Source organism: Escherichia sp. WS3063 (assembly GCF_046486595.1).
GTDB lineage: Bacteria > Pseudomonadota > Gammaproteobacteria > Enterobacterales > Enterobacteriaceae > Escherichia > Escherichia coli.
This window is the reverse complement of the sequence record NZ_JBJQKY010000006.1, coordinates 171897-280710: the sequence shown is the minus strand read 5'-3', so window position 1 is coordinate 280710 and position 108814 is coordinate 171897. Positions and strand designations below refer to the sequence as shown.

General features: G+C 51.0%; 98 protein-coding genes and 3 pseudogenes (1 of these 101 running past the window's edge). 34 read left to right on the top strand and 67 right to left on the bottom strand.

Annotated features, from left to right (window positions below):
- Positions 1–74, bottom strand: a pseudogene (locus ACJHYW_RS08900) (DinI family protein); the annotation flags it as partial.
- Between ACJHYW_RS08900 and ACJHYW_RS08895 the strand changes: the two are divergent.
- Positions 69–274, top strand: a pseudogene (locus ACJHYW_RS08895) (tail fiber assembly protein); the annotation flags it as partial. The pseudogenes ACJHYW_RS08900 and ACJHYW_RS08895 overlap by 6 nt on opposite strands.
- Positions 275–457: 183 nt before the next feature.
- Here the strand turns inward: ACJHYW_RS08895 and ACJHYW_RS08890 are convergent.
- From ACJHYW_RS08890 to cusR, 8 genes are all read right to left on the bottom strand, one after another.
- Positions 458–1942 carry an alpha/beta hydrolase gene (locus tag ACJHYW_RS08890; protein ID WP_001226375.1) on the bottom strand — a complete coding sequence of 495 codons (1485 nt, stop codon included), beginning with the start codon at positions 1940–1942 and terminating at the stop codon, positions 458–460.
- A 186-nt stretch (positions 1943–2128) separates the two neighbouring features.
- Entirely contained in the window at positions 2129–3082 is a 954-nt protein-coding gene (ompT, locus tag ACJHYW_RS08885; RefSeq protein ID WP_061092798.1) for an omptin family outer membrane protease OmpT, read from the bottom strand.
- A gap of 512 nt (positions 3083–3594) precedes the next feature.
- Positions 3595–4356, bottom strand: a complete 762-nt coding sequence (gene envY / locus ACJHYW_RS08880; RefSeq protein ID WP_001177457.1) for a DNA-binding transcriptional regulator EnvY — start codon at positions 4354–4356, stop codon at positions 3595–3597.
- Between the two features lie 182 nt (positions 4357–4538).
- The gene (locus tag ACJHYW_RS08875) at positions 4539–5429 is read right to left on the bottom strand and encodes a DUF4434 family protein (protein WP_001224581.1); all 891 of its coding nucleotides are present in this window, start codon (positions 5427–5429) and stop codon (positions 4539–4541) included.
- Entirely contained in the window at positions 5430–8402 is a 2973-nt protein-coding gene (nfrA, locus tag ACJHYW_RS08870) for a bacteriophage adsorption protein NfrA (protein WP_001361269.1), read from the bottom strand.
- The gene (nrfB, locus tag ACJHYW_RS08865; RefSeq protein ID WP_000383930.1) at positions 8389–10626 is read right to left on the bottom strand and encodes a cyclic di-3',5'-guanylate-activated glycosyltransferase NrfB; all 2238 of its coding nucleotides are present in this window, start codon (positions 10624–10626) and stop codon (positions 8389–8391) included. Before nrfB ends, nfrA begins: the two co-directional genes overlap by 14 nt.
- Before the next feature lie 149 nt (positions 10627–10775).
- Positions 10776–12218: a Cu(+)/Ag(+) sensor histidine kinase CusS gene (gene cusS, locus ACJHYW_RS08860; protein ID WP_000157197.1), complete on the bottom strand. Its 1443-nt coding sequence runs from the start codon at positions 12216–12218 to the stop codon at positions 10776–10778.
- Entirely contained in the window at positions 12208–12891 is a 684-nt protein-coding gene (gene cusR, locus ACJHYW_RS08855) for a copper response regulator transcription factor CusR (protein ID WP_000770953.1), read from the bottom strand. The genes cusS and cusR overlap by 11 nt, the downstream gene beginning before the upstream one ends.
- A gap of 156 nt (positions 12892–13047) precedes the next feature.
- Between cusR and cusC the strand changes: the two genes are divergently transcribed.
- The 5 genes from cusC to pheP all read left to right on the top strand — a co-directional run bounded on the left by cusC (position 13048) and on the right by pheP (position 20658).
- Positions 13048–14430, top strand: coding sequence for a Cu(+)/Ag(+) efflux RND transporter outer membrane channel CusC (gene cusC / locus ACJHYW_RS08850; RefSeq protein ID WP_000074246.1), 1383 nt, complete (start codon positions 13048–13050; stop codon positions 14428–14430).
- Between the two features lie 23 nt (positions 14431–14453).
- Positions 14454–14786, top strand: a complete 333-nt coding sequence (gene cusF / locus ACJHYW_RS08845) for a Cu(+)/Ag(+) efflux RND transporter periplasmic metallochaperone CusF (protein WP_061092799.1) — start codon at positions 14454–14456, stop codon at positions 14784–14786.
- Between the two features lie 15 nt (positions 14787–14801).
- Positions 14802–16025, top strand: coding sequence for a Cu(+)/Ag(+) efflux RND transporter periplasmic adaptor subunit CusB (gene cusB / locus ACJHYW_RS08840; RefSeq protein ID WP_061092800.1), 1224 nt, complete (start codon positions 14802–14804; stop codon positions 16023–16025).
- Positions 16026–16036: 11 nt separating this feature from the next.
- A complete protein-coding gene (gene cusA, locus ACJHYW_RS08835) occupies positions 16037–19180 on the top strand; it encodes a Cu(+)/Ag(+) efflux RND transporter permease subunit CusA (protein WP_000574034.1) in 3144 nt (1047 codons plus the stop codon).
- Between the two features lie 101 nt (positions 19181–19281).
- The gene (gene pheP / locus ACJHYW_RS08830; protein ID WP_000786307.1) at positions 19282–20658 is read left to right on the top strand and encodes a phenylalanine transporter; all 1377 of its coding nucleotides are present in this window, start codon (positions 19282–19284) and stop codon (positions 20656–20658) included.
- A gap of 80 nt (positions 20659–20738) precedes the next feature.
- Here the strand turns inward: pheP and ybdG are convergent, their stop codons facing one another.
- The 6 genes and pseudogenes from ybdG to ACJHYW_RS08800 all read right to left on the bottom strand — a co-directional run bounded on the left by ybdG (position 20739) and on the right by ACJHYW_RS08800 (position 25188).
- Positions 20739–21986, bottom strand: coding sequence for a mechanosensitive ion channel YbdG (gene ybdG / locus ACJHYW_RS08825; RefSeq protein ID WP_001153128.1), 1248 nt, complete (start codon positions 21984–21986; stop codon positions 20739–20741).
- Between the two features lie 107 nt (positions 21987–22093).
- Positions 22094–22747: an oxygen-insensitive NAD(P)H nitroreductase gene (gene nfsB / locus ACJHYW_RS08820; RefSeq protein ID WP_000351480.1), complete on the bottom strand. Its 654-nt coding sequence runs from the start codon at positions 22745–22747 to the stop codon at positions 22094–22096.
- A gap of 78 nt (positions 22748–22825) precedes the next feature.
- Complete coding sequence (locus ACJHYW_RS08815) at positions 22826–23209, bottom strand: MmcQ/YjbR family DNA-binding protein (protein WP_000360950.1); 384 nt, start codon at positions 23207–23209, stop codon at positions 22826–22828.
- A 64-nt stretch (positions 23210–23273) separates the two neighbouring features.
- Positions 23274–23522 (bottom strand): DUF1158 domain-containing protein, encoded by a 249-nt coding sequence (locus ACJHYW_RS08810; protein WP_000682518.1) that lies wholly within the window; start codon positions 23520–23522, stop codon positions 23274–23276.
- A gap of 65 nt (positions 23523–23587) precedes the next feature.
- Complete coding sequence (locus ACJHYW_RS08805; RefSeq protein WP_001130634.1) at positions 23588–24706, bottom strand: YbdK family carboxylate-amine ligase; 1119 nt, start codon at positions 24704–24706, stop codon at positions 23588–23590.
- A gap of 213 nt (positions 24707–24919) precedes the next feature.
- Positions 24920–25188: pseudogene (locus ACJHYW_RS08800) on the bottom strand (hypothetical protein).
- Here ACJHYW_RS08800 and hokE point away from each other — a divergent pair.
- Positions 25157–25309 (top strand): type I toxin-antitoxin system toxin HokE, encoded by a 153-nt coding sequence (gene hokE, locus ACJHYW_RS08795; protein WP_000956465.1) that lies wholly within the window; start codon positions 25157–25159, stop codon positions 25307–25309. The pseudogene ACJHYW_RS08800 and the gene hokE sit on opposite strands and share 32 nt — an antisense overlap.
- Positions 25310–25430: 121 nt before the next feature.
- On the opposite strand, the gene entD is transcribed toward hokE, so the two are convergent.
- Both entD and fepA read right to left on the bottom strand, forming a co-directional pair.
- The gene (entD, locus tag ACJHYW_RS08790) at positions 25431–26051 is read right to left on the bottom strand and encodes an enterobactin synthase subunit EntD (RefSeq protein WP_000858746.1); all 621 of its coding nucleotides are present in this window, start codon (positions 26049–26051) and stop codon (positions 25431–25433) included.
- Between the two features lie 49 nt (positions 26052–26100).
- A complete protein-coding gene (gene fepA, locus ACJHYW_RS08785; protein ID WP_001034925.1) occupies positions 26101–28341 on the bottom strand; it encodes a siderophore enterobactin receptor FepA in 2241 nt (746 codons plus the stop codon).
- 242 nt (positions 28342–28583) lie between these two features.
- Between fepA and fes the strand changes: the two genes are divergently transcribed.
- The 4 genes from fes to wzz(fepE) all read left to right on the top strand — a co-directional run bounded on the left by fes (position 28584) and on the right by wzz(fepE) (position 35233).
- Positions 28584–29786 (top strand): enterochelin esterase, encoded by a 1203-nt coding sequence (gene fes, locus ACJHYW_RS08780; protein ID WP_000125834.1) that lies wholly within the window; start codon positions 28584–28586, stop codon positions 29784–29786.
- A 2-nt stretch (positions 29787–29788) separates the two neighbouring features.
- Complete coding sequence (gene ybdZ, locus ACJHYW_RS08775; RefSeq protein WP_000885794.1) at positions 29789–30007, top strand: enterobactin biosynthesis protein YbdZ; 219 nt, start codon at positions 29789–29791, stop codon at positions 30005–30007.
- Positions 30004–33885, top strand: coding sequence for an enterobactin non-ribosomal peptide synthetase EntF (entF, locus tag ACJHYW_RS08770; RefSeq protein ID WP_000077748.1), 3882 nt, complete (start codon positions 30004–30006; stop codon positions 33883–33885). The genes ybdZ and entF overlap by 4 nt, the downstream gene beginning before the upstream one ends.
- A 214-nt stretch (positions 33886–34099) precedes the next feature.
- On the top strand, positions 34100–35233 hold the full coding sequence (gene wzz(fepE) / locus ACJHYW_RS08765; protein ID WP_410233352.1) for an LPS O-antigen length regulator Wzz(fepE): 1134 nt from the start codon (positions 34100–34102) through the stop codon (positions 35231–35233).
- On the opposite strand, the gene fepC is transcribed toward wzz(fepE), so the two are convergent.
- The 3 genes from fepC to fepD are packed head-to-tail and all read right to left on the bottom strand — an operon-like array spanning position 35230 to position 38035.
- On the bottom strand, positions 35230–36045 hold the full coding sequence (fepC, locus tag ACJHYW_RS08760; RefSeq protein WP_000140634.1) for an iron-enterobactin ABC transporter ATP-binding protein: 816 nt from the start codon (positions 36043–36045) through the stop codon (positions 35230–35232). The two genes, wzz(fepE) and fepC, sit on opposite strands and share 4 nt — an antisense overlap.
- On the bottom strand, positions 36042–37034 hold the full coding sequence (gene fepG, locus ACJHYW_RS08755) for an iron-enterobactin ABC transporter permease (RefSeq protein ID WP_000640927.1): 993 nt from the start codon (positions 37032–37034) through the stop codon (positions 36042–36044). The genes fepC and fepG overlap by 4 nt, the downstream gene beginning before the upstream one ends.
- Positions 37031–38035, bottom strand: a complete 1005-nt coding sequence (gene fepD / locus ACJHYW_RS08750; RefSeq protein WP_001317683.1) for a Fe(3+)-siderophore ABC transporter permease — start codon at positions 38033–38035, stop codon at positions 37031–37033. The genes fepG and fepD overlap by 4 nt, the downstream gene beginning before the upstream one ends.
- Before the next feature lie 110 nt (positions 38036–38145).
- Here fepD and entS point away from each other — a divergent pair, with 110 nt between their 5' ends.
- Positions 38146–39396 carry an enterobactin transporter EntS gene (gene entS / locus ACJHYW_RS08745; RefSeq protein WP_001041787.1) on the top strand — a complete coding sequence of 417 codons (1251 nt, stop codon included), beginning with the start codon at positions 38146–38148 and terminating at the stop codon, positions 39394–39396.
- A gap of 3 nt (positions 39397–39399) precedes the next feature.
- On the opposite strand, the gene fepB is transcribed toward entS, so the two are convergent.
- Entirely contained in the window at positions 39400–40356 is a 957-nt protein-coding gene (gene fepB, locus ACJHYW_RS08740; RefSeq protein ID WP_001234343.1) for a Fe2+-enterobactin ABC transporter substrate-binding protein, read from the bottom strand.
- A gap of 188 nt (positions 40357–40544) precedes the next feature.
- Between fepB and entC the strand changes: the two genes are divergently transcribed.
- The 7 genes from entC (at position 40545) to ACJHYW_RS08705 (ending at position 48011) form a co-directional block, all read left to right on the top strand.
- On the top strand, positions 40545–41720 hold the full coding sequence (entC, locus tag ACJHYW_RS08735) for an isochorismate synthase EntC (protein ID WP_001361270.1): 1176 nt from the start codon (positions 40545–40547) through the stop codon (positions 41718–41720).
- A gap of 9 nt (positions 41721–41729) precedes the next feature.
- Complete coding sequence (entE, locus tag ACJHYW_RS08730; RefSeq protein ID WP_061092801.1) at positions 41730–43340, top strand: (2,3-dihydroxybenzoyl)adenylate synthase EntE; 1611 nt, start codon at positions 41730–41732, stop codon at positions 43338–43340.
- A 13-nt stretch (positions 43341–43353) separates the two neighbouring features.
- A complete protein-coding gene (gene entB / locus ACJHYW_RS08725) occupies positions 43354–44211 on the top strand; it encodes an enterobactin biosynthesis bifunctional isochorismatase/aryl carrier protein EntB (RefSeq protein WP_001007113.1) in 858 nt (285 codons plus the stop codon).
- Entirely contained in the window at positions 44211–44957 is a 747-nt protein-coding gene (gene entA / locus ACJHYW_RS08720) for a 2,3-dihydro-2,3-dihydroxybenzoate dehydrogenase EntA (RefSeq protein WP_000347644.1), read from the top strand. The genes entB and entA overlap by 1 nt, the downstream gene beginning before the upstream one ends.
- A gap of 2 nt (positions 44958–44959) precedes the next feature.
- Complete coding sequence (entH, locus tag ACJHYW_RS08715) at positions 44960–45373, top strand: proofreading thioesterase EntH (RefSeq protein WP_000637959.1); 414 nt, start codon at positions 44960–44962, stop codon at positions 45371–45373.
- Between the two features lie 180 nt (positions 45374–45553).
- The gene (cstA, locus tag ACJHYW_RS08710) at positions 45554–47659 is read left to right on the top strand and encodes a pyruvate/proton symporter CstA (protein WP_001043146.1); all 2106 of its coding nucleotides are present in this window, start codon (positions 45554–45556) and stop codon (positions 47657–47659) included.
- 154 nt (positions 47660–47813) lie between these two features.
- Complete coding sequence (locus ACJHYW_RS08705; protein WP_000460431.1) at positions 47814–48011, top strand: YbdD/YjiX family protein; 198 nt, start codon at positions 47814–47816, stop codon at positions 48009–48011.
- A 9-nt stretch (positions 48012–48020) separates the two neighbouring features.
- Here the strand turns inward: ACJHYW_RS08705 and hcxA are convergent, their stop codons facing one another.
- The gene (hcxA, locus tag ACJHYW_RS08700) at positions 48021–49109 is read right to left on the bottom strand and encodes a hydroxycarboxylate dehydrogenase HcxA (RefSeq protein WP_001120411.1); all 1089 of its coding nucleotides are present in this window, start codon (positions 49107–49109) and stop codon (positions 48021–48023) included.
- A gap of 108 nt (positions 49110–49217) precedes the next feature.
- Between hcxA and ybdL the strand changes: the two genes are divergently transcribed.
- Positions 49218–50378, top strand: coding sequence for a methionine-oxo-acid transaminase (gene ybdL, locus ACJHYW_RS08695; RefSeq protein ID WP_000183928.1), 1161 nt, complete (start codon positions 49218–49220; stop codon positions 50376–50378).
- On the opposite strand, the gene ACJHYW_RS08690 is transcribed toward ybdL, so the two are convergent.
- From ACJHYW_RS08690 to dsbG, 4 genes are all read right to left on the bottom strand, one after another.
- Positions 50379–51008 (bottom strand): IbrB-like domain-containing protein, encoded by a 630-nt coding sequence (locus ACJHYW_RS08690; RefSeq protein WP_000502940.1) that lies wholly within the window; start codon positions 51006–51008, stop codon positions 50379–50381.
- Positions 50981–52201 (bottom strand): phosphoadenosine phosphosulfate reductase, encoded by a 1221-nt coding sequence (locus ACJHYW_RS08685; RefSeq protein ID WP_000029771.1) that lies wholly within the window; start codon positions 52199–52201, stop codon positions 50981–50983. The genes ACJHYW_RS08690 and ACJHYW_RS08685 overlap by 28 nt, the downstream gene beginning before the upstream one ends.
- A 146-nt stretch (positions 52202–52347) precedes the next feature.
- Complete coding sequence (gene citR, locus ACJHYW_RS08680; protein ID WP_001361272.1) at positions 52348–53250, bottom strand: DNA-binding transcriptional repressor CitR; 903 nt, start codon at positions 53248–53250, stop codon at positions 52348–52350.
- A gap of 204 nt (positions 53251–53454) precedes the next feature.
- Positions 53455–54201, bottom strand: a complete 747-nt coding sequence (gene dsbG / locus ACJHYW_RS08675; RefSeq protein ID WP_001301891.1) for a thiol:disulfide interchange protein DsbG — start codon at positions 54199–54201, stop codon at positions 53455–53457.
- A gap of 371 nt (positions 54202–54572) precedes the next feature.
- Here dsbG and ahpC point away from each other — a divergent pair, with 371 nt between their 5' ends.
- Both ahpC and ahpF read left to right on the top strand, forming a co-directional pair.
- Positions 54573–55136 carry an alkyl hydroperoxide reductase subunit C gene (gene ahpC, locus ACJHYW_RS08670; protein ID WP_000052796.1) on the top strand — a complete coding sequence of 188 codons (564 nt, stop codon included), beginning with the start codon at positions 54573–54575 and terminating at the stop codon, positions 55134–55136.
- A gap of 128 nt (positions 55137–55264) precedes the next feature.
- Complete coding sequence (ahpF, locus tag ACJHYW_RS08665; protein ID WP_000887629.1) at positions 55265–56830, top strand: alkyl hydroperoxide reductase subunit F; 1566 nt, start codon at positions 55265–55267, stop codon at positions 56828–56830.
- 120 nt (positions 56831–56950) lie between these two features.
- Here the strand turns inward: ahpF and uspG are convergent, their stop codons facing one another.
- The 11 genes from uspG to citC form a co-directional block, all read right to left on the bottom strand.
- On the bottom strand, positions 56951–57379 hold the full coding sequence (gene uspG / locus ACJHYW_RS08660) for a universal stress protein UspG (protein ID WP_001308472.1): 429 nt from the start codon (positions 57377–57379) through the stop codon (positions 56951–56953).
- Positions 57380–57502: 123 nt separating this feature from the next.
- Entirely contained in the window at positions 57503–57592 is a 90-nt protein-coding gene (yldA, locus tag ACJHYW_RS08655; RefSeq protein WP_001287361.1) for a small membrane protein YldA, read from the bottom strand.
- Between the two features lie 142 nt (positions 57593–57734).
- A complete protein-coding gene (gene rnk / locus ACJHYW_RS08650; RefSeq protein ID WP_000089731.1) occupies positions 57735–58145 on the bottom strand; it encodes a nucleoside diphosphate kinase regulator in 411 nt (136 codons plus the stop codon).
- A gap of 229 nt (positions 58146–58374) precedes the next feature.
- On the bottom strand, positions 58375–59181 hold the full coding sequence (rna, locus tag ACJHYW_RS08645) for a ribonuclease I (RefSeq protein ID WP_001295857.1): 807 nt from the start codon (positions 59179–59181) through the stop codon (positions 58375–58377).
- Positions 59182–59294: 113 nt separating this feature from the next.
- Complete coding sequence (citT, locus tag ACJHYW_RS08640) at positions 59295–60758, bottom strand: citrate/succinate antiporter CitT (RefSeq protein WP_000050328.1); 1464 nt, start codon at positions 60756–60758, stop codon at positions 59295–59297.
- Between the two features lie 49 nt (positions 60759–60807).
- Positions 60808–61686 carry a triphosphoribosyl-dephospho-CoA synthase CitG gene (citG, locus tag ACJHYW_RS08635; RefSeq protein ID WP_000062472.1) on the bottom strand — a complete coding sequence of 293 codons (879 nt, stop codon included), beginning with the start codon at positions 61684–61686 and terminating at the stop codon, positions 60808–60810.
- Complete coding sequence (gene citX, locus ACJHYW_RS08630) at positions 61661–62212, bottom strand: citrate lyase holo-[acyl-carrier protein] synthase (RefSeq protein WP_000550406.1); 552 nt, start codon at positions 62210–62212, stop codon at positions 61661–61663. Before citX ends, citG begins: the two co-directional genes overlap by 26 nt.
- Before the next feature lie 3 nt (positions 62213–62215).
- Positions 62216–63748: a citrate lyase subunit alpha gene (citF, locus tag ACJHYW_RS08625; protein ID WP_410233350.1), complete on the bottom strand. Its 1533-nt coding sequence runs from the start codon at positions 63746–63748 to the stop codon at positions 62216–62218.
- Positions 63749–63758: 10 nt separating this feature from the next.
- Positions 63759–64667, bottom strand: a complete 909-nt coding sequence (gene citE / locus ACJHYW_RS08620; RefSeq protein WP_000622357.1) for a citrate (pro-3S)-lyase subunit beta — start codon at positions 64665–64667, stop codon at positions 63759–63761.
- Complete coding sequence (gene citD, locus ACJHYW_RS08615) at positions 64664–64960, bottom strand: citrate lyase acyl carrier protein (RefSeq protein WP_000700703.1); 297 nt, start codon at positions 64958–64960, stop codon at positions 64664–64666. Before citD ends, citE begins: the two co-directional genes overlap by 4 nt.
- Before the next feature lie 14 nt (positions 64961–64974).
- Positions 64975–66033, bottom strand: a complete 1059-nt coding sequence (gene citC / locus ACJHYW_RS08610) for a [citrate (pro-3S)-lyase] ligase (RefSeq protein ID WP_000467705.1) — start codon at positions 66031–66033, stop codon at positions 64975–64977.
- Between the two features lie 378 nt (positions 66034–66411).
- Here citC and dpiB point away from each other — a divergent pair, with 378 nt between their 5' ends.
- Positions 66412–68070 carry a sensor histidine kinase DpiB gene (gene dpiB / locus ACJHYW_RS08605; protein WP_001305557.1) on the top strand — a complete coding sequence of 553 codons (1659 nt, stop codon included), beginning with the start codon at positions 66412–66414 and terminating at the stop codon, positions 68068–68070.
- The gene (gene dpiA / locus ACJHYW_RS08600) at positions 68039–68719 is read left to right on the top strand and encodes a two-component response regulator DpiA (RefSeq protein ID WP_000126500.1); all 681 of its coding nucleotides are present in this window, start codon (positions 68039–68041) and stop codon (positions 68717–68719) included. Before dpiB ends, dpiA begins: the two co-directional genes overlap by 32 nt.
- Before the next feature lie 40 nt (positions 68720–68759).
- Here dpiA and dcuC read toward each other — a convergent pair whose 3' ends face one another.
- Positions 68760–70145 (bottom strand): anaerobic C4-dicarboxylate transporter DcuC, encoded by a 1386-nt coding sequence (dcuC, locus tag ACJHYW_RS08595; protein ID WP_000955057.1) that lies wholly within the window; start codon positions 70143–70145, stop codon positions 68760–68762.
- Between the two features lie 588 nt (positions 70146–70733).
- Between dcuC and pagP the strand changes: the two genes are divergently transcribed.
- Both pagP and cspE read left to right on the top strand, forming a co-directional pair.
- On the top strand, positions 70734–71294 hold the full coding sequence (gene pagP, locus ACJHYW_RS08590) for a lipid IV(A) palmitoyltransferase PagP (protein WP_001103097.1): 561 nt from the start codon (positions 70734–70736) through the stop codon (positions 71292–71294).
- A gap of 174 nt (positions 71295–71468) precedes the next feature.
- Positions 71469–71678 carry a transcription antiterminator/RNA stability regulator CspE gene (gene cspE / locus ACJHYW_RS08585; protein ID WP_000034825.1) on the top strand — a complete coding sequence of 70 codons (210 nt, stop codon included), beginning with the start codon at positions 71469–71471 and terminating at the stop codon, positions 71676–71678.
- 53 nt (positions 71679–71731) lie between these two features.
- Here cspE and crcB read toward each other — a convergent pair whose 3' ends face one another.
- Positions 71732–72115, bottom strand: coding sequence for a fluoride efflux transporter CrcB (crcB, locus tag ACJHYW_RS08580; protein ID WP_000939738.1), 384 nt, complete (start codon positions 72113–72115; stop codon positions 71732–71734).
- 95 nt (positions 72116–72210) lie between these two features.
- Here crcB and ACJHYW_RS08575 point away from each other — a divergent pair, with 95 nt between their 5' ends.
- Positions 72211–72999 carry a deaminated glutathione amidase gene (locus tag ACJHYW_RS08575; RefSeq protein ID WP_001305561.1) on the top strand — a complete coding sequence of 263 codons (789 nt, stop codon included), beginning with the start codon at positions 72211–72213 and terminating at the stop codon, positions 72997–72999.
- Positions 73000–73127: 128 nt separating this feature from the next.
- A complete protein-coding gene (gene tatE, locus ACJHYW_RS08570) occupies positions 73128–73331 on the top strand; it encodes a twin-arginine translocase subunit TatE (protein ID WP_000503931.1) in 204 nt (67 codons plus the stop codon).
- A 100-nt stretch (positions 73332–73431) separates the two neighbouring features.
- On the opposite strand, the gene lipA is transcribed toward tatE, so the two are convergent.
- The 15 genes from lipA to leuS all read right to left on the bottom strand — a co-directional run bounded on the left by lipA (position 73432) and on the right by leuS (position 88966).
- The gene (lipA, locus tag ACJHYW_RS08565) at positions 73432–74397 is read right to left on the bottom strand and encodes a lipoyl synthase (RefSeq protein ID WP_000042632.1); all 966 of its coding nucleotides are present in this window, start codon (positions 74395–74397) and stop codon (positions 73432–73434) included.
- A 208-nt stretch (positions 74398–74605) separates the two neighbouring features.
- A complete protein-coding gene (locus ACJHYW_RS08560; protein ID WP_000378058.1) occupies positions 74606–75559 on the bottom strand; it encodes a YbeF family transcriptional regulator in 954 nt (317 codons plus the stop codon).
- A 259-nt stretch (positions 75560–75818) separates the two neighbouring features.
- Positions 75819–76460 carry a lipoyl(octanoyl) transferase LipB gene (gene lipB, locus ACJHYW_RS08555; RefSeq protein ID WP_000284040.1) on the bottom strand — a complete coding sequence of 214 codons (642 nt, stop codon included), beginning with the start codon at positions 76458–76460 and terminating at the stop codon, positions 75819–75821.
- Between the two features lie 100 nt (positions 76461–76560).
- Positions 76561–76824 (bottom strand): DUF493 family protein YbeD, encoded by a 264-nt coding sequence (ybeD, locus tag ACJHYW_RS08550; RefSeq protein WP_000850550.1) that lies wholly within the window; start codon positions 76822–76824, stop codon positions 76561–76563.
- Positions 76825–76933: 109 nt separating this feature from the next.
- A complete protein-coding gene (gene dacA / locus ACJHYW_RS08545; RefSeq protein WP_001092082.1) occupies positions 76934–78145 on the bottom strand; it encodes a D-alanyl-D-alanine carboxypeptidase DacA in 1212 nt (403 codons plus the stop codon).
- A gap of 139 nt (positions 78146–78284) precedes the next feature.
- Positions 78285–79373 carry an endolytic peptidoglycan transglycosylase RlpA gene (rlpA, locus tag ACJHYW_RS08540; RefSeq protein ID WP_001231428.1) on the bottom strand — a complete coding sequence of 363 codons (1089 nt, stop codon included), beginning with the start codon at positions 79371–79373 and terminating at the stop codon, positions 78285–78287.
- A gap of 10 nt (positions 79374–79383) precedes the next feature.
- Positions 79384–80496, bottom strand: coding sequence for a peptidoglycan glycosyltransferase MrdB (gene mrdB, locus ACJHYW_RS08535; protein WP_000131717.1), 1113 nt, complete (start codon positions 80494–80496; stop codon positions 79384–79386).
- A 2-nt stretch (positions 80497–80498) separates the two neighbouring features.
- The gene (gene mrdA, locus ACJHYW_RS08530; protein ID WP_000776191.1) at positions 80499–82400 is read right to left on the bottom strand and encodes a peptidoglycan DD-transpeptidase MrdA; all 1902 of its coding nucleotides are present in this window, start codon (positions 82398–82400) and stop codon (positions 80499–80501) included.
- A 30-nt stretch (positions 82401–82430) separates the two neighbouring features.
- Positions 82431–82898, bottom strand: a complete 468-nt coding sequence (rlmH, locus tag ACJHYW_RS08525) for a 23S rRNA (pseudouridine(1915)-N(3))-methyltransferase RlmH (RefSeq protein WP_000776104.1) — start codon at positions 82896–82898, stop codon at positions 82431–82433.
- A 3-nt stretch (positions 82899–82901) separates the two neighbouring features.
- The gene (gene rsfS, locus ACJHYW_RS08520; protein ID WP_001161664.1) at positions 82902–83219 is read right to left on the bottom strand and encodes a ribosome silencing factor; all 318 of its coding nucleotides are present in this window, start codon (positions 83217–83219) and stop codon (positions 82902–82904) included.
- Positions 83220–83478: 259 nt separating this feature from the next.
- Entirely contained in the window at positions 83479–84090 is a 612-nt protein-coding gene (locus tag ACJHYW_RS08515; RefSeq protein WP_032170908.1) for an adenosylcobalamin/alpha-ribazole phosphatase, read from the bottom strand.
- A 23-nt stretch (positions 84091–84113) separates the two neighbouring features.
- Positions 84114–84755 carry a nicotinate-nucleotide adenylyltransferase gene (gene nadD / locus ACJHYW_RS08510; protein WP_000838889.1) on the bottom strand — a complete coding sequence of 214 codons (642 nt, stop codon included), beginning with the start codon at positions 84753–84755 and terminating at the stop codon, positions 84114–84116.
- A gap of 1 nt (position 84756) precedes the next feature.
- Positions 84757–85788: a DNA polymerase III subunit delta gene (gene holA, locus ACJHYW_RS08505; RefSeq protein ID WP_061092804.1), complete on the bottom strand. Its 1032-nt coding sequence runs from the start codon at positions 85786–85788 to the stop codon at positions 84757–84759.
- Positions 85788–86369, bottom strand: a complete 582-nt coding sequence (lptE, locus tag ACJHYW_RS08500) for an LPS assembly lipoprotein LptE (RefSeq protein ID WP_001269665.1) — start codon at positions 86367–86369, stop codon at positions 85788–85790. The genes holA and lptE overlap by 1 nt, the downstream gene beginning before the upstream one ends.
- 14 nt (positions 86370–86383) lie before the next feature.
- A complete protein-coding gene (gene leuS / locus ACJHYW_RS08495) occupies positions 86384–88966 on the bottom strand; it encodes a leucine--tRNA ligase (protein WP_001157895.1) in 2583 nt (860 codons plus the stop codon).
- A 235-nt stretch (positions 88967–89201) separates the two neighbouring features.
- Between leuS and ACJHYW_RS08490 the strand changes: the two genes are divergently transcribed.
- Complete coding sequence (locus tag ACJHYW_RS08490; protein WP_001044880.1) at positions 89202–89684, top strand: zinc ribbon-containing protein; 483 nt, start codon at positions 89202–89204, stop codon at positions 89682–89684.
- 70 nt (positions 89685–89754) lie between these two features.
- Here ACJHYW_RS08490 and ybeQ read toward each other — a convergent pair whose 3' ends face one another.
- Entirely contained in the window at positions 89755–90732 is a 978-nt protein-coding gene (gene ybeQ / locus ACJHYW_RS08485) for a Sel1 family TPR-like repeat protein YbeQ (protein WP_001361274.1), read from the bottom strand.
- 163 nt (positions 90733–90895) lie between these two features.
- Between ybeQ and ACJHYW_RS08480 the strand changes: the two genes are divergently transcribed.
- Both ACJHYW_RS08480 and ACJHYW_RS08475 read left to right on the top strand, forming a co-directional pair.
- Positions 90896–91603: a DUF1266 domain-containing protein gene (locus ACJHYW_RS08480; protein ID WP_000367049.1), complete on the top strand. Its 708-nt coding sequence runs from the start codon at positions 90896–90898 to the stop codon at positions 91601–91603.
- The gene (locus ACJHYW_RS08475; RefSeq protein WP_000786592.1) at positions 91600–93027 is read left to right on the top strand and encodes a J domain-containing protein; all 1428 of its coding nucleotides are present in this window, start codon (positions 91600–91602) and stop codon (positions 93025–93027) included. The genes ACJHYW_RS08480 and ACJHYW_RS08475 overlap by 4 nt, the downstream gene beginning before the upstream one ends.
- A 9-nt stretch (positions 93028–93036) precedes the next feature.
- Here the strand turns inward: ACJHYW_RS08475 and ACJHYW_RS08470 are convergent, their stop codons facing one another.
- Complete coding sequence (locus ACJHYW_RS08470) at positions 93037–93591, bottom strand: tetratricopeptide repeat protein (RefSeq protein WP_001035661.1); 555 nt, start codon at positions 93589–93591, stop codon at positions 93037–93039.
- 101 nt (positions 93592–93692) lie between these two features.
- Here ACJHYW_RS08470 and ACJHYW_RS08465 point away from each other — a divergent pair, with 101 nt between their 5' ends.
- Positions 93693–94400 carry a DUF1266 domain-containing protein gene (locus ACJHYW_RS08465; protein WP_001030943.1) on the top strand — a complete coding sequence of 236 codons (708 nt, stop codon included), beginning with the start codon at positions 93693–93695 and terminating at the stop codon, positions 94398–94400.
- Complete coding sequence (djlC, locus tag ACJHYW_RS08460; RefSeq protein ID WP_001361275.1) at positions 94397–95848, top strand: co-chaperone DjlC; 1452 nt, start codon at positions 94397–94399, stop codon at positions 95846–95848. The genes ACJHYW_RS08465 and djlC overlap by 4 nt, the downstream gene beginning before the upstream one ends.
- A gap of 110 nt (positions 95849–95958) precedes the next feature.
- On the opposite strand, the gene hscC is transcribed toward djlC, so the two are convergent.
- From hscC to gltI, 6 genes are all read right to left on the bottom strand, one after another.
- The gene (gene hscC, locus ACJHYW_RS08455) at positions 95959–97629 is read right to left on the bottom strand and encodes a molecular chaperone HscC (protein WP_000367864.1); all 1671 of its coding nucleotides are present in this window, start codon (positions 97627–97629) and stop codon (positions 95959–95961) included.
- An 83-nt stretch (positions 97630–97712) separates the two neighbouring features.
- A complete protein-coding gene (gene rihA / locus ACJHYW_RS08450) occupies positions 97713–98648 on the bottom strand; it encodes a pyrimidine-specific ribonucleoside hydrolase RihA (protein WP_001207493.1) in 936 nt (311 codons plus the stop codon).
- Positions 98649–98765: 117 nt separating this feature from the next.
- Positions 98766–99491, bottom strand: coding sequence for a glutamate/aspartate ABC transporter ATP-binding protein GltL (gltL, locus tag ACJHYW_RS08445; RefSeq protein WP_000631389.1), 726 nt, complete (start codon positions 99489–99491; stop codon positions 98766–98768).
- Positions 99491–100165, bottom strand: coding sequence for a glutamate/aspartate ABC transporter permease GltK (gene gltK, locus ACJHYW_RS08440; protein ID WP_000272806.1), 675 nt, complete (start codon positions 100163–100165; stop codon positions 99491–99493). Before gltK ends, gltL begins: the two co-directional genes overlap by 1 nt.
- Positions 100165–100905 (bottom strand): glutamate/aspartate ABC transporter permease GltJ, encoded by a 741-nt coding sequence (gene gltJ / locus ACJHYW_RS08435; RefSeq protein WP_000020944.1) that lies wholly within the window; start codon positions 100903–100905, stop codon positions 100165–100167. The genes gltK and gltJ overlap by 1 nt, the downstream gene beginning before the upstream one ends.
- 169 nt (positions 100906–101074) lie before the next feature.
- Positions 101075–101983, bottom strand: coding sequence for a glutamate/aspartate ABC transporter substrate-binding protein GltI (gltI, locus tag ACJHYW_RS08430; RefSeq protein WP_001309342.1), 909 nt, complete (start codon positions 101981–101983; stop codon positions 101075–101077).
- A gap of 453 nt (positions 101984–102436) precedes the next feature.
- Between gltI and ACJHYW_RS08425 the strand changes: the two genes are divergently transcribed.
- Positions 102437–104314: a rhomboid family intramembrane serine protease gene (locus ACJHYW_RS08425; RefSeq protein ID WP_001276766.1), complete on the top strand. Its 1878-nt coding sequence runs from the start codon at positions 102437–102439 to the stop codon at positions 104312–104314.
- A gap of 132 nt (positions 104315–104446) precedes the next feature.
- Here ACJHYW_RS08425 and lnt read toward each other — a convergent pair whose 3' ends face one another.
- From lnt to miaB, 5 genes are all read right to left on the bottom strand, one after another.
- Entirely contained in the window at positions 104447–105988 is a 1542-nt protein-coding gene (gene lnt, locus ACJHYW_RS08420) for an apolipoprotein N-acyltransferase (protein WP_000853012.1), read from the bottom strand.
- 24 nt (positions 105989–106012) lie between these two features.
- Positions 106013–106891 (bottom strand): CNNM family magnesium/cobalt transport protein CorC, encoded by an 879-nt coding sequence (gene corC / locus ACJHYW_RS08415; RefSeq protein ID WP_001278605.1) that lies wholly within the window; start codon positions 106889–106891, stop codon positions 106013–106015.
- Positions 106892–106980: 89 nt separating this feature from the next.
- Entirely contained in the window at positions 106981–107448 is a 468-nt protein-coding gene (ybeY, locus tag ACJHYW_RS08410) for an rRNA maturation RNase YbeY (RefSeq protein ID WP_000084467.1), read from the bottom strand.
- The gene (locus tag ACJHYW_RS08405; RefSeq protein ID WP_001018040.1) at positions 107445–108485 is read right to left on the bottom strand and encodes a PhoH family protein; all 1041 of its coding nucleotides are present in this window, start codon (positions 108483–108485) and stop codon (positions 107445–107447) included. Before ACJHYW_RS08405 ends, ybeY begins: the two co-directional genes overlap by 4 nt.
- Positions 108486–108637: 152 nt before the next feature.
- Positions 108638–108814, bottom strand: partial view of a tRNA (N6-isopentenyl adenosine(37)-C2)-methylthiotransferase MiaB gene (miaB, locus tag ACJHYW_RS08400; protein WP_000162740.1) — the 3' end only. Its footprint extends 1248 nt past the window's final position; only the last 177 of its 1425 coding nucleotides appear in the window; the start codon falls outside the window, past its right edge; the stop codon is at positions 108638–108640.

Below are 108814 nucleotides of genomic sequence, written 5' to 3'. Positions count from 1 at the left end.
AAATAGCCTGGTATGCTTCGATACAGCAGGAGCCGAATGGCTGGAAGACCGTCACCACACAGTTCTACATCCAGGAATTCAGTGAGTATATTGCGCCACTGCAGGATGCTGGGAAATCGCAACGGAGGAAGAAAGATCGTTGCTGGAGGCATGGAATAAATATCGGGTATTGTTGAATCGTGTTGATACATCAGTAGCTCTGGGTATGAAGCTGTTTGTAACTCATGTTACAGTAACAGCAATTACTATCTCGAAGGTGCAAAATGTATATTGATTTGATATTTTATAAATTTACTTCGAATCTGGCACGTCAACTTTTGATTAAAGTAATATCAGTTTTCGGCGAAAAAAGGACCGTGTACATGAGACGATTTCATACAAGAATAACAAAAATATGAATATGCTCCCAATGCAATATATGTTTTGCATTGGGAGCAAATAGCGGAATATTTTGAAATTATTGTATTTCTGCTTCAGAATTTCCTGGGCAGTATATATTTTCTATTTTTTGTGGAGTGATCAGGTGATGTACAACTGCTTTATCTACACATAAATTAACTCCGGTGAGAGCTAATGTATGCCCATCACCATTTATTGTTAGTAACGGGCTGGAAAATTTCTCTGCCATCTTACGGGCATTAATCCAGGGCGTTGTTGGGTCGTATTTGTGTGCTACAAACAGTAAACCAGAGGGCAGAACAGTATTTTTCAGGCGAGTTTTGTTCAGGTCGCTATGTATTGGCCATAATTCACAAAAATCAGGTGAATCGGAACGTCCATTGTCAAAGTTAATAGCCGGGAAGGCATTCGCAAGAGCGTCTTTTCGGGATTTTCGCTCTTCTGGTGTTAATTGCTCATCCCCCTGATCTACACAGAGGATTACCCCCGAAGCATCGCTTGACTCTTCTGAGGCTATCGGAGCACTGAGCGCAGTTTCAATTTCATTACTGACAATCCCCTGAGAGAACTGGCGTATGGCAGTTGCAAGGGTTGGCCATGATGAACGCCATAGCAGAAGGTCTGTTGTTAATGATATGAGTTCATCTGAAGATATATTTTCTCCCTTACTGTCTAATAAAGGTTTGTGATGTAATTTTGATAATAGCTCATGGAACTGAGTTATTGCCTTATCTCTGTCTGAAGAAAGCGGGCAACTTTTTGTACGCGCACACCAGGATGCAAAGCGATCAAACGTTTCCTGATAACTCTGTGCCTGTTTGAGTTGCCATGTGAAGTTGTCCTCCAGGTCATCGATATCGACGACTCCATCAAGAACGATAGATCTTACGTTGTAGGGAAAACGTTCTGCATATAAGGCTGCAATTTGAGTTCCATACGAATACGCCACGGCTGTCAGTTGTTTATCCCCCAAGGCTTGCCTAATACGATCAATATCGTATACAGCCTCGTTAGAGCCGATATGGCGAATGACTTCGGCTCCGGTATTATGGATACAGGCATTAATTTTATTTAATACTTGTTGCTTTTCGGTTATGTTTTCCTGAGTCTCTGTATCTGATTGCCGGCAGTTTATTGTCGGAGTGGACTGTCCGACGCCTCGAGGATCAAATCCAATAATATCCCATGACTCACGAAGATTTGTGACTGGCCAGTCAAAGTTAATATAAGGATTTATGCCTGGTAACCCGGGACCACCACTTATTATCAGGATACTTCCTTTATGCTTGCTTTTTGCCGGCAATTTTGTCAACGCTAGTTTGACTTGTGATTTTTTTTCATAAGAAGCATCTCCGCCTGTGTCTGTATATTTTAATGGAACAGACAAATAACCACATAGTAAGTCAGGAGACGGTTTTTCCTCACCAAACCAGTGGTTGAATTGACTGGCCATACAGGATTGCCACTGTATCTGCTGGGCAGATACGGTTACTGGTAGAAGTAACGTTAAAACAACTTTGAAATGAGTAATTATTTTTCGCATTGTGTCTCTGAATATCGGAATAAAGATAAGATTTGAATATATTGAGGTCTTGTGTTGCGGTAAGAGATTACACGTTATGACATAGGTTAAATGCTTACAAAATTAGTGGATATTGTCTACTTGTAACTGTAAACAAATTCCCCGGGGTTATACAATACCACCGGGGAGAAAATCTGGTTAACTTCGTTAAAAGGTGTACTTAAGACCAGCAGTAGTGATGAAGTTATAGTTTTCTATGCCTGCACCATTTTTGCTGTAGTCTGAAGTGTTATCATTGTGATCATAAAGTGAAGTATTACCTTTTTTATTCGTAACCCGATTCCATGCGCCTTCAACATAAACTTTTGCGTTAGGTGTTACGTAATAACCTGCATTGACTGCAACAGAATAGTAATTTTGGTCTTTGACTTTACTGCGATAAGTGATTCTTTTTCCTGGGTCATAGTGCTCATCGTTATCAGATGCTTCCACCCAGCCGCTGTATTTAAATGTGCCACCTAGCTCAAAATCTTCATAACGATAACTTCCAGTCAAGCCAATGTAGGGCATTTTAAAACGTTGTTTGTAGCCGATTGCTCTTTCTCCATTCGGGAAGGAGCCGATATCATCTCTGAATCCCTCCTCAGAACTGTAGATATAGGAACCACCTCTGGCTGTAAAGCTATAACGGCTTTCCTGATATCCGGCCATGAGTCCCAGGCGGTAATTGGGTTCGTTGAGGAGCCAGCCTTTGATATTCAGATCAAATTCGTTGGCATAATTGAGTTGTGTATCAGGGTGCCTACTTTCATCTGTCCAGGTTCCGGGGTTACTGGAATCCATCCAGTCCTGATCGACCATATTGCCACCTCGGCTGCCGAGAGTAGTCCAGCCCGCAGCCCCAATAGATATCTGGGGCATCAAATCCCAATTAATTGCACCTTTAATAATTGCAGCGTTATTGAATTTCCAGTCGAGTTGACTGACTTTTCGGCCTCCTTCTTCAGCTAGATAAACGCGCTCTTTTGTTTTTCCGCTCAGAGTTCCAAGACTAATGCCCGCATTTATGTTGTCAGGAGTAAACGATATAGTCTCGGTAGAAGCAAAAGAGCTGATCGCAATAGGGGTTGTCAGGACTATTCCCAGAAGTTTCGCCCGCATAAAAGTTCTCCATTCAATCGTTTTAATGATTGAATATGTATTTTTTATATCTAACTTAATGAGTCAATTACATATTGCTCCACTGTTTATATTTTGTTTAGTATTGAATGATTATCACAATGCGCTATCTGTTTTTGGTTTAATTATCTGTTATTGTTTTATGTTGCGGTTTTACTGTGTGGTTTTTTATGCTTTTGTGGTGTTTTTATCTATTTAAGCGCCATGCCTTTAGAGGCATATAAGCGAAAATAGCATGAGGTTTATCCTCAATTGCTATGTTTTTTGGTACAAAAAAGAGGGACAAAACTGAGACACATAAGGCCTCACAATGGCTTGCAAGGCTTTACATGTTTTGAGGTAGTGGGACGTGTGAGCGCAGAGATGGCGCGGTAAGTTGTTGACTTAAAATGTCGTTCTAGGAACTTCTAAGTCGTGGGCCGCAGGTTCGAATCCTGCAGGGCGCGCCATTTCTTCTTCATTTATCCCCGTCTTATCCGTTTCCGCTTTGCCCTTCACCACATCACTTTTTGTCGCTGTTTGGCGAGATAATTCAACGGTGTCAGGCCGTAAAACGCCTTAAAAACAGAGATAAAGTACGACGTGCTGCTATAGCCACATAATTGCGCTACCTGAGTGATATTTTTGTTATCCATCAATAACATCTGTACGGCGTAACGCATACGACACTCTGTGACAATCTGGCTATAGCTGGTATTTTCGTTTTTTAATTTCTTTTTGAGCAGGCTGGGGCTTAAACATAGCGAACTGGCGACAATTCGCAGATTCCAGTAATGCTGAATATCGCTTTGAATAATGCGGCAGACGCTGTCGCGGACGCTGCTGCGTAAGATATACATCAGTAGGGCAATAAACCGCGATTGCTCAAGAAAGTTAGACAATACGGTAAAAAGCAATGCGCGCGTCAACTCCGCTTCGCAGGGTTTGCTGGGTTGCTGCTTGCTGTGGTTGGCGGCTAGCCGGAACACTTCCGGTGTACGGCTATGACAAGCGATAACCGGGGTTGCCAGCCGCGACCAGGGCTTTATACAGGTTAAGTTCTTATTTAAAAACAACAGATAATCGTTGATGATGTTACGGTTGATGTGGGTGATTAATACGTGATTTAACGTTGAGAGTTCAATGACGTTATTGTTGCACGCGAAGGCGGCCAGGTAGTTTTTCGGAAGGGTAAACGTAGCATGGTTATTGACGCTTACCTCTACCTCTTTTTCGGTCAGGATCACCACGCAAGGTTCACTGCTGCTCAATTGCATTTCGCACTCCTCAGATATCAGAAACTCCGCTCAAAGGATCTATGCTTCCTGCATGAGTGATCGGCCCGTTCGCCGATAACGATCTTCTTTCTTTAGCACGCTTTTTAGCAATTAATCTTGATGGAATTCTGACGAGAGCGAAAGAGGTAAGCCAGGTCGTACCCGACTTACCTGGAGGAGATTTAATACTCGAGAATGCCGTGCGCGACGGGCAAATAGCGCAGAGAGAAATAGAGCGTGTCTTTACCGCAAGAGGAACGTTTCGCTAACAGCGAGGCAATTTCTGCGTCCGGTTTCGGTTTCGCTGTAAAGGTTTTGCCTTTGCCGGCGACAAACAGTTCATAAACAATGCCGCTTGCTGGGGCGGAGCTTTGGCAATCGGCGCTGGCCTGTAGATAACGTTCACGCTGTTCAGCGGTCAGTTTATCCACGCCGCTGCCATCCTGTACCCAGACATTAACGCCGGTTGCTTTAACGTGTTCCAGCAGTTGGCGATAGCCATCGGGCGACATGTTTCCGGCGAAAAAACTACTGATATAAACCGGTTTTGCTGAAACATCGCTAATCAACCGCTGCGCGTTGTTTAACCATGTTAGCAAAGGCTGACGGGCGGCTTCGCTGCGCCAGTTCAGGTCGTCAATTTCCGCGCTGATGTACCAGCCATCCGGCGTTACGCCAGGTACGGCGCTCCATAATCTGGCTTGCTGGAGATCGGCAGCCAGCAGGCGGTTAAGATAGCTTTCCAGCGCTGCAGACGACTGTTTCTGGTGCATAAAAAATTCCGGATCGGCATTCAGCCCGACAATCAGCTTCAGGCCAGCCTGTTGCGCAGCTGCGGCACGCTTAAACAATAACGCGCGCTGTTCTGGCTGGGTGAATGCATCGCCGTAACGAGTCCATTGCAAAACCAGGGTATCGAAGCCTTGCAAACGTAACTGACTCATCAGCCCCTGCCACTGGGTATCGGTAACCTGACTATCACGGTTTTGTGGTTGCCAGATAATACCTTTCATCGCAAAGGAAAAAGGGCTGACCAAAAGCAGTGTCAGCAATACGAAAATGAACTTACGCATTTACCAGTGCACTCCAATGGTGAGAAACGCGTTGTTGCGCTCTCCGTTACGTTGATTAATCGCCTTAAAGGTATGTTGATACTCGACGCCGAGACTGACTTTGTGCGGCCAGGCGTCGTAGTGCGTCTCGCCGGTCCAGATATTCCAGCGGACCCCGACTCCGCCAAGCTGCGCGCCCTGAGTGCCTTTATCACGATAGCCGTTGTCCTGAACGTGAGCGTAAGGCTCAATAGTCTGTCCGTTAGCCACCTTCTGATGCCAGCTGACGCGATAATCTGCCGTCCACGCCTGAATATCCTGGCGGACATATTGCGCCGCATCGAGGTACAGGTTTTGGGCAAACCAGCCTGAACCGTTCGGGTGCCATTCGTCGCTGTATTTGCCGCCATTAAAGAATGAGGCGCTGGCGCGCAGCATGGTATCGGATGCGCCATTTTGGCCGTTCAGCGGCAACTGCTGTTCGACGGCGAGGAAAAAGATCTGATCGCGCAGCGGCTTCCAGCGCAGACCGGTGCCGGACATCGGATTTTTCACCGGCATCATCACCCCGTTTTCACCGGTATCGGCAAATACACGGCTGTAAACCGAGAGCAGGTCGCCTTCCAGCAGCATATTGCGTCCGATGCGGTACTCGGCTTCCAGTTGCCCGTAGCTACGATAGCTTTTCCCTGGCGCTGCGCCGCCGACATTATTGTTAGCGGTACTCATTGCGCCGGAACGCAAGCCGATAGAAGAATCGAAACTGAACGTCCAGCGGCGACCGACCTCCTCATGCAGACGGCGGAAATTGAAGCGTTGCTGATTTTGCTCTGGGGTCAGTGGGGTTATCAGCGCCTGATTATCAATGTCATCAATCACCAGCCGGGCGTAGTGCTGCGTCGCAGGCATGTCATCCAGACGCTGGTTCACGTAGGCCAGTTGTCGGATAAGTGCCGGATCGTCCGGTAGCCCTTTATGCGCCTGTTCGAGCATTTCCCGCGACTGTGCGATATCACCGCTATCCCACAAGGCGTAACCGAGCGCTGCCTGGGTGTTGCTATTATTCGGTTCCAGTTCCAGCGCGGCGCGCAAATCACTCACCGCCGCCGGGACATTATGACGTTGGCGATAAATTGTCGCCCGCGCAACGTAAGCGTTGGCAGAAGGCGCAATATTGATTGAGCGCGTGAGATCGTTCAGTGCGAGTTCCGGCTGACCAGGAATGTAACGTTGCGCATGCAGCCACCAGTAGAGGGCATTGTTTCCCAGCCCACGTTGTTCTGCCTGCTGAAGCCAGCGATCGCGAGCCGCACCATTTCCTGCCGCCTGGGCGGTATTGGCAGCAGCAAGCAGATCCTCATTGCTCATGTCGTGAAGACTGATTTTCTGCCAGGCCGCCAGTGCGGTGGCGTAGTCCTCAACCTGATACGCCTGATAGGCTACCGCACGATGTTGCCAGGCGTTCGGTTGTCGTTGTTCGGCCTGAAGCCATGCATACAACGCCACACCGGGTAGCGTGTCCCGATAACACTTTGCCAGACGGTTCCAGGCGGCGGCATCGTAGGAAGGCGACATATCGCCCAGCAAGCGAACTATAGCCGGGCAATTATCTGCAATACCCGGCAACTGACTTTGCCACTGACGTTGCTCCGCCAGCGGTAAGGGTTTCGATAAAATCGCCACCTTCGCCGGCGTTGCCAGGTAAGGATGACTTTCCAGCAGAGACGCCAGTCGCGCCATTAACGTCTGGCTGACACGCGCATCGCCCTGGAAAGGATAGCGTTGCAGCAATAAATCGGCAGCTTCGCGTGACTGCTCGTTCTGCATCAGTTGCCAGGTCAGTTGATCCAGGCGGGTAAGATTTGCCGGTTCTTGCTGATACAGCAATCGTGCCAGACGCAGAGCTTCAGCCTTGTTATGGGTCGCTACGCTAACGGTATAACGCTCCTCAAGCATTTCATTGGCGGGGAGGGTGGCGAGCAGTTTTTGCGCTGCGTCGTACTGACCTTCTTTTAACAGCACCGGTAGCGTCGCGCCAACAACATACTGGCGGTTATCGGCAAACTGTACCGTATAATTCGCCAACGCCTGAACGGGGTTGGCGCTGTATTTAGATATCAGATAGAGCCAACTTTTCTCTTGTGCGTCCGTGGTAAACAGCGGCTTATTTTCAATGAGATAACGCTGGAGGCGTGCTTTTTCGCCACGATAAGCCAGCGCGGTCGCGTAAGTAATATATGACTGAGGATCGGTGAAGATCCCCTGTGATTGCAGCGCCAGGATCCGATCGTCCAGCTGCCCGGCAAGAAGCACATCAAACCACTGGCGGCGTTCTGCCGCGCTTAATGTGTTCTGCTGGCGTGCTTCATTGTATAGCGTATCTGCCTGGGACCATTGTTTCAGGTAGATTGCCCGTTGCAGCAGATCGGTTCGCAGCGTTTTTCCTTCCGGCGATGCAGCAAACGTCGCATCGTTCAGTTGCGCTCTGGCGACAGGTAATTGTGCCAGCCGCAGGGCATTCTGCCCAACTTCACTGCGACAACGCAGGGTCGGCGCAGCATCGCACGCTTTTTGCTGGGCCAGCAGTTCTTCAACAGTCGTAACGCTTTTCACTTCAACTGGAATAGCCGCCAGACTGCGCTCAAGTCGGGCATCTCCTGGGTGACGTTTCAGTTGATCCTCAAGCAACAGCCGCGCCCGGTCATCATGACCAAAATGGCGATAGGCTTCCGCAAGGTATAAAGTTAGTGGAATATTATCCGGCACCTGTTGGTGTATATATTCAAATTCGCGGATGGCGGTTGCTTCGTCGTTATTTTTCTGTGCCTTCAGCGCCTTGTCGAGACGGGGATAAATAACGAAATGGCGATAATCGCTCAGCCCCAGCTCTTCTGCGCTGGTGCCGATATTGTCTGCGAGTGCGCTGGTACTCAATAAAGACGTCAGCAGTAAACCAGACCATCCGATGACGCGATTAAGGTTATTCTCCTTCATTTTCGGACTCCAGTTGCGCAACCTTTTCTGTGTTTAAACCTGCTTTGAGTAATAGTGATTGCATCGAAACTTGTAATTCGCGTTGAATTGTCAGGACGCGATCCAACGTTTCCTGGCTGATAACGCCTTCGGTGACCAAAAACTTGCCGAGCGGCAGAGAACTGCGTTCATGGCGCAATAACAACACGTTAATTGCTGAACGATTAATATGACCGAGCGTGGTCAGTATTTCGGCGAACAGGAACTGATGCGGCACATATTGCCGCCAGATTTCACCGGCCTGCTGTTCCGTGAGCCACTGATGCTGAACTGCATTGTACAACATTGCCCGCGGATCGTGACCGCGTCGGCGTGCATACCAGTGGCGTAATCCGGTGACAATTTGTCCCCGCAGAACAATGACGTAACGCACTTTGCGTCCGACTTTACGCGTCAGGGCTGCCAGCGAAACCGGGTCAATACCATCTTCACTGCCGACAATTAACTCATCATTTTCCAGACGCAGCGGCAGTACTGCATAATGCAGCGCCACGGAAGCCGGCATTTCGGCAATCAGTGATGAAGGGATCTGCCAGGCGTCGATCGACTCCCACGCCACGCCGTTTTGCTCTGCCAGCGCCTGTGCCAGCTGTTCGGCGCTAATCAGCCCCTGCATCAGCATTGAACCGCCCAGGCGTAGACCTTCGACGCGATTACGCAGTGCTGTATCGAGTTGTTCTTCAGTGATGACCTGATTTTCCAGCAGAATTTGGCCTAACGGGCGCAACGAGCGGGTATCGCCAGTCACGCTGGGGAAGTCATGCGTTGTTTTATCCCACGCGACGCGACGTGGATCGCCGTGTTGAAGTACCTGTTTTAACGCGCGCCAGTTGGCCATGAAGTTAATCAGGTTGCCCCAGAAAAGACGCAGGACAGATAGCAGCCCCTGCGTCAGACCGTAGTAGCCAGTGACAAAAATCACCCGCTGCACGATGCGGTTAACCATCAAACCAAAGTTTAGCCACAGCAGGGTCATTAACCATGCGCTGCCGCTGAAAATAGAAAGGAAATGCCAGGCATCGGGCCACAAACTTTCATACGCCAGTAACAGCAAAAGCTGGATCATCACCAGCATCGCGAGGAAGCTGACAAAGTTACTGATTGCCCCTTTGCGGTCGCGCCAGAGAAAGTAGTTCAGCGTCAGGCTGGAGGTCCATTTATGGGTTTTAAAGCCCTGGAAAACAATGCCGATGATCCAGCGAGATTTTTGTCGAACCGCCGTCGAAAAGGTATCGGGGAAATATTCGCGCACGCAGATCATGTTTGACGTCCGCGCGTGCTGTAAAAATTTACGCTGCTCGCGTTCTTTGGCTTCGTCCACCACCGGAAAACGGACAAAAATTTCCGTCATACCTTTTTCTTTCAGGCGGAAGCCAATATCGTAATCTTCAGTCAGACTCTGCACGTCGAAAGCAATACCGTCACCGTCAGCTAACAGAGCGGTCACGGCGCGGCGGCTGAAACAGGTGCCGACGCCTGCGCTGGGCACTTGTCCGGCGAGGGCTTCACGCACCGGAACATCTTTGCCATGCAGTTCTGAAAACTCATCAATGTAAGTCATGCTGGTGAAGTGCGTCCATTCGCGTTCGAACGGATACACTGGGATCTGAATCAGATCTTTACGCTCGACCAGATAGTTGAACAGACGCAATTCCATCGGTGAAATCACATCTTCGGCGTCATGCAGAATAAAACCAGCAAAAGCGAAATTGGCGCTACGTTCAAATTGGGTGATGGCGTCCAGCACGTTGTTCAGACAGTCGGCTTTGCTGGTGGGGCCAGGACGCGCGCAGACTACCTTATGCACGTTCGGGAAGCGAGCGCACACTTCGTCAACATCACGCTGAGTATCGGGGTCGTTGGGGTAGGTGCCAACAAAGATATGATAGTTTTCGTAGTCGAGCGTGGTCGCCGCCAGCTCGGCCATATTGCCGATGACGCCCGTTTCATTCCACGCCGGAACCATAATCGCTAACGGTTTTTCATCTGGTTTATACAGTTCGCGGTAACTCATTCGCGGGTAGCGGCGATAAACACTCAACTTGCGTTTAATGCGGCGTACCCAGTAGACGACATCAATAAAAAAATCGTCCAGCCCGCTGATGAACATGATGACCGCTAACGTTATCGCGATTACTTTTAAGCCGTAGAGCCAGGTAGCAAAAACATCAAGAAGCCAGTCCACACAAAAACCTTACATTAACGCTGGTTATGTTTAGGGTGGCGTATATTAAAGTTTTTTATGAATTGTGACAGCTTTTTATCATTAATAGGTAGGATTATTGCGGCACGTTATTTTTACACTGGTTATAAAAGTTGCCGTTTGCTGAAGGATTAAGCGGGTAATATGATAACAAACCTTGTTCCGCGCGCATCTGAAGTTACTGCAACCGTGCCTTTATGCGCGACAACAATTGATTTCACTATCGCCAGCCCAATGCCGCTACCTTCGCCTTTTCGCTGGCGGGAAGGATCAACGCGGTAGAAACGGTCAAACAATCGCGGTAAGTGTTCGGGCGCAATGGGCGTACCGGGGTTTTCGACGGAAACTTGCACCTGGTGATCGACCGTCTGGCAGCGCACAACAATTGCCTCTCCGGGTGGCGTATAACGCAGGGCGTTCGAAAGCAGGTTGCTTAACGCCCGACGCAACATCAGCGGATCGCCCGCAACCTGACACTCGTCACCAACAAACCGCAACTCCACGCCGCGATCTTCCGCTAACGCCTCGAAAAAATCGAACACTTTGCCGACTTCATCCGCCAGGTTGAGCATTTTCTTTTCGGGGATTAACTGGTTGTTATCGGCCTGGGCGAGAAACAACATATCGCTGACCATTTTCGCCATTCGAGTCAGCTCTTCGAGATTAGAGTAGAGCACATCTTCCAGCTCCTTCTGACTGCGCGACTGGCTGAGGGCGATTTCCGTTTGCGTTATGAGATTCGTAATCGGCGTGCGAATTTCGTGAGCGATATCCGCTGAGAAATTGGACTGGCGGGTAAAGACATCCTCGATACGCTCGATCATATGGTTGAACGACAGCACCAGTTGTTCGAGTTCAATGGGCACGGTCTGTGGATCGAGGCGAACGTCGAGATCTTTCGAGGTAATGTTCTGGATTTGACGGCTGACGCTGCGAATTGGCGCGTGGCCTTTATGTACCGCCAGCAGCACGATAAAGACGATCAGGATGCTGATGATCGATGCGGTCATAATAAGTTTATTCATCAAATCATTTATGTAATGAAGATGAAAATCGATCGAAAGCGCGATGTAGAGCGTATAAATCGGTTTGCCGTCCACCAACGGGCCAACCGGCAAGTTAATCATCCGCCAGTTGCTGTGTTCCATATGCCCGTGACCGTGGCCTGGCATCATCATTGTCGGGCCGGAAAGGAGATACACCTCGCCGCTCCGAGCGTCTTTATCGGGTATGGCATCACGTGCAAACTCGCGGATATCAGGCGCACCGGGGGAGTGATACACCGTTTTGCCGTGGCTATCTGCCAGGGAAATCAACACGTTGGAATAACCACTGACAATATCTTCCAGCGTCATTAAGCGTCGGGCTTGCGTTTCGTCAGGGTGATTTAGTACCCGTTCAAGGGTGGCGCTAATCTCTTTTAAATCATTAATATCCTGCTCGGCAAAATGCACTTTTACTGAGTGGATCATGATCCATGCAAAGGCGAAAAACGCCGCGATGGTGGCCAGGCTGATAAAAAAGGTCAGGCGGGTTGCCAGCGAAAACGGGCGCTGAAATGGCTTACTGGCCATCCGGTACCTCAAGCATGTAACCCACGCCGCGCACGGTTTGAATCAGCTTCGGCTCAAAGTCGTTGTCGATTTTGCCGCGTAGCCGCTTCACCGCCACATCAATGGCGTTAGTGTCGCTGTCGAAATTCATGTCCCATACCTGCGAGGCGATAAGCGAGCGGGGCAGCACTTCGCCCTGATGGCGAAGGAAAAACTCCAGCAGAGTAAATTCTTTACTGGTCAGAGTGATGCGCGTGCCGCTGCGGGTGACTTTGCGGCTGACGAGATCGACCATCAGATCGGCAACCTGAAACTGACTTTCGATAATCACCGCCGCCCCGCGCCGCAGGAGAGTGCGCACCCGCGCCAGCAGTTCAGCAAAAGCGAACGGCTTCACCAGATAGTCATCGGCCCCCAACTCCAGCCCCTTGACGCGATGTTCAATGGTGCCAAGCGCGGTAAGCAACAGAATCGGCATCCCCTTATTGGCGGAACGCAACATGCGCACGATATCCCAGCCGTTCACGTCCGGCAGCATAATATCGAGGATTATCAGATCATAATCACCGGTCATCGCCAGATGGTAGCCATTCAGCCCGTTGTCGGCCAAATCGACCACAAAACCGGCTTCGGTTAACCCTTTGGTCAAGTATTCTCCGGTTTTCTTTTCATCTTCGACAATCAACAGTTTCATATTTCCTCCGCATGTTGCCCGGGCAATTCTAGAGTAGCGGGATCAGATGGCAATCGCTTATTGGCAAAATGACAATTTTGTCATTTTCCTGTCACCGGAAAATCAGAGCCTGGCGAGTAAAGTTGGCGGCATAAAATCACCAGAAATTATGAGCCTATGTCTCCTTGTAAACTTCTGCCATTTTGTGTGGCCCTTGCGCTAACCGGTTGTTCACTGGCACCGGATTATCAGCGTCCGGCAATGCCCGTGCCGCAGCAGTTCTCACTCAGCCAGAACGGCCTGGTTAACGCAGCAGATAACTACCAGAACGCGGGCTGGCGCACCTTTTTTGTTGATAATCGGGTGAAGACGCTGATTAGCGAGGCGTTGGTGAATAACCGGGATTTGCGCATGGCGGCGCTGAAAGTGCAGGAAGCGCGGGCGCAATATCGTCTGACCGATGCCGACCGCTACCCACAGCTCAATGGCGAGGGCAGCGGCAGCTGGAGCGGCAATCTTAAAGGCGATTCAGCCACGACGCGGGAGTTCTCGACTGGCCTTAACGCCAGCTTTGATCTCGATTTTTTCGGTCGCTTAAAGAACATGAGCGAAGCCGAGCGCCAAAATTATTTAGCCACTGAGGAAGCTCAGCGCGCGGTGCATATTTTGCTAGTTTCTAATGTCGCACAAAGCTATTTCAATCAGCAACTGGCGTATGCGCAATTGCAAATAGCCGAAGAAACGCTGCGTAATTATCAGCAGTCATATGCGTTTGTCGAAAAACAACTGTTGACCGGTAGCAGCAATGTTCTGGCGCTGGAACAGGCTCGCGGGGTGATAGAAAGTACCCGCAGCGACATCGCTAAACGTCAGGGGGAACTGGCGCAGGCGAATAATGCATTGCAACTGTTATTGGGAAGCTACGGCAAGCTGCCGCAAGCGCAGACAGTAAACAGCGACAGCCTGCAAAGCGTTAAATTACCGGCGGGCTTGTCGTCGCAAATCTTATTGCAGCGCCCGGATATTATGGAAGCTGAACACGCGTTAATGGCGGCTAATGCCAATATTGGTGCTGCGCGTGCGGCATTTTTCCCGTCTATCAGCCTGACCAGCGAAATATCAACCGCCAGCAGCGATCTGTCGTCATTATTTAACGCCAGCAGCGGGATGTGGAATTTTATTCCTAAAATTGAGATCCCCATTTTTAATGCCGGACGCAACCAGGCCAATCTGGATATCGCCGAAATTCGCCAGCAGCAGTCGGTGGTGAATTATGAACAGAAAATCCAGAACGCCTTTAAAGAAGTGGCAGATGCGCTGGCATTACGTCAAAGCCTGAACGATCAAATCAGCGCCCAGCAGCGTTATCTTGCGTCGCTGCAAATTACTTTGCAACGGGCGCGGGCATTATATCAGCACGGCGCGGTAAGTTATCTGGAAGTGCTGGATGCTGAGCGTTCTTTATTTGCAACCCGACAAACTTTACTTGACCTGAATTATGCCCGTCAGGTTAACGAAATTTCTTTATATGCCGCCTTAGGCGGCGGTTGGCAGCAATAATTTTTAACTCCAGGAGAGAATATATGAGAAAAGCACTGCAAGTCGCAATGTTCAGTCTGTTTACCGTTATTGGCTTTAATGCCCAGGCTAACGAACATCATCATGAAACCATGAGCGAAGCACAACCACAGGTTATTAGCGCCACTGGCGTGGTAAAAGGTATTGATCTGGAAAGCAAAAAAATCACCATCCATCACGCTCCGATTGCTGCCGTGAACTGGCCGGAGATGACCATGCGCTTTACCATCACCCCGCAGACGAAAATGAGCGAAATTAAAACTGGCGACAAAGTGGCGTTTAATTTTGTCCAGCAGGGCAACCTTTCTTTATTACAGGATATTAAAGTCAGCCAGTAACCCAGGTTTAATGAGATGAAAAAAATCGCGCTTATTATCGGCAGCATGATCGCGGGCGGTATTATTTCTGCGGCAGGTTTTACCTGGTTTGCAAAGGCTGAACCGCCCGCAGAAAAAACGCCGACCGCAGAACGTAAAATCTTATTCTGGTACGACCCGATGTATCCCAATACGCGGTTCGATAAACCAGGTAAATCGCCGTTTATGGATATGGATCTGGTGCCGAAATATGCCGATGAAGAGAGTTCTGCGTCTGGTGTACGCATTGACCCGACCCAGACGCAGAATCTGGGGGTGAAAACGGCGACCGTCACGCGCGGGCCGCTGACTTTTGCCCAGAGTTTCCCCGCTAATGTCAGTTACAACGAGTATCAGTTTGCCATTGTGCAGGCCCGCGCCGCCGGGTTTATCGACAAGGTGTATCCGCTTACCGTGGGCGATAAAGTGCAAAAGGGCGCGCCGCTTCTCGACCTGACCATTCCCGACTGGGTGGAAGCGCAGAGTGAGTATTTACTGCTGCGCGAAACCGGCGGTACGGCGACCCAGACTGAAGGCATTCTTGAGCGGCTGAGACTGGCGGGAATGCCGGAGGCGGATATTCGCCGCCTGATCGCCACGCAAAAAATCCAGACTCGCTTTACGCTCAAAGCGCCCATTGATGGCGTGATCACCGCGTTTGATCTGCGCGCGGGAATGAATATCGCCAAAGATAACGTGGTCGCGAAAATTCAGGGTATGGACCCGGTGTGGGTCACTGCTGCGATCCCGGAGTCCATCGCCTGGCTGGTGAAAGATGCCTCGCAGTTTACGCTCACCGTTCCGGCGCGACCTGATAAAACACTCACCATTCGCAAATGGACCCTGCTACCCGGCGTGGATGCCGCGACCCGCACGCTGCAGTTGCGTCTGGAAATCGACAACGCCGACGAGGCGCTAAAACCGGGCATGAACGCCTGGTTGCAACTCAATACCGCCAGCGAACCGATGCTGCTCATTCCGTCACAGGCGCTGATTGATACCGGCAGTGAACAGCGGGTGATTACCGTTGATGCTGACGGATGCTTTGTACCGAAACGCGTTGCCGTTTTCCAGGCATCGCAAGGCGTCACCGCGTTACGCTCTGGTCTGGCGGAAGGTGAAAAGGTGGTTTCCAGCGGCCTGTTCCTGATTGATTCTGAAGCCAATATTTCTGGCGCACTGGAGCGGATGCGCTCTGAAAGTGCTACCCATGCGCATTGAGGGAATAGCCAATGATTGAATGGATTATTCGTCGCTCGGTGACGAACCGTTTTCTGGTGCTGATGGGCGCGTTGTTTCTGAGTATCTGGGGCACCTGGACTATCATTAACACGCCAGTGGATGCACTGCCGGATCTCTCTGATGTACAGGTGATTATTAAAACCAGCTATCCCGGTCAGGCACCGCAAATCGTTGAAAATCAGGTGACTTATCCGCTAACCACCACCATGTTGTCGGTGCCTGGCGCGAAGACTGTGCGCGGTTTCTCGCAGTTTGGCGACTCTTATGTGTATGTCATTTTCGAAGATGGCACCGATCCGTACTGGGCGCGCTCGCGGGTGCTGGAGTACCTCAACCAGGTACAGGGTAAGCTGCCTGCGGGAGTCAGCGCCGAGCTGGGGCCAGATGCCACGGGTGTTGGCTGGATCTATGAATATGCACTGGTGGATCGCAGCGGTAAGCACGATCTGGCCGATTTACGCTCATTGCAGGACTGGTTTCTCAAATATGAGCTAAAAACCATCCCTGACGTTGCGGAAGTGGCGTCGGTGGGCGGTGTGGTGAAAGAGTATCAGGTGGTTATCGATCCTCAGCGCCTGGCGCAGTATGGCATCAGTCTCGCCGAAGTAAAAAGCGCGCTGGATGCTTCAAACCAGGAAACGGGCGGTTCGTCGATCGAACTGGCGGAAGCGGAATATATGGTGCGCGCCAGCGGCTATCTGCAAACGCTCGACGACTTTAATCACATCGTTTTAAAAGCCAGTGAAAATGGCGTGCCCGTTTATCTGCGTGATGTTGCGAAGGTCCAGGTTGGCCCGGAGATGCGCCGGGGCATTGCCGAACTGAACGGCGAAGGCGAAGTGGCGGGCGGGGTGGTGATCCTGCGTTCCGGCAAAAACGCCCGTGAAGTGATCGCTGCCGTGAAGGACAAACTGGAAACGCTGAAAAGCAGTCTGCCGGAAGGCGTGGAGATAGTTACAACATACGATCGCAGCCAGCTCATTGACCGCGCCATTGACAACCTCAGTGGCAAGTTGCTGGAAGAGTTTATTGTGGTGGCGGTAGTCTGTGCGCTGTTTCTCTGGCATGTGCGCTCGGCGCTGGTGGCGATTATTTCGTTGCCGCTGGGGTTGTGTATTGCTTTTATTGTCATGCACTTTCAGGGACTGAACGCCAATATTATGTCGTTGGGTGGCATTGCGATTGCCGTCGGGGCGATGGTCGATGCCGCTATCGTCATGATCGAGAATGCGCATAAACGGCTGGAAGAGTGGCAGCACCAGCATCCTGACGCCACGCTGGATAATAAAACGCGCTGGCAGGTGATCACCGATGCATCTGTTGAAGTGGGGCCGGCGCTGTTTATCAGTCTGCTGATTATCACGCTGTCGTTTATCCCGATCTTCACCCTGGAAGGGCAGGAAGGTCGTCTGTTTGGCCCGCTGGCGTTCACCAAAACCTATGCGATGGCGGGCGCGGCGCTACTGGCGATCGTAGTGATCCCGATCCTGATGGGCTACTGGATCCGTGGCAAAATTCCGCCGGAAAGCAGTAACCCGCTCAATCGCTTTTTGATTCGTGTTTATCATCCGCTGTTGCTGAAAGTACTGCACTGGCCGAAAACCACGCTGTTGGTGGCAGCGCTTTCGGTGCTGACGGTACTCTGGCCGCTCAATAAAGTTGGCGGGGAATTTTTACCGCAGATCAATGAAGGCGACTTGTTGTATATGCCATCGACGCTGCCGGGGATTTCCGCAGCAGAGGCGGCGAGCATGCTGCAAAAAACCGACAAGCTAATTATGAGCGTACCGGAAGTGGCGCAGGTATTTGGCAAAACCGGGAAAGCGGAAACCGCCACCGATTCTGCTCCGCTGGAGATGGTAGAAACGACTATTCAGCTTAAGCCGCAGGATCAGTGGCGGCCTGGCATGACGATGGACAAAATCATTGAGGAACTGGATAACACCGTGCGTCTGCCGGGGCTGGCGAATCTGTGGGTGCCGCCAATTCGTAACCGTATCGATATGCTCTCAACCGGCATTAAAAGCCCTATCGGCATTAAAGTTTCCGGCACTGTGCTGGCGGATATCGACACGATGGCGGAGCAAATTGAAGAAGTGGCGCGAACGGTGCCAGGCGTGGCTTCTGCGCTTGCTGAGCGTCTGGAAGGTGGGCGCTATATCAACGTTGAGATTAACCGTGAAAAAGCCGCGCGTTACGGTATGACGGTGGCGGATGTGCAGTTGTTTGTGACTTCTGCGGTGGGCGGGGCGATGGTTGGCGAAACGGTGGAAGGGATTGCTCGTTATCCAATTAATCTGCGTTATCCGCAAAGCTGGCGCGATAGCCCGCAGGCACTGCGCCAGTTGCCGATCCTCACGCCGATGAAGCAGCAAATCACCCTGGCAGACGTGGCCGACGTTAAAGTCTCTACCGGACCGTCGATGCTGAAAACCGAGAATGCGCGCCCGACGAGCTGGATTTATATCGATGCCCGCGATCGTGACATGGTGTCGGTGGTTCACGATCTGCAAAAAGCGATAGCTGAAAAAGTGCAGTTAAAACCGGGCACCAGCGTGGCATTCTCCGGGCAGTTCGAGCTACTGGAGCGCGCCAACCATAAGCTGAAACTGATGGTGCCGATGACGCTGATGATCATCTTCGTGCTGTTGTATCTGGCGTTCCGTCGGGTGGGCGAAGCGTTGCTGATTATCAGCAGCGTACCGTTTGCGCTGGTGGGCGGCATCTGGTTGCTGTGGTGGATGGGCTTTCATCTTTCCGTGGCGACGGGCACCGGTTTTATTGCCCTTGCCGGGGTTGCCGCCGAATTTGGCGTGGTGATGCTGATGTATTTACGTCACGCCATAGAGGCCGAGCCGTCGTTGAATAATCCGCAAACATTCAGCGAGCAGAAGCTGGATGAGGCGTTGTATCACGGCGCGGTCCTGCGCGTGCGCCCGAAAGCGATGACGGTGGCGGTGATTATCGCTGGTCTGCTGCCGATTCTGTGGGGAACGGGAGCAGGTTCAGAGGTGATGAGCCGGATTGCCGCGCCGATGATTGGCGGCATGATCACCGCGCCTTTGCTATCGCTGTTTATTATCCCGGCGGCGTATAAGCTGATGTGGCTGCACCGACATCGGGTACGGAAATAAAAGCAGGATACCCGGTTTAACCGTGTGGATTGTGTCTTGCGACGATGGGCACTAAATGTTAAAAGGTGCCCCTCAACAAAAAAGACACACAGGGGAAAGGCGTGAAAAACGCGTCAACCGTATCGGAAGATACTGCGTCGAATCAAGAGCCGACGCTTCATCGCGGATTACATAACCGTCATATTCAACTGATTGCGCTGGGTGGCGCAATTGGTACTGGTCTGTTTCTTGGCATTGGCCCGGCGATTCAGATGGCGGGTCCGGCTGTATTGCTGGGCTACGGCGTCGCCGGGATCATCGCTTTCCTGATTATGCGCCAGCTTGGCGAAATGGTGGTTGAGGAGCCGGTATCCGGTTCATTTGCCCACTTTGCCTATAAATACTGGGGACCGTTTGCGGGCTTCCTCTCTGGCTGGAACTACTGGGTAATGTTCGTGCTGGTGGGAATGGCAGAGCTGACCGCTGCGGGCATCTATATGCAGTACTGGTTCCCGGATGTTCCAACGTGGATTTGGGCTGCCGCCTTCTTTATTATCATCAACGCCGTTAACCTGGTGAACGTGCGCTTATATGGCGAAACCGAGTTCTGGTTTGCGCTGATTAAAGTGCTGGCGATCATCGGTATGATCGGCTTTGGCCTGTGGCTGCTGTTTTCTGGGCACGGCGGCGAGAAAGCCAGTATCGATAACCTCTGGCGCTATGGCGGTTTCTTTGCCACCGGCTGGAATGGGCTGATTTTGTCGCTGGCGGTGATTATGTTCTCCTTCGGCGGGCTGGAGCTGATTGGGATTACTGCCGCTGAAGCGCGCGCTCCGGAAAAAAGCATCCCGAAAGCAGTGAATCAGGTGGTGTATCGCATCCTGCTGTTTTATATCGGTTCACTGGTGGTTTTACTGGCACTCTATCCGTGGGTGGAAGTGAAATCCAACAGTAGCCCGTTTGTGATGATTTTCCATAATCTCGACAGCAACGTGGTAGCTTCTGCGCTGAACTTCGTCATTCTGGTAGCATCATTATCGGTGTATAACAGCGGGGTTTACTCTAACAGCCGCATGCTGTTTGGCCTTTCTGTGCAGGGTAATGCGCCGAAGTTTTTGACTCGCGTCAGCCGTCGCGGTGTGCCGATTAACTCGCTGATGCTTTCCGGAGCGATCACTTCGCTGGTGGTGTTAATCAACTATCTGCTGCCGCAAAAAGCGTTTGGTCTGCTGATGGCGCTGGTGGTAGCAACGCTGCTGTTGAACTGGATTATGATCTGCCTGGCGCATCTGCGTTTTCGTGCTGCGATGCGACGTCAGGGACGTGAAACACAGTTTAAGGCGCTGCTCTATCCGTTCGGCAACTATCTCTGCATCGCCTTCCTCGGCATGATTTTGCTGCTGATGTGCACGATGGATGATATGCGCTTGTCAGCGATTCTGCTGCCGGTGTGGATTGTATTCCTGTTTGTAGCGTTTAAAACGCTGCGTCGGAAATAAGGCATTCACGCCGTATCCGACAAAATGATGTCAACCATCCGAAACCGCTCTCATCCATGCGATGAGAGCGGTTTTTTTAATTACTGCTTAAATGCACCTGCAAGAGAGCGAATATCATTGCCGGTTGGCGACTGATGAAGTCGCAGACCAAACTCTTCGACAATCGCAAATATGTGATCGAATATATCAGCCTGAATGCTTTCATATTCCAGCCACACCACGGTGTTGGTAAACGCATAGATCTCGAGCGGTAAACCGTTATCGCCAGGAGCCAGTTGGCGTACCATTAAGGTCATATCTTTACGAATCCGCGGATGGTTACGTAGATATTCGTTCAGATAGGCACGAAAGGTTCCAATATTGGTCATTCGGCGCAGGTTTAATACCGACTCCGTAGAACCTTGCTGGCGATTCCACTCATTAATTTCCTTGTGGCGGCTGGTTAAATAAGGTTTTAACAAATGCGCTTTATTCAGACGTTGCATTTCGTCTTCATCAAGAAAACGAATACTGGTGACATCAATACTGATACTGCGCTTAATACGTCGCCCGCCAGATGCTGACATCCCGCTCCAGTTTTTAAAGGAGTCAGAGACCAGAGACCAGGTGGGAATAGTGGTAATGGTATTGTCCCAGTTACGCACTTTGACGGTGGTTAACCCAATATCGATCACCGCGCCATCCGCGCCGTATTTCGGCATCTCCAGCCAGTCGCCCAGTTTCAACATATCGTTCGCGGAAAGCTGAATACCTGCCACCAGACCAAGAATCGGATCTTTAAATACCAACATCAGCACGGCAGCCATTGCACCAAGACCGCTGATCAGAATCGCTGGCGACTGACCAATCAACAGCGAGATCATCAAAATGCCGACCAGAATCGCGCCGATCAGTTTAATCCCCTGAAATATCCCTTTCAGCGGTAACTGAGATGCCGCCGGGAATTTCTGCGCCAGATTCAAAATAACATCCAGCAACGAGAAGACTGAAAGCAGCGCATACATCATGATCCACAACTGCGCGCAGGTAGTCAGAATATCTGCCGCTTCGGTGCCTTTTTGCAGCCAGAATACCGCCTGAATATTGACGATAATCCCCTGCAGGGTAAAAGCTAAACGGTGGAAGAGTTTATTCTGGGTAATGATTTGCAACCATAGCCGTGAACTGGCGATGGCACGTTTTTCGAAGGTCCGCAGTACCACCCAATGCAAAAAAATATGCACCACGACGGCGGTCAGAAAAATAATACCGAAAATCATCACCATTGAGGTGGTGTGATCGATCTCAATACCCGCTAAATCTTCAACCTGGGATATTAAATCCTGCATAACGTCTCCTTTATACAACAGCAGACTATGATGACGGCTGAAACAGGGTTATGCAAATCAGGAGAATCTGAGGGGAAATAGCCGGGCAGATGCCCGGCAAGAGAGAATTACACTTCGGTTAAGGTGATGTTTTGCGGCAGACGAGATTTCGGCAGCGTAGCGTTAAAATCTTCAACGCTGTGATGTCCCACCGGAACAACCACCAGACTGGTGTAGCCTTTCTCTTTCAGACCAAATTCTGCATCGAGGATTGCGGCGTCAAAACCTTCGATGGGTACCGCGTCCAGACCCAGCGCTGCAACGCCGAGCAGGAAGTTACCGACGTTGAGATAAACCTGTTTTGCCATCCACTCTGCATCATCATGCAGATCTTTACGGTGCATATCGGCGAAGAACTTGCGACCTTTATCGTTCGCGGCTTTCGCTTCCGGCGTGGCAAAGCGGCCATCGGCATCTTCCTGGTCAACAACCAGCTTCAGCCAGGCATCGTCCATCGCGGTTTTTGCACAGAACACCACGACGTGCGAGGCATCAAGCATTTTACGCTCGTTGAACACGTAATTACCGGCAGCGGATTTGGCAACACGCGCTTTACCTTCTTCCGTGCTGGCAACAATAAAATGCCACGGCTGGGAGTTGGTGCTGGATGGGCTGTATTGCAGTAGCGTTTTGATCTGCTCGGCCTGTTCCGGGGTAAGTTTTTTGCTGGCATCAAATGCCTTAGTGGAATGACGCTTTAAGGCGACAGAAATGATATCCATAAAGACTCCATGTGAAAGTAATTTTGCGTGCCAGCAGATTACAAGGATCGAGATGAAATGGTAAGCGAGAAAAATGCGCTATTGATTTACGGTTGAGTCAGGACGCACTCTTTTTTGATCGCGTTTAGCCAGACCATCAACCACCAGATTCCACGAATCGTTGATCAGATCGCGAAGTAACGCTTCGGAGATTTCCTCGCCGGGATACACCGAAATCCAGTGCTTTTTATTCATGTGATACCCTGGCTTGATGCTTGGGTATATTTGCTGATTTAGCAGGGATTTTTGTGGATCGGACTTCAGATTGATAAAGGGGACGCCGCGCAGCTCCGACGACAGCATAAAAATCTTGCCGCCAATTTTAAAAACATCGAACTCCGGGCCAAAAGGCCAGCAAAGCTCGACAAAGGGTAACTCAAGAGCCAGGCGTTTCGCCGTTTCGTGCAGTGATTGCTTATCCATAAACGTTCCTTTAGGCGAAGGAGAATAAGCAAAGTATGCCGCGAAGTTCGGCGATAATCGACGTTTAATCCGCCAGCGAGAACCAGCGTCGCCAGATAAAGCGCAGAACAAAATACTCAATAGCGCCCAGCACTAAAAACCACAGACAAAACAATAAAGTGTAAAGCTGGCTAAGATCCATCAGATGGAACATGGTCACCAGTTTTTGTGCCAGCGTTAGCCCCAGTGCGGGGGCGGGCAGCAGCAGGCAAGAGAGGAAAGCCATCAGCAAAATGCCTGCTGCGGTGGTCAAGGTTTCTAAAGGGTGTTTCATAACATTGTTAAATGTAAGTTAAAACACCATTGTCAGGGATATTCTTCTGTAAGGCAATTCCCGGCTTAGTCACCGGCCCAGATCTCACAATGCTTTTTCACCAGCCCAATCAGCGAGCCGCCATCGGCGACGAAATCGCGCATCAGCTGCGCTTCATTCAGACCGCTGACGACCTGGCGATGCAGGGCTTCAATTGCGCTCGATGCGCCAATTTTATTTGCAGAAGGGGCGATTTTTTCCAGCAATCGCAAGGTGTCTTCCGTTAGCGGTCGACGATCGCCAGTGTGCGGATCGGTAATGACACCTGCCAGCCCATAGCGGCAGGCCTGGAAACGGTTGAATTTATACAGCAGGTAATCTTTCTCCTGATGTTTAAACGGGCGTTCCGTCAGTAACCAGTGGGCGGTAGCCTGAATCAATCCTGCCATATTTACCGCATGGCTAAGGGTTAACGGGGTATCCATTACCCGAACCTCCACCGTGCCAAAATGAGGACTGGGGCGAATATCCCAGTGCAGATCTTTAATGCTGTCGATCATCGTGGTGTAACTCAGGCAGCGAAACAGGGCTTCAAATTGTTGCCAGTTACTGACCCACGGCATCGGGCCATTATCGGGAAAGGCGGAAAAAATATTCGGTCGTGAGGAGGCAAAACGCGTATCCGTTCCTTGCATATATGGCGACGCGGCGGAAAGGGCGATAAAGTGCGGCACAAACCGTGACAGGCCGTGCAGCAAATAAATGGCATCATCGCCACTGGCGCAACCAACATGGACATGCTGACCAAAAACGGTCGCCTGTTGAATGAGATAACCAAAGTTTTCCAGCGTTCGTTGATAGCGTTCGTTATCGCATACCTCCTGACGCTGCCATTTCTGAAACGGGTGCGTGCCACCGCCGCAAATTTCCAGATGATGATCTGCGGCTGCCTGCAATACGACTTTCTGCATCGCTGAAAATTGCCCGGCAGCCTGGTTGATATCACGGCAAACATCCGTCGCCAGCTCCAGCATACTTTCGGTGATATCGTGCTTTACCTCTCCGGCCGTGATCTTATTTTTAACTGCGTCAATCAGCATTGAAGAGTCCTGGCTTAAGTCATAGCCCGGCGGATTAACCACCTGCATTTCCAGTTCAATACCGAGGGTAAAAGGTTCAGAAACATGAAAATCGGGTAATGGCATAGGTTTCTCTTATGTTGGCGTTTTCTATTCAGTATAGAAGTGGGAGCGACTGGGCGAGATGCGGAAGTTCTGGAATATTTCTTTTTTTGGTGATGGTGAACTGATTGTGAGTGAAGCAATTTAGCTACTTTTTCAATGTGGCAAGTTATGGCACAGCTGGCTGGTGGCGAAGAATTTTGACGATTGAGGCATGCAGAAAAAACGGGCTCAGCTTCAGTTGATCAAATGGGGAGTGAGAAGTCCGAAACAGGATTCACTGTATAAATAAACAGCTATTTTGCTGAGGAAGCGTAAGATAACGGCGGGTGCCTGAAGCTTTCCGGTTTCAGGTTAACTCTGAGGTCTGGAAAGATGAAGCCCCAGGACGATATTTCTATCAACCCTGGGGCCGCCACTCCAAACCAGACAATTTGGATGGTAGTCCCTTCTTCGCATGGAGGCAATATAAACATGCTGACGAAATATGCCCTTGTGGCAGTCATAGTGCTGTGTTTAACGGTGCTGGGATTTACGCTTCTTGTCGGCGACTCGCTGTGTGAGTTTACGGTGAAGGAACGTAATATTGAGTTTAAGGCTGTTCTCGCTTACGAACCGAAGAAGTAGCCGTTGTGCGGGGAGTAATCCCCGCATATCCGGTTGTCAGGTCAGGATGGTAAGGCACCTGCTTTACACTTTCGCCCGTGGTCAGTGATGGCTGCGGGCGAATCGTACCAGATGTTGTCAATTAATCGTGTTGGCACAGCGTTATGACTATTTTTTCTTTTATCTGCCAGTGCACAGCAAACTGCTCATCCTCTAGTCGAATGATGATCTGCTGTTTATTCCAGCTAATTATCTGATAATCCAGAAAACCTTGAGCGGCCTGTATCTTGCTTGCCTTAAATGCGCTTTCTTTGGCGGAAAATGCCAGTGTCAGCGCCAGAGAAAAGGTTAAACCGCATTCTGCGAGTCGCTCGTGTTCTGCTGGTGTAATAATGTTGTCTGTCAATTCTCTTGCGGTTTGTACAGAGAAAATCTCTTCGATATCAATGCCAATCGGTTGACGGGAAACCACGGCTAATGCCGTAGTCCCACAGTGACTAATGCTGCCGTATACACCCGCAGGCCACACAGGTTGGCGTAGCTCGCCGATTGCGGGCACACATTTATAGCCATATTCCCGCAGCGCATAAACTGCAGCGATCCGTCCGGCTAAATGCTCTGTTTTACGTTTACGTCCAGCGTGTTGCAGTTGCGCGTAGTGTGGCAGCCAGAGTAAATCCTGCTCACAAAAACTCGCCGGATCAAACTCAACAAAATGCAGCGTATGTCCTACAAAGGGGAGGGCGGTATGCGTAGTTTTCATGTCAACTATATTATTCCTCCCCCAAATATCGGGGGAGGAAGCGTTAGCATCAGAAGTGAGTGTTTACGCTCATATACCACGTACGTCCCGGCTCGTTATAGGTATACGCACCGGCACCGGCGATATAGTTGGCCCCTGCCAGATCGCCCGTGGTCTGGGCATTACCCGCACGCCACAAACGTTTGTCGAACAGGTTGTCCACGCCGCCGGTCAGACTGACATTCTTCGTCACATCCCAGGTCGCGCTCAGACCCACAATGCTGTAAGGACTGATTTCTTTGGTTTCCGGGCCAACCGCTGGCTGACCTTTATAGTTGTACTTCTTCGGCTGCTGCTTGCCGTACCAGGTGAAGGTCGTTTGCATCGACAAATCTTCCCGTGCCTGCCAGCTCAGCGTTGAGTTCAACGTATACTCCGGGATGATCGACAAACGGTCGCCCGTGGTTTTGTTTTCACTCTTCAGCATATAAGTGATGTTATTGGTCCACATCACCGTTTCGCTAACCGGTACGTTTAACGATCCTTCCAGACCTTCAACCACCGCTTTCGGTACGTTATCCCACTGATAGAGATCGGTGCCGACTACGTTTTGCCCTACAGCCACATAGCCCGCTTCAATCTTATTGCGATAATCGTTGCGGAACCAGGTGACGCCCGCCAGCCAGCCGTCGCGTTTGAACTCCAGACCAATCTCTTTGTTGATGCTGGTTTCCGCTTTCAGGTCATCATTACCTTGCAGATAGCAGCCGCCCGCGCTGGCATAGCAGCCCTGACCTTTACTGTAGAGAATGTAGTTTGGGTTAGTCTGGTACAGACTCGGCGCTTTATAAGCACGGGCAATGCCCATTTTCAGCGTGAAGTCATCGCCTAAACCTTGCGATATGTTTAGAGCCGGACTCCAGTTATTGCCAACAATGCTGTGATGATCGAAACGCAGCCCCGGCGTTACGATGGTGCTGTCAGTCAGCTCCATATTGTTTTCGGCAAATAGCGAGAAAATTTCTGCTTTTGAATACGGGCTACGGTCGGTGGCACTCACACCATCAATAGCACCGCCGGTATTCGTCCCAGTGAGCGCCTGGGTGTTGGAACTTAAATCCTTCATCCGCTGCTGATTCCACTCCGTACCCAGCGTCAGCGTCTGGTTAACGAGGAAATCAATCGGCAGGTTAACTTCGCTGTGCAGCATCACGTCATCGAGATCGATATCGACGAAATCCTGTGTCGCTTTTTCGTTAAATTTCCCTTCGGTACCGCCCGCCAGACCTTCCGGAATACGCGAGTTACGGGTGTGTTCGTACTGCACCCAGTTGCTGGTGGTCACGCCGTTATCCCAGCCGCCGTTCCATGTCAGCGAGTAGTTCTGGCGATACAGACGGTTGGTTTCATCGCCATATTTCGAGCGGGTATAGGAGTCAGAGTTGGTGTTCTGGGTGTCGCCCGCATACAGGTTACCCTGGCGGCTGTAGCCCGCTTCCAGTTCGAGTGATTGCAGAGGCGCGAAGTCCCAGCGCACTACGCCATTAATATCTTTGTTAATTACCCCTTCGCGCCCGGCTGGTAACGTCGTGGCATACGTTCCGGCACGCGCGGACTGATGGCCCTGGTTGATATCCCACGCGTCAGCCTGGGTTTTGTCGAGGTTGCCATACAAGCGGAAGCTGAATTCGTCGCCCAGCGGACCGGTCAGGCTGAAGTTGGTGCGTTTGGTGGCACCTTCCTCTTTATGTTCTGGCGCATTGAAATAAGCATCCCAGGAGCCGTGCCACTCACCGCTGCCTTTTTTGGTAATGATGTTAACCACGCCGCCCGCCGCGCCGTTGCCATAACGCGCAGCTGCCGGACCACGCAGAACTTCAATACGTTCAATCATTTCAGGTGGCACCCAGGAAGTATCACCACGGGTATCGCGCTCGCCACGCCAGCCCTGACGCACTGAGTTACGGCTGCTTACCGGCTTGCCGTCAATCAAAATCAGCGTGTTTTCCGGACCCATGCCGCGAATATCAATCTGGCGGTTATTCCCACGCTGACCACTGGTGGAGTTACCGGTCAGGTTAACGCCTGGCATGGTACGGATGATCTCCGACACATCGCGGGCAACGGGGTTTTTGCGGATTTCATCTGCGGTGATGGTCGAAACGCCAGGCGCCTGTAAGTTCTGCTCAGCGGCGGTAACGACAATGGTATCGTCATGTGAAACAGGAGTATCGGTCGGCTCTTGTGCCTGTGCTACCCCATAAATCCCCAGATTGACCAACAAGGCCAGGGAATGAATCTTCTTGTTCATTGTTTTATTCCTGCATTTTTGCCACGAATTGCAACTGTCGGGCATGGTCGTCATCAATACGACGCACCCCGCTACCGCGAAAACCTTTGATCCTGAAAGACACGCAGTGCAGTTGGTTAATTAATGTCCGCGCTTCCCACGGCGCGCCATTACGCTATTGCAAATGCAAATAGTTATCAATAATATTATCAATATATTTCTGCAATCAATAAAAAATTGCACAGTAAACATGGGGTTATGGTGTGACGGCGTTAAAAGTAGGAAGTGAGAGCTGGTGGCAGTCGAAACATGGCCCGGAATGGCAGCGTCTGAATGACGAAATGTTTGAGGTCACTTTCTGGTGGCGTGATCCCCAAGGTTCTGAAGAATACTCGACGATAAAGCGCGTATGGGTCTACATCACTGGTGTGACCGATCACCATCAGAACAGCCAGCCCCAGTCGATGCAGCGAATTGCAGGCACCAACGTCTGGCAGTGGACGACACAACTCAATGCCAACTGGCGCGGCAGCTACTGCTTTATTCCCACCGAACGCGATGACATTTTTTCTGCACCATCCCCCGATCGCCTCGAATTACGTGAAGGCTGGCGAAAACTATTACCCCAGGCGATAGCAGATCCGCTGAATCCACAAAGCTGGAAAGGCGGGCGAGGGCACGCTGTTTCTGCACTTGAAATGCCGCAAGCGCCTCTGCAACCGGGATGGGATTGTCCGCAAGCGCCAGAAACGCCTGCCAAAGAAATTATCTGGAAAAGTGAACGGTTGAAAAATTCACGCCGTGTATGGATTTTTACCACCGGCGATGCAACAGCAGAAGAACGCCCGCTGGCAGTTTTGCTTGATGGTGAATTTTGGGCGCAGAGTATGCCCGTCTGGCCTGCGCTAACTTCGCTGACCCATCGTCGGCAACTTCCTCCCGCCGTGTATGTGTTGATCGATGCTATCGACACCACGCACCGCGCCCACGAACTGCCGTGTAATGCGGATTTCTGGCTGGCAGTACAGCAAGAGTTATTACCCCTGGTGAAAGCTATTGCCTCTTTTAGCGATCGCGCCGATCGCACCGTGGTCGCCGGGCAGAGTTTTGGTGGGCTTTCCGCGCTGTATGCCGGACTGCACTGGCCTGAACGCTTTGGCTGTGTATTAAGCCAGTCAGGATCGTACTGGTGGCCGCATCGGGGCGGGCCGCAAGAAGGTGTTTTACTTGAGCAACTTAAAGCTGGTCAAGTTAGTGCCGAAGGTCTGCGCATTGTGCTGGAAGCGGGTATTCGCGAGCCGATGATCATGCAGGCCAATCAGGCGCTGTATGCGCAATTACACCCCATAAAAGAATCCATTTTCTGGCGTCAGGTTGACGGCGGACATGATGCGCTTTGTTGGCGCGGTGGCTTGATGCAGGGGCTAATCGACCTCTGGCAACCACTTTTCCATGACAGGAGTTGAATATGGCATTCAGTAATCCCTTCGATGATCCGCAGGGAGCGTTTTACATTTTGCGCAATGCGCAGGGGCAATTCAGTCTGTGGCCGCAACAATGCCTCTTACCGGCAGGATGGGACATTGTGTGTCAGCCGCAGTCACAAGAGTCCTGCCAGCAGTGGCTGGAAGTCCACTGGCGTACTCTGACACCGGCGAATTTCACCCAGTTGCAGGAGGCACAATGAGCCAGCATTTACCTTTGGTCGCCGCACAGCCCGGCATCTGGATGGCAGAAAAACTGTCGGATTTACCCTCCGCCTGGAGCGTGGCGCATTACGTTGAGTTAACCGGAGAGGTTGATGCGCCATTACTGGCCCGCGCGGTGGTTGCCGGATTAGCGCAAGCAGATACGCTGCGGATGCGTTTTACGGAAGATAACGGCGAAGTCTGGCAGTGGGTCGATGATGCGCTGACGTTCGAACTGCCAGAAATTATCGACCTGCGAACCAACATTGATCCGCACGGTACTGCGCGGGCATTAATGCAGGCGGATTTGCAACAAGATTTGCGCGTCGATAGCGGTAAACCACTGGTCTTTCATCAGTTGATACAGGTGGCGGATAACCGCTGGTACTGGTATCAGCGTTATCACCATTTGCTGGTCGATGGCTTCAGTTTCCCGGCCATTACCCGCCAGATCGCCAATATTTACTGCGCATGGCTGCGTGGCGAACCAACGCCTGCTTCGCCGTTTACGCCTTTCGCTGATGTAGTGGAAGAGTACCAGCAATACCGCGAAAGCGAAGCCTGTCAGCGTGATGCGGCATTCTGGGCGGAACAGCGTCGTCAATTGCCGCCGCCCGCGTCACTTTCTCCGGCACCTTTACCGGGGCGCAGCGCCTCGGCAGATATTCTGCGCCTGAAACTGGAATTTACCGACGGGGAATTCCGCCAGTTGGCTACGCAACTTTCAGGTGTGCAGCGTACCGATTTAGCCCTTGCGTTGGCAGCCTTGTGGCTGGGGCGATTGTGCAACCGCATGGACTACGCTGCCGGATTTATCTTTATGCGTCGACTAGGCTCGGCGGCGCTGACGGCTACCGGACCCGTGCTCAACGTTTTGCCGTTGGGTATTCATATTGCGGCGCAAGAAACGCTGCCGGAACTGGCAACCCGACTGGCAGCACAACTGAAAAAAATGCGCCGCCATCAACGCTACGATGCCGAACAAATTGTCCGTGACAGTGGGCGAGCGGCAGGAGAGGAACCGCTGTTCGGTCCGGTACTCAATATCAAGGTATTTGATTACCAACTGGATATTCCTGGTGTTCAGGCGCAAACCCATACCCTGGCAACCGGTCCGGTTAATGACCTTGAACTGGCCCTGTTCCCGGATGAACACGGTGATTTGAGTATTGAGATCCTCGCCAATAAACAGCGTTACGATGAGCCAACGTTAATTCAACACGCTGAACGCCTGAAAATGCTGATTGCCCAGTTCGCCGCGGATCCGTCGCTGTTGTGCGGCGATGTCGATATTATGCTGCCAGGCGAGTATGCGCAGCTGGCGCAGATCAACGCCACTCAGGTTGAGATTCCAGAAACCACGCTGAGCGCGCTGGTGGCAGAACAAGCGGCAAAAACACCGGATGCTCCGGCGCTGGTTGATGCGCGTTACCAGTTTAGCTATCGGGAAATGCGCGAACAGGTGGTGGCGCTGGCGAATCTGCTGCGTGAGCGCGGCGTTAAACCGGGCGACAGCGTGGCGGTGGCATTACCGCGCTCGGTCTTTTTGACCCTGGCGCTACATGCGATAGTTGAAGCTGGTGCGGCCTGGTTACCGTTGGATACCGGCTATCCGGACGATCGCCTGAAAATGATGCTGGAAGATGCGCGTCCGTCGCTGTTAATCACCACTGACGATCAACTGCCGCGCTTTAGCGATATCCCCAATTTAACCCGCCTTTGCTATAACGCCCCGCTTATACCACAGGGCAGTGCGCCGCTGCAGCTTTCACAACCGCACCACACGGCTTATATCATCTTCACCTCCGGTTCCACCGGCAGGCCGAAAGGGGTAATGGTCGGGCAGACGGCTATCGTTAACCGCCTGCTTTGGATGCAAAACCACTACCCGCTTACAGGCGAAGATGTCGTTGCCCAAAAAACGCCGTGCAGTTTTGATGTCTCGGTGTGGGAGTTTTTCTGGCCGTTTATTGCCGGGGCTAAACTGGTGATGGCTGAACCGGAAGCGCACCGCGACCCGCTCGCTATGCAGCAATTCTTTGCCGAATATGGTGTAACGACCACGCACTTTGTGCCGTCGATGCTGGCAGCATTTGTTGCATCGCTGACTCCGCAAACCGCTCGTCAGAATTGCGCGACGTTGAAACAGGTTTTCTGTAGTGGTGAAGCCTTACCGGCTGATTTATGCCGCGAATGGCAACAGTTAACCGGCGCGCCGTTGCATAATCTGTATGGCCCGACGGAAGCGGCGGTAGATGTCAGTTGGTATCCGGCTTTTGGCGAGGAACTGGCAGAGGTGCGCGGCAGCAGTGTGCCGATTGGTTATCCGGTGTGGAATACGGGCCTGCGCATTCTCGATGCGATGATGCATCCGGTGCCGCCGGGTGTGGCGGGAGATCTCTATCTCACCGGTATTCAACTGGCGCAGGGGTATCTTGGACGACCCGATCTGACCGCCAGCCGCTTTATTGCCGATCCTTTTGCCCCAGGTGAACGGATGTACCGTACCGGCGATGTGGCCCGCTGGCTGGATAACGGCGCAGTGGAGTACCTCGGGCGCAGTGACGATCAGCTAAAAATTCGCGGGCAGCGTATCGAACTGGGCGAAATTGATCGCGTGATGCAGGCGCTGCCGGATGTCGAACAAGCCGTTACCCACGCCTGTGTGATTAACCAGGCGGCAGCCACTGGTGGTGATGCGCGTCAGTTGGTGGGCTATCTGGTGTCGCAATCAGGTCTGCCGTTGGATACCAGCGCATTACAGGCGCAGCTTCGTGAAACATTGCCACCACATATGGTACCGGTGGTTCTGCTGCAACTTCCACAGTTACCACTTAGCGCCAACGGCAAGCTGGATCGCAAAGCCTTACCGTTGCCTGATCTGAAGGCACAAGCGCCTGGGCGTGCGCCGAAAGCGGGCAGTGAAACGATTATCGCCGCGGCATTCTCGTCGTTGCTGGGTTGTGACGTGCAGGATGCCGATGCTGATTTCTTTGCGCTTGGCGGTCATTCGCTACTGGCAATGAAACTGGCTGCGCAGTTAAGTCGGCAGTTTGCCCGCCAGGTGACGCCGGGGCAAGTGATGGTCGCGTCAACTGTCGCCAAACTGGCAACGATTATTGATGGTGAAGAAGACAGCTCCCGGCGCATGGGATTCGAAACCATTCTGCCGTTGCGTGAAGGTAATGGCCCGACGCTGTTTTGTTTCCATCCTGCGTCCGGTTTTGCCTGGCAGTTCAGCGTGCTCTCGCGTTATCTCGATCCACAATGGTCGATTATCGGCATTCAGTCGCCGCGCCCCAATGGCCCCATGCAGACCGCGGCAAATCTGGATGAAGTCTGCGAAGCGCATCTGGCAACGTTACTTGAGCATCAACCGCACGGCCCTTATTACCTGCTGGGTTATTCGCTGGGCGGTACGCTGGCGCAGGGTATTGCGGCGCGGCTGCGTGCCCGTGGCGAACAGGTGGCATTTCTTGGCTTGCTGGATACCTGGCCGCCAGAAACGCAAAACTGGCAGGAAAAAGAGGCTAATGGCCTGGACCCGGAAGTGCTGGCGGAGATTAACCGCGAGCGCGAGGCCTTCCTGGCGGCACAGCAGGGAAGTACTTCAACGGAGTTGTTTACCACCATTGAAGGCAACTACGCTGATGCTGTGCGCCTGCTGACGACTGCTCATAGCGTACCGTTTGAAGGTAAAGCGACGCTGTTTGTTGCTGAACGCACGCTTCAGGAAGGTATGAATCCCGAACGCGCCTGGTCGCCGTGGATTACGGAGCTGGATATCTATCGTCAGGATTGTGCGCATGTGGATATTATCTCGCCGATGGCGTTTGAAAAAATAGGGCCGATTATTCGTGCGACGCTAAATAAGTAAATTTATATTATCTATAAACCCATAATTACAATAAATGATTATGGGTTTATTATTTATTTAATTTATCAATTTAACGGATATTTCTCTGAAATAGAGTGAATGTTGCATTCAGTGGGAGGAATTTACAAACTTCAGCTTCGGATAAATCTCACCAACTGGTAAAGTGGGGGCCGTGGAGATTTACTCTTATTGGACCCATTTCAGGTTATACCGCATGTCATCACTGAATATTAAACAGGGAAGTGACGCTCATTTTCCCGAGTATCCTCTGGCGTCGCCCAGTAATAATGAAATTGATTTACTTAATCTAATCGACGTTTTATGGCGGGCAAAAAAAACGGTCATGGCGGTCGTTTTTGCGTTTGCCTGCACAGGATTGCTGATCTCTTTCATCCTGCCGCAAAAATGGACCAGCTCCGCCGTCATTACTCCCGCAGAGGCTATTCAGTGGCAGGACCTGGAGAAAAACTTTACTAAACTGTGCGTTCTGGATCTTGATGTTAATCTCGATCGTAATGGAGTATTTAATCTATTTATCAAGAAGTTTCAGTCTATTAGCTTACTGGAAGAGTACCTGCGCTCATCACCTTATGTGATGGACCAATTAAAAGAGGCGAAAATCGACGAACTGGATTTGCATCGCGCTATCGTCGCATTGAGCGAAAAAATGAAAGCGGTTGATGACAATGCCAGTAAGAAAAAAGATGAACCGTCACTGTATACCTCCTGGACGCTAAGTTTTACCGCGCCAACCAGTGAAGAGGCGCAGACCGTTTTGAGCGGGTATATCGATTATATCTCTGCGTTGGTGGTGAAAGAGTCGATAGAAAACGTCCGTAATAAACTGGAGATCAAAACCCAGTTTGAAAAAGAAAAACTGGCTCAGGATCGCATTAAAACGAAAAATCAACTTGATGCAAACATTCAGCGCCTCAATTATTCACTCGACATTGCCAACGCGGCAGGAATTAAAAAGCCCGTTTACAGTAATGGTCAGGCCGTTAAAGATGACCCCGATTTCTCTATTTCTCTCGGCGCAGACGCTATTGAACGCAAACTGGAAATTGAAAAAGCGGTTACTGACGTTGCGGAACTGAACGGTGAATTACGTAATCGTCAGTATCTTGTTGAGCAGCTAACAAAAGCAAATGTCAACGATGTGAATTTTACGCCGTTTAAATATCAGTTGCGTCCGTCATTACCCGTAAAAAAAGACGGTCCGGGTAAGGCGATTATCGTGATCCTTTCTGCGTTGATCGGCGGTATGGTGGCTTGTGGTGGCGTGCTGTTGCGCCATGCCATGGCATCTAGAAAACAGGATGCCGTGATGGAAGAGCACTTAGTTTAAATCTTGGCAGTTGAAGGTGCCGTTCGTCCGAGCGGCACCACGAGCGGAGTTCCGGCTACCGGATCGTCAATAATCATGCAGCGCAGACCATAAATGCGCTCGATCAATTCAGCAGTGACAATCTCCTTCGGCGCTCCCTGAGCAACAATTTTCCCTTCCCGCAATGCAATCAAATGGCTGGCGTAACGACAGGCCTGATTAAGATCGTGCAGCACCGCCGCCAGGGTATAGCCTTTCTCGCGGTTCAGTTCGCTTAACAGTTCCAGCAAATCAATCTGATGACTGATATCCAGCCAGGTCGTGGGTTCATCGAGCAGCATAATTGCCGTTTCCTGGGCCAGCACCATTGCTATCCACGCTCGCTGGCGTTGTCCGCCAGAAAGGGTATCCACGCTTTGATCTGCCAGATGAGTGATTCCCGTGGCCTGCATCGCTTTCGTTACCGCGTCTTCATCCTCTTTGCGCCAGCGGGTAAACAGCGGTTGATGCGGGTAACGTCCACGCGCCACCAGCTCCTGCACGGTGATATCGCCCGGCGTGGTAGCATTTTGCGCCAACAGACCAATCCGGCGTGCAACCTCTTTACTGGCGTAATGTTGAATGTGCTCACCATCCAGCCAGACATGCCCGTGAGCAGGCGTCATCAGGCGGCTTAAAGTACGCAGTAAAGTGGATTTACCGCAGCCATTTGGCCCGATAATTGCCGTGAAGTGACCATCAGGTATTTCTACAGTCAGATTCTCCGCAACGGTATATTTGCCATATCCGAGGGTTAACTGTTCGCCGCGCAAACGGGCTACTGATTCGGTCATTTTTTGCGAGACTCCTGAATTAACAAGACGATAAGGTAAATACCGCCGAGGCTGACGGTAACGACGCCAACCGGAAGTTGATACGGCATAAACAGTTGTTGGGCGCAGAGATCGGCCGCCAGCAGTAACAACGCCCCGCACAGCGCCGCCTGGGTCAGCCCCCAGCGAGCGGTGCCGCTAATGCGTCGGGCAATGTGCGGCGCGACTAAAGCAATAAAGGAAATCGGCCCGGCAAGCGCTGTTGCCGCAGCGGTAAGCACCACTGCAACCAGCATCATTAACAGACGCGAACGTTCGACGCTGACGCCCAGCGCACACGCGGTATCATCGCCCATTTCCAGCAAGCGCATCCGGCGTACCAGTAAGGCGGCGGCAATTAGCATCAATATAATGATGGGTGCGGAAGGCGAGGTTTTTGCCCACGTCAGGCCGTTGAGCGATCCGGCATTCCATAAACCCGCTGTTAGCGCCGTTTCTAAAGACGCTTTCAGCAACAGCCAGGTATTAAAGGCCACCAGCATGGCGCGAACGCCGATACCAATAATAATCAACCGAAAGGTGTCGATGCCGTTACGCCAGGCGAGCAGCCAGACCAGCAGCGAAGTGACAATGCCGCCCACCATTGCTGCCAGCGCGATAGCCGTCAGATCCTGACCAAACAGCACCATCGCCACCAGCACGCCGCTCCACGCCCCGGTGTTAAAGCCCATTACGTCAGGGCTACCGAGCGGGTTACGCATCAGCGACTGAAAAATCGCGCCGCTGACGCCCAGAGCCGCGCCAATTAACAGCGCCATCAGCACGCGTGGTAAACGCCATTCAGTGACCACCATCGTCATACTGCGCGGCGCATCGCCCATCAGCGCGGCGAATACCTGCGAGGTTTCCAGCGTGACGGTACCGCTGCGTAATCCCCAGATACCTGCAACCACACAGGCGGTAATTAGCAGCAAACAGGTGATGATTAATCGGCGAGAGACGTAAATCATGCGCCACCTCGCGTTTTACGTCGCACGAGGAAGATCAGCACCGGTGCGCCAATAAAGGCACTGACTACAGAAACGCGTAACTCGCCGGGCACAATCACCCGCCCGATGATATCGGCAAACAGCAGCAGGGCAGGGGTGGCAAGTAGCGTGACGGGCAGCGACCAGCGATGATCAGCACCTACCAGCCAGCGCGCCATATGCGGCATCATCAGGCCAATAAAGGCAATCGGGCCAACTACCGCCGTCGCACTACCACAAAGCACGGTAATCGCCAGCAGACCAATCAACTGTGTGCGCGCCACGCGGCTGCCCAGCGCCGTCGCGGTGTCACTGCCGAGGCTTAAACTGTTCAGCGCGCGGCTCAGTAATAGCGCGGTTGCTCCGGCGATCAGCACCGGGATCAGCACAACTTTTAAGGTATATAGATTGCGAATATCCAGCGAACCGGCTTGCCAGAAACGCAGTTGATCGTAGACGTCAGGATTAAGCAGGGCGATGCCGCTGGTCAGCCCTTCCAGCACCGCCGCCAGCGCCACGCCCGCCAGGGTTAAACGCACCGGACTTAACTGCCCGCCGCCCTGGCTGCCGGTAAAGGCAACAATCAACGAGGCCACCAGCGCCCCGGCGAAGGCCATCGCCAGTTGTTCCTGCGCGGATGAGTATCCAAACAGCGCCGCACCCAGCACAATGGCAAAGCTGGCTCCGGCGTTTACGCCAAGCAAGCCGGGGTCGGCAAGTGGGTTTCGGGTGAGGGTTTGCATCAACGCCCCGGCAAGGCCAAGCGCACCGCCGGCCAGTAAACCGGCAAGGGTGCGCGGCAGTCGTGCGTCGAGCACGATGGTGCAGTCGGCGCTCTGGCAGGTGCCGGAGAGGGCCTCCAGCACTACGGAAGCGGGGAGTGATTTTGCTCCAATGAGCAGGCTTAATGCCGTCGCGATAATCAGTAATAACAGCAATCCGGGCACGGCAATGGCGCGTGTCACGGCAACAGAACCAGACATACGAACTTCCATGATAATGAAATTAATTATCGTTATCGATCTTATTTGGATATGTTAGCATGTGCAGCCTAAGAATAGGTATTTAAAATATTTGATGGCAAGGCATTGTAATGAATAAACAATCCTGGCTGCTTAACCTCAGCCTGTTGAAAACGCACCCGGCGTTTCGCGCAGTATTCCTCGCTCGTTTTATCTCAATTGTTTCTCTGGGTTTGCTCGGCGTCGCGGTGCCGGTGCAGATCCAGATGATGACGCATTCTACCTGGCAGGTGGGGCTTTCGGTGACGCTGACCGGCGGCGCGATGTTTGTTGGCCTGATGGTCGGCGGTGTGCTGGCGGATCGCTATGAGCGTAAAAAAGTGATTTTGCTGGCGCGTGGCACCTGTGGCATTGGCTTTATTGGACTGTGCCTGAATGCGCTGCTGCCGGAGCCGTCTTTGCTGGCAATCTATTTACTTGGTTTATGGGATGGTTTTTTCGCATCGCTTGGCGTTACGGCGCTACTGGCGGCGACACCTGCACTGGTAGGGCGTGAAAACTTAATGCAGGCCGGGGCGATCACCATGTTGACCGTGCGTCTGGGATCGGTGATTTCGCCCATGATTGGCGGTTTATTGCTGGCGACCGGAGGCGTAGCCTGGAACTACGGACTGGCGGCGGCGGGCACGTTTATTACCTTGCTACCGTTGTTAAGCCTTCCGGCGTTGCCACCACCGCCGCAGCCGCGTGAGCATCCGTTGAAATCATTACTGGCAGGATTTCGTTTTCTACTCGCCAGCCCGCTGGTGGGAGGGATTGCGTTGCTGGGTGGTTTATTGACGATGGCGAGCGCGGTGCGGGTCCTGTATCCGGCGCTGGCTGACAACTGGCAGATGTCGGCGGCACAGATTGGTTTTCTCTATGCGGCGATTCCGCTCGGCGCGGCTATTGGCGCGTTAACCAGCGGGAAGCTGGCACATAGTGCGCGACCAGGGTTATTGATGCTGCTCTCCACGCTGGGATCGTTCCTTGCCATTGGTCTGTTTGGCCTGATGCCGATGTGGATTTTAGGCGTGGTTTGCCTGGCGCTGTTCGGTTGGTTGAGCGCGGTTAGTTCGTTGCTGCAATATACAATGCTGCAAACGCAAACCCCGGAAGCGATGTTAGGGCGGATTAACGGTTTGTGGACGGCGCAAAACGTGACGGGCGATGCCATAGGCGCAGCGCTGCTGGGCGGTTTGGGCGCGATGATGACACCGGTTGCTTCCGCAAGCGCGAGCGGTTTTGGTTTGTTGATTATCGGCGTGTTGTTATTGCTGGTGCTGGTGGAGTTGCGACGTTTTCGCCAGACGCCGCCGCAGATGACAGCGTCCGACAGTTAATGCTTAAAACAGCGCCTTAAGTCGTTCCAGCACTTGCATGGCGCTGTAGTAATCCAGGCGGAACGTCTCGGTTCCCAGCGCATAAACCTGCTTGTTTTGTACTGCAGGCAGGTGCGCGAGCAGTGGATTGGCATAAATCGCATCGGCATCTTTCTGATCACCAGCGAACAGGAATAGTGAATCGCCATTTAACCCTGCAGCCAGATTTTCTCCACCAAGCTGAATGATGTCATGGCGTTTGCCCTGGCTTTGGCTGGCGTTTAACCCTGCGGGCAATTTCGCCAACGTAAAGCCGAGTTGTTCCAGCATCTGCCCTTGTGCTGATTCCGGCGTCCAGAGATTGGCACTGTGTGCAGCGGCGGTATAGACAATGGCAGTGACCGGCTGCGGCGGTAATTTGATTTGCTCTTTCGCCGCCGCCAGTTGCTTATCAAACTGTGCAATCCGCTCTGCCGCTTGTTTCTCATGCCCGGTAATTTCGCCAAGCTGCGTTAACAGCGACTGCCAGCTTTTGTCGTCGTAATTGATGATTAATGTTGGGGCGATGGTAGAAAGCTGATCGTACAGCGCCAGCGCCGAATCCCCGCCGGTTGCGCTAATTAAAATCAGATCCGGCATTTGCGCGGCAACGGCTTCGGCGCTCGGTTCGCCGATATAGATCCGTTGCAGTTTGCGTTCTTTCGCCACCTTGCTCCACTGGCGTAAAAAGCCCTGGTCATCCGCGACGCGGTTATTTGGCGTGGTCGCGCCGCTGGCGATCACCGGAGCATCAATCGCCAGCAGTGAGCCAGTCAGGGTGACGCTGGTGGAAACAATACGCTGCGGCTGGCTTTCCAGGGTATGAGTGCCCCGGCTGTCAGTAATCTGACGCGGCCAGTCGGCGGCCTGAACTGCGACTATTCCTGAAAGCAAAAGTCCTGTTAATAGAAGGGCGTTGCGGTAGAGCGGGGCGAGTCTCACAAATTAGCTTCCTGTTATTAATAGAGTTAATGCTTCTCATTTTCATTGTAACCACAAACAGATGCAACCCCGAGTTGCAGATTGCGTTACCTCAAGAGTTGACATAGTGCGCGTTTGCTTTTAGGTTAGCGACCGAAAATATAAATGATAATCATTATTAAAGCCTTTATCATTTTGTGGAGGATGATATGGATACGTCACTGGCTGAGGAAGTACAGCAGACCATGGCAACACTTGCGCCCAATCGCTTTTTCTTTATGTCGCCGTACCGCAGTTTTACGACGTCAGGATGTTTCGCCCGCTTCGATGAACCGGCTGTGAACGGGGATTCGCCCGACAGTCCCTTCCAGCAAAAACTCGCCGCGTTGTTTGCCGATGCCAAAGCGCAGGGCATCAAAAATCCGGTGATGGTCGGGGCTATTCCCTTCGATCCACGTCAGCCTTCGTCGCTGTATATTCCCGAATCCTGGCAGTCGTTCTCCCGTCAGGAAAAACAAGCTTCCGCACGCCGTTTCACCCGCAGCCAGTCGCTGAACGTGGTGGAACGTCAGGCCATTCCGGAACAAGCCACGTTTGAACAGATGGTTGCCCGTGCTGCCGCACTTACCGCCACGCCGCAGGTCGACAAAGTGGTGTTGTCACGGTTGATTGATATCACCACTGACGCCGCCATTGATAGTGGCGTATTGCTGGAACGGTTGATTGCGCAAAACCCGGTTAGTTACAACTTCCATGTTCCGTTGGCTGATGGTGGCGTTCTGCTGGGGGCCAGCCCGGAACTGCTGCTACGTAAAGACGGCGAGCGTTTTAGCTCCATTCCGTTAGCCGGTTCCGCGCGTCGTCAGCCGGATGAAGTGCTCGATCGCGAAGCGGGTAATCGTCTGCTGGCGTCAGAAAAAGATCGCCATGAACATGAACTGGTGACTCAGGCGATGAAAGAGGTACTGCGCAAACGCAGTAGTGAGTTACACGTTCCCTCCTCTCCACAATTGATTACCACGCCGACGCTGTGGCATCTCGCAACTCCCTTTGAAGGTAAAGCGAATTCGCAAGAAAACGCACTGACTCTGGCCTGTCTACTGCATCCGACCCCCGCGCTGAGCGGTTTCCCGCATCAGGCCGCGACTCAGGTTATTGCTGAACTGGAGCCGTTCGACCGCGAACTGTTTGGCGGCATTGTGGGTTGGTGTGACAGCGAAGGTAACGGCGAATGGGTGGTGACCATCCGCTGCGCGAAGCTGCGGGAAAATCAGGTGCGTCTGTTTGCCGGAGCGGGGATTGTGCCTGCGTCCTCACCGTTGGGTGAGTGGCGCGAAACAGGCGTCAAACTTTCTACCATGTTGAACGTTTTTGGATTGCATTAAGGAGCGAGGATGAGCATTCCATTCACCCGCTGGCCGGAAGAGTTTGCCCGTCGCTATCGGGAAAAAGGCTACTGGCAGGATTTGCCACTGACCGACATTCTGACTCGCCACGCTGCGAGTGACAGCATCGCGGTCATCGACGGCGAGCGTCAGTTGAGTTACCGGGAACTGAATCAGGCGGCGGATAATCTCGCCTGTAGCTTGCGTCGTCAGGGCATTAAACCCGGTGAAACCGCACTGGTACAACTGGGTAACGTCGCTGAATTGTATATTACCTTTTTTGCGCTGTTAAAACTGGGCGTTGCACCGGTACTGGCGCTGTTCAGTCATCAGCGTAGTGAAATGAACGCATACGCCAGCCAGATTAAACCGGTGTTACTGATTGCCGATCGCCAACATGCGCTGTTTAGCGGGGATGATTTCCTCAATACATTTGTTGCAGAGCACTCCTCCATTCGCGTGGTGCAACTGCTGAACGATAGCGGCGAACATAACTTGCAGGATGCGATTAACCATCCGGCAGAGGATTTTATTGCCACACCGTCACCTGCCGATGAAGTGGCCTATTTTCAGCTTTCTGGCGGTACCACCGGCACACCGAAACTGATCCCACGCACTCACAATGACTATTACTACAGCGTACGTCGTAGCGTCGAGATTTGTCAGTTCACACGACAGACACGCTACCTGTGCGCGATTCCTGCGGCCCACAACTACGCCATGAGTTCGCCAGGATCGCTGGGCGTCTTTCTCGCTGGCGGCACGGTCGTTCTGGCTGCCGACCCTAGCGCCACGCTCTGCTTCCCATTGATTGCAAAACATCAGGTGAACGTCACTGCGCTGGTGCCACCAGCAGTCAGCCTGTGGTTACAGGCGCTGACCGAAGGTGAAAGCCGGGCGCAGCTTGCCTCGCTGAAACTGTTACAGGTCGGTGGCGCACGTCTTTCTGCCACGCTTGCGGCGCGTATTCCCGCAGAGATTGGCTGCCAGTTACAGCAGGTATTCGGCATGGCGGAAGGGCTGGTGAACTACACCCGTCTTGATGATAGCGCGGAGAAAATTATCCATACCCAGGGCTATCCAATGTGTCCGGATGATGAAGTGTGGGTTGCCGATGCTGACGGAAATCCACTGCCGCAAGGGGAAGTTGGACGCCTGATGACGCGCGGGCCGTACACCTTCCGCGGCTATTACAAAAGTCCACAGCACAATGCCAGCGCCTTTGATGCCAACGGTTTTTACTGTTCCGGCGATCTGATCTCTATTGATCCAGAGGGGTACATCACCGTGCAGGGGCGCGAGAAAGATCAGATCAACCGTGGCGGCGAGAAGATCGCTGCCGAAGAGATCGAAAACCTGTTACTGCGCCATCCGGCGGTGATCTACGCCGCCCTGGTGAGTATGGAAGATGAGCTGATGGGCGAAAAAAGCTGTGCTTATCTGGTGGTAAAAGAACCACTGCGTGCGGTACAGGTGCGTCGTTTCCTGCGTGAACAGGGTATTGCCGAATTTAAATTACCTGATCGCGTGGAGTGCGTAGATTCACTTCCGCTGACGGCGGTCGGGAAAGTCGATAAAAAACAATTACGTCAGTGGCTGGCGTCACGCGCATCAGTCTGAAGGAGAGAACACGATGGCTATTCCAAAATTACAGGCTTACGCACTGCCGGAGTCTCACGATATTCCGCACAATAAAGTCAACTGGGCCTTTGAGCCGCAACGTGCCGCGTTGTTAATCCATGATATGCAGGACTATTTTGTCAGCTTCTGGGGCGAGAACTGTCCGATGATGGAGCAGGTGATCGCGAATATTGCGGCACTACGCGACTACTGCAAACAGCACAATATTCCGGTTTATTACACCGCCCAGCCGAAAGAGCAGAGCGATGAAGATCGGGCGCTGTTGAATGATATGTGGGGGCCGGGCCTGACCCGTTCACCGGAACAGCAAAAGGTGGTGGATCGCCTGACGCCAGATGCCGACGACACGGTGTTGGTGAAGTGGCGCTACAGCGCGTTTCATCGTTCTCCGCTGGAACAAATGCTCAAAGAGAGTGGCCGTAACCAACTGATTATAACCGGGGTGTACGCCCACATTGGCTGTATGACCACCGCAACCGACGCATTTATGCGCGATATTAAACCGTTTATGGTGGCAGATGCGCTGGCCGATTTCAGCCGTGACGAGCATTTGATGTCGCTGAAATATGTGGCCGGACGTTCTGGCCGGGTGGTGATGACCGAAGAATTGCTGCCAGCACCTATCCCCGCCAGCAAATCGGCGCTGCGTGAGGTGATCCTGCCGTTGCTGGACGAGTCCGATGAACCGTTCGATGACGACAACCTAATTGATTACGGTCTGGATTCGGTGCGCATGATGGCGCTGGCGGCGCGCTGGCGCAAAGTGCATGGCGATATCGATTTTGTCATGCTGGCGAAAAATCCGACCATCGACGCCTGGTGGAAGCTACTCTCCCGCGAGGTGAAATGATGGATTTCAGCGGCAAAAATGTCTGGGTAACCGGCGCGGGGAAAGGTATTGGCTACGCCACGGCGCTGGCATTTGTTGAGGCCGGAGCGAAAGTTACAGGTTTTGATCAAGCGTTCACTCTGGAGCAATATCCCTTTGCGACCGAAGTAATGGATGTAGCCGACGCTGCGCAGGTGGCGCAAGTGTGTCAGCGACTGTTAGCGCAAACGGAGCGACTGGACGTGCTGGTCAATGCGGCGGGAATTTTGCGCATGGGCGCGACCGATCAGCTCAGCAAGGAGGACTGGCAGCAGACTTTTGCGGTTAACGTCGGCGGTGCGTTTAACCTGTTCCAGCAGACCATGAACCAGTTTCGTCGTCAGCGGGGCGGGGCGATTGTTACTGTGGCGTCCGACGCTGCACACACGCCGCGTATTGGTATGAGTGCTTACGGTGCGTCGAAAGCGGCGCTGAAAAGCCTGGCGTTGAGCGTCGGGCTGGAACTGGCGGGTAGCGGTGTGCGCTGTAATGTGGTTTCCCCGGGGTCCACCGACACCGATATGCAACGCACGCTGTGGGTGAGTGATGACGCCGAAGAGCAGCGTATTCGCGGCTTTGGCGAGCAGTTTAAACTCGGCATTCCACTGGGGAAAATCGCCCGTCCACAAGAGATCGCCAATACGATTTTGTTCCTCGCCTCTGACCTCGCAAGCCATATCACCCTACAGGATATTGTGGTAGATGGCGGCTCAACACTGGGGGCATAAGCATGATCTGGAAACGCCATTTAACGCTCGACGAACTGAACGCCACCAGCGATAACACAATGGTGGCGCATCTTGGAATTGTGTATACCCGTCTGGGCGATGATGTGCTGGAAGCCGAAATGTCGGTTGATACCCGTACTCATCAGCCGTTTGGCCTGCTGCATGGCGGCGCGTCGGCGGCGCTGGCGGAAACCCTGGGATCGATGGCCGGATTTATGATGACTCGCGACGGACAGTGCGTGGTGGGCACGGAGCTTAACGCCACACATCATCGCCCGGTGTCTGAGGGAAAGGTACGCGGCATCTGCCAGCCGCTGCATCTTGGACGACAAAATCAGAGCTGGGAAATCGTCGTTTTCGATGAACAGGGGCGGCGTTGCTGCACCTGTCGGCTGGGCACAGCGGTTTTGGGATGAACCCGACAGAATAAAATGAGATTGCAGGAAAATTCGGTTAACGGAGTGATCGAGTTAACGTTGTTAAGTTAAATATTGGTTTTAATTCTGATTTACATGGTTGCTGTGTTGTTAAATTGTACAAAGATGTTATAGAAACAAAATGTAACATCTCTATGGACACGCACACGGATAACAACTATGAACAAATCAGGGAAATACCTCGTCTGGACAGTGCTCTCTGTAATGGGAGCATTTGCTCTGGGATACATTGCTTTAAATCGTGGGGAACAGATCAACGCGCTGTGGATTGTGGTGGCGTCGGTCTGTATCTATCTGATCGCTTACCGTTTTTATGGGCTGTATATCGCCAAAAATGTGCTGGCGGTTGACCCGACGCGTATGACGCCAGCGGTGCGCCATAACGACGGGCTGGACTATGTGCCGACGGACAAAAAAGTGCTGTTCGGTCACCATTTTGCGGCCATTGCCGGAGCAGGTCCGTTGGTTGGGCCGGTACTGGCGGCGCAAATGGGTTACCTGCCAGGGATGATCTGGCTGCTCGCCGGGGTGGTTCTCGCCGGTGCGGTGCAGGATTTCATGGTGCTGTTTGTTTCTACGCGCCGTGACGGTCGCTCGCTGGGTGAGCTGGTCAAAGAAGAGATGGGGCCAACCGCCGGGGTGATAGCGCTGGTGGCCTGCTTTATGATCATGGTCATTATCCTTGCCGTGCTGGCGATGATCGTGGTGAAAGCCCTGACTCATAGCCCGTGGGGAACGTATACCGTTGCGTTCACCATTCCGCTGGCGCTGTTTATGGGGATCTACCTGCGCTATTTGCGTCCGGGGCGTATTGGCGAAGTGTCGGTGATTGGCCTGGTATTCCTGATTTTCGCCATTATCTCTGGCGGCTGGGTGGCAGAAAGCCCGACCTGGGCACCGTACTTTGATTTTACGGGTGTGCAGCTGACCTGGATGCTGGTGGGTTACGGTTTTGTGGCGGCGGTGCTGCCGGTGTGGTTGCTGCTGGCCCCGCGTGACTACCTCTCAACCTTCCTGAAAATCGGGACTATCGTCGGTCTGGCGGTAGGCATTCTGATTATGCGCCCGACGCTGACCATGCCTGCGCTAACTAAATTTGTCGATGGCACTGGCCCGGTATGGACCGGTAACCTGTTCCCGTTCCTGTTTATTACTATCGCCTGTGGCGCGGTGTCTGGCTTCCATGCGCTGATCTCTTCCGGCACTACACCGAAGATGCTGGCGAACGAAGGGCAGGCGTGTTTTATCGGCTACGGCGGGATGTTAATGGAATCCTTCGTGGCGATTATGGCGCTGGTTTCCGCCTGTATCATCGATCCAGGTGTGTACTTCGCTATGAACAGCCCGATGGCAGTGCTGGCTCCGGCAGGGACGGCGGATGTGGTTGCTTCTGCCGCGCAGGTGGTGAGTAGCTGGGGCTTTGCGATTACCCCGGATACGCTAAACCAGATTGCCAGCGAAGTGGGTGAACAGTCGATCATTTCCCGTGCGGGCGGTGCGCCGACCCTGGCGGTGGGGATGGCCTACATTCTGCACGGTGCTCTGGGCGGCATGATGGATGTGGCGTTCTGGTATCACTTCGCCATTCTGTTTGAAGCACTGTTTATTCTGACGGCGGTGGATGCAGGTACGCGTGCTGCGCGCTTTATGTTGCAGGATCTGCTGGGCGTGGTGTCTCCGGGCCTGAAACGGACCGATTCACTGCCTGCTAACCTGCTGGCAACGGCGCTGTGCGTGCTGGCGTGGGGCTACTTCCTGCATCAGGGCGTGGTCGATCCGCTGGGCGGTATTAACACCTTGTGGCCGCTGTTTGGTATTGCCAACCAGATGCTGGCAGGGATGGCGCTGATGCTCTGTGCTGTGGTGCTGTTCAAAATGAAACGTCAACGTTACGCCTGGGTGGCGCTGGTACCAACGGCCTGGCTGCTGATTTGTACCCTGACCGCTGGCTGGCAGAAAGCGTTTAGCCCGGATGCGAAAGTCGGCTTCCTGGCCATTGCTAATAAGTTCCAGGCAATGATCGACAGCGGCAATATTCCGTCGCAGTATACTGAGTCACAGCTGGCGCAACTGGTGTTCAACAACCGTCTGGATGCCGGGTTAACCATCTTCTTTATGGTGGTCGTGGTGGTTCTGGCACTGTTCTCGATTAAGACGGCACTTGCGGCATTGAAAGAGCCGAAGCCAACGGCGAAAGAAACGCCGTATGAGCCAATGCCGGAAAATGTCGAGGAGATCGTGGCGCAGGCAAAAGGCGCGCACTAAAGTCAGAGTGAGGGGGGAATGTTGGCGAATGTTGGCGAAAGTTGGCATGGTGCCGAGGGTTCCCCCTCACCCTAACCCTCTCTCCTGTGGGGCGAGGGGACTGACCGAGCGCGTTGATAGCACCCTCTCAGCAACCTGTTTACCGGAGGTTTAGATGTTTGATTCACTGGCAAAAGCCGGAAAATATTTAGGTCAGGCGGCGAAACTGATGATTGGTATGCCTGATTACGACAACTATGTCGAACATATGCGGGTTAACCATCCCGATCAAACGCCGATGACCTACGAGGAGTTTTTCCGTGAGCGGCAGGACGCTCGCTACGGTGGAAAAGGCGGCGCGCGCTGCTGCTAAATTTGTACGTCAGGCTTTAAACGATTCCACTTTTTCGAACGCTGCACGCAACGTATCCGGTGTCAGCGTGACCGGCAGGTAATGAATGGATTCCACCGGACGCAAGGTGTGGGCAATCATTTTGTCGATCTCCGCCTGATTATTGATATCCACTTCCAGCTCCGCCAGCGTAGTCGGCAGATGAAAACGCTGATACGCCCCGGTTAATTGCGCCAGCACATCATCCTGACCCAGCAAGGCGCTTTGCACCAGAATTCCGTAGGCGACTTTGGTGCCGTGGAGAAACTTCTCGGTTTGCGGCAGCACGGTCAGACCGTTATGCACGGCATGAGCTGCCGCCACACGCGTAAAACGATCGCCCAGACCACCAACCATCCCACCACCAGCAATAATGGCATCCACCACATCGCAAAATGATTGCGTTAACTGGTGATTTTGCTGATCGGCAAGCGCCTGTTCGCTACTGTTTAACAAGACGTCGCGAATGGCCTGCGCGTTATTAATCCCCAGCCGCACGGTTAACGGCAACGTTTCTGGTTGCGGGGCCAGCACCACCGCTTCATACCATTTCGCCAGCGTGTCACCGATCCCCGCCAGCAGATATTCTTGCGGCGCGTTGAGGATAATCTCCGGTTCCACCAGCACCATAAAATTGGCGTCGTCGAAAATCTCATAATGCAGCGCTTGTCCGGCATCGTTGTACCAGACAGAGAGCGGTGTCCAGGCTGCGCAGGTAGCGGCGATCGTCGGAACGGCAACAAACGGCAGACCGAGACGGCGGGCGAGGGCTTTCGCGGTGTCGAGCAGTGCGCCGCCGCCGACGCCAATCACCACGCTGCGATCGTCACCGGACTCAGCCGCCAGTTGTTGTACATCGCTTTCGCTGCAATGACCACGAAACAAAATATGCTTTGCCCCTGGCAGTTCAAACGCTGGCGGAAGTTTTGTTTGCGCCGCAGCAATGGCGCGTTCGCCGTAGATCCACACCGCGCGAGAAAGTTGTTCATCAGTGAAAAAATCGTGCAGGTGATTGAAACTTCCTGGATGTGAAAAGTAGTTAGCCGGGCCGACGACCACGCGGATAGGATTGTGAGGCATGTTGTGTTGTCCTTATTGTTTTATTTAGACATCTAAACGTCTTGATTGCCAAATACTAGCATCGTGTTATAGTGCCTTCAACACGCAACTTCATCAGGCACAATAAAAATGACAAATAACCCTCTGATTCCACAAAGCAAACTTCCACAACTTGGCACCACTATTTTCACCCAGATGAGTGCACTGGCGCAGCAACACCAGGCGATTAACCTGTCGCAAGGCTTTCCTGATTTTGATGGTCCGCGCTATTTGCAGGAACGGCTGGCGTACCACGTTGCCCAGGGGGCAAACCAATACGCACCCATGACCGGCGTGCAAGCATTACGCGAGGCGATTGCTCAGAAAACGGAACGGCTGTATGGCTATCAACCAGATGCCGACAGCGATATCACCGTAACAGCAGGGGCGACGGAAGCGCTATACGCAGCGATTACTGCATTGGTTCGCAATGGCGATGAAGTGATTTGCTTTGATCCCAGCTATGACAGTTACGCGCCCGCCATCGCGCTTTCTGGGGGAATAGTGAAGCGTATGGCACTGCAACCACCGCATTTTCGCGTGGACTGGCAGGAATTTGCCGCATTGTTAAGCGAGCGCACCCGACTGGTGATCCTCAACACCCCGCATAACCCCAGTGCCACTGTCTGGCAGCAGGCTGATTTCGCCGCTTTGTGGCAGGCGATCGGCGGGCACGAGATTTTTGTCATTAGCGATGAAGTCTACGAGCACATCAATTTTTCACAACAGGGTCATGCCAGCGTGCTGGCGCATCCGCAATTGCGTGAGCGAGCGGTGGCGGTGTCATCGTTTGGCAAGACCTATCATATGACCGGCTGGAAAGTGGGGTATTGCGTTGCACCTGCGCCCATCAGCGCCGAGATCCGCAAAGTGCATCAGTATCTGACCTTTTCGGTGAATACCCCGGCACAGTTGGCGCTTGCCGATATGCTACGTGCAGAACCTGAGCATTATCTTGCGTTACCGGACTTTTATCGCCAGAAGCGCGATATTCTGGTGAATGCCTTAAATGAAAGTCGGCTGGAGATTTTACCGTGCGAAGGTACATACTTTTTGCTGGTGGATTACAGCGCCGTATCTACGATGGATGATGTTGAGTTTTGCCAGTGGCTGACGCGGGAGCACGGCGTAGCGGCGATTCCGCTGTCGGTGTTTTGCGCCGATCCCTTCCCACATAAACTGATTCGTCTCTGTTTTGCCAAAAAGGAATCGACGTTGCTGGCAGCAGCAGAACGCCTGCGCCAGCTGTAGTTATTTAACCGTCCAGGCGCGGGAAAATTGACGGTCGGCAAACAACTCTTGCAGGCCGTTAATTTGCTTCAGGCGCAACACTTCGTCGCTGTCCATTCCCAGCTCTTTGCCAATTTTATTATCGTCCCATCCCAACTGGCTGAGTTCACGGACGATTTCTGACATGGCAGTGATTTGGTGACGTCCACGAGCGCGATTATGACGAATAGTCGCGGCGATGCGTTGATTACGCGTACCTTCCAGACAGGTCACCGGCAAATAACCTTTTAAGCGTAATTTTAACGATGATGAGCCTTTACCAATTTCATGGCGGTGAAAACCATCCACGATTTCCAGGGCATTTTTATCCGTATGCGTGACCACAATGGGTTGGGTAAAACCATCTATTTCAATGGATTTTTTCAGCAGTTTTTTTTCGGGTGGTGCCACGTTGTTTGGGTTGTAATCATTAGGCATAAGTTGGCTGTTTTTAACCCACAGAACGCAATCCACTGGCTCTTCACGAAAGGGGCTAACCTGATGGATCGCCATGCGGATTTCATTAATCGCTTTGATGCGATCATCTTCCGGCAAGCTGGCGAGAAATTGGGTTAAATCCTGCGTTAATCGTTGTTGCATAGTATCCCCCATTCCTGACGTTTTCCTTTTATCCGTTCGTTATAACGCTGATAGTTCTTCGCTTTCGTAGGACTAAATGATAATGCCCGGCACCAGTAATCGTTATTGAGTAAAACTTTGCATATTCGCCGCCAGGAGGGGATATCTTTCGCGCCAATGTCCCCTTGCTGGGTTTGTGGAACTTCGATGCCTTTTTTCTGATACCAGTGCAAATAAATGGCGATTTTATTGCGGTAATGCTCAGCTGTTTTTTCCGGCATGCTATTGAGCAGCAATAATGCATATTCTTGCCAGTCTAAATGTTCTGGCTTGAGGATTTTCCGATGACCATAAAAATGATTATCATGTCCGGCGTAAATGCCGCCACTTTTTACCCCGCTGACTCGTGCGCACATAGCAGCCCAGCGATCCGGTTCGATAACGTGATAGAGCCATAATCCTTGCCGTTGCTCCGGGCCAAAAGGTTCGCAAATTCGCATATGACGCAGAGGAACGCCTGCCTGATACATTATATTATACAGTGGGTTACAGAGCTGTTGATGGTTAGCATACCAGGTCCAGATATCAGCGACTTTCCAGTCGTAGATGGGGTAAATGTACCAGCTATGACCGCCTGGTGCGGCAGTAGTCCAGGGCTTATCATCGGCAAAACGTTGTTTATTTAAACTGGCGATGGCGACAAAACGGTTGTAGGACTCATCCGCACGGATGCCGATCATCATCGCCGCCGGACGTTTTTGCGAAAACCATTCGGCAAACTCACGCACAAATTGTTCGAAGGTCATGCCAGGCTGGTAAAAGGAGAAAAAGTCAGGATCGGTTATCGCATCTTGCGGGGGCTGACGTACCCATTCGACATCAGGTTCCCAGCACTGCCATTCGGGTTGGTATTGAGAAAGGGAATTTTGCGTCGTAAGCGGGAGCGCAACCCAGTAAAACTCTTCGATGACATCGGCGTAAAACTCACGTAATGACTGAACATAGTTAATAGTGCATGAGAACTGCGCTTCCCAGTCGATAAACAAAACGCAGATTTTTTTGCCCATTTGTCGGGCAATTTCGGCGGTCAGATGCAGCATTAATCCGGAATCTTTACCACCCGAAAAAGAAACACAGATACGGGGTAGGGTATTAAGTGTCCAGGTAATACGTTCTTTTGCAGCTTCCAGAATATTCAGTGGAAGCGGGATTTTATAAATAGACATCTAAAAACGCTCTCTGAACGTTACGGGGTGACTCGTGAGATGAATCCGCTAATTATAGGATAAACGAAGCAAGATAGAGCACATTATTTTATATTCACATAATGAATTAATTGATGCGTAATATATTATTTGTCAGTGGTAATGAATCAGAAGCTATCATTTAAACGATCTATGAATCGGGAGAAGACAAGGTTGTTCAACGAAGCCTTGTTATAGGAAATATAAAGTTTAACCGCAGGAAGAGGTTGTTCCAGTTTTATTTCTTTTAACTTCAAAAAGTCACGATGTAAATTGTACAGTTCGGTGGGCACAATGCCTAATAAGTCAGTAACAGAAATACTATTAATTATAGTCATCAAAGAAGAACTGCGAAATGAAACTTTACGGTTCATAAAACGTTCATCTATGTCCATTTGAATTTCGTCAATCCCTGCTGATTTAGATATCAACAGGGTGAATTCTTCGGCGATAATTTGTTCATAGTTACTGGTATCAGTAATACGAGGATGTTTGTTGCTACATATAAGGGAATTGCGAATAGTGTGTAACGGCATGCAGATGACAGAGCGACTAATTACTGGTTGTAGTGTAATTGCCAGGTCAGTTTTGCGTTGAACCAACAGTTCTTCGGCATTTTCAGCTGAAAGCAGTATGTCATGGCATTCTATATCGATTGAAGTATCTTGTCTAAGACAGCGGATTAGCATGTTGTTATTAGTACAAGAAATAAGCTGAGGACCGTAGATAATAAAATTTTTCTTTAGTTCAGACTTATTAACGATATTGATCGTTTGTTCAAGGCCTCTGAGATTTTTCTCAAGATGGTGATGCAGGTTTAACCCTGTTGTAGTCGGCGCGATACCTTTCCCTGAGCGAATGAATAACGGGTCATTAAATTGCGCACGTAAACGTTGTAACGACTGACTAACAGCAGAGGGCGTTATATATAATGATTCTGCCGCTTTACTAATGCTGAGATGTTGATAAATACATTCAAATATAACCAGTAAATTGAGGTCAAATTTTTTTAGATCATAAAGATTAGCCATAACATACTCCGTTGTATTGTCTCTTCCATAAATCATTCACTTGATCAATAATGTTGTTGTATTTATATGTGTTATGTTTTTCTGCTTAACTTTGGATTAAGATTTTCTAAAATAGCATAGCTGTCAGGTGGGTTACGAGCAATTCATGCTTTTTTAGGATGGTTGAAAAGCAGGAATATATTTCAACCATCCATGAATTATATTTTATTTATTCCCCATAATGATATTAAGCGTTTTCTGATCGGGCAACCCCACGGCCTGTTGCAGTGTATTTTCCTTACTCATGTAATAGATAGCTGGCGTGACATTTGCCCCCAGATCGTCCATCAGTTTCTCGTTATCGCTTAACACTTTCATTTGCTCTGTACTTACGTTTGCAGGCACGTTTAGCTTAAGCTTGCCACCAGAGGCTTCATATTCTTGCCAGGTTTTTGCGGGATCTTTGGAGGCAAGAATTGCCGCTGCTGTCGCCGGGCTTTCTGGCTTGATAACGCCAACCAACAATGTTCTTAATTGCACTTTGCCAGAATCTACCCACGGGCGAGCCTGCTGCCAGAACTGTTTACAATATGGGCAGAACGGATCGGCGAAGACGTAGACAATGACCGGCGCGTCTTTTTTACCGTCGAGGAGCCAGTGGGATTGTTCCATCCGTTGCCACATTTCGCGTCCGGCGGGTGCGTAAATTTCTTTTTCGATAAGTGTGTTACTCAGGTTTTCACCTTTCTCGTTGTACATGTAACCGGAGATAGCGTGCTTACCATCTGGAGTCAGGTAGATGGTGACGCCCATATCCTGATACTTGCCGAGATAACCTTTCATTCCTCCGGGAGCATCGAACGTTTTGATGATTGTAATGCCCTGTTTTTCAATCGCTTTTACTGGGGCAGGAAGTTCCTCTGCGAAGGCGATTGCAGGAAGCAGAGCCAGTAAAAGTATCTTTTTTAACATTAATTTGTCCTTTTCAGTCAGTGCAAAAGTCGAGTAAAAGGCATAACCTATCACTGTCATAGGTAAGAGCTTAGATCAGGTGATTGCCCTTTGTTTATGAGGGTGTTGTAATCCATGTCGTTGTTGCATTTGTAAGGGCAACACCTCAGCCTGCAGGCAGGCGCTGAAGATACCAAAGGGTAGTTCAGATTACACGGTCACCTGGAAAGGGGGCCATTTTACTTTTTATCGCCGCTGGCGGTGCAAAGTTCACAAAGTTGTCTTACGAAGGTTGTAAGGTAAAACTTATCGATTTGATAATGGAAACGCATTAGCCGAATCGGCAAAAATTGGTTACCTTACATCTCATCGAAAACACGGAGGAAGTATAGATGTCCTTGATTAACACCAAAATTAAACCTTTTAAAAACCAGGCATTCAAAAACGGCGAATTCATCGAAATCACCGAAAAAGATACCGAAGGCCGCTGGAGCGTCTTCTTCTTCTACCCGGCTGACTTTACTTTCGTATGCCCGACCGAACTGGGTGACGTTGCTGACCATTACGAAGAACTGCAGAAACTGGGCGTAGACGTATACGCAGTATCTACCGATACTCACTTCACCCACAAAGCATGGCACAGCAGCTCTGAAACCATCGCTAAAATCAAATATGCGATGATCGGCGACCCGACTGGCGCCCTGACCCGTAACTTCGACAACATGCGTGAAGATGAAGGTCTGGCTGACCGTGCGACCTTCGTTGTTGACCCGCAGGGTATCATCCAGGCAATCGAAGTTACCGCTGAAGGCATTGGCCGTGACGCGTCTGACCTGCTGCGTAAAATCAAAGCAGCACAGTACGTAGCTTCTCACCCAGGTGAAGTTTGCCCGGCTAAATGGAAAGAAGGTGAAGCAACTCTGGCTCCGTCTCTGGACCTGGTTGGTAAAATCTAAGTTCCGCAATCGCGTAATTAATCGGGTGCTGCGGCACCCGATTTTCTTCCCCGCACCATGATGCAAGCTGCATCCAGGTAGCCGCAGAGGCCGCTTGCATGATGATGTTTAAAGCCCAGGAGATAAACATGCTCGACACAAATATGAAAACTCAACTCAAGGCTTACCTTGAGAAATTGACCAAGCCTGTTGAGTTAATTGCCACGCTGGATGACAGCGCTAAATCGGCAGAAATCAAGGAACTGTTGGCTGAAATCGCAGAACTGTCAGACAAAGTCACCTTTAAAGAAGATAACAGCTTGCCGGTGCGTAAGCCGTCTTTCCTGATCACTAACCCAGGTTCCAACCAGGGGCCACGTTTTGCAGGATCCCCGCTGGGCCACGAGTTCACCTCGCTGGTACTGGCGTTGCTGTGGACCGGTGGTCATCCGTCGAAAGAAGCGCAGTCACTGCTGGAGCAGATTCGCCATATTGACGGTGATTTTGAATTCGAAACCTATTACTCGCTCTCTTGCCACAACTGCCCGGACGTGGTGCAGGCGCTGAACCTGATGAGCGTACTGAACCCGCGCATCAAGCACACTGCAATTGACGGCGGCACCTTCCAGAACGAAATCACCGATCGCAACGTGATGGGCGTTCCGGCAGTGTTCGTAAACGGGAAAGAGTTTGGTCAGGGCCGCATGACGTTGACTGAAATCGTTGCCAAAATTGATACTGGTGCGGAAAAACGTGCGGCAGAAGAGCTGAACAAGCGTGATGCTTATGACGTATTAATCGTTGGTTCCGGCCCGGCGGGTGCAGCGGCAGCAATTTACTCCGCACGTAAAGGCATCCGTACCGGTCTGATGGGCGAACGTTTTGGTGGTCAGATCCTCGATACCGTTGATATCGAAAACTACATTTCTGTACCGAAGACCGAAGGCCAGAAACTGGCAGGTGCGCTGAAAGTTCATGTTGATGAATACGACGTTGATGTGATCGACAGTCAGAGCGCGAGCAAACTGATCCCGGCAGCGGTTGAAGGCGGCCTGCATCAGATTGAAACAGCTTCTGGCGCGGTACTGAAAGCACGCAGCATTATCGTGGCGACCGGTGCAAAATGGCGCAACATGAACGTTCCTGGCGAAGATCAGTATCGCACCAAAGGCGTGACCTACTGCCCGCACTGCGACGGCCCGCTGTTTAAAGGCAAACGCGTAGCGGTTATCGGCGGCGGTAACTCCGGCGTGGAAGCGGCAATTGACCTGGCGGGTATCGTTGAGCACGTAACGCTGCTGGAATTTGCGCCAGAAATGAAAGCCGACCAGGTTCTGCAGGACAAACTGCGCAGCCTGAAAAACGTCGACATTATTCTGAATGCGCAAACCACGGAAGTGAAAGGCGACGGTAGCAAAGTCGTAGGTCTGGAATATCGCGATCGTGTCAGCGGCGATATTCACAACATCGAACTGGCCGGTATTTTCGTCCAGATTGGTCTGCTGCCGAACACCAACTGGCTGGAAGGCGCAGTCGAACGTAACCGCATGGGTGAGATTATCATTGATGCGAAATGTGAAACCAACGTCAAAGGCGTGTTCGCAGCGGGTGACTGTACGACGGTTCCTTACAAGCAGATCATCATCGCCACTGGCGAAGGTGCCAAAGCCTCTCTGAGTGCTTTTGACTACCTGATTCGCACCAAAACTGCATAAGAAGAAGTAAGATTCACCTGCAATTGCTTAGCCGCCGGGGTCAAACCTGGCGGCTTTTTTATTGCATTAAAAAGCCCTGCAGGGATGGCTCCGGGCAGGGCGGGATACTTATTCTGGCAATTAACGCACAACCAGCACCGGCAAATTGGCGTGGCGGATCACGCTCGAGGCGTTAGAACCCAACAGATGAGTTGAAATCGATGGGTTACGCGAACCAATCACTACTACATCTGCATCAAGTTCTTTCGCTAACTCGTTAACTTCATCCCGCACACTACCAAAACGGACATGTTGCTTAATGCGGGAAGGATCGATGGTGAAGTGGCTGACCATCGTTTGCAGACGTTCTTCTGCTTCATGTTGCAGATGCTCTTCAAAACGACGTACATCAGCGGCAAAACGGTGCAGGCTCAGGCTGGCTGACCCCGGTAGTACGTGAAGTAGATGAATAACTCCGTCATCCTGGGCGAGGAATTCAGCGTGGCGAACCGCTTTGTCGCTCAATTCCATTTCGAAAACATCCACTGGCATGATGATTGTTTTGTACATAAGCATTCTCTCCTTGTTTTTGCATGTATACATAACAGCACATTATTGGTTATGAATCTATGATTTGCGAGGCTGATTTGATCTGAATTTGCTATTGAGCTGGAAAATAAATAAAACCAGGCGCTACCAGCGTTGTTCAAGGTATAGCACTGCAGCAACAATAATTGCGGCTATGAATATATAAAATGCAGTGATACCGAGAGCTTCGCTCATATGAGGTTCCGCAGATGAATAACCAGTTCAGATTAGAATGCTGCGCTTAAGAGCAAAATGATAAATCTGGTTGATATTTGAGCGGAAAGAGGATGCGAGTGCATCCTCTGGGCAAAGCGAGTTATCGCTTGTGCAGATGGGATTAAAGCAGGTAATCGCCAGCAGCTTCTGGCTGGTATTCGAGTTCCAGCACTTCAAGGTGGGTTGCAACGCCGCCCGGAAGTTCCCAGTGAATGGAATCGCCAACGCGCAGCCCCAGCAGTGCGGCACCTACCGGAGCCATAACGGAAAGCTGAGTATTGCTGTCGGTCATTTTTGCCGGATACACCAGCGTGCGCACACGCACTTCGCCATCGCTAAGATTGCGGAATTTAACCCGGCTGTTCATTGTCACCACGTCGTGTGGCATCTCTTCTGGCGAACACATTTGGGCGCGATCCAACTCTGCGTTTAACGCGTCGGCGATTGGCAAACCAGCATAGGCGGGTTGCTCCAGCAGAATATCGATGCGTTCGGCATCCAGGTCGTTAATGATGATAGTTGGTCTGGACATTTTTACTCCATGTCGTCGGTACTGCGAGTGTCGCAGATAAACATACCCAAAAGAAAACCCTCACCGTCAGGCGGCGAGGGTTTAACTCACATGATGATACTGACTGTTGCTCACTCTTTGAAGTGATTTGCGTCACATTCAGGGAATTCCTCAATGTAGCGCATTATGTATAAATCTTAATCGTCATGGTTTATGGAAGACGAATTAGCGTGTTTTGTAAATCAGAGGATTAATAACCTGCTTTATCAATCACAAAGGTTTTGCCACAGTTGCCTGGGTGTGGTTGTGGCAAGAATGAGTTGGCAGAAAGCGGAGCGTTGATGGCGTCAGCTTTGATCGAGATCTGAATTTCAGTCAAATACGCAGGGTTACCCTGGCACGTTAGCTTAACTGCTTTCACGTTCTCTTTTCCCCAGCTTTTGGCAAAGGCGGCATCAAAGTCACGGCGGCTCACTGTTTTACCGTAGTTATCCGCAAGGAATTTTCCGGCTTCGCTCTCTTTAATTTCTTGATTCAGGCGTACCATCGTGCCGAAGTATGCGTCTGGATCAAAACCAAAGCAGGCACCGTGTTTGGCATATTCGTAGCGTTCCAGGCAGGAACGTCCGCCAGCTCCTGGCATGACTTCACTTAGTTTAGCTGCCGTTTCCAGCGATAACCCGGTTTCCGGAGATGAACACATTCGGCTGGCGCGCGCTTCTGGTAGATTCGGGATTGGGCGAGTAGCGCAACCGAAGCGCATCCAGCGGCGTTCATCAACACCACGGGCAGCAACCGATTTAGGCAATCCTGGCCACAGACCATGTACGGTCAGAAAATCAGCTTTGTTGGTCGTTTCGGTTTGCAGGCGACATTCATCTCGTTCGTTACGATTTCGATCGTGTTGACTCTGGCAAAATCCGGTTTGCCAGGAGAGGGCCAGGACATAGCGATCAAAATCGCCATACTGTTTTGCCTGCAACGCCACGGCGTTGGCAGAAGAGAAGGGAAGCAGAGAAACCGCGAGCAACGCGGCGTTACGCCAGAATGCTTTCATAATGGGTGTGGAACTCATACATATACTGAATACTATCTATTAAATCATAAAAAAGCCCGCCAGGTGGGCTTACCTGGCGGGCGTGATGATTTATTCAGCGTTTGGCGAACGTATTAGTTCCACATGGCGAGAATCGGCCAGCCAACCAACAGCAGCATAGAGATGTAAATCACCCCGAAGATTGCACCAAGTCGCCAGTAATCTTTTGATTTCACATAGCCACAGCCGTAAATAATCACCCCAGGACCGGTTGCATACGGCGTCAGACAGCCCATGATACCGATAGACAGCACCAGCAGAATACACAGTTGTTCCATTGGTACGCCCGGAATACCTTTACCGACGGCCAGAATAACCGGCAGCATGGTTGCGGTGTGCGCAGACAGGCTGGCAAACAGGTAGTGTGCAAAGTAGAACACCAGAACCAGTACAATCACCGTTGCGTTTGGTGAGAAGCCTTCCAGGTGTGTACTCATCGTGTTGGCGAACCAGTCGATAAAGCCAGAACGGGTCAGGCCATTCGCCATAACAACCAGCGTTGCCAGGTTGACCAGCGTGTTCCATGCGCTGTTATAGCGAGTAATGTCTTTCCACGGCACAACGTGCAGCGCCAGCATCAGCGAAACTGCCAGCAGACCTACCGCAGTAGCATTAATGACTTCACTGCCAAATACCCACAAACCTAAGCTGAGCAATACAAGGCCAATCAGCGTCCACTCTCTGCGCGTCAGTGCACCCATGGTTTTTAGTTCATCACCCGCCCAGGTTGCCACTTCTTCACTGTGTGTGATTTCCGGTTTGTACAGCACGTAGGAAAGCCACGGCGCAATGATAAGCAAGATAACCCCAACCGGCAGGAAGCAGAGGAACCACTGCAACCAGCTAATCTGGATACCGGCAATTTTGCTGACGAACTCCAGACCCAGCACGTTTGGTGCCGCACCGGTGACAAACATGGACGAACTCAGACTGGTACTAATGACCATCATCCACATCAAATAGCCGCCAATACGACGCGCGGACGGATCGTTCGGGAATGATTTAAACAGCGGCGGCAGGTTTTTAATGACCGGAAAAACCGTACCCCCGGTACGCGCGGTGTTGGACGGTGTAAACGGTGCCAGCAGAATGTCGATAATGACAATCGCATAACCCAACGTCAGCGTGCGTTTGCCCATGAATTTCACCAGGAAAAGGGCAATGCGACGACCTAACCCGGAAACTTCATACCCTAATGCAAAAATAAATGCGCCAAATACCAGCCATACCGTGGTGCTGGAAAAACCAGCCAGCCCCCATTTCAGCGCCTGTTTTTGCGCATTAAACGCTGGGTCAGCTAATTCTTTGGCATCAAAGAGCAGGTAATTACTGCCAATAACGCAAATAGTAACCGCAATAAAACTGATCGCCGTTGCCGGAATTGGCTCGAGGATCATGCCGACAATCATTGCCACAAACACTGCAAAGTAATGCCACGCCTGCGGCGGCATACCGTCAGGTACAGGGATAAGAAACATGACACCCATCACCACCAGGGGCGCCAATAATTTCCATATATTATCTTTTGCTAAAGACATACGGGTTCTCCGACAATTAATATTCCAATTTTATCAAGTGCTTAAATTATTAAATCTGTGCTAAAAACCAGGTAAGAATCAGCAGGTCGGCACTGCCGCCTGGACTGAGATTTCGTTCGATACACTCCCTGTCGAACTGCCGGAGATAATCGAGATCGGCGGGGGTTCGGATGCCCCCATTGTTTAATAGTGTTTGCGCCTCGCGCTGTAGCCAGCGCAGGCCCCCCTCGCCACCGCGCGATGCAACGTTGGTATCGCCGTTAGTAGCCATCAGTAGGAGCAAGGTATCGAGCAATGCCAGTTCAGGATCTAACCCCTGATCCAGCAGAGTGAGGTAATGCGGCAGGGCGTGATTGATCACCAGTGGATAACCCGCTTCGGCTTCACCGCGTGCGCCGGTAAGGCCAAGCTGCTGGTACAACCGTTGACCTGCCGTCAGTTGTGAATTATTGGTACGCAGTTCGCGATCGGTCAGGCCACGACAGAAACTTGCCGCCGTCGAACAAACGGTTGTTGGCGTTACCGGCTGGTTGAGCTGAAGCAAACGGCCAATTGCCGCACACAGTAGCCCTAAAGAAAAAATGCTTCCTTTATGCGTGTTTACACCCGCAGTGGCGCGGAACATATCACCTTCGCAAGCCATACCAATTGGGCGTAATCCGTTGAGTACTGCTTCCGGTGCCATTTCTGCACTACAGGCACCAAATTCAATGAAACGGGGTAACCAGCCCTGAATCGCCAGCGCGCTGCGGTGGAAATCTTCCAGCGCCATATCTTTGTGCGCACCGCAGTTAATGCGATCCACGAGGCCTGGTTTCGGTGACAGATTGACTTCAGTCAGCATGGCGCGCCAGCCCAGCAGGGCGTACTCATCGATTAATGACGTCGCAAGCTTTGTGGTTTTAGTTGACGTTGCAGGCATCGACATCGTTCAGCAGCGCCTCCATGCGGTTGAGTAAATCGGTCAGTTGATGGGTTTTTCCACGCGCGCAAACAGCTGCGCTTTGCTCGCACAACAGGCAGCGGCGAGGCGGCAGTGAATAATCGCGGCGGGAGAGAATGTCGCCTTCGGGTGTCAGGACATCGATATCCCATAACCGCCCGAGAGGATGATTATGTTCAAGCTCAATGGTGGCGAGCTTGAGGTCGCGAGCCGGGGCGGCAATGCTCAACATGCCCTCCGGCCCGCTGGCGGAAACCAGTGCAGCCTGCTCCTGAATTTGCCAGCCCTGTTTTGCGGCTAAGGCACGCAAGGCTGTCACGCCATGATTAAAAATTCGGCGTGTGACCTCGCTGTCTTTAATCGGCCCAGGCGCAACCACGGTAAAGGAGACCAGTGGAACAGGATGGCGCTTGAGCCAGGCGTGTTGCCGTGCTTGCCTTTCATCCCGGCTGACGAGCAGCTCGGGAATTGACACCGCATGGTGGCTGGCGAGTTCAGGAAGCAGGTGCATGGCTTATTCCTTCACCTGATGCACAACATCGATCACCGAGCCATCGCGGTAACGCACAACGGCAACGACGCGGTCGGTGAATTCAATCGGCTGTGGTTCACCGGTCAGCAGACGCGCACGTTCACGCAGCCACTCAATAGAAACCACTTTGATCCCCGCTTCCTGCAGACGTTCTGCCAGCTCCGGACGTGCCGGGTTAACAGCGATGCCGTGGTCTGTGACCAGAATATCGACACTGGAGCCCGGGGTGATGCAGGTCAGCACGTTATCCACCAGCGTCGGAATACGACCGCGTACCAGCGGCGCGACGATGATGGAAAGCGCAGAGGCAATCGCGGTATCGCAGTGACCACCGGAAGCACCACGCAGTACGCCGTCAGAGCCGGTCAGCACGTTAACGTTGAACTGGGTGTCAATTTCCAGCGCGCTCAGTACCACCACGTCGAGACGATCAACCGCTGCGCCTTTCGACCCCCAGTTAGCGTACTGGTTGGCGCTGATTTCGATGTGATTGGGGTTACGGGCCAGCGATTGCGCAGCATGGCTGTCAAAGCTCTGCACATCCAGCAGTTTGCGGATCAAACCTTTTTCGTGCAGATCAACCATCGTTGCGGTAATACCGCCGAGGGCGAAGTCGGCGCGAATATCGCGGCTACGCATTTTGTCTTCCAGGAAACGGGTTACCGCCAGCGAAGCGCCGCCGGTGCCGGTCTGCATGGAGAAACCTTCTTTGAAGTAGCCAGAGTTAACAATCACATCCGCAGCGCTACGGGCAATAAGCAGTTCGCGCGGGTTAGTGGTCATACGGGTAGCACCAGCGCCGATTTTTGCAGCATCGCCAACGCGATCAACTTTGACGATCAGATCAACCTGATCTTGCTCAATGCTTGCCGGATTATGCGGATAAGGCAGCAGTTCTTCGGTAAGCATCACGATCTGTTTTGCGTTGTCGGCATCAACCATTGCATAGCCGAGGGAGCCGCAGCAGGCTTTACCGGTGTAGCCGTTGGCATTACCGAATTCATCACAGGACGGGACGCCGAGGAAAGCCACATCGATATTCAGTTCGCCGCTCTGTACCAGATGCACACGTCCGCCGTGAGAGTGGATTTGCACCGGTTCCGCCAGCAGACCACGGGAGATTTCTTCCGCCAGTGGACCGCGCAGGCCAGAGGTATAAATGCGGGTAACCACGCCCCGGCGAATGTGTTCTACCAGCGGCGCATGGCAATCACTCAGGGAGCTGGAGGCCAGAGTCAGGTTTTTAAAGCCCATCTTCGCGATGACGTCCATCACCATATTGACGGTCAGGTCACCGCCACGGAAAGCGTGATGGAAGGAAACCGTCATACCGTCCTGTAAACCAGAGCGACGAATCGCTTCTTCCAGGTTGGCGCACAGTTTGCGATCGCGCGCTTTTTCAGCCTGGTAGGTTTGCTTTGGCGAGTTCTGGAAAGCGGCAAGATCGCATTCAGCGCGACGATTCCAGGCCGCTACCCGTTCTTGTCGTTGAGATTGTTCAATTTTCTGCGTCATTTTGATTGCCTTATTCTTCGCGGATGCCGGAAAGTTCTGCGCGGGAGAGCACCAGACGGGCGCGATCGATAACCGGACCGTCCACCATCTTGCCGTTCAGGGAAACCACGCCGAGGCCTTCGCGAGCGGCGGCTTCAGCGGCTTCTACGACGCGGCGGGCGTGATCCACTTCTTTCTGGGTCGGTGCGTAGAGGTTGTGCAGCAGATCAATCTGACGCGGGTTGATCAGCGATTTGCCGTCAAAGCCCAGCTGTTTGATGTGGGCGGCTTCTTGCAGGAATCCGGCTTCGTTATTAGCGTCGGAATAGACGGTATCGAACGCCTGAATACCCGCAGAGCGCGCGGCCTGCAAAATGGAACAGCGTGCGAACAGCAGTTCAGTTCCTTCCGGGGAGCGTTCTGTACGCAGGTTGCGCACATAGTCTTCTGCACCGAGGGCGATACCGATCAAACGCTCGGAAGCGTGAGCGATTTCCACTGCGCGGGTAATGCCCAGCGGAGATTCAATCGCTGCCAGCAGGCCGGTGCTGCCGGGTTCACGACCACAGGCTTTTTCGATGCGCAGGATCTCTTTTTCGATATCCAGAACATCCTGAGCGGTATCGGTTTTCGGCAGACGCACAACGTCCGCACCACCGCGAACGACGGCTTCCAGGTCGTTAACACCCCATTCGGAATCCAGCGCGTTTACACGCACAATGGTTTCAATATCGCGATACAGCGGATGTTGCAGCGCGTGGTAAACCATGCGGCGGGCGGTGTCTTTTTCACGCAATGCTACGGAGTCTTCGAGGTCAAACATCAGGGCATCAGCCGGGTAGATGAAGGAGTTGCTGACCATCGCGGCATTGGCACCAGGCACAAACAACATACTGCGGCGGGTGCGAGTTTTACGTTGTTGCAGCGAAGCGGAAATCATTGGCAATCCTCCCATGGCAGAGCCGGGATACCGCTGGCGCGTGCCAGCAGGGCTTCCAGTCGTGCACGTAAAATGCAGTCCAGTGCGCCTTTGTCATCGACATTCAGCTGTACGCCGCGCACGTTGTAGCGGGCGAGAACGTCCAGAATGGTGGTGCGAATTGCATCGCCAAACTGTTTCTCAACGCTGCTGTTGATTTGCAGGTCGATATCCTGCGTATCGAGTGGGGCGATGCGTATCATCACATCCCCAGACTCAAGGGTGCCTGCAACGGCGGGCTGGTTTATTTTCATTTTTCACCTGTTTCTCATGCGGGGGTCTTTTGACGAGCTGCCGCGTCCTGGCGGGAGTGCTCAAGCAGGTTCTGCAAATAATGCAGCGTGACTGCAGGGACCAGCGGCGCGATAGCCGTGAGATCGTTTTTCGCCAGCAGTTGACGTACCCGGGAAGCGGATATCGGCATCTCCTGGTAACGCAGCCGCTCAATTTCAACCAGTTCGATGGGCGGTGCGGAGATAGTCGGCGTTTCCAGCCAGTAGCGCATATCCTGGTTGTACTGGGCGGTAACGCGACAAAAGGGTTCAGTACCGACAAAGCGGTGAGTTACACCCAGCGCGGGAGCGAGGTACTGACGGAAAATCTTCAGATCAATTTCGGTGTAACAATGGTTAATGACGCTCTGTTCTTTAATGAAGTAGCAAGGGAACGTAGCGCGGGAGATGATGTATTCGGAGCCGCGATGCACAGTCAGGCGTGGAATATCGGCGGTGCCTTTTAACACCAGATCCAGCCGGTCTTCATAGGGAAAGCGTGAAGAATCTTCTTTAACTAAAAACAGATGCAACCAGTCGCACTGTGCTGCAGCCTGTTGAATCAGATAACGGTGACCATTCGTAAAGGGATTGGCGTTCATCACAATGCAGCCAATCTTGTTCCCTGGATGACGAAATTTTTTCAGCGATTCGGCATAGCGTTTCAGTCGCGTGGCGCTGTTTTCCATCAGCACCATCACGCCGGGTACACTGGTCAGCGTGGAAAAACCGCACTGGCGGAACAGCGCCTCGTATTCGGTTTTGGTATAAATAAACAGATGCGTGCTGTGCCGCTCATAGGCGAGGTTTATCAATTCAGTGGCTAATGTCAGCGCCAGTCCTTCACCGCGAACGGATTCACTGATAGCAACGCATTTAATAATATTTCCGGCAATTCCACCGCACGCGATAAGCTTTTCATCGCGGGTTACGGTAATAAATACTTCGACTGTGGTGTCAACGCTCAAATCATTTTCATGCAGGAATTGGGCGATTTCCGCCATTTTTTTATTTTCTGAACGTTTTACACGGGTGAAAATATCATTGCCGAACATAATAAATAGTATCCTGAAGGTGCATGTTGTTATCGATTTGCAACGAATGTTGTTCGATGTTGCAAACTGATAACCTTTTATTTTCACTTGGGAGAAAGGGGGTGATCGAGGTATATCTTTTTCTCCTTTCGCTATACATCCTAAGGAGTATTTCGGCGTGAAATTTTGATTTATTTCACATAGAGTTAGTGGTTTTTTATTTATTTAATGGTTTTAAGTTTTTTAACTAATGTAATTACGAAATGACCCGCAGGTTTAAGTGATTTAATTGATTTAATGAATAAAATTTGCCACGATCATATTTAATATATATGTATTTTGATTCAACATTTTAATTACATCCGTCAAAGAGGCTCGGGACAACCCGCAAGGAAAACAATGTTGCAGCTTAACGAGAATAAACAGTTTGCATTTTTCCAAAGACTGGCATTTCCGCTGCGTATCTTTTTGCTGATTCTGGTGTTCTCAATATTTGTCATTGCAGCCCTGGCGCAATATTTTACGGCCAGTTTTGAGGACTATTTAACGCTTCATGTGCGCGACATGGCAATGAATCAGGCAAAAATTATTGCTTCTAATGACAGTATCATCAGCGCAGTGAAAACGCGTGACTACAAGAGGCTGGCGACCATCGCTGACAAATTACAAAGAGATACTGATTTCGATTATGTGGTGATTGGCGACCGGCACTCGATTCGTCTTTACCATCCTAATCCGGAGAAAATTGGTTATCCTATGCAGTTCACCAAACCGGGCGCGCTGGAGAAAGGGGAGAGCTACTTCATCACCGGGAAAGGGTCAATTGGCATGGCGATGCGTGCCAAAACGCCAATCTTTGATGACGATGGAAAAGTCATCGGCGTGGTGTCGATTGGCTACCTGGTGAGTAAAATCGATAGCTGGCGGGCTGAGTTTTTATTACCGATGGCTGGCGTGTTTGTCGTGCTGTTAGGGATTCTGATGTTGCTATCGTGGTTCCTGGCCGCGCATATCCGTCGGCAGATGATGGGCATGGAGCCAAAGCAAATCGCACGCGTGGTCCGTCAGCAAGAGGCGCTGTTTAGTTCGGTTTATGAAGGGCTCATTGCGGTGGATCCGCATGGTTACATTACCGCCATCAATCGTAACGCAAGAAAGATGCTGGGTCTGAGTTCCCCCGGACGGCAATGGTTGGGTAAACCCATTGCTGAAGTGGTCAGGCCCGCCGATTTCTTTACCGAACAGATTGATGAAAAACGTCAGGATGTGGTGGCGAACTTTAACGGTCTGAGCGTTATTGCCAACCGGGAAGCTATTCGTTCTGGTGATGATTTGCTGGGGGCCATTATCAGCTTTCGTAGTAAAGACGAAATATCCACCCTCAATGCGCAACTGACGCAAATTAAACAATACGTCGAGAGCCTGCGCACATTGCGACACGAGCATCTCAATTGGATGTCGACGCTCAATGGTCTGTTGCAGATGAAAGAGTATGATCGCGTGCTGGCGATGGTGCAGGGGGAGTCTCAGGCCCAGCAACAGCTTATTGATAGCCTGCGCGAGGCGTTTGCCGATCGCCAGGTGGCGGGGCTGCTTTTTGGTAAAGTGCAGCGCGCCCGCGAACTGGGGCTAAAAATGGTCATCGTCCCCGGAAGTCAGCTTTCGCAACTGCCGCCAGGACTGGACAGCACCGAGTTTGCAGCCATTGTTGGCAATTTACTTGATAACGCCTTCGAAGCCAGCCTACGTAGCGATGAAGGAAACAAGATCGTTGAATTATTCCTCAGCGATGAAGGCGATGATGTGGTGATTGAAGTCGCCGATCAGGGCTGCGGCGTTCCAGAGTCTCTACGAGACAAAATATTTGAGCAGGGTGTCAGTACGCGTGCTGACGAGCCCGGCGAACATGGCATTGGGTTGTACTTGATTGCCAGCTACGTAACGCGCTGCGGTGGTGTTATCACTCTCGAAGATAATGATCCCTGCGGTACCTTATTTTCAATCTATATTCCGAAAGTGAAACCTAATGACAGCTCCATTAACCCTATTGATCGTTGAGGACGAAACGCCGCTGGCAGAGATGCATGCGGAATATATTCGTCACATTCCCGGATTCAGTCAGATATTACTGGCGGGAAACCTGGCGCAGGCCCGAATGATGATCGAGCGTTTTAAGCCGGGGCTAATCTTGCTCGATAACTATCTTCCTGACGGTAGAGGGATTAATTTACTGCATGAACTGGTGCAGGCGCATTATCCCGGCGACGTGGTGTTTACCACTGCAGCCAGCGATATGGAAACGGTGTCTGAAGCCGTACGTTGTGGTGTATTTGATTATCTCATTAAGCCCATTGCCTATGAACGGCTGGGGCAAACGCTAACCCGTTTCCGCCAGCGTAAACATATGCTGGAAAGTATTGATAGCGCCAGCCAGAAGCAAATTGATGAGATGTTTAATGCCTATGCTCGCGGTGAACCCAAAGACGAACTGCCGACCGGCATTGACCCCTTGACGCTAAACGCAGTGCGAAAACTGTTTAAAGAGCCTGGTGTGCAACATACGGCAGAAACGGTGGCGCAGGCACTGACTATCAGCCGCACCACTGCCAGACGTTATCTTGAATATTGCGCCAGCCGCCATCTGATTATTGCTGAAATTGTTCACGGCAAAGTTGGCAGACCGCAACGCATATACCACAGTGGGTGACATGATAAAGCCGGAGGAAACTTGCCTCCGGCATGACTATTTACTTGCCTGTGACCGCGGCTGCCGTTCCTGGCACCATCAGCTCTGTAGCAACGATAACAATCACCAGCCCAACAAGCACCGGCACCGAGGTGCGTTTTACGACTTCAAATGGTGAGATTTTCGCCATCCCGGCAACCGCAACGACTACGCCAGAAACGGGTGACAGGGTACGGCCGAGGTTTGACGCCTGCAGCATTGGGATAGTCAAATACGCCGGGTTAATGCCGGAAGAGTGCGCCAGTTTCGGGATCATCTCAACAAACGCATAAAACGGCGCATTGCCTGAACCGGTCGTGACTGCCGCCAGCATTGTCAGGATCACTAATACCAGCATCAGGATGATACTCGCCGAACCAAACGAGGTGGCGATAGAAATCAGACTTTGAATAAAGCCGATGGTGCTAAGCCCCTGAGCGAATACCCCAGCGGCAACCAGCAGCATCACCACGTTAGCAAACGCATCGGCCATCCCGCGATAAGCCACTTCCAGACCAGAGAAAACTTTCTGGGTATTAAAGCTGCGGATGAACTCCAGAATGGAGGCAATCAGCATACAAATCACCAGAATAGTGATGATGTGTAATTGCGGACCCCATTTGCCGTCAAAAATCAGCACTCCGATGATCGGCGTGAACGGCAAAATGGCATAAAACGCAGGAGCAGTAGTGGTGATTTCACTGACATCTAACATTTCATGAGAGATGTGCTCTTTTTTATCCAGATAACGTTGCCAGAAGAAGTGGGCGATCGCCATGCCGATAATTGCAGCAATTGAGATAGGCAGCGTCGTTTTGAAGGCGAAGTCAATCAGCGACATTTCGGAAGCCTGCGCCGCCAGCACCACATCCCCTGAAGTCGGTGCGAGAATAATCGCCGCCGGGGAGGCACAAATAGCAGCAGCTGCACCACGGCTGATACCAACGTTTACCATCACCGGAAACAGGGTTGCCATCAGCAAAACACCCAGACCGGTTGCGGAAGAGACGGCCAGAGACATCAGACAGGCGACAAAATAGGCGGCAATCATCAGCAGGTAAGGGGAGTTAATATACTGCAATGGTTTTGACGCCAGCTTGACCACCATATCATTCGCGCCGATATGGGTCATGTAAGCGGCAAAGCCACACAGCATCATAATCATCATGCCGAGGTCGCCGCCGCGGCTCATTAGCAATATTTTAACGTATTCAACGATATCCGTGGCGCTGTAGCCTGTTGAAGCCTGGCTGGACGGTAACACTTTGTGCCCCATAATGGCACTGATAATCAGCAATAACAGGCCACCGACAAATAACACGCCAGTGGCGGAATACCCTTTAATGATGTAGCGAGCTACACCCACAATAACCACAACCCCAATAAGGAGTTCAATGAATGTCAGCATAATTTTTCCTGTCTCCAGGCCCCAAAGTAAATAATAAAAAATTCCTAAAAACTAAGGAAAAAATATGCCCAATAAATTGGCGGTGAATGCTGATTAAAATCAAGAAAAACTGCCATTAAGACATTGAAGTTGCTGTTTTTATACGTAGATAACAAAACGCATATTTAGCGGTTGGCAAATATCACATAATAATGTGTGTAAATTGATGGTGGATTGATGCAAATTTGTTAATTGCAATGGTGTTAGCTGCGGCCATGCGCTCAAAAAATAATCTAATATGAGCATGGGTTGACGATATATATTATATACTTCGTTAAGATGATTGTTGTATCTCGTTAAAAAATAAAATAATTTTTCCTTGATTGCATTTTGTCATCAAAAAAGACTTGGTTTTTCTTTTTTGACTATTCCCATCGCAGAAAACGACGCATCATCTTTAATCGATGTGCGGAAATATTTAACTTAAACAAGCGGAAATAAATAGAGCAGCTATTCAGATTATTTTTTATGTTGGGGCTATTAAGGTTATGTTAATTGTAGCTTTGCTATGCTAGTAGTAGATTTTTGATAAATGTTTAATGGTCACAAATGAACGTGAGTAAATATGTCACTATATTTTTCTTTGTTTTTATTCAGTTAATCAGTGTTGGTAAAGTTTTTGCTAACGCTGATGAGTGGATGACAACGTTTAGAGAAAATATTGCACAAACCTGGCAACAGCCAGAACATTATGATTTATATATTCCTGCCATCACCTGGCATGCGCGTTTTGCCTATGACAAAGAAAAAACCGATCGCTATAACGAGCGACCGTGGGGTGGCGGTTTTGGTCAGTCGCGTTGGGACGAAAAAGGAAACTGGCATGGCCTGTATGCCATGGCATTTAAGGACTCGTGGAACAAATGGGAACCGATTGCCGGATACGGATGGGAAAGTACCTGGCGACCGCTGGCAGATGAAAATTTTCATTTAGGCCTGGGATTCACCGCTGGCGTAACGGCACGCGATAACTGGAATTACATCCCTCTCCCGGTTCTACTGCCATTGGCCTCTGTGGGGTATGGCCCCGCGACGTTTCAGATGACCTACATTCCGGGTACCTACAACAATGGCAATGTGTACTTTGCCTGGATGCGCTTTCAGTTTTGAGACAAATGAAGTTTTAGTAAATTCTTTAAAATCAACCACTAAAATAATTAACATCAAAAATAACGCGACTTTTATCACTTTTTAGTAAAGTTGCACTGGACAAAGCGTACCACAATTGGTGTACTGGTAACCGACACAGCATTTGTGTCTATTTTTCATGTAAAGGTAATTTTGATGTCTAAGATTAAAGGTAACGTTAAGTGGTTTAATGAGTCCAAAGGATTCGGTTTCATTACTCCGGAAGACGGCAGCAAAGACGTGTTCGTACACTTCTCTGCAATCCAGACTAATGGTTTTAAAACTCTTGCTGAAGGTCAGCGCGTAGAGTTCGAAATCACTAACGGTGCCAAAGGCCCTTCTGCTGCAAACGTAATCGCTCTGTAAGATACGTCAGCAAGAATTCAAAACCCGCTTAATCAGCGGGTTTTTTTTGGTCTTTAGTGTGCGGTTGAGGCCGAAAACAGCCAGAAAGCCAGTGCGGTCATGGCAAAAGACCCCAGAAGGTTGACGAAAACGTTCAGTAATGCCCAGCCAAAGCGACCCTCTTGTAACAAAAACACCACTTCTGCCGAAAATGTTGAGAAGGTTGTTAGACCGCCACAAAATCCGGTGGTGATTAATACTTTCCACACGGGATCAATGTTCGTCATCCTGCTGAACCAGGCGAATCCCATTCCTATGATGAATGCCCCAATCAGGTTGGCTGCCAGCGTCCCCAACGGAATCGCCTGATGCAGCGGGTTAAATCGCATACTTAACAGCCATCTCGCCACGCTTCCCGTACCACCGCCTATAAAAACTGCTAAAAGAAGTTGTAACACTGCAAAATCCTGCTATTTGATTTGTATGAGTGATAAGTGTAACGCCGAATAATCGCCGTTGGCGAATTTTACGACTCTGACAGGAGGAGGTGGCAATGCTGGTTGCCGCAGGACAGTTTGCTGTGACATCTGTGTGGGAAAAGAACGCTGAGATTTGTGCCTCGTTGATGGCGCAGGCGGCGGAAAACGACGTTTCGCTGTTTGTCCTGCCGGAAGCATTGTTGGCGCGTGATGATCATGATGCAGATCTATCGGTTAAATCAGCACAGCTGCTGGAAGGCGAATTCCTCGGACGTTTACGTCGAGAAAGTAAACGTAACATGATGACGACAATTCTGACGATTCATGTTCCTTCAACGCCGGGGCGCGCATGGAATATGCTGGTGGCGCTACAGGCAGGAAACATCGTCGCCCGTTATGCCAAACTTCATCTCTATGATGCATTTGCCATTCAGGAATCACGCCATGTTGATGCTGGTAATGAAATAGCTCCGTTACTGGAGGTGGAAGGGATGAAGGTCGGTCTGATGACCTGTTATGACTTACGCTTTCCAGAGCTGGCGCTGGCACAGGCATTACAGGGAGCTGAAATCCTGGTACTTCCTGCTGCCTGGGTTCGTGGGCCGCTCAAAGAGCATCACTGGTCAACGTTGCTTGCCGCTCGTGCGCTGGATACCACCTGTTATATGGTGGCGGCGGGGGAGTGCGGGAACAAAAATATCGGGCAAAGCCGGATTATAGATCCCTTTGGCGTCACCATTGCGGCAGCGTCAGAAATGCCTGCACTCATTATGGCGGAAGTGACGCCCGAACGTGTGCGTCAGGTGCGCGCGCAACTGCCCGTCTTAAACAACCGTCGCTTTGCGCCGCCGCAATTATTATGATGTTTTTTTACTCGGCGCTTGATTCACCTTGTTACAGATTGCTATTGTGTGCGCGCGTCGAATGACCGTTAATATTCTCTGGTTTTTAAGGCGCGTTCTGTTGCCGGTTATATGTCAAGAAGGTATCTATGGGTGAGATTAGTATTACCAAACTGCTGGTAGTTGCGGCGCTGGTCGTTCTGCTGTTTGGGACTAAGAAGTTACGTACGCTGGGCGGAGACCTTGGAGCGGCCATTAAAGGGTTCAAGAAGGCGATGAATGATGACGATGCTGCGGCGAAAAAAGGCGCAGACGTTGATCTTCAGGCTGAAAAGCTCTCTCATAAAGAGTGACGTGGCGAGCAGGACGCTCCCTCAATATCTTGTTCGATACAAAAAACCCGCTTCAAAAAGCGGGTTTTTTATCAGACAGATGTAAGTAATTATTACAGGATTACTTAACTTCCATCCCTTTCGCCTGCAAATCGGCGTGGTAAGACGAGCGGACAAACGGACCGCATGCAGCATGGGTAAAGCCCATCGCCAGCGCTTCGGCTTTCATTTCGTCGAACTCATCCGGGCTAACGTAACGTTGAACCGGCAGGTGATGGCGGCTTGGCTGCAAATATTGCCCCAGCGTTAACATCGTCACACCATGACGGCGCAGGTCGCGCATTACCTCAATAATTTCTTCATTGGTTTCACCCAGACCCACCATCAGACCAGACTTGGTCGGGATTTCCGGATGCGCTTCTTTAAAGCGTTCCAGCAGCTTCAGCGACCAGTTGTAATCTGCACCAGGCCGTACCTGACGGTAAATACGCGGTACGTTTTCCAGGTTATGGTTGAACACATCTGGTGGTGTGGCGGTCAGAATATCCAGAGCACGATCCATACGACCGCGGAAATCCGGCACCAGAGTTTCAATTTTGATTTGCGGGCTTTTTTCCCGAATGGCAGTAATGCAATCCGCAAAGTGTTGGGCACCGCCATCGCGCAGGTCATCACGGTCAACGGAGGTGATAACCACATAACGCAGCGCCATATCGGCAATGGTCTGCGCCAGTTTCACTGGTTCATTGGCATCCGGAGCTACCGGGCGACCGTGGGCAACGTCACAGAACGGACAACGGCGGGTACAAATAGCGCCGAGGATCATAAAAGTTGCTGTGCCGTGGTTGAAGCATTCCGCCAGGTTAGGGCAGGAGGCTTCCTCGCAGACAGAATGCAGGCCATTTTTGCGCATTGCGGCTTTGATGCCCTGGATACGTGTAGAGTCCGCTGGAAGCTTGATTTTCATCCATTCCGGCTTGCGCAGCAGGGCTTCGCGCTCTGTTGCCACGTTTTTAACCGGGATAAGGGCCATCTTATCGGCATCGCGGTATTTAACACCGCGTTCCATCACAATGGGTTTACTCATAGCGTGCGTGTTCCAGTTGCGAATTACGAAGGAAAGCGTTTCAATTCAATAGATTGTTGTAATTATCAACTATTTTTGAATTAACGACTGGCAGTATATCATTGAAACGGACCTGAAAGCAGCCAAAGCGGTCGCGAAAATGTAAAATTGTTGTTGGATTGTGCCATTTTTTCGTTCTTCGCTGTGATCTGGCTGTAACAATACTTTTTCAAAATGCATTCCGGATAACATCTATTACCCCGTGCAGGATGGGATCACGCAGGCTGAATTTGTTGTAGTGGATAGAGAAATCTATTTGCTCCTCATTTAAGGACGGAAAAGGCAGTTTTTCTAGCGGCCAACAACGGCTAAACAGGTTATAAAAACGGCTGGGAATAATCGCTAACATGTCACTGTTGGCAACCAGTGCAGCGATTGTCAAAATGTTGTAGCTGGTGAAACTGATTTGCCGGTCCGGAAACATCTCTTGAACTCTCTGCCGCAGACCGCTGAAATTTTGCCCTTCCGGTAACAGGAGTATATGCGCAGCGTTGTCGATAGTCTCTCTGTCATCTTCTAAAGAGAGTAGTGGATTTCCCTCACGGCAAATTAACACCATATTGTCGGTGAACAGAACATGATGTTGCACCGTACGATTGGTGCAAAACATGTTATCGATGATGAGATCGGTTTGAAACTGACTGAGTTGGTTTTCCGCGTCGCTGATGGGGGGGTTGCGCAGTAAAAGCTGCGGATAGTGAGATTTAATCGCCCGATAGATGACAGGAAGGACCAGGGCTCCGACCGAGGGGGTGGTCGCAATAGTTATCGTTCGTTGCTTATCATAGCTTCCTTCGATATCCAGCGCGCCAAGAATGGACTCAAGGCCCTGACTGATATACTCATGTAGATGCATCGCAAATGCGGTAGGAGTGACACCCTGACCTTTGCGAATAAACAATGGGTCAGGGAATATAACGCGCAGTTTCTGAATAGACTGACTGATTGCCGAGGGTGTCAGATTAAGCACTTTCGCTGCATTAACGATCCCTTTATGTACATATACAGCTTCAAAAATAGTCAGAAGGTTAAGATCAATATTTCGTAAGGTTGTAAATATTTGTGGTTTACCTTCTGACGACTTTCTGCTTAAACAGGTTTCAATTTGATTATTACTATCCACGCACTTACTCCAATTTTATTCATGGAAAAATAATATTAAAAAAAATTACAATAATCTTATGTCTAATTGGAACGGAACGCTTTTGCTCACCATAATCAACTATTTCAATAAGTTAATCAATGGGGTGAGTTACGGAGCAAGGCGTAGCATCGCATTTCTGCAAGTGATAAAGAAAATATACAAACGCGAAGGAGATGTAAAGCATTAGCAGGTATTATGAGTAATGACCCAGTGTAAATTGGGCCATTGATGTATGCAATTAAGCGGTAATATATTCGAAGTCAGGATTGTTTAGTAGCGCTAAAATATTTTCCAGTAAACGCGGTGCAATATTATTAGTCGTCGCTTCGGGTTTCCATTGTGATATTTTAGCCATTTCCATTCCGGCATACCCACAAGGATTAATACGTAAAAATGGTGAAAGATCCATATTGACGTTTAATGCCAGACCGTGGAATGAACAACCGCGTCGAATACGTAAACCCAGTGAGCAAATTTTCTTTTCCCCGACATAGACACCAGGCGCGTCAGCCCGAGGATGCGCTTCTATACCCAGTTCAGCCAGGGTATTCACCACTGTTTGCTCAAGCAAGGTCACCAGTTCACGCACACCGAGTTTACGGCGTTTCAGGTTAAGCAACACATACATCACCTGTTGCCCCGGCCCGTGATAAGTCACCTGCCCACCGCGATCGCTCTGAATCACCGGAATATCACCCGGCATTAAAATGTGCTCCGCTTTTCCTGCCTGCCCTTGGGTAAATACCGGATAGTGCTCGACCAGCCAGATTTCATCAAGGGTACTTTCATCGCGGGTATCGGTGAATTCATGCATAGCCTGGGAGATTGGCTCGTAAGGCTGAAGACCGAGCTGGCGGACAAGAATTTTATCCTGATACAAAACGGCATCTCCGTGGAGAATGAGTAAAAGTGGGGGAAAAGTATATCACAGCGAGGAGAGGGGAGTTACCCGACCAGGAGCCGGGTAACGGAGAAGCGAGTTACAGAACCATGCGGACAATATCGATTTTGCCCAGTTCTTCATACAGTGTTTCAACCTGCTCGATATGAGTCGCGTTGATAGTGATAGATACCGAGTGGTAGTTGCCTTTGCTGCTTGGTTTTACCGTTGGGGTGTAGTCACCTGGCGCATGGCGCTGTACCACTTCAACCACCTGATCAACCAGCTCAGGTAACGCCTGCCCCATAACTTTGTAAGTAAAAGGAGTAGGGAATTCAAGCAGTTCGTTAAGTTTGGTTTTCATGTCAGCTCCGGCGTAACGTAATTAAATAGCAACTCCCGCCAGAAGGCGGGAGTTTTTTACTGATGCTTAGTATATGGGGACGGAAATTACACTTTCAAGTGTTCGATTTTTAACCAAACCAGTGATGGAACATTAATTTAATGTAATCAATGATTTTGCCGAAGAAGTTGCCTTCCGGGATTTCTTGCAGCACAACCAGCGGGCGTTGTTCGATCGTTTTGCCATCAAGCTGGAAGTTGATAGTACCGACGACCTGATTCTTTTGCAGCGGCGCATGCAATTCACTACTGTTCAGCACATAGCTGGCTTTCAGATCTTTCATGCGGCCACGCGGAATGGTCAGATATACGTCTTTATCAACACCTAACGAAGCGCGATCAGAATCACCAAACCAAACCGGTTCAGAGGCGAACTCTTTACCTACTTTCAGTGGGTTAACGGTTTCGAAGAAACGGAAGCCCCAGGTTAGCAGTTTTTTACTTTCGGCTTCACGGCCTTTAAAAGTACGTCCGCCCATCACCGCAGAGATCAAGCGCATCTGGCCTTCAGTCGCAGAAGCAACAAGGTTGTAACCTGCTTTGTCAGTGTGTCCGGTTTTGATGCCGTCGACATTCAGGCTGTTATCCCATAACAGGCCGTTACGGTTCAGCTGGCGAATACCGTTAAACGTAAATTCTTTTTCTTTATAGATCGAGTATTCATTCGGTACGTCACGGATCAACGCCTGGCCGATCAGCGCCATATCTCGCGCGGAGCTGTACTGACCATCAGCATCCAGACCATGTACCGTCTGGAAATGGGTATTTTTCAGGCCCAGGGCGTTAACGTAGCTGTTCATCAAGCCAACAAAAGCGTCCTGGCTACCAGCGGCAAAATCGGCCATGGCGACACAAGCATCGTTACCCGATTGCAGGTTAATACCGCGGATTAGCTGAGAAACCGGAACCTGCATGCCCGGTTTGAGGAACATCAGTGAAGAACCTTTAAACACCGGGTTACCGGTGGCCCATGCGTCGTTGCCGATAGTGACTAAATCAGTTTCTTTAAATTTACCGGCTTTCATTGCCTGGCCGATAACGTAACTGGTCATCATTTTGGTCAGGCTGGCAGGATCGCGGCGGACATCTGCGTTCTGTTCGGCGAGCACTTTGCCGGAGTTATAGTCAATCAGGATGTAGGACTCCGCATCGATCTGCGGTACACCCGGGATCATAGTTTTGATATTCAGGTCATCGGCATGTGCAGCAGAGATAAAGGCTGTGCAAAGAGCCGTGGTGAGCGCCAGGCGCTTCATGATACGAGCGGAAAAAATGGTATTCATGGTCTGAACTACGACATCCGTGATGGAATTAAAAAAAGTGCCCTACTATAGCAAATGCACTACCGGCAGGCATCTGACTTTCCGCGTGACTTTGTTAACGTCATTTACAGAAATTGACACATCAGATGCCTGCTTTACGCTACTGCGCGGTGGTAATAAATGACTGTAATTGGGCTTCGGTTTGCAAACGTTGCTGCAAGGTACTGGCTTCGGCTTTGCTGGCGAATGGGCCAAGCTGGATCCGCCAGACCGCGCCATTTTGAGTTACGCGACCGGGGACGCCGAACTTCTGTCCCAGTTGCTGTTGGTACTGTTGCGCACGAGCCTGATCGCTAACGGCCCCGACTTGCACCATAAAGTTGCCGCTGGCGCTTTGCGAGGCGGCTTGCGGTGTCACCATTGCAGGTGAGGTTGCAGGCGTTGTCGACGGAGCTGTAACAACGGGCTGTGGCGCAGGCGTCGGTTCGCTGCCTTCCAGTACACCAGGCGCTAAGGTCGTTGGTGCGCCGAGGAAACCGCTGCTGGTTACCGGCGCGCCAGTCGGATCTTCGCTTTTTAGCGTCGAATTACTGACCGGAAGAATGTCACCCTGCGGGCCAGACACTGAACTTGTTCCCGCGCCGCCGCTTAAATCGGGAGGTGCAGGCAGGGCGTAAGTCTGTTTAGCAACTGTGGTACAGGCCATACCAGGACCAGAAAGCGAACCATCCTGGGCGACAATAATCGGATCGATACGAACTTTGGTGTTGTTTGACGTGTTAAGACGGTCAGCTGCCGCGCGAGAAAGCGAAATAACGCGGTCGTTGCCGTAAGGACCGCGATCATTAATGCGCACCACGATCATTCGCCCGTTAGCCAGGTTAGTGATTCTGGCGTAGCTGGGGATCGGAAGCGTTGGATGGGCCGCCGTCAACTGTGTCGGATCGAAAGCTTCGCCAGAGGCCGTCAGGTTACTGCCGGGTTCGGCATCATAGATTGCCGCCAGTCCCGCCTGGCTAAATCGAGACGGATCCTGCACGATTTTGTAGCTTTTACCGTCGCGCTGGTAATCCTGATTTGCCGTCGCGTTCAGTGGTTCGAAACGCGGGTCCGCCCCGCTAATTTCAACTATGGGGCCGTTACATACCGCAGGCTGCGGTACACTTACCGTCTGTTGCTGACCATCATCGCTTGTACATGCCGCGAGCATTCCTGCCGCGATGCAGATCCCGAGCCACTGCTTACGCATTGCGCACCTCTTACACGCTTTTCGACAACATTTTCCTGTGGGTGTGGATTGACATTACAATCCCGAACCCAGCCATCAGCACAATTAGCGCCGATCCTCCATAACTGACCAGTGGGAGCGGAACCCCTACAACCGGCAGAATACCGCTTACCATACCAATATTTACGAAGACATAAACGAATAATATCAGCATTAAGCCGCCAGCCATGACGCGACCAAAGGTGGTTTGCGCTCTGGCGGCTATCCACAGCCCGCGCATGATCAGCAGAATGTAAAGAGCGAGCAGAATCAAAATGCCCACTAATCCCAGCTCTTCCGCCAGTACCGCGAAGATAAAGTCGGTATGGCGTTCGGGGAGAAATTCAAGCTGTGACTGAGTACCGTGCAGCCAGCCTTTGCCGCGTAATCCGCCGGAGCCAATAGCAATTTTAGATTGAATAATATGATAGCCCGCGCCGAGTGGGTCTGATTCCGGGTCCAGGAGCATCATTACGCGCTGGCGCTGGTAATCATGCATCAGGAAGAACCACAGAATCGGAATGAACGCCGCTACCAGCACTACTGCGACGCCAATCAGACGCCAGCTAAGGCCAGAGAGGAACAGTACAAACAGGCCGGAAAGCGCAACGAGGATTGATGTTCCCAGGTCAGGCTGTGCAGCCACCAGCAGCGTGGGCATAAATATCAGTACCAGCGCGATAGCTGTATTCTTCAATGAAGGTGGGCAAACGTCGCGGTTGATAAAGCGTGCAACCATCAACGGTACGGCTATCTTGGCAATTTCCGACGGTTGAAAACGAACAATACCGAGGTCCAGCCAGCGTTGAGCGCCTTTAGAGATGGCACCGAAAGCATCTACCGCCACCAGCAAAATAATACAGATGATATAGAGATAGGGGGCCCAGCCTTCATAAACGCGTGGAGGAATTTGCGCCATCACCACCATGATGACCAGACCCATCGCGATTTGGCCGATTTTACGCTCCATCATGCCAATATCCTGACCGCTGGCGCTCCAGATAACCAGGGCGCTGTAAACCAGCAATGCCAGTAAAATCAGCAGCATTGTGGGATCGAGATGGACTTTATCCCAGAATGTTTTTTTATTCGGATTATCCGTCATGATTAATGGTCCTCCGCTGCGGCAACCGCTGGATTTTCCGCAGGCAGATCGGTGTTGTTATCACCCAGCATAATGTGGTCGAGGATCTGGCGCATCAGCGTACCAACCGCCGGACCCGCACCGCCGTTCTCCAGAATCATGGCGACAGCGACTTGCGGATTGTTGTATGGCGCAAAGGCGGTCATCAGTTTGTGGTCACGTAAACGCTCGGCAATTTTGTGCGCATTATAGGTTTCGTTCGCTTTCAGACCGAAGACCTGAGCGGTACCGGATTTCGCCGCAATTTTGTACGGTGCGCTGGCAAAATATTTATGCGCCGTACCGTTAGGGCGGTTAGCAACACCGTACATACCGTCTTTCGCCAGCTCCCAGTAACCGGAATGAATATCGCCGACGGGCGGTTCATGCGGTTGTACCCATGGCACCTGTTTGCCGTCTTCGGCGGTGCTCATCAGCAAATGCGGAACCTTCACGATACCGTCATTAATCAGGATCATCAGTGCCTTACTCATCTGGATAGGGGTCGCCGTCCAGTAACCCTGACCGATACCAACCGGAATGGTGTCACCCTGATACCACGGTTTTTTAAAGCGTTTCTGTTTCCATTCGCGGGTAGGCATATTGCCGGAACGTTCTTCCGCCAGGTCGATACCGGTGTAATGACCATAACCGAATTTACCCATCCATTCGGAGAGGCGATCGATTCCCATATCGTAGGCCACCTGATAGAAGAAGGTATCCGCAGATTCTTCCAGCGATCTTGTGACATTCAGACGCCCGTGGCCCCATTTTTTCCAGTCACGATAACGTTTTTCCGAACCTGGCAGTTGCCACCAGCCTGGGTCAAACAGCGTCGTATTGCGCGTGATCACTCCGGCGCTCAATGCCGAAACCGCCACATAGGGTTTAACTGTAGACGCGGGAGGATAAACCCCCTGTGTGGCGCGGTTCACCAGCGGTGTATTCGGGTCGTTCAGCAAGGCGGAATAATCTTTGCTGGAGATACCGTCAACAAACAGGTTTGGGTCATAACTAGGCGTGGAAACCAGCGCCAGCACCCCACCTGTACGCGGATCGGTGACTACCACAGCTGCGCGGCTACCCGCCAGCAGCGTTTCAATATATTGCTGGAGTTTGAGATCCAGCGTCAGGTAAATATCGTGTCCGGCTTGCGGTGGCACTTCTTTTAACTGGCGGATAACACGCCCACGGTTGTTAACTTCAACCTCTTCATAACCGGTCTGACCGTGCAGCACGTCTTCATAGTAACGCTCAATGCCCAGCTTACCGATATCATGCGTTGCCGCATAGTTGGCCAGTTTGCCGTCATTATTCAGGCGTTCGACGTCTTTATCGTTGATTTTCGACACATAGCCGATGACGTGGGTCAACGCCGAACCGTAAGGATAGTAACGACGTTTATAGCCTTTAACTTCAACACCCGGAAAACGGTACTGATTGACGGCAAAGCGCGCCACTTGTACTTCGGTCAGGTTAGTTTTCACCGGAATGGAGGTGAAACGGTGTGAACGTGCGCGCTCTTTTCGGAATGCAGCAATATCGTCATCGGTCAGATCAACCACGCTGCGCAAAGCGTCCAGCGTTTGCTGCACGTTATCGACTTTCTCCGGCATCATTTCTATCTGGTAGATAGTGCGGTTGAGAGCCAGAGGGATACCGTTACGGTCGTAGATAATGCCGCGGCTGGGTGCGATAGGCACCAGCTTAATGCGGTTTTCATTAGAGCGGGTCTGGTAGTCGGTAAAGCGAACAATTTGCAGATTATACAGGTTGGCGATAAGCACGCCGGTCAGCAGCAAAATCCCCAAAAAGGCGACCAGCGCCCGGCGCACAAACAGCGCGGACTCTGCCGTATAGTCGCGAAAAGAGTTCTGTAGTTTCATCCGCTGCGTTTTCTACTCAAAGCTCACTTATCACTCACGGTGATAAGGATGGTTGGTGGTGATGCTCCACGCCCGGTACAGGCTCTCTGCGACCAGCACGCGAACCAGCGGATGGGGAAGGGTAAGTGCCGACAGCGACCAGCTCTGCTCCGCCGCCGCTTTACAGGCAGGCGACAACCCTTCAGGCCCGCCAATCAGTAGACTGACGTCGCGACCATCCAGCTTCCAGCGTTCCAGCTCAGCGGCTAACTGCGGCGTATCCCAGGGCTTGCCTGGAATATCGAGGGTGACAATGCGGTTTTTGCCTGCGGCCGCCAACATCTGCTCACCCTCTTTGTCGAGTATGCGCTTGATGTCCGCATTCTTGCCGCGTTTTCCGGCCGGAATTTCAATCAGCTCGAAGGGCATATCTTTCGGAAAACGACGCAGGTACTCGGTAAAACCGGTTTGTACCCAGTCCGGCATTTTCGTTCCCACGGCGACAAGTTGCAGCTTCACGCATTAACTCCAGAGTTTTTCCAGTTCATACAGGCGACGGCTCTCTTCCTGCATGACATGGACAATCACATCGCCCAAATCCACGACAATCCAGTCGGCGCTGTTTTCACCTTCTACGCCGAGCGGTAACAGGCCCGCTGCGCGAGACTCCTGCACAACGTGATCAGCAATGGACATAACATGGCGGCTGGACGTACCCGTACAGATGATCATGCAGTCGGTGATGCTGGATTTGCCCTGAACGTCTAAGGCGATGATGTCCTGACCTTTAAGGTCATCAATTTTGTCGATAACAAAATCCTGGAGTGCTTTACCCTGCAAGTTTTCCCCCTGGGTGAATCAAATAGATAAAAATGGTCTGTCAGTATACCTGAACCAGAGGCGATTTCGGGACAATTGTCGCCGAATCGGCTTTCGAAAGTGGGCTATCATCCCACCCCGCGCCGCAGATTGCATCGCCATTTTTGTAAAACAATTTCTACAAAGTCGTGTCTGGCGAAAAAAGTCTGGCTGCGGAGAATATCAGCCTGCCCGGGGCTGTCAATGGTCGTTGCTGGTTACCCGTAAAAAAACAGAAAAGTCATGTATTCTCGATCCCGATGGCACGGCTATTGAGGACGCGTAGCGTCGCGAATTTTTGGTTGATATCAATGGCGCTCCAACACCCTTGATCAACGCGAAAATGCCACATAGCCTCGGCAGGCATGCCAATTAAACGAGCGATTAACAGACTCAGTACACCCTGATGGCTGACGACTAAAATATTCTGATAGTGCTGAAATTCACTAAGCCTTGCGATAAACCGTTCCACACGTTGTGAAAATGCCTGAAATCCTTCACCGTTCGTGGGGATAGCATGCTGCCAGTCATTGCACCACGCGCTATAGTTTTCGGCATCTTCTTGCATGAGGTCGCGATGATGTCGCATCTCCCAGTCGCCAAAAAACATTTCGTTGAGTTCAGGGATGATTTGCACGGGGAGCTGGCGATCACTGAGAACCCGTCGCGCGGTATGCTGTGCCCGTTCCAGTTCACTGCATAAAACCAGGTCAAAGGAAACATCATGTAGCAGCGTATGCAGATTTTGCGCTTGCTCAATACCGCGTGCGGTCAGGGGGGTGGGCGCATGACCGCTGTACAGACCATCGACATTCGCTTGCGTTTCACCATGACGAATTAACCACAGTCGCATCATGCCCTCCGTAACGACAGGTATCAGCGATACAAGCCTTGTTGGTTAATGTAAGTCAGTACCGGTTCCGGTAATAAATCCTCACACGATTCACCGTTTTGCAAACGTTCGCGGATGATGGTCGCCGAGATGTTAAACCACGGCGTTTCAGCCAGATAAATTTTACCGGCAGGCTGAAGGTGAAGATCTTCCGGGTTATGTGTCAAATGATCTTCCAGCCATTGCTGGTATTGCGGTTGCGCCATTTCAAGTGGGTAACCTGGACGCCGACAGACGATCAAATGTGCATTGTCGAGTATCGTTTCGTATTCGTACCAGGTCGGAAAGGTCAGCAATGAATCCTGACCAATAATAAACGCCAGCGGCACGTCCGGTCCTTGTTCCTGCCGCCACTCTTTCAGTGTTTGCGCAGTGTAAGAGGGGGCATTGCGCTTTAGCTCGCGTTCATCAAGAGTAAACAGTGGCTTGTCGGCAATCGCCAGTTCAAGCATGTGTTTACGCTGCACGCTGTTCGCTTCCGGCTGGGGACGATGCGGAGGAACATTATTAGGGATGATTGTGACCCGCGTCAGACCAATCAAATTCGCCAGCGTTTCCACGGGTTTAAGATGACCATAGTGCACCGGATCAAAGGTGCCGCCAAACAGAGCCTGTAAAGATTTCATATCAACCGTCGATAAATACGTCCGCCAGGGGTTTATGGCACAACAGAAGAGATAACCCTTCCAGCTCTGCCCACACTGACTGACCGTAATCTTGTTTGAGGGTGAGTTCCGTTCGTGTCAGGAGTTGCACGGCCTGACGTAACTGCGGCTGGCTTAAGCGATTTAACGCCTCGCCCATCATGCCCCGGCGGTTCTGCCATACCCGATGCTTATCAAACAACGCACGCAGTGGCGTATGGGCAGACTGGCGTTTCAGGTTAACCAGTAACAACAGTTCACGTTGTAATGTGCGCAACAAAATAACCGGTTCGCTGCCTTCCAGACGCAGTTGCTGAAGAATATGCAACGCGCGCTTACTTTTTCCCATCAACAAAGCATCAACCCAATGAAAAGGGGTGAAATGCGCGGCATCATTCACCGCCTGTTCAACGCGAGGTAATGTCAGTTTGCCGTCTGGCCAGAGCAGCGATAAACGCTCCAGTGCCTGAGCCAGCGCCAGCAGGTTACCTTCATAACAGTAGCAGAGCACTTGGTTTGCAGCGTCATCCAGTTCTAAGTTGAGCTGTTTTGCACGCGCAGCAACCCAGTGGGGAAGCTGAGCCTGCTCCGGCGTCTGACAGGTCACCTGCACGCTGCGATTCGCAAGAGCAGTAAACCAGGCAGCATTTTCTTGCGCTTTGCTTAATTTACTACCGCGGACGATCAACAGCAGATCGTCATGCAGAAGTCCGGTGAGTGTGAGAAGTTGTTCATTGATCGCCGCATTCGGTCCGTTTTCGGGTAACAACAGCAATAGCGTTTGTCGACTGGCAAACAGACTCATAGCCTGGCATAACGAAAAGATCGCATTCCAGTCAGTGTTGGGATCAATGGAAAAAGTGTGGTGTTCTTCGAATCCTTGTGCCGCAGCTACCTGACGAACAGCGTCCTGGCTTTCCTGCAATAACAGAGGGTCGTTACCAAGTAAAAGATACGCCGCGCGCAGCCCTTCATGGAGCTGCGCGCGGAGTTGTTCCGGGTACAACCGAATCATCAGTTACCCAGCGTGGTAGAGACGCGTGCAGGCGTTGCCGGAGTATCCGTTGTGGTCGACGTCTGTTCTTCGTCGGAACGAATATCCGCAGCACGGATGCTTGGCAGCTTACGAATCAGCTGTTCGGCAGCACGGTCGTACATCTCTTTAATGATCATTTCCTGCTCGTTATCTTTCGCTAACGCCATTTGCGGGTTATCGAAGAACGAACGGAAGACTTTGGCGCTAATCGGGTAGATATCTCGTCCAGGAATCAATACCGACGCGCTAACAGTCATCACCATCTGATATTCCGCAGTTTGACCATTACGGAAAACCGACGCGGTATCCTGCGAGATTGATACAGCACCCAAACGCAGGGATGGAACGTCCTTACGCGTGGTTTCTTTATCAAGCAACTCGACACCATTCAGACGTAACTGGTTACGCACCGCACGGCTTAATGGCCCGTTCGGATCGCCTGAGTCCAGGATCATGACCTTCATAGTGGAAGGAACCTGCGTGGTATCACGCAGATGCCAGCCACACCCGGCGGTGATTAACACCGCCAGAGATAACAACAATGTTGCCAGATATCGCACGCTTCCTCCCGCGCTTAGCCAACGACCAGATTGAGGAGTTTACCTGGTACGTAAATCACTTTACGCACAGTAACGCCATCGAGATATTTTGCTACCAGATGTTCCTGGCCAGCACGTTCGCGAACCTGTTCTTCCGTTGCGTCCACCGGAACGGTGATTTTTGCACGGACTTTACCGTTAACCTGCACCACGACCAGCGTGGAGTCTTCCACCATCGCTTTTTCGTCAGCAACCGGCCACGGTGCGTTGTCGATATCGCCTTCGCCTTTCAGTTCCTGCCACAGCGTGAAGCAGATGTGTGGGGTGAACGGGTTAAGCATACGGATTACCGCCAGCAGTGCTTCCTGCATCAGAGCGCGATCCTGCTCGCCATCGGTCGGTGCTTTCGCCAGTTTGTTCATCAGCTCCATAATCGCCGCAATAGCGGTGTTGAAGGTCTGACGACGGCCGATATCATCGGTCACTTTAGCGATAGTTTTATGCACATCGCGACGCAGCGCTTTATGATCTTCAGTCAGCGCATCAACGTTCAGTGCCGCAACATCACCTTTTGCTGTGTGCTCGTACACCAGTTTCCAGACACGTTTCAGGAAGCGGTTAGCCCCTTCCACGCCGGATTCCTGCCATTCGAGAGTCATATCTGCCGGAGAAGCAAACATCATAAACAGACGAACGGTGTCCGCGCCGTAACGTTCAACCATCACCTGCGGGTCGATACCGTTGTTCTTCGACTTGGACATTTTGCTCATGCCGGTATAAACCAGTTCATGACCTGCCGCGTCTTTCGCTTTCACGATACGGCCTTTCTCGTCACGTTCAACGATAGCATCAACCGGGGAAACCCAGTTACGTTCGCCGTTTTCACCAACATAGTAGAAGGCATCTGCCAGCACCATACCCTGACACAGCAACTGTTTCGCTGGTTCGTCAGAGTTCACCATGCCTGCATCACGCATCAGTTTGTGGAAGAAGCGGAAGTAGAGCAGGTGCATAATGGCGTGTTCGATACCACCAATGTAGATATCCACCGGCAGCCAGTAGTTAGCCGCTTTGGAATCCAGCATACCTTCTTTGTACTCCGGGCAAGTGTAGCGCGCATAGTACCAGGAGGACTCCATAAAGGTGTCGAAAGTGTCGGTTTCACGCAGCGCTGGCATACCGTTAACGGTAGTTTTTGCCCACTCCGGATCTGCTTTAATCGGGCTGGTAATACCGTCCATCACCACATCTTCCGGCAGGATCACCGGCAGCTGGTCGTCCGGGGTCGGCATCACAGTGCCGTCTTCCAGCGTTACCATCGGAATTGGCGCGCCCCAGTAACGTTGACGGGAAACACCCCAGTCGCGCAGGCGGTAGTTCACTTTACGCTCGCCAACGCCCATCGCAGTCAGTTTATCGGCGATAGCGTTGAAGGCCGCTTCATGGTCAAGACCGTTGAACTCGCCAGAGTTGAACAGCACGCCTTTTTCAGTCAGGGCTTGCTGAGAAAGATCTGGCTCAGAGCCGTCAGCTGCCAGGATAACCGGTTTGATATTCAGGCCGTATTTAGAGGCAAACTCGTAGTCGCGCTGGTCGTGACCCGGAACCGCCATAACTGCGCCCGTGCCGTACTCCATCAATACGAAGTTTGCTGCCCAAACGGGAATTTCTTCGCCCGTTAATGGGTGAACCGCTTTAAAGCCAGTATCGACGCCTTTTTTCTCCATCGTTGCCATTTCAGCTTCGGCAACTTTGGTGTTACGGCATTCGTCAATAAAGGCCGCCAGTTCAGGATTATTTTCCGCCGCTTTCTGCGCCAGCGGATGACCCGCCGCTACCGCCAGGTAGGTACAACCCATAAAGGTGTCCGGACGGGTAGTGTAAACGGTCAGCGTGTTGTCATAGTCGTTAACGTTGAAGGTGATTTCCACGCCTTCGGAACGACCGATCCAGTTACGCTGCATGGTTTTAACGGTGTCTGGCCAGTGATCCAGTTTATCCAGATCGTTAAGCAGCTCGTCAGCGTAAGCGGTGATTTTGATAAACCACTGCGGGATCTCTTTACGTTCAACTTTGGTATCGCAGCGCCAGCAGCAGCCGTCGATAACTTGTTCGTTCGCCAGTACGGTCTGGTCGTTCGGGCACCAGTTGACCGCAGAAGTCTTTTTATATACCAGGCCTTTTTTATACAGCTCGGTGAAGAATTTCTGTTCCCAACGGTAGTATTCCGGCGTACAGGTTGCCAGCTCGCGGCTCCAGTCATAACCAAAGCCCAGCATTTTGAGCTGGTTTTTCATGTATGCGATGTTGTCGTACGTCCACGGTGCCGGAGCGGTGTTGTTTTTTACCGCCGCGCCTTCCGCAGGCAGACCAAACGCGTCCCAGCCGATCGGCTGCAGGACGTTTTTGCCCAGCATACGCTGGTAGCGGGCGATCACGTCACCGATGGTGTAGTTACGTACGTGGCCCATGTGTAGTCGACCAGAAGGATAGGGAAGCATAGACAGGCAGTAATACTTCTCTTTGCTCTCGTCTTCGGTTACTTCAAATGTGCGCTTCTCATCCCAATGAAGCTGTACTTTGGATTCTATCTCTTCCGGGCGGTATTGCTCTTGCATGGCAGCCAGTGGTCCTGTTTTCAATACGGCTACAAAAGTAGCGTTAGAGGTGGTTTTTCAGATCCGCATAGCATAGCCCAAACGTCCGCGTCAAAACAGCCTTTCGCGCATTCGACGTTGAAATGATGCCCGGATTATTCATACATTAATTTACAGAGTTTGTGGGCGTATTAGCAAAGCAAGGAACAAAGAACGTCTATTATTATAGTCAGTTAACGACCCGGGAGATGAAACGATGAACAAGGTTGCTCAATATTACCGTGAACTGGTCGCGTCACTGAGCGAACGTCTGCGCAATGGCGAACGTGATATCGACGCACTGGTGGAACAGGCGCGCGAGCGCGTAATAAAAACAGGGGAGTTAACGCGAACCGAGGTCGATGAGCTGACGCGAGCTGTCAGACGTGACCTGGAAGAGTTCGCCATGAGCTATGAAGAGAGCCTGAAAGAAGAATCTGACAGCGTCTTTATGCGGGTGATTAAAGAAAGCTTATGGCAGGAGCTGGCAGACATCACCGATAAAACGCAGCTTGAATGGCGCGAAGTTTTCCAGGACCTCAATCATCATGGGGTTTATCACAGCGGAGAAGTGGTAGGGCTGGGAAATCTGGTCTGCGAGAAATGTCATTTCCATCTCCCAATCTACACACCGGAAGTGCTGACGCTATGCCCGAAATGTGGTCATGACCAGTTCCAGAGACGCCCGTTCGAGCCTTAATGGTCTGATTTCGCACAGCAATAAAGAGAATATGGGCCGAATAAAATTCCCCGGCCCTTGTTTTTATCTCTTACAGTAAATCTTCAATCTCACGGATTTCTTGACTGACATCCCTGGTACCGGATGCCTGAACTTTACGATACAGGTCGAGAGCCTGTCGGAGATCGACAGGTCTTCCTTCTCCGTAGTGATACATAATGGCCAGGTTATACCAGGCAGTGGCGTCATTGCATTCAGCGGCTTTCATAAACCATTCAAAGGCGGCCTGATAATCTTTCTCAACGCCTTGTCCATGTTTATACATATAACCGATGTTGACGTAAGCGCCGACGCTTTCCTGAGCGGCAGCCTTCAGATACCAGTACATCGCTTGCTTATAGTCCTGGTCCACCCCTTCGCCAGCGTTATAATCCCATGCAATTTGAAACTGGGCATGCCGATTACCCTGCTGTGCGCTTTTCAAATACCAGAATGCGGCGAGTGTCTTGTTTTGAGCAACGCCTTCTCCGTCTTTATAGAGATCGGCCAGGTTGTCTTGCGCGTAACTATGGCCTTGTAATGCAGCTTGTTTGTACCAGAAAAATGCCAGCGCATAGTCTTGTGCGACTCCGTTACCATTTCTGTACATCCATCCAAGATTATTTTGCGCATAAGGCATTCCGCTCTCCGCGGCTATCTGATACCAGGCAACCGCTTCTTTATAGTTGGGGTCTTCTCCACGATCCAGTATCCAGCCAAGGGCGTTGGAAGCGAAAGTATGGCCTTGTAGGGCAGCTTTTTTCAGCCAAAAGATGGCTTGCTCATTATCTTTATGACGGCTTTTATCCTCGGAGTATTTCCGCCCTAAGGAATATTGTGCTTCACAATGGCCTTGTTCAGCGGCAAGCTTCAGCCAGTAGAAGGCTTTTTCGTCGTCCGGAGAGTCAATTGCGCTATCGCGATTATAATAAAACCCAACAATATATTGAGCCTCGCTATCGCCTTTTTCAGCACGTTTAACAATCTTTTCTATTGATAAATTATCGCAGCAACTTGACGTAAAAATCATTATCATTTCCTTATGGTTGCATATAAAACATATTATATTTTTATGTGTTCCATTTTTGCGTAAGCCTTATTTTATGCGTATTATGTTGCGTCAGAAAAGTATAAATAAATGAGCCTCGCAACGTGGTTAATATTCATTGAATGAATATTTAAGGATGAATTATATGGACATGGAGTCGCAAAAAATATTGTTTGCACTTTCCACTCCGATGGAAATACGCAATGAATGCTGTTTACCTTCGCATTCATCCCCCAAAATGTATTTAGGTACACGCTTTTTTGACCTTTCTTCCTCCTGGAGAATTGATGACCGTGATGACCTGCTGCGCACAATTTACCGAATGATTGATAACGGTCATGCCGCGCGGTTGGCAGGGTTTTATCACTGCTGGTTTCGTTATTCGCCATGTGAATGGCGTGACTATCTTGCTGAATTAAATGAGCAAGGTCAGGCTTATGCGCAATTTGTCGCCAGCACCGCCGAATGCTGTGGTGAGGGAGGAATTAAAGCCTGGGATTATGTCCGGATGGGTTTTTTAAGCCGAATGGGCGTACTTAATAACTGGTTGAGTGAAGAAGAAAGCCTGTGGATCCAGTCGCGCATTCATCTACGGGCTCTACGTTATTATAGTCACTGGCGGCAATACTTTGCCGGTTATACCTTTGGTCGGCAATATTGGCAGTCTCCCGAGGATGATGATCTGCCTTTATTACGTGAATTCTTAGCGCGTAAAGAATACGACGATTCCGGCAATGATATGTTTTATCAATTATTTGCCAGTGACGATGCATATTACGCGACCTTACCCTGGCAACCACTGGCTGACTACCCCACATGCCCGGAAACGCTTAAGGATATGAGCGACCTATGAAAAATTGCTGGAAGATTCTCGAAATAGAGGAAACGACTGACGTCGATATTATCCGCCGCGCTTATCTGGCGCTGTTACCGTCCTTTCATCCAGAAACCGATCCGCAGGGTTTTAAACAACTTCGTCAGGCGTATGAGGACGCGCTACGGATTGCGCAGTCGCCTGCTAAATCTGTTTGGCAACCAGAAGAACATGAAGTTGCAGAACATGAAATTCTGCTCGCCTTTCGTGCGTTACTCGCCTCTGATAGCGAACGTTTTCTGCCCTCTGCCTGGCAGCGATTCATTCAGCAATTAAATTATTGCTCGATGGAAGATATTGATGAATTACGCTGGTCGCTGTGCACAATAGCCATGAACACTGCCCATTTATCCTTCGAGTGCGTGGTGTTATTAGCAGAAAGATTGCGGTGGTTGCAGGAGGAAAACGTCGGGGAAATAGACGAAGAAGAACTGGAATCCTTTTTATATGCCATTGCGAAGGGGAATGTTTTTAACTTCCAGACCATTCTGCATCTGCCCGTTGCCGTACAAAATGACACCATTGATTTTTACCAAATGTTCGCTCGGATTTGGTCATCGCATCCAGAATGGCTGACATTGTATTTAGCGCAACATCGCGCAGTGATTATCCCCGATGATGCAAATTTGCACAGAAATTTACTCCGCTGGTATAGCACAAGCCGTCTGGATATCCCCGAACTTCTGGATTACGCCCGGTCGTGGCGGGAAGCTGAACCTGATAATGAAGATGCGCGTTATTATGAATACGCGCAACGCGTCTATTGTGGAGAAGGCGAAAGCCTGCTGGCAGAACTTTGTGACTACTGGCGCGAGTATCCCTCCACCCAGGCGGATGCTTTAATGTTGCAATGGTGCCGTCAGCATCGGGTCGATTATTACCCGTTAGTGGTGATGATGATTGAAGCGCGTGATCTGGTTAACGATCAGGGAAAACCGCTACTTTATGTCCCTGGTGACAGCGCTCGTACGCGTTTTCATTTATACGAAATACTCAGTGATGAAAAACTCTCTGCGCTGGGGCGTTCTCTGGTCGAGATGGTTTTGCACAAAGGACGTAAGCCGCGGATCTCACTCACGCGTGATACAGAACATCCCTTATGGCCATTATATTTAGTTGCTAAACAATTAGTTCAGGCCAGCCAACCGACAGAAGAATCATTAATGCCGATCGTCAGCCGCCTTGATGCAGAAGATCGTTGTCCACTGGAAGCATTAATGATTCGTCGATTATTAATTCAGGCGGCAAATTTTACCGAGAAGCAAACCGTCGAACCGGAGCCGCAACCGCAGTCGATGCCCGTTGACGATGGTGGGCCGGGCTGCCTGGGAGTCATCAAAATTATTTTCTACATTTTTATCTTTGCCGGTTTGATAGGGAAAATACTCCATCTGTTCGGGTGACAGTCGACGTTAATGTGCGGGAAGCCCGGCAAGTAATCTTTCCGCATTTTTGTAATGTTGTTTGGCGGCCAGTTTTAACCATTTTTGAGATTCATAATGGTTAACATTAATACTTGAGCCGTTTCTGTAGATCAAACCTAAAGTATATTGAGCATGAGCATACCCTTGTTCAGCTGCTTCCTTATACCAGAGAATTGCTTTACGGGTATCGGGTTTGACCCCCAGACCTTTGAGGTAGATCCACCCCAGTTTACTTTGCGCGCGTGGATTTTCCTGTTCCGCTGATTGCTCATACCAGTATCTCGCCTGTGTATAATCCAGTGGTTTACCGTCGCTACCATGAAGATAAAATTCTCCAAGGCGATATTGCGACGTTGAGTGACCATGAATCGCGGAAAGCTCCGTGGCTGCCGTGGTGAATGGAAGACTGCCCGGTGAGCTTAAATAATCAAAGGCATAATTCGCCATGGCTTTATCACGCAACGTCGTTTTCTTGGGTTGGCTAATACAGGTTATTGCTGCAACTATAAATATTGCGAATATATACATTAATTTTTTATTCATGTATGAATGCTTCGATTTTCTTTTTATTTTGAAAGCGTCAAGTTTATACTCATCAATAATAAAAAAGTAGTCAGTTAATGCACTTAAGGGATTATTAACAAATGAATAAGGAAGAACAATATCTTCTTTTTGCGCTTTCTACGCCCATGGAAATACTTAATCAGGGTTGCAAGCCCGCGCATGACTCGCCAAAAATGTATACCGGGATAAAAGAATTCGATCTCTCATCATCCTGGGGAATAAATAATCGTGATGATTTAATTCAGACTATTTATCAGATGACCGATGATGGTCATGCCAATGATTTAGCTGGCTTATATCTGACATGGCATCGCTCTTCCCCTGAAGAGTGGAAAGCATTAATTGCTGGCGGCTCGGAGAGAGGGTTGATTTATACCCAATTCGTTGCCCAAACCGCTATGTGTTGTGGGGAAGGGGGAATCAAAGCCTGGGATTATGTGCGGATGGGTTTTTTATCACGGGTTGGTGTGCTCAACAAGTGGCTGACGGAAGACGAGAGTTTATGGCTGCAATCGCGCGTCTATATACGAGCACACCATTACTATCACAGCTGGATGCACTATTTTTCCGCCTATTCGTTAGGGCGTCTCTACTGGCAATCTTCTCAGTGCGAAGACAACGCTTCGCTACGCGAGGCGCTAACCCTGTACAAATACGATAGCGCCGGGAGTCGGATGTTCGAAGAGCTGGCAGCGGGAAGCGACCGTTTCTATGCCACGCTTCCCTGGCAGCCATTAACTGTCCAGCCTGAATGCCCGGTAACGCTTAAGGATGTGAGCGACCTATGAAAACATGTTGGCAAATCCTCGAAATTGAAAGCACGACGCAAATAGACATTATCCGCCAGGCTTATCTTGCTCGCTTACCGTTGTGTCATCCCGAAACCGATCCGCAGGGGTTTAAAGCATTACGCCAGGCCTATGAAGAGGCGCTGCGACTGGCGGTAAATCCTGTCGAGGAAGCAGATGATGAAGAAAAAGATGCCGCCGCTGAACATGAAATACTACGTGCATTCAGGGCATTACTGGATTCTGAAAGTGATCGTTTTCAGCCCTCCGCCTGGCAGAAATTTATTCAGCAATTAAATACCTGGAACATGGAGGATGTCGATCAATTACGCTGGCCGCTGTGTGCAGTCGCTATAGAAGCGCGATATCTTTCATTAAATTGTGCTTCTTTGCTGGCAGAGCGTTTGAACTGGCATTCGTTTAATGACAGCGAAGGAATGGATGAGGAAGAAAGGGAGGCTTTTCTTGAGGCCATTCAGGCTGGTGATTGTTTCGATTTCCTTAGCCTTCTGGAATATCCCGTCGCGTTGCAGAACCAGACTGTTGAGTATTACTTCGCGCTGGAACGCTGCTGCCGTTACCATCCTGACTATGTCACTGCGTTTATGGCAATGGAAGGTCCGTGGTTCATTCCTGATGATGTCAAGTTACATCGCAAACTGTTGCGCTGGTACAGCTCGGTGAAAACAGGTATGGCGGAACTTATTCCTGTTGCCCAACAGTGGCAAGCAGAAAATCCAGAAAGCGAAGATGCCCGTTATTACCAGTGTGCGCAACGGTTGTACTGTGGCGAGGGGGAAAGCCTGCTTGCCGATCTCTGCGCATACCGGGAGAGTTACCCATCTACACAAGCTGATAATTTGTTGTTGCAGTGGAGCAAGCGTCATTGCCCGGATTATTTCGCGTTATTAGTGATGGTTATCGAAGCGCGAAGCATGATAGATGCGCAAGGTCAACCGTTGAAATATGTTCCTGGTGAGAGCGCCCGGACGCGGCTGTTATGGGCGGAAATTTTACATAGCGGAAAATTATCGCCGTTAGGTCAATCGTTTATTGAGTCGTTATTCTTCAAGCGCAAAGCATGGGCATGGTGGAAATCGAGAGTCGGTAGCGAGACAGAACAAGATTCACCGTTACTGGATTTGTATCGGGTAGCGGAACAGGTTGTGCTGGAAGCGTTCCCGAAACAAGAGATGCTGGCCCGTCTTAATACAAGGCTGGAAGGTGGAGATGCTCATCCATTAGAGGCCATTATCACGCGGATGCTGTTGACGAAAGTGAAACTCGAGCCGGAGGATGAAGATGTCGATGAGCCAACACCTGAAAACCACGAAGAAAAAAATGATGAGGATGAAAAACCACAGAGCATTACCAGCATTATCAAAATCAGCTTAACGGTGCTGGTGATAGGTTACGCGATCGGTAAAATCGCGATGTTGTTCAGTTAGATGTGAGGCTAACGCATCTTATCCTTCAACGTCGGATGCGATGCTAACGCATCTTATCCGACCTTCGAGTAGGCCGGATAAGGCGTTTACGCCGCATCCGGCAGCCGTGTTTAAGGGATCTCAATGGCCAAATAATCGCTCGCCCGTCGACGAACTTCATCGACGCGGGCCATATCGTTTGATTGCAGCGCCGCATCAAAATCGGTGATTACCCGGCCAATCTCTTCTCGCTCGTCACCCAGCGCCCGCGCCCATAACTCTTCCAGTTTGGCTTTAAAGGTACGGTTGATGAGCATATCGCGCGGATAAATTTTTAATGCGGATAACCGTGCCCGACTCTCTTCAATTTGCTGGGTACTTAACGTTACCGGGCTGTGGTTAATGACTCTGGACTTAACGCTGCCGTCTTCCAGAAGCACGTCAACTTCAAGCAATCCGTTAATATCATAACTAAAGCGAATATCAATAGACTGATAAGCCCCGGTTTTCTTCAGCGGAACATCAAAGGATTCAACCAGTATATTATTCTTAACTTTGTGATTTTCTCCCTGATAAACATTAATCGTTATTGAATCCTGCTCCGGGTGCATGGTCGAGTAAGTTTCTACTCGCGACACCGGCACAGTGGTATTTCGTTCAATAATCGGTGAGAAAATGCCGGAAACGCCCTGGCGGTTAACTTCAACACCTAAGGAGTAGGGGCAAATATCAGTGAGGATCACTTCTTCAATATCTTCACTGCGTAAGCGGCAGGCGGCCTGGATTGCTGCGCCCAGCGCGACAATGGTGCTCGGATCGTAACTTTGATACGGTAATTTGCCAAACAGACGCACGGCGATTCGCTGCACCAGCGGCATTTGTGATGCGCCGCCAACCAGCACCAGACTGTCGATTTGACTTGGCTTCAGACGTGCATCGCGCAACGCCTGTTCAATCGGCACTCGCAAGCGATTGAGCAGCGGCAACCACAAATCTTCCAGTTCGTTCTCGTAAAATTCGCACTCACGCGTTTCTTCCTGATACTGCCAGCTAATTTGCAGCGGTAATTGATTGCTACATTTTGCCGCTTCCACGCTGGTGTACAGGGCTGCCAGCTCACTTTCGTTGAGCATGTTTTTAGCCACTGCGGCGCGTTTTAAAACTTCATCCACCAGCATATGAGTAAAATCTTCGCCGCCAAGAAAGTTGTCGCCAGCGGAGGCGTGAACTTCAATCACCGGCGTGGCGTATTCGAGCACCGTGACGTCAAACGTGCCGCCACCGAGATCAAAAACCAGCGAGCGGGTATTTTGTTGCGTATGCAGGCCATATGCCATCGCAGCTGCTGTGGGTTCATTAATTAAGCGTACCGCATTTAACCCGGCTAACTCCGCTGCTAAACGGGTATGCTTGCGTTGTTCATCGCTGAAATAAGCCGGAACGGAGATCACCACATCTTTAATCGGACGTTGCAGAAATTCTTCGGCATCTTCTTTTAATGAGCGTAATACCAAAGAGGACAGTTCTGGCGCGTTAAATGTGTCGCTGCCTAACCGCCAGTTGGTATTACTGCCCATTGCACGTTTAAATAACGCTGCCGTTTTATCCGGATGCGAAGTACGCCGTGATACAGCCGGTTTTCCGACTAAAATATGATTATTTTCATCCATGCTAATTATGGATGGTGTTAAATATTCACCGAACTTATTTGGAATTAATTGCGCGGCACCGTCTTTCCAGACGGCAATTAAACTATTGGTAGTACCGAGATCGATACCAATGGCGAGTTCTGCATTATCCATTGCATTTATATCTTGAAAGAAAAAGAGATAAACAGATTAAGACCACCCAGGTAACGCGTGGTGATCTTAATCAATGACGTGTGTTAAGCGTAAAATTTCAGACGATCGGCCAGTAAATCAACAAAGCCCTGACGATCAACATCGACCATTACAGTGGCATTCGGTTTATTGCCAGTCAGATAATAATAATCAACAACCGTCATACCTTGGGTATATTTCCCTTGTGTTTCCACGCCAACCCAGCGCTCAACAGTGGTAAACAACTCCGGTTTTAACAGCCAGGCGATGGTGCATGGGTCATGCAGCGGTGCGCCGACAAAGCCCCATTTTTCGTCTTTATGATATTCGAGGAAGAAATCCAGCAGTTCGGCAACAATGGTTGAAACAGGGTTGCCAATGGCGCGGAAACGCTCGGTGTCCTCAACGTGAATTTGTGCTTTGTGAGTAACATCCAGACCGGCCATCACCACCGGGATCCCTGACTGGAAGACAATTTCTGCCGCTTCCGGGTCAACGTAAATATTAAATTCAGCCGCAGGCGTCCAGTTACCAAGCCCCATTGCGCCGCCCATAATCACGATACGGGCAATTTTGCTATGCAGTTCCGGGTGGCTATTGAGCAGCAAGGCAACGTTAGTTTGCGGTCCGGTAGAAACAATGGTGACAGGTTCCTCACTTTCACACAGCGTTTTCGCCATCAGCTCCACCGCCGTACAGTTTTGCGGTGCGAACGTCGGTTCCGGTAATGCCGGGCCGTCGAGACCGCTTTCGCCGTGCACATTGTCCGCGATAATCAAATCACGCATTAATGGTTTTACCGCACCGCTTGCTACCGGAATATCGGTGCGATTAAGCAAGGTCAGCATACACAGAACATTGCGTAAGGTTTTTTCTGGTGTCTGGTTTCCGGCGGAAGACGTAATTGCTTTGACATCAAGCTCTGGTGAGGCGAGGGCGAGAACGATTGCGATAGCGTCGTCATGACCTGGGTCGCAATCTAACAGAATTGGCAGTGCCATTGTTGCTCCTTGTTGTGTGCTTCTTTGCGACAAGGGTACCGCCAGGATGTAACAGATACGAGGAGCGAAACGATAAAGCGTGAGATGGCGCGCACTTGGGTATGCGCGCCAGAGTGATTAATGCAGGATTTTCGCGAGGAAGTCTTTTGCGCGGTCCGATTTCGGATCATCGAAGAAAGCGTCTTTCGGCGAGTCTTCGACAATTTTACCCTCGTCCATAAAGATCACCCGATTCGCCACTTTACGGGCAAAGCCCATTTCGTGGGTCACCACCATCATCGTCATTCCTTCGTTCGCCAGTTCGACCATCACGTCCAGCACTTCGTTGATCATCTCCGGATCCAGCGCCGACGTTGGTTCGTCGAACAGCATGGCAATAGGATCCATGCACAATGCGCGAGCGATCGCCACTCGCTGCTGCTGGCCGCCGGAAAGCTGCGCCGGAAACTTATTGGCATGTGCGGAAAGCCCGACGCGCTCCAGCAATTTCAATGCTTTTTCACGAGCCGGCGCTTTATTGCGTTTAAGCACTTTCACCTGCGCCAGGGTCAGGTTTTCGATAATCGACAGATGGGGGAACAGCTCGAAATGCTGAAACACCATCCCGACGCGGGAACGCAGCTTTGCCAGATCGGTTTTCTTATCATTAACCACGATGCCATCGACGGTGATTTCACCTTGCTGCACCGGTTCGAGGCCGTTGACGGTTTTAATCAGCGTTGATTTGCCGGAACCAGACGGGCCGCAAACCACCACCACTTCGCCTTTTTTCACTTCGGTTGAGCAGTCGGTCAGCACCTGAAAGTGACCATACCATTTTGAAACATTTTTCAGGGTAATCATTATGCTGTCCTTCTTTTCAAGTAGCTGACCAACAACGATGCGCTAAGGCTAATAACGAAATAAACAAACCCGGCAAACAGGATCATCTCGACCTGCGTACCATCACGCTCACCAATGGTTGAGGCGGTACGGAAGAAATCGGCCAGAGATAACACATACACCAGTGAGGTATCCTGGAACAGTACGATGCCCTGAGTGAGCAGCAGCGGCACCATCGCGCGGAACGCCTGCGGCAGAATAATCAGTTTCATCGACTGCCAGTGAGTCATCCCCAACGCCAGCGCGGCGCTCGACTGACCACGGGAAATACTTTGAATACCGGCACGGATAATCTCTGAATAGTAGGCCGCTTCAAACATCGAAAACGCCACCATCGCCGAAATTAAACGGATATCATTTTTTGGCGATAATCCCAGCACGTTTTGCAGAAAACCCGGCACAATCAGATAAAACCACAGCAAAACCATGACTAAAGGAATCGAGCGGAATAAGTTAACGTAGGCTTTGGCAAACCAGGCAATCGGCGCAAAGCTGGACAAGCGCATTACTGCCAGCATCGTACCCCACAAAATACCAATCACGACTGCCGTGATGGTGATTTTCAGGGTGATCACCAGCCCGTCGAGCAGATATGGCAGGGAAGGAACTATGGAACTCCAGTCAAACTCGTACATTATTTGCCCCCCATGTTGCCGGGCAGGCGAACTTTACGTTCAACCAGCGTCATTACCAGCATGATAACCGCGTTAATCAACACATACGCAAGCGTAATGGCGGTAAACGACTCCCAGGCATGAGCTGAGTAATCGAGCAATTTACCCGCCTGCGCCGCCATATCTACCAGACCGATAGTCGAGGCGATGGCGGAGTTTTTCACCAGGTTCATCATCTCGGAGGTCATCGGCGGGACGATAACGCGATAAGCATTAGGCAGCAGTACATAGCGGTAAGCCTGCGGTAGCGTCAGACCCATTGCCAGCGCGGCATTCTTTTGCCCACGCGGCAACGACTGAATCGCGGCGCGTACCTGTTCGCAAACACGGGCGGCGGTAAACAGCCCCAGGCAGAGCATGGATGAAAGGAAAAACTGAATATTGGGATCCAGCTCGGCCTTAAACCACATGCCGATTTTCTCCGGCAACAGCTCCGGGATCACCAGATACCAGGTAAAGAATTGCACAATCAACGGCACGTTGCGGAACAGTTCGACATACAACGTACCCAGACCGGAGAGAAAACGGTTTGGAACGGTACGTAAAATGCCGAAAAATGAACCGACGAGGAAAGCGATAATCCAGGCGCAGATCGACAAAGCGATCGTCACCTGAAAACCACTCCAGATCCAACCAAGATAGGTGGTGTTGCCGAACGGGGCTTGTTGTAAAAAAATACCCCAGTTCCAGTCTATAGACATAAATCTACTCCAGAAAAAAGAGGGTAGCAGCGTTAACTGCTACCCTCGAAGATTGTTACCCAGCGTATTGCGGTTTTCAGGCCCGATGGGGAACGACCATCAGGCGTATAGTCTGTCCGTGCTACGTAACAATCGAGAGGGCTGGAATTTCCGCCCCTGGTTCTTGTAATTAGTTCAGTGCCTTGTCATTCGGTTCTTTGAACAGTGCTTTCATTTCGTCCGACAGTTCGAAATTCATGTTCAGGTTTTTCGGCGGAATTGGGTTTTTGAACCATTTATCAAACCATTTTTCCGCTTCACCGGAGGTCTGCACCTGAGCGATAGTGTCATCCATCAGCTTTTTGAACTGCGGATCGTCTTTACGCAACATGCAACCGTAGGCTTCCTGAGACTGCGGCTTGCCGACGATTTCCCAGTTGTCTGGTTTCTTCGCTTTCGCACGTTCACCAGCCAGCAGAGCATCATCCATCATAAAGGCAACGGCACGACCGCTTTCCAGGGTCCGGAAAGAGTCACCGTGATCTTTGGCGCTGATGATGCGCATGTTCATTTTTTGCTCTTCATTCAGTTTGTTGAGCAAAACTTCAGAGGTGGTGCCGGAAGTGACTACGACGGCTTTGTCTTTCAGATCGGCAAAATCTTTAATATCGCCGCCTTTTTTTGTCAGCAGGCGCGTACCGACCACGAAAATAGTGTCGGAGAAAGCCGCCTGTTTTTGGCGTTCGACGTTGTTGGTGGTAGAACCACATTCAAAATCGAAAGTGCCGTTTTGCAGCAGCGGAATACGGTTTTGTGAGGTGATCGGAATCAATTTCACCTGCAAGTCCGGTTTGTTGAGTTTCTTTTTCACTGCTTCAACAATGGCGTTGGAGTAATCCTGCGAGTAACCCACCACTTTTTGCTGATTGTCGTAATAAGAGAAAGGTACTGAAGATTCACGGTGACCGACGACAATCACACCGTTTTTGGCGATTTTGTCCAGCGTACTGCCTGCTGCCGGGGCGGCGTCATCTGCCTGTGCCAGTCCTGCGGAAAGCGCCAGGGCCAGGATTGCTGTGGCAGGTTTACGTAATTGCATATCCAACTCCTTTATCTTCTGCGTTAAGAACGCATGGATACCCGTTGTGAGTGTTTGTGTTGTTATCATCTGCAACTTTATTGTGCAGTGTTGTGTTTGTTAGGTAACATTTAGTTTGGCTAAATGTAAAGATATTGATGTTTTATTGTTTGTTTTTGCGAGATGCGCCGCACCATTCCGAAGCAAAATTCTTAAACTGCACCTTTTTGGTGCTACCGCTGATTTGTGGTGGTGCAACCCGGTTGCGTCGCGGTTGATTTCATTGCTTACACAGTAAATAAAGCAACTTACATGCCAAAAAATACTTAGGGGTGCATTAATTACGATTGTAATTTCAGTTTGAAAAAGTCATATTTCGGACAGTGTTAACTTTTCGGTGTGGGACGTTTGCCGGGATGATAACTACACACGGGAAAATGCTTTTTACTAGTCTTTTCAAGGAAGAATCACCTTATGTCTGCATCTTCGGTTAAGCCGTTAAATGTTCAATTACCCGCAATAACCCTGATCCTTTTTGCGCTCTGTGTTGGGATATTTTGTTACCTCGCACAATGGATGAGTTACGAAGAAGTCGATCAATCCGCACTCATCCATCTCGGCGCTAACGTTGCCTCTCTCACGTTGTCGGGTGAACCCTGGCGCTTATTGAGCAGTGTCTTTCTGCACAGTAGTTTTTCCCATTTACTGATGAATATGTTTGCACTCCTGGTAGTGGGGGCAGTGGCGGAACGGATACTGGGGAAATGGCGACTCCTGATTATCTGGTTATTCTCCGGCGTCTTTGGTGGACTCATCAGCGCCTGTTATGCGTTACGCGAAAGTGAGCAGATAGTCATCAGCGTTGGGGCATCCGGGGCAATTATGGGAATAGCTGGCGCTGCGATAGCAACACAGCTTGCTTCAGGTGCGGGTACACACCATAAAAACCAGCGGCGAGTATTTTCTCTGTTGGGTATGGTGGCGCTGACACTGTTGTATGGTGCCCGGCAAGCAGGAATAGATAACGCTTGCCACATTGGCGGCCTGATGGCGGGTGGCGCGTTGGGTTGGCTGAGTGCGCGTTTATCTGGGCAAAACCGGCTCGTTACGGAAGGCGGGATTATTGTTGCGGGCAGTCTTCTTCTTACCGGGGCTATCTGGCTTGTGCAGCAGCAGATTGATGAATCAGTTTTACAGGTCAGGCAAAGCCTGCGTGAAGCGTTTTATCCGCAGGAGATTGAACAAGAGCGACGACAAAAAAAGCAGCAGTTAATGGAGGAGCGCAACGCCCTCACGGAAACATTATCCGCTCCGGTAAGTCGTGAGCAGGCCAGTGGTGATTTACTCGCTGAGATTGCCGATATCCATGATATGGCGATCAGTCGGGATGGTAATACGTTGTATGCCGCAATTGAAAACACCAACAGCATTGTTGTTTTCGACCTCGGACAAAAGAAAATCCTGCATACCTTTACAGCGCCCATAGCGAAAGAAAAGTCACTCAAACATTGTGGTGGCTGTAAAGATCAGGCCGTCAGATCGCTGGCGTTAAGCCCGGATGAAACGTTGCTTTATGCAACTTCATTTGAAGCGAATGCGTTATCGGTCATTAACGTGGCGACGGGGGAGATTATTCAGTCGATTACCACCGGTGCACATCCTGACAGTCTTATCCTCTCACGTGATGGCACAAAAGCCTGGGTGATGAATCGCACCAGTAATAGTGTGTCAGCCATTGATCTGGTGACTTATCAGCATGTGGCGGATATCCCGCTGGAGAAATACGACGGGACGGGGACGAGCTGTAAACCAGGCGCCTGGGTTATGGCACTTTCCCCGGATGAAAAAACATTGTTGATACCCGGTATGGTCAGAGGCGACATTGTACGCATCAATACCATCACGCATCAGAAAGTAGACTTTCCCACAGGTGATGCGCGTGGTGTCGTTTCTGCGATGGGATTCCGACCAAAAAATGGCGAGATTATTTTTGCCGATAGCCAGGGGATTTCACGTATAAGCGTAGGGGATCAACAAGCCAGCATTATGACGCAATGGTGTAGCAGGAGCGTTTATTCCGTTGAGGGTATTAGCCCGGACGGTCAATATTTAGCGTTGGTGTCATATGGCCTGCAAGGTTATGTCATCCTGCTCAATATTAATGCCGGGCAGATTATTGGCGTTTATCCTGCCAGCTACGTTAATCATCTTCGTTTTTCAGCGGATGGTAGAAAGATATTTGTTATGGCGAAGAACGGGTTAATCCAAATGGACAGGACGCGCTCGCTTGATCCGCAGGCAATTATTCGGCATCCCCAATATGGTGATGTGGCTTGTATCCCTGAACCGTAAGAAAAAAGGGGCATGATAATCACGCCCCACAGCTCAATGAGAAAGTACGTTTTGTTGATACCGGATGCGGTGTTAACGGTTTATCTGGCCTGCAAAAATGATGCAATTTTGCAGGCCAGCGCATCATTCACATCAACGTTTACGTCGCTGACGCAGACTCATCAACACAGCGGCAAAACCAAACAGCGCCGTAAGCACCCACAGCGGCCAGTTGCCGGTACGTGCGTACGGTGTGAGTCCGGTAGTCGGCGTCACGTTAGTGGTTAACACCTCGCGGGTGAACTGCGGGATCATCGCCTGAATCTCACCCTGCGGACCAATCACCGCCGTAATACCGTTGTTGGTGCTACGCAGCAATGGGCGCGCCAGCTCCAACGCACGCATTCGCGCCATCTGGAAGTGCTGCCATGGACCAATAGACTTACCAAACCACGCATCGTTGGAGATAGTCAGCAGATAGTCGGTATCCGGGCGGAAGTTATCGCGCACTTGCTCGCCGAGAATGATCTCGTAACAAATAGCCGCAGTAAGCTCAATACCATTTACCGACAGCGGCGGCTGGATATATGGCCCACGGCTGAACGACGACATCGGCAGATCAAAGAACGGTGCTAACGGACGCAGAATCGACTCCAGCGGGACAAACTCGCCAAACGGCACCAGATGGTTTTTGTTATAGCGATCGGCTGATTCGTAGCTGTACGGTGCACCTTTACCCAGTGTGATGATGGTGTTGTAGGTATCGTAGCGGTTCTGCTTATTGAGACGCGCGTCGACAATCCCGGTTACCAGCGAGCTACCTTTATCGCGCAACTCACCGTCCAGTGCTTTGAGGAACGGTTGCTGATTAATTTCCAGATCGGTTATCGCCGACTCCGGCCAGATAATCAACGATGATTTGCCCATCAGCGGTGCCGTTGCGTTGTAGTAAATCTTCAGCGTATTAAGTAGCTGGTCTCCGTCCCATTTCAGCGATTGCGGAATATCGCCCTGAACCATCGAAACCTGAATAGTTTTTTCCGGTTGCGGGGTAAACCACTGGATGTAACGCAGCGGGAAGGGAAGGGCAAACAGCAAGACGGCCACCACCAGCGGACGCCAGTTGCGTTTGACTAACGCCAGTGCCAGCAGGCCGCTAACCATCATTAGCAGGAAGTTAATGGCTTCCACGCCCATTATCGGTGCCAGCCCTTTTAACGGGCCGTCAATCTGGCTATAGCCGAACTGTAACCACGGGAATCCGGTCAGTACCCAACCGCGCAGAAACTCGGTCACTTGCCAGAGAGCAGGAGCGGCAATCGCCACGCGTAGCCAGGTGATTTTCGGCCACAGACGCGACAGCACGCCAGCAAACAGCCCGGTATAAAGCGACAGATACGCCGCCAGCAGCACCACCAGGAAGATGTTAACCGGGCCAGGCATCCCACCAAAGGTCGCAATGCTGACATAGACCCAGTTAATACCGCTGCCAAAGAGGCCAAATCCCCAGCAGAAGCCAATAGCGGCAGACTGGAGTGGACGACGGTTAAAGGTCAACGCCTGAAGCCCCATCAGCGAAATAATCGCCGCAGGCCAGACGTCGTAAGGAGAGAAGGCCAGCGTTCCGCAGGCACCGAATAATAACGCCAGCAGCAGGCGAATGCGCTGGCGTTCAATTAATGAGGCAAAAGCCATGTAGTTATCTATCCAGTTTCGGTTTTATTCATCCAGCTTTGGCTGGGGTGAGTCATCCGGAATTTTGACATGAACCTGAATAATACGCCGACTGTCGGCCATCGCCACTTTGAACTGGTAACCGTCGATGTCGATGGTTTCACCACGCGCCGGAAGATGCCCAAATGCCTGCATCACCAGACCACCAATAGTGTCGACTTCTTCATCGCTAAAGTGGGTGCCGAACGCTTCGTTGAAGTCTTCAATGGAAGCCAGTGCGCGCACGGTCCAGGTATGACGACTCAGCTGACGGAAGTCGATATCATCTTCTTCGTCATATTCGTCTTCAATCTCACCAACAATCAGTTCCAGGATGTCTTCAATGGTCACCAGACCGGAAACCCCACCGAATTCGTCAATGACGATCGCCATGTGGTAACGCTGAGAGCGAAACTCTTTCAGCATCCGGTCTACGCGCTTACTTTCAGGAACGACAACCGCCTGACGTAACACTTTGTCCATGCTGAAGGCTTCAGCATCGCTGCGCATAAACGGCAGCAAGTCTTTCGCCATCAGAATCCCTTCAATGTGATCTTTGTCTTCGCTAATCACCGGGAAACGTGAGTGGGCGGACTCGATGATGACATCAAGGCATTCGTCCAGCGTCTGGTTGCGTTTCAGGGTAATCATCTGGGAGCGGGGGATCATGATGTCGCGGACGCGTTGGTCTGCGATGTCCATCACCCCTTCGAGCATATCGCGCGTATCTTCGTCGATAAGGTCGTTCTGCCCGGAATCACGGATCAGCGCCAGCAGTTCGTCACGGTTTTTCGGTTCACCGTGGAAAAGTTGGCTGAGTAACAGGGAGAAAAATCCCTTCTTGTTGCTTATCGTGTCACTACTGTGTGAATTGTCGTCGCTCATGGCGTCGTATGGGTTCTCATGTTAGTTAATCAAAACGCCGTCGTTAATCACCAACGGCGGGGACGTCTGCCAGTCAAATGCCTGGCAAATTATTCTTTCTCGGCAATGTACGGATCCTCATAGCCCAGAGCAAGCATAATCTCTGTTTCGATGGCTTCCATTTCTTCTGCTTCGTCATCTTCGATGTGATCGTAACCTAACAAATGCAGACTGCCGTGCACCACCATATGCGCCCAGTGCGCCTCCAGTGGTTTGCCTTGCTCCTGAGCTTCCTTCTCAACCACCTGACGGCAGATAACCAGATCGCCCAGTAGCGACATTTCCATGCCAGGCGGCACTTCAAACGGGAAGGAGAGCACGTTGGTCGGCTTATCCTTACCGCGATAGGTCAGATTCAGACTGTGGCTTTCGGCGGTATCGACCACGCGAATAGTCACTTCCGATTCTTCCTGAAACTGCGGGATCACCGCATTCAGCCATGTCTGAAACTGGCTCTCTTCCGGTAACCCGGAATTATCTTCACATGCCAGTTGTAAATCGAGGATCACCTGACTCATTTTTGTTCCTGTTCTTCGCGCTTGCGTTCTGCTGCCAGCGCCGCTTTACGTTTTTGTTCTGCTTCTTCCCAGGCTTCATAAGCGTTAACGATACGCGCCACCACCGGGTGACGAACCACGTCTTCGCTGTGGAAGAAGTTAAAGCTGATCTCTTCGACATCGGCTAACACTTCGATAGCGTGACGTAAGCCTGATTTAGTATTACGCGGCAAGTCGATCTGCGTGACGTCGCCGGTGATAACCGCTTTTGAGTTAAAACCGATACGGGTCAGGAACATCTTCATCTGTTCGATGGTAGTGTTCTGGCTCTCATCGAGAATGATAAACGCGTCGTTCAGCGTACGACCACGCATATAGGCCAGCGGCGCGACTTCAATAACGTTGCGCTCAATCAGTTTCTCGACTTTCTCAAAGCCCAGCATTTCAAACAGCGCGTCGTACAGTGGGCGCAAATACGGGTCTACTTTCTGGCTTAAATCGCCAGGCAGGAAGCCCAGTTTCTCACCGGCTTCTACCGCCGGACGAGTCAGCAGAATACGGCGAATTTCCTGACGCTCCAGGGCATCAACTGCCGCAGCCACTGCCAGGTAGGTTTTACCCGTACCCGCCGGGCCAACGCCGAAGGTGATGTCATGGTCGAGAATATTGGCGATGTACTGCGCCTGGTTTGGCGTACGCGGCTTGATTACGCCGCGTTTGGTTTTGATATTGACCGCTTTGCCGTACTCCGGCACGCTCTCCGCGCTTTGCTCCAGTACCCGCGCTTCTTTAATCGCAAGGTGGATCTGTTCCGGTTCGATATCCTGAATCTGACCACGCATCGGGGCAGTATCGACATACAGGCTACGCAGAATGTCTGCCGCAGCGGTGACGCAAATCGGACGGCCGGTCAGTTTAAAGTGGTTATCGCGGCGATTGATCTCGATGCCGAGACGGCGTTCGAGCTGCTTGATGTTGTCATCAAACGGGCCGCACAGGCTCAACAGACGCGCATTGTCTGCTGGCTCCAGGGTGATTTCGCGAGTGTCTATGTTCAAACCGTTCCTCTTATCTGTATGCCGCCGGAAGCTGAACATTCACCGGCCTATAAGGAAATTATTCACGCCACAGGAAAAAGGCGCAAGCATTGCGATAAAGATGGGGATAAAGAGAGAAAAAACAAGGCCCACCGGAACGGCGGGCCTGAGAATTACGGCTGATAATAACCCACGCCAAGGTCGTTTTCTTTGCGGGTACGGGCAATCACCGATTCCGGCGTTTCTGCCACGCGCAGACCCATTTCATCTTCAGTACGCACCACTTTACCGCGCAGAGAGTTCGGGTAGACGTCGGTAATTTCTACATCGACGAATTTACCGATCATATC

Excerpts from the sequence above, each read along its gene's own strand:
- ACJHYW_RS08705 (WP_000460431.1), top strand. The coding sequence starts at position 47,814 with ATGTTTGATTCACTGGCAAAAGCCGGAAAATATTTAGGTCAGGCGGCG.
- cusF (WP_061092799.1), top strand. The coding sequence starts at position 14,454 with ATGAGAAAAGCACTGCAAGTCGCAATGTTCAGTCTGTTTACCGTTATT.
- lipA (WP_000042632.1), bottom strand. The coding sequence starts at position 74,397 with ATGAGTAAACCCATTGTGATGGAACGCGGTGTTAAATACCGCGATGCC.
- ybdG (WP_001153128.1), bottom strand. The coding sequence starts at position 21,986 with ATGCAGGATTTAATATCCCAGGTTGAAGATTTAGCGGGTATTGAGATC.
- dpiA (WP_000126500.1), top strand. The coding sequence starts at position 68,039 with ATGACAGCTCCATTAACCCTATTGATCGTTGAGGACGAAACGCCGCTG.
- entE (WP_061092801.1), top strand. The coding sequence starts at position 41,730 with ATGAGCATTCCATTCACCCGCTGGCCGGAAGAGTTTGCCCGTCGCTAT.
- gltI (WP_001309342.1), bottom strand. The coding sequence starts at position 101,983 with ATGCAATTACGTAAACCTGCCACAGCAATCCTGGCCCTGGCGCTTTCC.
- ybeY (WP_000084467.1), bottom strand. The coding sequence starts at position 107,448 with ATGAGTCAGGTGATCCTCGATTTACAACTGGCATGTGAAGATAATTCC.
- dcuC (WP_000955057.1), bottom strand. The coding sequence starts at position 70,145 with ATGCTGACATTCATTGAACTCCTTATTGGGGTTGTGGTTATTGTGGGT.
- gltJ (WP_000020944.1), bottom strand. The coding sequence starts at position 100,905 with ATGTCTATAGACTGGAACTGGGGTATTTTTTTACAACAAGCCCCGTTC.
- gltK (WP_000272806.1), bottom strand. The coding sequence starts at position 100,165 with ATGTACGAGTTTGACTGGAGTTCCATAGTTCCTTCCCTGCCATATCTG.
- citG (WP_000062472.1), bottom strand. The coding sequence starts at position 61,686 with ATGTCGATGCCTGCAACGTCAACTAAAACCACAAAGCTTGCGACGTCA.
- rihA (WP_001207493.1), bottom strand. The coding sequence starts at position 98,648 with ATGGCACTGCCAATTCTGTTAGATTGCGACCCAGGTCATGACGACGCT.
- rlpA (WP_001231428.1), bottom strand. The coding sequence starts at position 79,373 with ATGCGTAAGCAGTGGCTCGGGATCTGCATCGCGGCAGGAATGCTCGCG.
- djlC (WP_001361275.1), top strand. The coding sequence starts at position 94,397 with ATGAAAACATGTTGGCAAATCCTCGAAATTGAAAGCACGACGCAAATA.
- entD (WP_000858746.1), bottom strand. The coding sequence starts at position 26,051 with ATGAAAACTACGCATACCGCCCTCCCCTTTGTAGGACATACGCTGCAT.
- hscC (WP_000367864.1), bottom strand. The coding sequence starts at position 97,629 with ATGGATAATGCAGAACTCGCCATTGGTATCGATCTCGGTACTACCAAT.
- citR (WP_001361272.1), bottom strand. The coding sequence starts at position 53,250 with ATGGCTAATCTTTATGATCTAAAAAAATTTGACCTCAATTTACTGGTT.
- ACJHYW_RS08805 (WP_001130634.1), bottom strand. The coding sequence starts at position 24,706 with ATGCCATTACCCGATTTTCATGTTTCTGAACCTTTTACCCTCGGTATT.
- hokE (WP_000956465.1), top strand. The coding sequence starts at position 25,157 with ATGCTGACGAAATATGCCCTTGTGGCAGTCATAGTGCTGTGTTTAACG.
- ybdZ (WP_000885794.1), top strand. The coding sequence starts at position 29,789 with ATGGCATTCAGTAATCCCTTCGATGATCCGCAGGGAGCGTTTTACATT.
- ybeD (WP_000850550.1), bottom strand. The coding sequence starts at position 76,824 with ATGAAAACCAAACTTAACGAACTGCTTGAATTCCCTACTCCTTTTACT.
- citD (WP_000700703.1), bottom strand. The coding sequence starts at position 64,960 with ATGAAAATAAACCAGCCCGCCGTTGCAGGCACCCTTGAGTCTGGGGAT.
- cspE (WP_000034825.1), top strand. The coding sequence starts at position 71,469 with ATGTCTAAGATTAAAGGTAACGTTAAGTGGTTTAATGAGTCCAAAGGA.
- ACJHYW_RS08475 (WP_000786592.1), top strand. The coding sequence starts at position 91,600 with ATGAAAAATTGCTGGAAGATTCTCGAAATAGAGGAAACGACTGACGTC.
- ACJHYW_RS08575 (WP_001305561.1), top strand. The coding sequence starts at position 72,211 with ATGCTGGTTGCCGCAGGACAGTTTGCTGTGACATCTGTGTGGGAAAAG.
- cusC (WP_000074246.1), top strand. The coding sequence starts at position 13,048 with ATGTCTCCTTGTAAACTTCTGCCATTTTGTGTGGCCCTTGCGCTAACC.
- ACJHYW_RS08890 (WP_001226375.1), bottom strand. The coding sequence starts at position 1,942 with ATGCGAAAAATAATTACTCATTTCAAAGTTGTTTTAACGTTACTTCTA.
- nfsB (WP_000351480.1), bottom strand. The coding sequence starts at position 22,747 with ATGGATATCATTTCTGTCGCCTTAAAGCGTCATTCCACTAAGGCATTT.
- fepD (WP_001317683.1), bottom strand. The coding sequence starts at position 38,035 with ATGTCTGGTTCTGTTGCCGTGACACGCGCCATTGCCGTGCCCGGATTG.
- rnk (WP_000089731.1), bottom strand. The coding sequence starts at position 58,145 with ATGTCCAGACCAACTATCATCATTAACGACCTGGATGCCGAACGCATC.
- uspG (WP_001308472.1), bottom strand. The coding sequence starts at position 57,379 with ATGTACAAAACAATCATCATGCCAGTGGATGTTTTCGAAATGGAATTG.
- yldA (WP_001287361.1), bottom strand. The coding sequence starts at position 57,592 with ATGAGCGAAGCTCTCGGTATCACTGCATTTTATATATTCATAGCCGCA.
- fepC (WP_000140634.1), bottom strand. The coding sequence starts at position 36,045 with ATGACCGAATCAGTAGCCCGTTTGCGCGGCGAACAGTTAACCCTCGGA.
- ACJHYW_RS08515 (WP_032170908.1), bottom strand. The coding sequence starts at position 84,090 with ATGCGACTGTGGTTAATTCGTCATGGTGAAACGCAAGCGAATGTCGAT.
- entS (WP_001041787.1), top strand. The coding sequence starts at position 38,146 with ATGAATAAACAATCCTGGCTGCTTAACCTCAGCCTGTTGAAAACGCAC.
- citC (WP_000467705.1), bottom strand. The coding sequence starts at position 66,033 with ATGTTCGGCAATGATATTTTCACCCGTGTAAAACGTTCAGAAAATAAA.
- cusR (WP_000770953.1), bottom strand. The coding sequence starts at position 12,891 with ATGAAACTGTTGATTGTCGAAGATGAAAAGAAAACCGGAGAATACTTG.
- ACJHYW_RS08810 (WP_000682518.1), bottom strand. The coding sequence starts at position 23,522 with ATGAAACACCCTTTAGAAACCTTGACCACCGCAGCAGGCATTTTGCTG.
- ACJHYW_RS08465 (WP_001030943.1), top strand. The coding sequence starts at position 93,693 with ATGAATAAGGAAGAACAATATCTTCTTTTTGCGCTTTCTACGCCCATG.
- lnt (WP_000853012.1), bottom strand. The coding sequence starts at position 105,988 with ATGGCTTTTGCCTCATTAATTGAACGCCAGCGCATTCGCCTGCTGCTG.
- entC (WP_001361270.1), top strand. The coding sequence starts at position 40,545 with ATGGATACGTCACTGGCTGAGGAAGTACAGCAGACCATGGCAACACTT.
- pagP (WP_001103097.1), top strand. The coding sequence starts at position 70,734 with ATGAACGTGAGTAAATATGTCACTATATTTTTCTTTGTTTTTATTCAG.
- dpiB (WP_001305557.1), top strand. The coding sequence starts at position 66,412 with ATGTTGCAGCTTAACGAGAATAAACAGTTTGCATTTTTCCAAAGACTG.
- ACJHYW_RS08690 (WP_000502940.1), bottom strand. The coding sequence starts at position 51,008 with ATGGGGGATACTATGCAACAACGATTAACGCAGGATTTAACCCAATTT.
- entA (WP_000347644.1), top strand. The coding sequence starts at position 44,211 with ATGGATTTCAGCGGCAAAAATGTCTGGGTAACCGGCGCGGGGAAAGGT.
- corC (WP_001278605.1), bottom strand. The coding sequence starts at position 106,891 with ATGAGCGACGACAATTCACACAGTAGTGACACGATAAGCAACAAGAAG.
- ACJHYW_RS08480 (WP_000367049.1), top strand. The coding sequence starts at position 90,896 with ATGGACATGGAGTCGCAAAAAATATTGTTTGCACTTTCCACTCCGATG.
- citT (WP_000050328.1), bottom strand. The coding sequence starts at position 60,758 with ATGTCTTTAGCAAAAGATAATATATGGAAATTATTGGCGCCCCTGGTG.
- ACJHYW_RS08490 (WP_001044880.1), top strand. The coding sequence starts at position 89,202 with ATGAACAAGGTTGCTCAATATTACCGTGAACTGGTCGCGTCACTGAGC.
- dsbG (WP_001301891.1), bottom strand. The coding sequence starts at position 54,201 with ATGTTAAAAAAGATACTTTTACTGGCTCTGCTTCCTGCAATCGCCTTC.
- gltL (WP_000631389.1), bottom strand. The coding sequence starts at position 99,491 with ATGATTACCCTGAAAAATGTTTCAAAATGGTATGGTCACTTTCAGGTG.
- ybdL (WP_000183928.1), top strand. The coding sequence starts at position 49,218 with ATGACAAATAACCCTCTGATTCCACAAAGCAAACTTCCACAACTTGGC.
- cstA (WP_001043146.1), top strand. The coding sequence starts at position 45,554 with ATGAACAAATCAGGGAAATACCTCGTCTGGACAGTGCTCTCTGTAATG.
- ACJHYW_RS08875 (WP_001224581.1), bottom strand. The coding sequence starts at position 5,429 with ATGCGTAAGTTCATTTTCGTATTGCTGACACTGCTTTTGGTCAGCCCT.
- nfrA (WP_001361269.1), bottom strand. The coding sequence starts at position 8,402 with ATGAAGGAGAATAACCTTAATCGCGTCATCGGATGGTCTGGTTTACTG.
- cusB (WP_061092800.1), top strand. The coding sequence starts at position 14,802 with ATGAAAAAAATCGCGCTTATTATCGGCAGCATGATCGCGGGCGGTATT.
- mrdA (WP_000776191.1), bottom strand. The coding sequence starts at position 82,400 with ATGAAACTACAGAACTCTTTTCGCGACTATACGGCAGAGTCCGCGCTG.
- ybeQ (WP_001361274.1), bottom strand. The coding sequence starts at position 90,732 with ATGATTTTTACGTCAAGTTGCTGCGATAATTTATCAATAGAAAAGATT.
- ACJHYW_RS08425 (WP_001276766.1), top strand. The coding sequence starts at position 102,437 with ATGTCTGCATCTTCGGTTAAGCCGTTAAATGTTCAATTACCCGCAATA.
- citF (WP_410233350.1), bottom strand. The coding sequence starts at position 63,748 with ATGACGCAGAAAATTGAACAATCTCAACGACAAGAACGGGTAGCGGCC.
- fepA (WP_001034925.1), bottom strand. The coding sequence starts at position 28,341 with ATGAACAAGAAGATTCATTCCCTGGCCTTGTTGGTCAATCTGGGGATT.
- citX (WP_000550406.1), bottom strand. The coding sequence starts at position 62,212 with ATGCACCTGCTTCCTGAACTCGCCAGCCACCATGCGGTGTCAATTCCC.
- ahpF (WP_000887629.1), top strand. The coding sequence starts at position 55,265 with ATGCTCGACACAAATATGAAAACTCAACTCAAGGCTTACCTTGAGAAA.
- entH (WP_000637959.1), top strand. The coding sequence starts at position 44,960 with ATGATCTGGAAACGCCATTTAACGCTCGACGAACTGAACGCCACCAGC.
- fepG (WP_000640927.1), bottom strand. The coding sequence starts at position 37,034 with ATGATTTACGTCTCTCGCCGATTAATCATCACCTGTTTGCTGCTAATT.
- rna (WP_001295857.1), bottom strand. The coding sequence starts at position 59,181 with ATGAAAGCATTCTGGCGTAACGCCGCGTTGCTCGCGGTTTCTCTGCTT.
- dacA (WP_001092082.1), bottom strand. The coding sequence starts at position 78,145 with ATGAATACCATTTTTTCCGCTCGTATCATGAAGCGCCTGGCGCTCACC.
- tatE (WP_000503931.1), top strand. The coding sequence starts at position 73,128 with ATGGGTGAGATTAGTATTACCAAACTGCTGGTAGTTGCGGCGCTGGTC.
- mrdB (WP_000131717.1), bottom strand. The coding sequence starts at position 80,496 with ATGACGGATAATCCGAATAAAAAAACATTCTGGGATAAAGTCCATCTC.
- citE (WP_000622357.1), bottom strand. The coding sequence starts at position 64,667 with ATGATTTCCGCTTCGCTGCAACAACGTAAAACTCGCACCCGCCGCAGT.
- entB (WP_001007113.1), top strand. The coding sequence starts at position 43,354 with ATGGCTATTCCAAAATTACAGGCTTACGCACTGCCGGAGTCTCACGAT.
- ACJHYW_RS08470 (WP_001035661.1), bottom strand. The coding sequence starts at position 93,591 with ATGAATAAAAAATTAATGTATATATTCGCAATATTTATAGTTGCAGCA.
- leuS (WP_001157895.1), bottom strand. The coding sequence starts at position 88,966 with ATGCAAGAGCAATACCGCCCGGAAGAGATAGAATCCAAAGTACAGCTT.
- envY (WP_001177457.1), bottom strand. The coding sequence starts at position 4,356 with ATGCAATTGAGCAGCAGTGAACCTTGCGTGGTGATCCTGACCGAAAAA.
- cusA (WP_000574034.1), top strand. The coding sequence starts at position 16,037 with ATGATTGAATGGATTATTCGTCGCTCGGTGACGAACCGTTTTCTGGTG.
- holA (WP_061092804.1), bottom strand. The coding sequence starts at position 85,788 with ATGATTCGGTTGTACCCGGAACAACTCCGCGCGCAGCTCCATGAAGGG.
- hcxA (WP_001120411.1), bottom strand. The coding sequence starts at position 49,109 with ATGCCTCACAATCCTATCCGCGTGGTCGTCGGCCCGGCTAACTACTTT.
- ACJHYW_RS08685 (WP_000029771.1), bottom strand. The coding sequence starts at position 52,201 with ATGTCTATTTATAAAATCCCGCTTCCACTGAATATTCTGGAAGCTGCA.
- ompT (WP_061092798.1), bottom strand. The coding sequence starts at position 3,082 with ATGCGGGCGAAACTTCTGGGAATAGTCCTGACAACCCCTATTGCGATC.
- cusS (WP_000157197.1), bottom strand. The coding sequence starts at position 12,218 with ATGGCCAGTAAGCCATTTCAGCGCCCGTTTTCGCTGGCAACCCGCCTG.
- ahpC (WP_000052796.1), top strand. The coding sequence starts at position 54,573 with ATGTCCTTGATTAACACCAAAATTAAACCTTTTAAAAACCAGGCATTC.
- ACJHYW_RS08815 (WP_000360950.1), bottom strand. The coding sequence starts at position 23,209 with ATGGATAAGCAATCACTGCACGAAACGGCGAAACGCCTGGCTCTTGAG.
- nadD (WP_000838889.1), bottom strand. The coding sequence starts at position 84,755 with ATGAAATCTTTACAGGCTCTGTTTGGCGGCACCTTTGATCCGGTGCAC.
- entF (WP_000077748.1), top strand. The coding sequence starts at position 30,004 with ATGAGCCAGCATTTACCTTTGGTCGCCGCACAGCCCGGCATCTGGATG.